This window comes from Mucilaginibacter sp. 3215 (assembly GCF_050433785.1).
Classification (GTDB): domain Bacteria; phylum Bacteroidota; class Bacteroidia; order Sphingobacteriales; family Sphingobacteriaceae; genus Mucilaginibacter.
Map to the genome: position 1 here is coordinate 287,564 of NZ_JBNPWO010000002.1, position 115,343 is coordinate 402,906.

At 41.9% G+C, this 115,343-nt stretch carries 70 protein-coding genes and 1 other RNA gene (2 of these 71 running past the window's edge); 33 read left to right on the top strand and 38 right to left on the bottom strand.

What is annotated here, in order from left to right; all coding sequences use genetic code 11:
- Positions 1-1,018 carry the final stretch of a tetratricopeptide repeat-containing sensor histidine kinase gene (locus ABIC84_RS05005; protein WP_429262848.1) on the top strand. The gene continues 1,079 nt to the left of window position 1, outside the view, so the window shows 1,018 of its 2,097 coding nt (coding positions 1,080-2,097); the start codon falls outside the window, past its left edge; its stop codon occupies positions 1,016-1,018.
- A 144-nt stretch (positions 1,019-1,162) separates the two neighbouring features.
- On the top strand, positions 1,163-3,244 hold the full coding sequence (locus ABIC84_RS05010) for a tetratricopeptide repeat-containing sensor histidine kinase (protein WP_429262849.1): 2,082 nt from the start codon (positions 1,163-1,165) through the stop codon (positions 3,242-3,244).
- A 4-nt stretch (positions 3,245-3,248) separates the two neighbouring features.
- Here the strand turns inward: ABIC84_RS05010 and ABIC84_RS05015 are convergent, their stop codons facing one another.
- Positions 3,249-4,607 carry a GH1 family beta-glucosidase gene (locus tag ABIC84_RS05015; protein WP_426588361.1) on the bottom strand — a complete coding sequence of 453 codons (1,359 nt, stop codon included), beginning with the start codon at positions 4,605-4,607 and terminating at the stop codon, positions 3,249-3,251.
- Between the two features lie 295 nt (positions 4,608-4,902).
- Between ABIC84_RS05015 and ABIC84_RS05020 the strand changes: the two genes are divergently transcribed.
- The 8 genes from ABIC84_RS05020 to ABIC84_RS05055 all read left to right on the top strand — a co-directional run bounded on the left by ABIC84_RS05020 (position 4,903) and on the right by ABIC84_RS05055 (position 11,425).
- Positions 4,903-5,370: a DinB family protein gene (locus ABIC84_RS05020; RefSeq protein ID WP_429262850.1), complete on the top strand. Its 468-nt coding sequence runs from the start codon at positions 4,903-4,905 to the stop codon at positions 5,368-5,370.
- A gap of 42 nt (positions 5,371-5,412) precedes the next feature.
- Positions 5,413-5,823 carry a hypothetical protein gene (locus ABIC84_RS05025; protein ID WP_429262851.1) on the top strand — a complete coding sequence of 137 codons (411 nt, stop codon included), beginning with the start codon at positions 5,413-5,415 and terminating at the stop codon, positions 5,821-5,823.
- Positions 5,823-6,470: an SCO family protein gene (locus ABIC84_RS05030; RefSeq protein ID WP_429262852.1), complete on the top strand. Its 648-nt coding sequence runs from the start codon at positions 5,823-5,825 to the stop codon at positions 6,468-6,470. The genes ABIC84_RS05025 and ABIC84_RS05030 overlap by 1 nt, the downstream gene beginning before the upstream one ends.
- A complete protein-coding gene (locus ABIC84_RS05035; RefSeq protein WP_429262853.1) occupies positions 6,467-6,883 on the top strand; it encodes a c-type cytochrome in 417 nt (138 codons plus the stop codon). The genes ABIC84_RS05030 and ABIC84_RS05035 overlap by 4 nt, the downstream gene beginning before the upstream one ends.
- 115 nt (positions 6,884-6,998) lie before the next feature.
- Positions 6,999-7,384, top strand: an RNA gene (gene rnpB / locus ABIC84_RS05040) — RNase P RNA component class A.
- Between the two features lie 182 nt (positions 7,385-7,566).
- Positions 7,567-8,952, top strand: a complete 1,386-nt coding sequence (locus ABIC84_RS05045; protein ID WP_429262854.1) for a sigma-54-dependent transcriptional regulator — start codon at positions 7,567-7,569, stop codon at positions 8,950-8,952.
- A 97-nt stretch (positions 8,953-9,049) separates the two neighbouring features.
- Complete coding sequence (locus tag ABIC84_RS05050; RefSeq protein WP_426588373.1) at positions 9,050-9,517, top strand: hypothetical protein; 468 nt, start codon at positions 9,050-9,052, stop codon at positions 9,515-9,517.
- A gap of 291 nt (positions 9,518-9,808) precedes the next feature.
- On the top strand, positions 9,809-11,425 hold the full coding sequence (locus ABIC84_RS05055; protein WP_429262855.1) for a hypothetical protein: 1,617 nt from the start codon (positions 9,809-9,811) through the stop codon (positions 11,423-11,425).
- Here ABIC84_RS05055 and ABIC84_RS05060 read toward each other — a convergent pair.
- A complete protein-coding gene (locus tag ABIC84_RS05060) occupies positions 11,422-12,288 on the bottom strand; it encodes a fructosamine kinase family protein (protein WP_429262856.1) in 867 nt (288 codons plus the stop codon). The two genes, ABIC84_RS05055 and ABIC84_RS05060, sit on opposite strands and share 4 nt — an antisense overlap.
- A 92-nt stretch (positions 12,289-12,380) precedes the next feature.
- Here ABIC84_RS05060 and lepA point away from each other — a divergent pair, with 92 nt between their 5' ends.
- Positions 12,381-14,168, top strand: a complete 1,788-nt coding sequence (gene lepA / locus ABIC84_RS05065; protein ID WP_091163934.1) for a translation elongation factor 4 — start codon at positions 12,381-12,383, stop codon at positions 14,166-14,168.
- 385 nt (positions 14,169-14,553) lie between these two features.
- Positions 14,554-15,435: a tetrahydrofolate dehydrogenase/cyclohydrolase catalytic domain-containing protein gene (locus ABIC84_RS05070; protein WP_429262857.1), complete on the top strand. Its 882-nt coding sequence runs from the start codon at positions 14,554-14,556 to the stop codon at positions 15,433-15,435.
- A gap of 62 nt (positions 15,436-15,497) precedes the next feature.
- Here the strand turns inward: ABIC84_RS05070 and ABIC84_RS05075 are convergent, their stop codons facing one another.
- The 3 genes from ABIC84_RS05075 to ABIC84_RS05085 form a co-directional block, all read right to left on the bottom strand.
- Positions 15,498-15,833, bottom strand: a complete 336-nt coding sequence (locus ABIC84_RS05075; RefSeq protein WP_429262858.1) for a Rieske (2Fe-2S) protein — start codon at positions 15,831-15,833, stop codon at positions 15,498-15,500.
- Positions 15,834-15,842: 9 nt separating this feature from the next.
- Positions 15,843-16,565, bottom strand: a complete 723-nt coding sequence (locus tag ABIC84_RS05080) for a hypothetical protein (RefSeq protein ID WP_429262859.1) — start codon at positions 16,563-16,565, stop codon at positions 15,843-15,845.
- A 77-nt stretch (positions 16,566-16,642) separates the two neighbouring features.
- Positions 16,643-17,407, bottom strand: coding sequence for a hypothetical protein (locus ABIC84_RS05085; RefSeq protein ID WP_429262860.1), 765 nt, complete (start codon positions 17,405-17,407; stop codon positions 16,643-16,645).
- A gap of 275 nt (positions 17,408-17,682) precedes the next feature.
- Between ABIC84_RS05085 and ABIC84_RS05090 the strand changes: the two genes are divergently transcribed.
- Positions 17,683-18,306 (top strand): 7-carboxy-7-deazaguanine synthase QueE, encoded by a 624-nt coding sequence (locus ABIC84_RS05090; RefSeq protein WP_429262861.1) that lies wholly within the window; start codon positions 17,683-17,685, stop codon positions 18,304-18,306.
- Between the two features lie 38 nt (positions 18,307-18,344).
- Entirely contained in the window at positions 18,345-20,249 is a 1,905-nt protein-coding gene (locus tag ABIC84_RS05095; RefSeq protein WP_429262862.1) for an OmpA family protein, read from the top strand.
- Between the two features lie 89 nt (positions 20,250-20,338).
- On the opposite strand, the gene recQ is transcribed toward ABIC84_RS05095, so the two are convergent.
- Entirely contained in the window at positions 20,339-22,531 is a 2,193-nt protein-coding gene (gene recQ, locus ABIC84_RS05100) for a DNA helicase RecQ (protein ID WP_429263051.1), read from the bottom strand.
- 260 nt (positions 22,532-22,791) lie between these two features.
- On the opposite strand from recQ, the gene ABIC84_RS05105 reads away from it, so the two are divergent.
- Complete coding sequence (locus ABIC84_RS05105; RefSeq protein WP_429262863.1) at positions 22,792-23,877, top strand: mannose-1-phosphate guanylyltransferase; 1,086 nt, start codon at positions 22,792-22,794, stop codon at positions 23,875-23,877.
- A gap of 132 nt (positions 23,878-24,009) precedes the next feature.
- On the opposite strand, the gene rlmB is transcribed toward ABIC84_RS05105, so the two are convergent.
- The gene (gene rlmB, locus ABIC84_RS05110) at positions 24,010-24,771 is read right to left on the bottom strand and encodes a 23S rRNA (guanosine(2251)-2'-O)-methyltransferase RlmB (protein ID WP_429262864.1); all 762 of its coding nucleotides are present in this window, start codon (positions 24,769-24,771) and stop codon (positions 24,010-24,012) included.
- A 305-nt stretch (positions 24,772-25,076) separates the two neighbouring features.
- Here rlmB and dnaB point away from each other — a divergent pair, with 305 nt between their 5' ends.
- A complete protein-coding gene (gene dnaB / locus ABIC84_RS05115; RefSeq protein ID WP_429262865.1) occupies positions 25,077-26,642 on the top strand; it encodes a replicative DNA helicase in 1,566 nt (521 codons plus the stop codon).
- 78 nt (positions 26,643-26,720) lie between these two features.
- On the opposite strand, the gene chrA is transcribed toward dnaB, so the two are convergent.
- Together chrA and ABIC84_RS05125 are read right to left on the bottom strand one after the other, a co-directional pair.
- On the bottom strand, positions 26,721-27,920 hold the full coding sequence (chrA, locus tag ABIC84_RS05120) for a chromate efflux transporter (protein WP_426588391.1): 1,200 nt from the start codon (positions 27,918-27,920) through the stop codon (positions 26,721-26,723).
- A gap of 139 nt (positions 27,921-28,059) precedes the next feature.
- Positions 28,060-28,401 carry a tetratricopeptide repeat protein gene (locus ABIC84_RS05125; RefSeq protein WP_429262866.1) on the bottom strand — a complete coding sequence of 114 codons (342 nt, stop codon included), beginning with the start codon at positions 28,399-28,401 and terminating at the stop codon, positions 28,060-28,062.
- A 45-nt stretch (positions 28,402-28,446) separates the two neighbouring features.
- On the opposite strand from ABIC84_RS05125, the gene ABIC84_RS05130 reads away from it, so the two are divergent.
- From ABIC84_RS05130 to ABIC84_RS05145, 4 genes are all read left to right on the top strand, one after another.
- Positions 28,447-29,184, top strand: a complete 738-nt coding sequence (locus ABIC84_RS05130) for an electron transfer flavoprotein subunit beta/FixA family protein (protein WP_188831875.1) — start codon at positions 28,447-28,449, stop codon at positions 29,182-29,184.
- 29 nt (positions 29,185-29,213) lie between these two features.
- Positions 29,214-30,191, top strand: a complete 978-nt coding sequence (locus ABIC84_RS05135) for an electron transfer flavoprotein subunit alpha/FixB family protein (RefSeq protein WP_429262867.1) — start codon at positions 29,214-29,216, stop codon at positions 30,189-30,191.
- A 23-nt stretch (positions 30,192-30,214) separates the two neighbouring features.
- Entirely contained in the window at positions 30,215-30,814 is a 600-nt protein-coding gene (locus tag ABIC84_RS05140) for a bifunctional nuclease family protein (RefSeq protein WP_091164922.1), read from the top strand.
- A 193-nt stretch (positions 30,815-31,007) separates the two neighbouring features.
- Positions 31,008-32,267 (top strand): nucleoside permease, encoded by a 1,260-nt coding sequence (locus tag ABIC84_RS05145; RefSeq protein WP_188831873.1) that lies wholly within the window; start codon positions 31,008-31,010, stop codon positions 32,265-32,267.
- 116 nt (positions 32,268-32,383) lie between these two features.
- On the opposite strand, the gene ABIC84_RS05150 is transcribed toward ABIC84_RS05145, so the two are convergent.
- Together ABIC84_RS05150 and ABIC84_RS05155 are read right to left on the bottom strand one after the other, a co-directional pair.
- The gene (locus ABIC84_RS05150; protein ID WP_429262868.1) at positions 32,384-33,097 is read right to left on the bottom strand and encodes a ThuA domain-containing protein; all 714 of its coding nucleotides are present in this window, start codon (positions 33,095-33,097) and stop codon (positions 32,384-32,386) included.
- Positions 33,098-33,200: 103 nt separating this feature from the next.
- Positions 33,201-34,910, bottom strand: a complete 1,710-nt coding sequence (locus ABIC84_RS05155; protein ID WP_426588403.1) for a GMC oxidoreductase — start codon at positions 34,908-34,910, stop codon at positions 33,201-33,203.
- A gap of 185 nt (positions 34,911-35,095) precedes the next feature.
- Between ABIC84_RS05155 and ABIC84_RS05160 the strand changes: the two genes are divergently transcribed.
- The 7 genes from ABIC84_RS05160 (at position 35,096) to ABIC84_RS05190 (ending at position 42,087) form a co-directional block, all read left to right on the top strand.
- Positions 35,096-35,941: an MOSC domain-containing protein gene (locus ABIC84_RS05160; protein WP_426588405.1), complete on the top strand. Its 846-nt coding sequence runs from the start codon at positions 35,096-35,098 to the stop codon at positions 35,939-35,941.
- On the top strand, positions 35,938-36,222 hold the full coding sequence (locus ABIC84_RS05165; protein WP_413323074.1) for a SelT/SelW/SelH family protein: 285 nt from the start codon (positions 35,938-35,940) through the stop codon (positions 36,220-36,222). Before ABIC84_RS05160 ends, ABIC84_RS05165 begins: the two co-directional genes overlap by 4 nt.
- Positions 36,223-36,339: 117 nt before the next feature.
- On the top strand, positions 36,340-36,774 hold the full coding sequence (locus tag ABIC84_RS05170; protein ID WP_090525408.1) for an RrF2 family transcriptional regulator: 435 nt from the start codon (positions 36,340-36,342) through the stop codon (positions 36,772-36,774).
- Between the two features lie 239 nt (positions 36,775-37,013).
- Complete coding sequence (locus tag ABIC84_RS05175) at positions 37,014-39,104, top strand: nitrite reductase (protein WP_429262869.1); 2,091 nt, start codon at positions 37,014-37,016, stop codon at positions 39,102-39,104.
- The gene (gene cobA, locus ABIC84_RS05180; RefSeq protein ID WP_426588409.1) at positions 39,104-39,889 is read left to right on the top strand and encodes a uroporphyrinogen-III C-methyltransferase; all 786 of its coding nucleotides are present in this window, start codon (positions 39,104-39,106) and stop codon (positions 39,887-39,889) included. The genes ABIC84_RS05175 and cobA overlap by 1 nt, the downstream gene beginning before the upstream one ends.
- Positions 39,867-41,375 carry a TSUP family transporter gene (locus ABIC84_RS05185; protein WP_429262870.1) on the top strand — a complete coding sequence of 503 codons (1,509 nt, stop codon included), beginning with the start codon at positions 39,867-39,869 and terminating at the stop codon, positions 41,373-41,375. Before cobA ends, ABIC84_RS05185 begins: the two co-directional genes overlap by 23 nt.
- A 1-nt stretch (position 41,376) precedes the next feature.
- The gene (locus ABIC84_RS05190; protein WP_426588413.1) at positions 41,377-42,087 is read left to right on the top strand and encodes a phosphoadenylyl-sulfate reductase; all 711 of its coding nucleotides are present in this window, start codon (positions 41,377-41,379) and stop codon (positions 42,085-42,087) included.
- 320 nt (positions 42,088-42,407) lie between these two features.
- On the opposite strand, the gene ABIC84_RS05195 is transcribed toward ABIC84_RS05190, so the two are convergent.
- Positions 42,408-45,353: a TonB-dependent receptor gene (locus ABIC84_RS05195; protein WP_426588415.1), complete on the bottom strand. Its 2,946-nt coding sequence runs from the start codon at positions 45,351-45,353 to the stop codon at positions 42,408-42,410.
- Between the two features lie 335 nt (positions 45,354-45,688).
- Here ABIC84_RS05195 and proB point away from each other — a divergent pair, with 335 nt between their 5' ends.
- From proB to ABIC84_RS05225, 6 genes are all read left to right on the top strand, one after another.
- Entirely contained in the window at positions 45,689-46,768 is a 1,080-nt protein-coding gene (gene proB / locus ABIC84_RS05200; protein WP_426588417.1) for a glutamate 5-kinase, read from the top strand.
- A 5-nt stretch (positions 46,769-46,773) separates the two neighbouring features.
- Entirely contained in the window at positions 46,774-48,021 is a 1,248-nt protein-coding gene (locus ABIC84_RS05205) for a glutamate-5-semialdehyde dehydrogenase (protein WP_426588419.1), read from the top strand.
- Between the two features lie 792 nt (positions 48,022-48,813).
- Positions 48,814-49,902, top strand: a complete 1,089-nt coding sequence (gene mnmA, locus ABIC84_RS05210) for a tRNA 2-thiouridine(34) synthase MnmA (protein WP_429262871.1) — start codon at positions 48,814-48,816, stop codon at positions 49,900-49,902.
- 260 nt (positions 49,903-50,162) lie between these two features.
- The gene (topA, locus tag ABIC84_RS05215; RefSeq protein ID WP_429262872.1) at positions 50,163-52,553 is read left to right on the top strand and encodes a type I DNA topoisomerase; all 2,391 of its coding nucleotides are present in this window, start codon (positions 50,163-50,165) and stop codon (positions 52,551-52,553) included.
- Between the two features lie 94 nt (positions 52,554-52,647).
- Entirely contained in the window at positions 52,648-53,052 is a 405-nt protein-coding gene (locus tag ABIC84_RS05220; protein ID WP_090525388.1) for a hypothetical protein, read from the top strand.
- 65 nt (positions 53,053-53,117) lie between these two features.
- On the top strand, positions 53,118-58,727 hold the full coding sequence (locus ABIC84_RS05225) for an alpha-2-macroglobulin family protein (protein ID WP_429262873.1): 5,610 nt from the start codon (positions 53,118-53,120) through the stop codon (positions 58,725-58,727).
- A gap of 120 nt (positions 58,728-58,847) precedes the next feature.
- Here ABIC84_RS05225 and ABIC84_RS05230 read toward each other — a convergent pair whose 3' ends face one another.
- From ABIC84_RS05230 to ABIC84_RS05355, 26 genes are all read right to left on the bottom strand, one after another.
- Positions 58,848-60,617 (bottom strand): glycoside hydrolase family 9 protein, encoded by a 1,770-nt coding sequence (locus tag ABIC84_RS05230; RefSeq protein ID WP_429262874.1) that lies wholly within the window; start codon positions 60,615-60,617, stop codon positions 58,848-58,850.
- A gap of 250 nt (positions 60,618-60,867) precedes the next feature.
- On the bottom strand, positions 60,868-61,458 hold the full coding sequence (locus ABIC84_RS05235; protein ID WP_426588428.1) for a porin family protein: 591 nt from the start codon (positions 61,456-61,458) through the stop codon (positions 60,868-60,870).
- Positions 61,459-61,629: 171 nt separating this feature from the next.
- Positions 61,630-63,060, bottom strand: a complete 1,431-nt coding sequence (locus ABIC84_RS05240) for a TolC family protein (protein ID WP_426588430.1) — start codon at positions 63,058-63,060, stop codon at positions 61,630-61,632.
- Positions 63,061-63,073: 13 nt separating this feature from the next.
- Positions 63,074-63,751, bottom strand: coding sequence for an ABC transporter ATP-binding protein (locus tag ABIC84_RS05245; protein ID WP_176624504.1), 678 nt, complete (start codon positions 63,749-63,751; stop codon positions 63,074-63,076).
- 370 nt (positions 63,752-64,121) lie between these two features.
- On the bottom strand, positions 64,122-66,524 hold the full coding sequence (locus tag ABIC84_RS05250) for an ABC transporter permease (RefSeq protein ID WP_429262875.1): 2,403 nt from the start codon (positions 66,522-66,524) through the stop codon (positions 64,122-64,124).
- A 99-nt stretch (positions 66,525-66,623) separates the two neighbouring features.
- Positions 66,624-69,020 carry an ABC transporter permease gene (locus ABIC84_RS05255; protein ID WP_426588435.1) on the bottom strand — a complete coding sequence of 799 codons (2,397 nt, stop codon included), beginning with the start codon at positions 69,018-69,020 and terminating at the stop codon, positions 66,624-66,626.
- Between the two features lie 70 nt (positions 69,021-69,090).
- Entirely contained in the window at positions 69,091-71,472 is a 2,382-nt protein-coding gene (locus ABIC84_RS05260; protein ID WP_429262876.1) for an ABC transporter permease, read from the bottom strand.
- Positions 71,473-71,556: 84 nt separating this feature from the next.
- The gene (locus ABIC84_RS05265) at positions 71,557-73,923 is read right to left on the bottom strand and encodes an ABC transporter permease (RefSeq protein WP_429262877.1); all 2,367 of its coding nucleotides are present in this window, start codon (positions 73,921-73,923) and stop codon (positions 71,557-71,559) included.
- Positions 73,924-74,012: 89 nt separating this feature from the next.
- Entirely contained in the window at positions 74,013-76,391 is a 2,379-nt protein-coding gene (locus ABIC84_RS05270) for an ABC transporter permease (protein WP_429262878.1), read from the bottom strand.
- A 94-nt stretch (positions 76,392-76,485) separates the two neighbouring features.
- The gene (locus ABIC84_RS05275) at positions 76,486-78,846 is read right to left on the bottom strand and encodes an ABC transporter permease (RefSeq protein ID WP_426588443.1); all 2,361 of its coding nucleotides are present in this window, start codon (positions 78,844-78,846) and stop codon (positions 76,486-76,488) included.
- A gap of 75 nt (positions 78,847-78,921) precedes the next feature.
- Complete coding sequence (locus ABIC84_RS05280) at positions 78,922-81,339, bottom strand: ABC transporter permease (protein ID WP_429262879.1); 2,418 nt, start codon at positions 81,337-81,339, stop codon at positions 78,922-78,924.
- Between the two features lie 346 nt (positions 81,340-81,685).
- Positions 81,686-84,100, bottom strand: a complete 2,415-nt coding sequence (locus ABIC84_RS05285) for an ABC transporter permease (RefSeq protein ID WP_429262880.1) — start codon at positions 84,098-84,100, stop codon at positions 81,686-81,688.
- Between the two features lie 158 nt (positions 84,101-84,258).
- A complete protein-coding gene (locus ABIC84_RS05290; protein ID WP_429262881.1) occupies positions 84,259-86,655 on the bottom strand; it encodes an ABC transporter permease in 2,397 nt (798 codons plus the stop codon).
- Positions 86,656-86,763: 108 nt separating this feature from the next.
- Positions 86,764-89,232, bottom strand: a complete 2,469-nt coding sequence (locus ABIC84_RS05295; RefSeq protein ID WP_429262882.1) for an ABC transporter permease — start codon at positions 89,230-89,232, stop codon at positions 86,764-86,766.
- A gap of 93 nt (positions 89,233-89,325) precedes the next feature.
- A complete protein-coding gene (locus tag ABIC84_RS05300) occupies positions 89,326-91,743 on the bottom strand; it encodes an ABC transporter permease (RefSeq protein ID WP_429262883.1) in 2,418 nt (805 codons plus the stop codon).
- A 118-nt stretch (positions 91,744-91,861) separates the two neighbouring features.
- Positions 91,862-94,282, bottom strand: coding sequence for an ABC transporter permease (locus ABIC84_RS05305; RefSeq protein WP_429262884.1), 2,421 nt, complete (start codon positions 94,280-94,282; stop codon positions 91,862-91,864).
- A gap of 201 nt (positions 94,283-94,483) precedes the next feature.
- Complete coding sequence (locus ABIC84_RS05310) at positions 94,484-95,518, bottom strand: DUF4097 family beta strand repeat-containing protein (protein WP_429262885.1); 1,035 nt, start codon at positions 95,516-95,518, stop codon at positions 94,484-94,486.
- 190 nt (positions 95,519-95,708) lie between these two features.
- Complete coding sequence (locus tag ABIC84_RS05315) at positions 95,709-98,084, bottom strand: ABC transporter permease (RefSeq protein ID WP_429262886.1); 2,376 nt, start codon at positions 98,082-98,084, stop codon at positions 95,709-95,711.
- 107 nt (positions 98,085-98,191) lie between these two features.
- Complete coding sequence (locus ABIC84_RS05320; RefSeq protein WP_429262887.1) at positions 98,192-100,615, bottom strand: ABC transporter permease; 2,424 nt, start codon at positions 100,613-100,615, stop codon at positions 98,192-98,194.
- A 76-nt stretch (positions 100,616-100,691) separates the two neighbouring features.
- Entirely contained in the window at positions 100,692-103,112 is a 2,421-nt protein-coding gene (locus tag ABIC84_RS05325; RefSeq protein ID WP_429262888.1) for an ABC transporter permease, read from the bottom strand.
- A 97-nt stretch (positions 103,113-103,209) separates the two neighbouring features.
- A complete protein-coding gene (locus ABIC84_RS05330; protein ID WP_429262889.1) occupies positions 103,210-105,600 on the bottom strand; it encodes an ABC transporter permease in 2,391 nt (796 codons plus the stop codon).
- A gap of 242 nt (positions 105,601-105,842) precedes the next feature.
- The gene (locus ABIC84_RS05335) at positions 105,843-108,230 is read right to left on the bottom strand and encodes an ABC transporter permease (protein ID WP_429262890.1); all 2,388 of its coding nucleotides are present in this window, start codon (positions 108,228-108,230) and stop codon (positions 105,843-105,845) included.
- 141 nt (positions 108,231-108,371) lie between these two features.
- The gene (locus ABIC84_RS05340; RefSeq protein WP_429262891.1) at positions 108,372-110,738 is read right to left on the bottom strand and encodes an ABC transporter permease; all 2,367 of its coding nucleotides are present in this window, start codon (positions 110,736-110,738) and stop codon (positions 108,372-108,374) included.
- Between the two features lie 127 nt (positions 110,739-110,865).
- On the bottom strand, positions 110,866-113,235 hold the full coding sequence (locus ABIC84_RS05345) for an ABC transporter permease (protein ID WP_429262892.1): 2,370 nt from the start codon (positions 113,233-113,235) through the stop codon (positions 110,866-110,868).
- Between the two features lie 192 nt (positions 113,236-113,427).
- Complete coding sequence (locus tag ABIC84_RS05350; RefSeq protein WP_090525339.1) at positions 113,428-114,105, bottom strand: ABC transporter ATP-binding protein; 678 nt, start codon at positions 114,103-114,105, stop codon at positions 113,428-113,430.
- A 131-nt stretch (positions 114,106-114,236) separates the two neighbouring features.
- A protein-coding gene (locus ABIC84_RS05355) for an efflux RND transporter periplasmic adaptor subunit (RefSeq protein WP_091163814.1) crosses the window boundary here: on the bottom strand, positions 114,237-115,343 show its 3' portion. The gene runs 150 nt beyond the window's last position; 1,107 of the gene's 1,257 nt are visible here — the last part of the coding sequence; the start codon falls outside the window, past its right edge; the stop codon is at positions 114,237-114,239.

Sequence of the window (115,343 nt, forward strand, 5' to 3'; positions counted from 1 at the left end):
AGATTACCAGAATAGCTTGTTGTATTTAAAAAACTATTCATCATTAAAAGATTCGGCAACAAAAAGGACTTCATCGTTAAAACGGACGGATATTAATCAACAACAGGCCAATTTTGATAAAGAAAATCAGATAGAAGACCTTAAAAGCCACAATAAACTGCAATTGATATACATTTACCTTGCTGTGCTTTTTTCAGTGATGGCAGTGATCATTATCTTCCTTGTTTTTCGTAACCTTAAAAGGTCAAAAAGAGACATCGTAGCTATAAAAACACTAAATGACCAAATTAAGCTGCAAAAAACGGAATTAGAAAACACACTTGAAGAAGTAAACCGGGGGAGCCGGGAAAAAGACCGAATTCTACGGGCTGTAGCACATGACCTCCGCAATCCGCTCGGAGGAATAGCGTCGTTATCGGCCTCAATGGTTGATGATGCACGTGATGAAGAACAAACAGACCTGATCAACCTTATAAAAGAAACTTCCTATAATTCCCTCGAACTCATTAATGAAATTTTAGAAGCGGCCAATACTGCCAATATGACTTTTAATAAAGAATGGGTTGAAATTAACAGCCTCATTAATAAGAGTGTTGATCTGCTGCGGTTTAAAGCAGCCGAAAAAGACCAGGATATCATGCTTAGCTTATTGGATGCACCCACTGAAATATTGATAAACAGGGAAAAAATATGGCGGGTTATCAGCAACCTGATTAGTAACGCCATAAAGTTTAGCCCCAAAGGTGCCGTTATTTATGTAATTGTAAACCAAAAACACCAAGGTGTTGAAATATGCGTAAAAGATTATGGTATAGGTATTCCTGATAAATTACAGCAACAGGTATTTAATATGTTCACCGAAGCTAAACGGCCCGGCACTGACGGCGAAAAATCATTTGGCCTTGGCCTTTCCATCTGCCGTCAAATAGTTGAAAAACATAGCGGCAGGATCTGGCTAAAAAGTGAATCAAATAATGGTTCAAGTTTTTACGTCTATCTTCCGGCCCAGGCATCTTAGTACATCAGTTATTCCAAACCAGTTTATTTTGAACGCATGATAATAGATAAAAAAATATTGGTAAAACAACCCGGTCATTTTTAATTTTTTTATAGATTACCCTTGTTTTACAATCAACTCTAAACCTCGCATAATTTAATATTGATGTTTATATACAAAAGCTTCAGGCAAATATGGCTATCCGGTAATATGCAAGGTTTTTTGCTTTTTATTTGCTTTTTGCTGATAATCACTTCGTGCGGCCAACAGCCAAAGGGCTTTCTTTCGTCTTCAGCATATAATAAGGCTGTTGACGCTGCAACTATAATGTATGATAATGGGCACCATAAAGCAGCCGTAAATTATCTTGATTCAGCCTTCCGTCATTCAAGCAACCTTAGCTTTAAACAGGTTTATAATTATTATTATTTTATTTACAATTATGCTTCGCATATAAAGGCCGATCGAAAAATGGCTTTGCTGTACGCCGACAGTATGCTCAATGTTTTCGACACGCCGGAGAAGAAGCTAAAATTTACCAGTGAATATGGACAGGCTCATCTTGCCAAAGGAGACGTGTTATTTGACGAACATCGTTACAACGAAGCTTACGGTTATTTTTACGAAGGGAAAGTAATTGCCAATAATAACCTTGACGAATGTACTATGGGTGATTATAGCTATCGCATGGGCATGATCCTGTATAAGCAGGAACATTACAGTCGGGCCGCAGAATATTTTAAGGAAAGCTATGATGAAACCAGGTTATGCGAAGGGAATTTCAATTATTTTTATCGCAGGCAGGAATTATTGAATAATATAGGCTTAAGCTACAGTAAAATGTTGATGAATGATAGTGCTATGTATTTTTACAACAAGGCCCTTGATTACATTAATGATAATACTGCAAGGTTTAAAGACAGGCCCCAAATGGGGGAAGTATCCAAGGGCGTTGTATACGGTAACATGGCTGATATAAGTATCAGGCAAAAAGATTATAACAAGGCTAAAAGCCTGCTTAGAAAAAGTGTAGCTATCAATCTGCGCAAAGGAAACGATAATAGTGACGCTCAACACTCCGAATTGAAGCTTGCATCTATATATGATCGTCAAAACTTAAATGACTCTTTATTAAATCTCCTCAATGTTATCAGTCTCCAGTTTGATAGTGTTCAAAGTCCGGAAACAAAACAAAACTGGCACTTATTGATGTCAAATTATTTCGAGAAGCAAAATGATCATCAGCAAGCTATGGCGCATTATAAGCAATATGACGAGCTTAAGGACATCATAGCAAATGAAAACAAAAAACTAAAAGAAGCCGACGTTGCAGAACAGGTTAAAAGCCTTGAAAAAGATAATGAGTTTAATAACCTTAAGAAAAACAATGAATTGCAACATATCTATCTGAGGGTAACTGTTGTTTTTGCTCTGATGCTTATTATTATCATTTCCCTTGTATTTTTAAACTGGCAAAAATCAAAAAAGAACATTAAAACACTTGGAAGCCTTAACAGCCAGATAAACCATCAAAATCACCATCTTGAAAATGCTCTCCATGATTTAAACCTCAATAACCAGGAAAAGGACCGGATTTTACGCACTGTTGCACATGACCTGCGCAACCCTATAGGCGGAATAGCCTCGCTTACCAGTGTAATGACAGAGGAAAATTACAGCGACGAACAAAAAGAGCTGCTAAATATTATCCGGGAAACTTCATTTAACTCCATTGAACTGATCAATGAAATTCTGGAAGCCACCGAATCTGCTTCGGCTATATTACATAAAGAAGCCGTTGAAGTTAATTCCTTATTAAGCAACAGCGTTGAGTTAATGCGTTTTAAAGCCGCTGAAAAACAGCAGATTATCAATACCTTCCTGTTAAATTCACCACTCGAAATTTACATTAGCCGTGAAAAAATATGGCGGGTGATCAGTAATCTCATCAGTAATGCTATTAAATTCAGTCCGGAAGGATCGGCTATTTTAGTTATGGCCATTGATTTGGAAAACGAAATCCAGGTTTCTGTAAAAGATCACGGTATAGGGATTCCCGAAAAGCTAAAAAACCAGGTGTTTAACATGTTTACAGATGCAAAACGCCCCGGAACTGCGGGCGAAAAATCATTTGGCCTCGGGCTTTCCATTTGTAAGCAAATTATTGAAGATCATGACGGCCGGATCTGGTTTGAAAGTGATACCGAAAATGGCACATCATTTAATTTCACTTTGCCAAAAAACTAAGGGCCTACTTCAAAAATTCAGCATACCATTTACCCGAAGCTTTCACAGTACGCTGCTGGGTTACATGATCAACATGAACCAATCCAAAACGCGGATGATAGCCTTCGGCCCATTCAAAATTATCGGTGAGGGTCCACACAAAATAACCCTGAATTTTATGGCCTTCATTCTTCGCTTTTAATACCTGCGCTAAATTGTCTTTCAGATATTTCAGCCTTTGCGGGTCGTTTACTTCACCGTCTGTTACTTCGTCAGGAAATGCCGCCCCGTTTTCTGTAATGATGATCTTTTTAACATTGGGATAGGCATCATATTTTTTGATCATATGATAAATAGATGGCGGGTAAACCTCCCAGCGCATAGCGGTGAGCTCTACGCCTCTATTCTCGGCTTTGACCATGCTTGCATGGATGTAGGGTGTAAAAAACGAATATTTTACAATTTCGCGGGTGTAATTCTGGATACCAATAAAATCAAAATCGAAACGCAGCTTATCCTCGTCGCCGGGATAAAAATACTTTTTGAGGTCCTTAAGTGCAGGAAGGTCATCGATCGGATAGCCCATCCCCAGTAAAGGCTCTATGTACAAACGATTGATCAGCGCGTCGGCACGAACGGCAGCGGCTATATCCCTTGGTTTACTTGAATAAGGCTCAATCTGCGAACATGAAAATGTTGTTCCTATCTGTGAAGTCGGTGGCAGTAATTTTCGTAAAATCCTTCCCCCTTCAGCTATACTCATAGTAACGTGATGTATGGCGGGCACAAAGTTTTTCATACCGCTACGGCCCGGCGCGTGAATACCAAAAAAATAACCGGCCCCAGTAAATACTACAGGTTCGTTCATCACCATCCAGTGCTTTACCCTATCGCCAAAGCTTTGAGCACAAATGGTAATAAACTCGCTAAACCAGGTTATGGATTCACGGTTTGTCCAGCCTCCGTTAACCTCAAGTATGTGAGGCAAATCCCAGTGATAAACAGTTACCCAGGGCTCAATACCCTGTTTAAGGCAATAGTTAATTACCCTATTGTAATAATCAATACCAGGCTGGTTGATTTTCCCGGTGCCTTCGGGCAAGATACGGGTCCAGGATATAGAAAAACGAAAATTGGGAATATTAAGTTCTTTTATGAGGTCGATATCACGCTTATACAAATTATAAAAATCGCAAGCGGTTTGTGCATGGTCTCCATTCAGGATCTTTCCTTTTTTTGTGGTAAAAACATCCCACACAGATAGTCCTTTTCCATCGGCATCATGAGATCCTTCTACCTGAAAAGCGGCAGTTGAAACGCCCCATTCAAAGTCGTTACCAAAAAGATCTTTGCTTAAATGTATTTCCCGGTCAGTAAGTTCCATTAATTTGAGCTACAAAAGCTCAAAAGTGCAATTATATTTATAAATGAAAAATTATAAGTGATAACTTAATGTATGAACGATGAACGCATACTTTTAAGCATCATCCACTGACGGAAATTAATCAGCAGTTTAGAGATATTAATAATGAATTTCATAACCTTTGTGTTTTAGCTATAAAATAAAGGTAACAAGCAGATGTTTGCTGAATGTGACAACTATGTTATTTAATTGTTAACCAGCATTTTTACCAATATACAAAATTGCTTTAATACATTAGCCATAATTTACGAACACTATGAAAACATACTTTTTGAAAATGTTTAATTATAATGTTTTTGCCAATCAACAGCTTATTCAGGCCGTTGAGACGGGCGGTTCGCCCACTACAACCCTTAAACTGATGGGGCACTTACTCGCTGCCGAGCAGGCCTGGCTTGAAAGGTGTAAGTTGATCCCTCCTTCCATACCAAACTCATGGCCCGAAAATGTTACAATTGAGCAATGTAAAAAACAGGTACCTGAGTGTTATGAAGCATGGGTCGCATTTTTAAACGAAATCAATGAGGAAGATCTGAATAAGGTAATTCCGTATCATAGCTTTACCGGCGACTATTTTGAAAACCAACTTGGCGATATTATTACGCAGGTTCTTAACCATGGTACACATACCAGGGCCCAAATTGGGCAACAGCTAAAGTTTGCGGGTACAAAAACTTTACCTGTTACAGACTATAGTTATTATTTAAGAGTGTTAAACAGCTAAACATTTAGCATATTTGCCAAGTTTTATCACGCATCAGAAACCATGAAAAAACATCTATTCGCAGCCGTGGGTATTGCCTTACTATTAGGTTGTACCGACACTAAAAAACAGGAAAAAGATCTTTTGAACCAGGTAATTGCCGTACATGATAAAGTAATGGCCAATGACGAGCAATTGATGAAAAATAAGATGCTGCTGGATAGCCTTGTTAAAAACAATGCCCCAAATATCAATAAAGACACAGCAAAAGTGTATTTAAAACTGGTGGATGATGCCGATAATGCCATGAGCGACTGGATGCATAAGTTTGATGCGGAAAATAAGGGCAAATCCCACCAGGAGATCATGGACTACCTCGAAGCCCAAAAAAAGCTCATCAGCAAAATAGATACACAGATAACCATAGCTGTAGCTGGTTCAACTAAATATATAACCCAAATACCGGCAAAATAATGAAACACCTGTGGATAGGCATTATTATAATAACTCTTGTTAATGCCTGCAAATCAAATACTAAGTCTGCTTTACCAATATTAGGATACAAAACACCGGTAACTAAAACAGTTGATGGCAAAGCTGTAACAGATACGGAATATGCAACCATTCCGCCTTTTAAGTTTGTAAACCAATACGCCGATACAATTACCCAGAAAAACCTGGATGGTAAAATTTACGTAGCCGATTTTTTTTTCACCACCTGCCCCTCCATTTGCCCGGTGATGCACCGAAATATGCTTAATGTATACAAGGAGTTTAAGGATGATGATAACTTCAGGATCATTTCGCATACCATCGATCCCAAATATGATACCGTGCCTGTATTAAAACGCTATGCGGATAAATTAGGGATTGCAGGCAATACCTGGTGGTTACTGCATGGTGAAAAAGGTGATACTTATAAAATTGCCAAAAGCTACCTGCAAAGTGTATCCGAAAAAAATCCCAAAGGCGAATACATTCATGATGGCTTCTTTATTTTAATAGATAAACAGAAACGCCTTCGCGGTACTTACGAAGGAACAGATCCGGCAGAAGTAACCAAACTGATTGCCGATATCAAAACCCTGAAAGCCGAACCTGACCAAATTGCCGCCAAATGAAATTAAAGGTAACAGGCATCATAGCCATTTTGTTAGTTGTAATTGGCGCATCATGCCAAAGCGATGACCAAATTGAGTTTAAGCGTTATTACTCGGGCGGGAGCCTTGTTTACCAGCAGCATTGTCAAAATTGCCATGGCGATAAAGGACAAGGTTTATCGGCACTTATTCCTCCATTAACAGATTCAACTTATTTGAAAAATAATAGGAGAAAACTTGCCTGCATCATCAAGAATGGCCTTAAAGGCAAAATTACAGTAGCAGACCGTCCATTTGATGATGAAATGCAGGCAGATGATATTTCTCCTATAGAGATCGCCAAAGTACTTACTTACATTACCAATTCCTTTGGTAATAAAATGGGAACTGTTACATTGCAACAGGTTCAGAATGATTTGAAAAATTGTCAATAGTTTTTTAGTACATAGATCATGGCTCATGGCAAATAAACATCAACGTAATCTTACTATGATCCATGAACTACCAACTATGAACTCCCATCTATAAACTAATTTCCGTACCTTTACAACTGCAAAACGTTCTATCGCTGCCAGCTTGTTTGGCGGAGGAAAGTCCGGGCAACACAGAGCATCCTGCTTCCTAACGGGAAGGCGCCGGCAGCCGGCGACAGCAAGTGCCACAGAGAAAATACCGCCCGCTTAGGCGGGTAAGGGTGAAAACGTGAGGTAAGAGCTCACGGCGTAACCGGGTGACTGGTTATGACGGTAAACCTCAGGAGTTGAAAAACCAAATAGGTCCTGAAAGCGGAGTTGCTCGCTCCCGTATTAGCCCCAGGGCTAATCGTTAGGATGGGTAGGTTGTTTAAACCTGTTAGTGATAACAGGGCCAGATAAATGATAGAAGTTGCCTTTAACGAGGCAAAACAGAACCCGGCTTATAGGTTTGCTGCTGTATAAACCCCTTGCTGTAAAGCGAGGGGTTTTTTTATTTGCATCAATTTATTTTTAATAAATTTTACAACCCTGCAAACATTTAGCCCCCTTAAACCTTTATAGCACATTAAAAGTGTTTATTTTTCTATACAAACCCATATATTAGCAAACAACAATTACATATCGGTACATAATTATAAAACATGGCTAAAATTTTAATAATTGATGATGAACGGTCTATTCGTAATACGCTTCGCGAGATTTTAGAGTATGAAGATTACGAGGTAGAAGATGTAGATAACGGGGTTGACGGCCTTCAGTTAATTGAAAAAAAAGACTATGACCTGGTACTGTGCGACATTAAAATGAACCGCATGGATGGTATGGAGGTTCTTACCGAAGGCCTTGCTATTAAACCCGATCTTCCTTTTATTATGATATCGGGCCATGGCACAGTTGAAACCGCTGTAGAAGCCAGTAAAAAAGGCGCGTTTGACTTTATTTCAAAACCACCTGACCTTAACCGCCTGCTTATTACCGTTCGTAACGCGCTTGATAGGGGAAGCCTTGTTGTTGAAGCTAAGGTACTTAAACGTAAAGTATCAAAAGTACGCTCGATTTTAGGCGAATCACAGGCTATCCTCAAAATAAAAGAAACTATTGACCGGGTGGCCCCCACCGATGCCCGCGTATTGGTTACGGGTGCCAATGGCAGTGGTAAAGAGCTGGTTGCGCGTTGGTTGCACGAAAAATCAAACCGCTCAAGTGCACCTATTATTGAGGTAAACTGTGCTGCAATCCCGTCAGAATTAATTGAGAGCGAGTTATTTGGCCACGAAAAAGGCTCATTTACATCCGCTATCAAACAACGTATTGGCAAGTTTGAATCGGCAAATGGGGGAACGCTATTTTTGGATGAGATAGGCGACATGAGCCAGTCGGCCCAGGCTAAAGTTTTGCGTGCATTACAGGAAAATAAGATTACGCGCGTAGGCGGCGAAAAGGAAATTGACGTTGATGTACGTGTAGTGGCGGCAACAAACAAGGACTTGCTTAAAGAAATTGAAGCCGGTAATTTCCGTATGGACTTGTACCACCGCCTAAGTGTAATATTGATCCACGTACCACCGCTTATTGAACGCAAAGACGACATCCCGCTGTTAACTCAAAGCTTTTTGGATGAGATTTGCAATGAATATGGCATGCCTGTCAAAAAGATCTCTGACGCTGCACTTGAGGCCCTTAAAACCCTGCCATGGACCGGTAATATCCGTGAACTCCGCAATATGGTTGAGCGCTTGATCATTCTGAGTGATAAAATTATCACAGATAACGATGTGAGGGCATTTGCAAACCCGTCTGCACCAGCAGCAGTTGGCACCGATGGCGCAGCCTCTCCTGCCCCGCAAACAGATTTTGATCAGTTCAATAACTTCCAGGAATATAAGGACTATGCCGAACGCGAGTATATCAAATTTAAACTGGAAAAAAACAACTGGAATGTTTCGAAAACTGCCGATGATATTGATATCCAACGCAGCCACCTATACAGTAAAATTGAAAAGTTTGGCCTAAAACGCGGCGAGTAAAGTAAACTTTTGAAATTATTTTAAAAAGCATTAGCAAATATGATAGCTGATGCTTTTTTTATGCTATTATTGTATCTCAATAACCTTTATTAACACCATGAAAACCTATTACTTAGCATCTTTTTTACTGCTTGCCCTATGCTCATGCGGTAACCCGCCAAAGGCAACTACAGAAACAGCCGAACCAACTGGTAAGCTTGATGGAACGTGGCACCTGATATCGAGCAAAAGTATCACGAAGGGTGACACTACCGTAACCACCCCTCCTAAAGACCAGGAAATGTTTAAAATGTTTAACGCCACTAACTTCGCCTTCTTTACGCATGACCTGGTACACGGCAAAACTGCCAAACCGGTTTATTCATCGGGCGCGGGCACTTATACCCTATCCGGCGATGATTATACCGAGCACCTGGCTTATTGCGATGCCCGCGATTGGGAAAACAGGGATTTCAAATTTAAGCTCACTATGAAAAATGACACCCTAACTCAAAAAGGAGTTGAGAAGATAGACAGCCTTAAGGTTGATCATGAGATCATTGAAACTTATGTAAGAGTGAAATAAACCTTAAAACTTATATTTTAAAGCCCGGCGTGTTCCGGGCTTTTTATTTGCACGGTCCCGTCCTGAACGAGCCGAACAGCATTTCACCTTTACAACAACAATAAATCGTAACCTGCGCGGCAGCCCATTCGTTAAAACCTAAATTATCCCTGTTTATAATAAGTTAAATTTTATTGGAAAGCCTTCACAAAAAGTTAGCCGGTTGTTGTTTGCAAACGATGGAATTTATCGGAGAAGTCTTTTGTCGGCCCGGATTTAATTGTAGTTTACCCGCTAAAAACCACTCAAAGAATGAAACTGTTAATCAACCATAAAATACTGTTTATGTTATCGTTATTTACTTTTTCATTTAATCGCTGCCAGCCGCAAAAAAGCTCAGAAGGCATTACAACTACCAGATCTATTCACACAATTTCGGCTACCTCTTCAAGTATTCAGCTTAAAAACATGTTTGGCATAAACGCGTATGAATGGAACTTCTTGCAGGATCCCGCCAATCCGAAGCAAAAAGGAGCCATTTACGAAACCAACATGAACCTTATCAAGTCATTTAGTGCGGTAAGGCATTATTTAGGCTGGGCCCGGATGGAAAGTACTAAAGGCAACTATACCTTCAACCCAACTCATGAAGGCAGCTGGAACTATGATCTCATTTACAGCCGTTGCAAGCAGGAAGGTATAGTGGTTTTGGCGGATATAAAAAATTGTCCGCCGTGGTTGGTGGATAGTTATCCTAATAATATGCGGGATCTTGAAAATGCGCCGCTTATTTATGGTTTAAGCAAGGCTGATCCGGCAAGCTATATTGACCAGGCGCACATGGCCTTTCAGTTTGCCGCCAGGTATGGCTATAATACTAATATTAACAGGGTATTGATAAAAGTTGATACCAGCATAAGATGGGCAAATGACCAGCCTAACTGGGTAAAAGTGGGCAAGGGCCTTATTACCTACGTAGAGTGTGATAATGAGCGCGATAAATGGTGGAAAGGATTGGCAACACAACAAACCGCTGAAGAATATGCAGCTAACATGTCGGCCTTTTATGATGGCAACAAAGGGAAGTTAGGAAAAAATGCCGGTGTAAAAAATGCTGATCCTAATATGAAAGTGGTAATGGGCGGATTAGCTACGGCCGACGTAAATTTTGTAAAGAAAATGGTAGAGTGGTGCCGCATCAACCGTGGTTACAGGGCCGACGGCAGTATCAATCTTTGTTTTGACATTATTAACTACCACTATTACAACAATAACGGTGATATTTTAACACATCAGTCTGCCACGTTTGGCCTGCCGCCGGAATTGTCGATGGCGGGACAAATTGCTGATTCGTTTGTTCAGTATGCAAATTCTTTTGTTAAACCAATCCCTGTTTGGGTAACCGAATCCGGCTACGATATAAACAAGGGAAGCTATCAGAGAGCTTTAGATGTAGGGCAAAAGACATCGAAAAACACACAGGCAGATTGGATTTTAAGAACTTCGCTCCTTTACATCAGGCATGGTATACAACGTGTATTTTATTACCAGCTTTTTGACGATGCTCCTAATGCTGCTGTTCAATATGCTACATCTGGTTTAGCCGAAAATGGCAAACGCAGGCCAGCTGCCGATTTTATATTGCAAACATCAAAATTAATAGGTAACTATACCTACTCAGGCACCATTAATACCGACCCTTTGGTTGATAAGTATTCATTAGGTTTACAAAGCATGTACGTATTAACCATTCCTGATTATCAGGCACGTACAGGTACATATACACTTAACCTTGGTACAGCTAAAGCAAATGTTTATACACTAAAAACAGGTGCCGATAATGTTGTTAAAACAACACTAAAAACAGTTAACGGGAAACTTATTGTTAAAGTAACCGAAACACCAATATTTGTACAGGGCACAAACTAAATAAATGCCGAAAGACTCACCCTCACCTGTTTAGCGTACACACCGCCAAAAAGGTTTACGTGAACCAGCAGCGGATAAAGGTTCCAAAGTTTAAGACGCTGTTGCCAGCCAGGCTGTAACGGAAATTCCTGGTTATAAGCCTCATAAAAAGCTCGGTCAAAACCACCGAAAAGCGTGGTCATCGCAATATCAAACTCGCGATTGCCATAACTAACCGCCGGATCGATCAGGTAAGGTTTGCCATTGGTATCAACCAAGTAATTTCCTCTCCAAAGGTCGCCATGCAGTAACGCGGGTGGTTCTTCTGTAAACAGATCCGGAAGTCTTTTATAGAGTTCGTCAAACCGATACATATCGGTTGGGGTAAGTTCTCTTTTATCTACGGCCATTTTAACCATCGGCTGCAATCTTTCTTCAATAAACAGCTGGGCCCAGCTGTTGTGCTGTTTGTTGCATTGATGGAGCGAACCCATATAATTATCTGCGTCAAACCCAAATTGTGCAGCAGTGTAATAATGCATGGACGCAAGCTGCCTGCCCAATTTTTTAGATGATATAATGTCACAGCGCCCTGCTTCAATCCATTGCAGTATAAGATAGCTTTCATCACCGGTATCGCCCTGTAAAACAACCTCGGGTACAGCTGTTGTATTTGTTTTACGGATAATAGCTAAACCCCTCTCCTCACTTTTAAACATACCCGGAAATTTATGCAGGCTATTTATTTTTATAAAGAAATTACCTAACGCGGTTTGTAGGTGACAGGCTTGATTAATATCACCCCCGCCTACCGGGCTTACATTCTTAATATGAGTGTTTAACTTACCCTCAATATCATTTATTACACCAGCAGATATAGCCATTTTGTTAGGATATTATTTAAATTAAACTTTCAAAATAGTTAATTTATTAGCCGATACAAATTATCGGTTTAAAACGCTATTTTTGCGGTTCAATGGAGCACATTCGTAATTTTTGTATCATAGCACACATCGACCACGGCAAAAGCACCCTCGCCGACAGGTTATTAGAGTATACTAACACCATTACCCAGCGCGAATCGCAGGCACAACTGCTTGACGATATGGATCTGGAACGCGAGCGCGGTATTACCATAAAAAGCCATGCCATACAGATGGATTATGTGCTTGACGGACAAAAATACGTGCTCAACCTGATCGATACCCCCGGTCACGTGGATTTTTCATATGAAGTATCACGTTCAATTGCTGCCTGTGAAGGTGCATTATTAATAGTTGACGCTGCACAGGGTATCCAGGCGCAAACCATTTCAAACCTCTATCTGGCTTTAGAGAACGACCTGGAAATTATCCCGATCCTGAATAAAATGGACCTTCCGGGCGCTATGCCAGAGGAAGTTAAGGACCAGATAGTTGATCTTATAGGATGCAAACGTGAAGAGATCCTTGCTGCATCGGGTAAAACCGGTATGGGTGTACATGATATTCTTCGCGCTATTGTCGAACGTGTACCTGCTCCGGTAGGTGATCCTAAAGCTCCGCTGCAAGCCCTGATCTTTGATTCGGTTTTTAACTCGTTCCGCGGTATTATAGCTTATTTTAAAGTTGTAAACGGCGAGATCCGCAAAGGCGATAAAGTAAAATTCGTAGCTACTGAAAAGCAATATCTTGCCGACGAGGTTGGTACACTGAAACTTCGGCCCCTGGCTAAAGATGTGATCAAAACCGGCGATGTAGGTTATATCATATCCGGTATCAAAGAAGCAAAAGAGGTTAAAGTTGGTGACACCATTACCCATGTCGACCGTCCCTGCGAAGTCGGGATCCAGGGTTTCGAAGAAGTAAAACCAATGGTATTTGCCGGTATTTACCCTGTTGATACTGAAGACTATGAAGAACTTCGTGAGTCAATGGCTAAATTACAGCTCAATGATGCATCGCTGGTTTTTGAACCGGAATCATCTGCGGCTTTAGGCTTTGGTTTCCGTTGCGGTTTCCTGGGCATGCTGCATATGGAAATCATCCAGGAGCGTTTGGAGCGAGAGTTTAACATGACGGTGATCACTACCGTTCCCAACGTATCATATCTGGCTCATACCACCAAGGGTGATTCGTTTACGGTAAACAACCCCTCCGATCTTCCTGATCCAAGCAAAATTGACTTTGTAGAAGAGCCTTATATTAAAGCTACCATCATTACCAAATCGGAATTTGTTGGCCCGGTAATGTCGCTTTGTATTCAAAAACGTGGTACTATCGTAAACCAGTCATACCTTACATCCGAGCGTGTTGAACTGATCTTCGAGATGCCTATGGGCGAGATCGTATTTGACTTTTATGATAAACTGAAAACCATTTCTAAAGGCTATGCTTCGTTTGATTATCATCAGATAGGTTATCGCCAGTCAGATTTAGTAAAACTTGATATCCGCTTAAACAGCGAACCTGTTGATGCACTTTCATCCCTGATCTTCCGCGGTAACTCATACGATTTTGGTAAAAAGATCTGCGAAAAGCTAAAAGAACTTTTGCCACGTCAGCAGTTTGAAATCATTATCCAGGCATCTATCGGTGCCAAGATCATTGCCCGCGAAACCGTAAAAGCCTTACGTAAGGATGTAACCGCCAAATGTTATGGTGGTGATATTTCCCGTAAACGCAAGTTGTTGGAAAAACAGAAACAAGGTAAAAAACGCATGCGCCAGGTAGGTAACGTTGAAATACCACAGTCGGCATTTATGGCAGTTTTGAAGTTGGACTAATCCCTCGGTTTCCTTAAGGGCGTTGAGGGGAATTAAATTAACATATTCTGTACAGATTAGTTACATATTTTACGGTAACAGGGCTTGTTAAACATATTCATTTAGGAGACTTTGTTTATGGTAAATGGATTGTTTACGAACGCGACGAACCAAAGTTTTACATTGATGCTTTTAATAAAGATGCTGCCTCAAATAAAACTATATTTGAAATGCTCCTGAACAATAAAACGGAAACCATTGAAAGCATCATTAGCAAGATCAATCAAAATCACGGACTAAAACTATCCCTGGATAACAGGCCTTTTATAAGATTACGATTAAAATCGGAACCGGTAAATTTAAATTTACCTCCTTTGCCCGATTACCTTATTAAAAACATTTAACAATGCAGCTTTTAGACGGAAAATACGTTTCAGAAAAACTTAAGGTAGAAATAGCTGAAGAAGCAGCTAAAATTTTAGACAAAACCGGCCGTAAACCACATTTGGTTGCGGTATTGGTTGGTCATGACGGCGGCAGCGAAACTTACGTTGCCAGCAAAATGAAGAACTGCGAAAAGGTTGGCTTCAAATCATCGCTGGTACGTTATGAAGATGACGTTACAGAAGAAGAACTATTAAAAAAAGTTGAAGAGCTGAATGCCGATGCTGATATCGATGGCATCATAGTACAGCTTCCTTTACCAAAACATATTGATCCTGAAAAAGTAACCGAGCGTATCGACCATCGTAAAGATGTTGATGGTTTTCACCCGGTTAATTTGGGCCGTATGCAACGTAATTTACCATCGTTTATCCCGGCAACGCCTTATGGCATTACTTTAATGCTTAAGGAATATGGTATTGAAACAGTAGGTAAACATTGTGTAGTTGTTGGTCGCAGCAACATTGTTGGCTCACCAATGAGCATCCTGATGGCGCGTAACACCACTCCTGGTAACTGCACAGTAACCATTTGCCACAGCCGCACACCCGATATCAAAAAATTTACGCTTGATGCAGATATTCTGATCGTTGCCATCGGTAAAAAGAATTTTATCACTGCCGATATGGTAAAAGATGGCGTAGTAGTAGTAGACGTAGGTATGAACCGCGAAATCTCAACTGCAACAAAATCAGGCTTTAAACTTTACGGTGATGTTGATTTTGAAAACGTGGCGCCAAAATCCTCATGGATTACCCCGGTACCGGGCGGCGTAGGCTTGATGACCATTGTCGGTTTGCTTAAAAATACTTTAGCTTCCGCTAATAAAGAGGTTTATAAATAGTGAGTAATTTATTGGGTTGATTAGGTGAGTGGTTCCTTTTTTCCATTCACTTAATCAACCCCTCACTTAAATCCTCTCAACTTATCCCAAATAGAGGCTACGCCAACGTACACTCCATCCTCCTTTACCTCAACCGGATAAGTTTCAATAAAATCGTTTTGCCCTTCGCCACCTTTTCCTGTTTCAAGATTATAAGTATAGCGATGATATGGACAAACGATCAGCTTCCTTACGCACAGGCCTTCGCTTAAATCGGCTCCAGCATGAGGACATTTAGCCGATACTGCATAAAGCTTACTTTCAAAATTTACGAGGCAAATATTCTTGCTGCCTGCCTTAGCCTTTTTAATAAACGGGTTGCTGATATCCGAACTTAGTTCAATTCTATGCCACTTCATTTGACCAACTTATGAAATATATTCGAGCGAGGCTTGGAGATACTCGCTTCCTTGTAATAAGCCAAAAACCTCATATGCGATACGCGATAATAATATTTTTACTGCCGTAGCATCCTTAAAATCATTCATATCAAAAAAATAAACGATCCACTCAGACTCGCCTACCTTTTCAAATCCCATCTTTTTTAAGATAAAAAGCTCCCGTTCGTTGTCTTCGTCATCATAATTCTCTTTATCATATCCATACATTTCCATTATCTCTTGCGAACTCATGAAAATATTTAGCATATTTCCAGCACTCAATTCAAAATACATATATAAATCGCTTGGCTTATTTAGACAGAGCTTGAATTTCTTAAACTTCCCTTCGTGTAAATTAAATAAAGCATCGTCAAGCACCTGAGTATCATTAAAATAAAGCCTTTTCGACTCACTTATTTTTATCTCACCTTCCTTTTCAGTTATTCTACGTCCGAAGCTGAACCTTACGCTGTCATCCTCAGGAAATTTGTTAAACATATACCTCAATCTTTCAAGTTCTTGCTTTTTAAAATATAATGGATCCTTCAAATAATGCAAATGAGATAATTGCCTGTCAATTCGCCATAACTCCTCTTGTTGATAGTGAGCATACAGGTAATCTTTTTCTAAAAGATAATTATTGATTGAAGATGTAAGAGCAAGTTTTTCACCTTCAAAATATTCGATAATTTGGTCAAGATCAGGTTTCATGGGTACAAGTTATGCACTGCAAATTTCAAAATCTTATATCACGCCAACATTTCTGAATCTTATTGAGCCAACCAATTTTAAAAATCAATCTTCAAATTCATCACATTTGGATTTTTAATTACCTCGTCCATGCTCGTAATAAGCGTCACTTCCCTCCTGTCGGCCGAGAGCATAGCTTTTGAATTATTGATCTTCTTTACCGGGTGAGCAAACCTCAGGATCACCTTATAGGGCATGTCGATCAGCATCGCCTTTGCCATCATAAAAGTAGCCTGGGTTTTCTTTAAAAAAGCGTTAAACTTAGCTTTATCAATGATACGGTAAAATTTATGGGGAGTTATATCATACGAGTAGTAGTCCTGCCCTCCAACCATTTGCCGTGCATCGAATGGCTTATTCGTTTTATCGGTGGTGGTGATAGCGCTTATCTGGGTATTGAGCGCAATTTTTGACACATTTTGCAAATAATATTGCAGGTCTGCTGCATTTTTGGCTGTATGATTAAGTGTCACTTTCATAACACTCTTTTTAAGGTTCATGTTAACTGTTAACTCACTGCTTTTGGCCAGTTCAATTTCAGCGGTTTTCAGTTTTTGTTGGGCGCTATCCGGTATCGCGGTATAAAAGTTAAGTGTTGTATCCTTAACCAAACTAAATTGAGGCGTTTCCTTAACCGAATCAGACATCAAATTAACCAATACCGATACTGCCCTGCTCATATCAAAAGCGTATGCTACTTTGCAGGTTCCGTCACTTTTAAAATCGTAATGCTCTTCAATATCCACACATGAACTAAAACAAAGCGCTACCAGTAAAATTAAAGGAAGGTAAAGTTTTTTCATATCTCGGAGATAAATTAAGTGTTGCCGATACAGTTATTGCATTTTACGAATTTAAGGTTAATTGGTTATCTCAAAATTAGGGTAATGATAACAATTATTAATGAAAACAAGAAAGGTAAAAGGACAAAAGTAGTTCATCGCGCCACGGAAGGAATAATTGATGATAAAGCCCCAACATTTCACCTTGTAAAGATACTTCCATATTAGTGTAACGTTTTGCCTTTCACCTTTTAGCTTTTGCCTATCTTTCAGTACCTTTGCACCCTTAAATAACTATGGCACACCAAATACCAGACGATGGCACGCTGCTTCCTTTAATGGAAGAGTTTTATACGATACAGGGCGAAGGATATAACACGGGCAAAGCCGCATATTTCATTCGCCTTGGCGGCTGTGATGTAGGTTGCCATTGGTGTGATGTTAAAGAAAGCTGGGATGCCGAGTTGCATCCCCTTACCGCGGCTGATACAATTGTGAGCAACGCCGCCCTTCATCCAGCAAAAGCTGTTGTGGTTACCGGCGGCGAGCCGCTTATTTACAACCTTGATTATTTGACCCACAACCTGCACGAAAAGGGAATAAAAACATTTATTGAAACTTCAGGTGCGTATCCGCTTTCGGGCGATTGGGACTGGATTTGCCTTTCACCCAAAAAATTCAAGGCGCCTGCGCCAAACGTGGCCGAATGTGCCCACGAGTTAAAAGTGATCGTTTTCAATAAATCCGATTTTGAATGGGCCGAATATCACGCTAAAATGGTATCGCCCGACTGTAAGCTTTACCTGCAGCCCGAATGGTCAAAATCCAAAGAACTGACCCCGCTGATTGTCGATTATGTAAAAGAAAACCCGCAGTGGGAAATTTCACTACAAACACATAAGTATCTGAATATTCCATAATCTTTGTAACTTACGGTATTAATTATCCTTAGTTACAAATGAAAATTGCAGTATTATTGGTGCTTGCATTGTGTTTACCTGCTTTGCTTGGCGCCCAGCAGCAAACCCGGTATTCGTCATCCAATAAAGAAGCTGTAAAATATTTTGCTACCGCTTATCAAAACCTTGATGAACATCTTTATGATGAGGCGATTCAAAACTCGCTTAAAGCTATTAGCGAAGATTCAAAGTTTATAGAAGCGCGGTTATTACTCGCCGACCTGTACCGAATGAAGCGCATGTACAAGCCAGCTGTTGAGCAATACGCTAAAGCCATTTCACTTAGTCCGGAATTTAACAGGGGAGTGTATCTCAAAGCCGCTGAAATGGAAATCCACGATGCAAGCTACACACAGGCCCAGCAACATCTCGAAAAATACCTTACCTATCCTGATATCAGCCCACAAAACAATACTTACGCAAAAAAACTGCTTGCCGATGCTAAATTTAGTATTCAGGCAATGACCCATTCGGTGCCATTTAAGCCTGTAAATATCGGCCCTGAAATAAACACTGCCAATGATGAGTACCTCCCGGTTGCTACAGCCGACGAAGGCACGTTGATATTTACCCGAAAAATCAATAACAACGAAGATTTTTATAAAAGCGAAATGATAAACGGCAAGTGGAATACTGCCACTTATTTAAGTAATCAAATTAATACTGAAAAATATAACGAAGGTGCGCAATCCATATCGCAGGACGGTAAATACCTGTTTTTTACGGGATGCAATCGCCCCGACGGTTTGGGTCGTTGCGATATTTATATCGCTCAAAAACGGGGAAATGACTGGGGTAAACCTGTTGACCTAAACCCACCAGTAAATACGTCGAGCTGGGAATCTCAACCCTCGATAAATGCCGATGGCCGCACACTTTATTTTGTAAGCAACCGTAAAGGCGGTTATGGCGGATATGACATTTGGAAAAGTAGGCTGGGTGAAAAAGGCTGGGGCGAACCTGAAAACCTGGGTCCCAATATTAATACCCCCTACAATGAATTATCGCCGTTTATTCACCCTGATGACAGTACACTTTATTTTAGCAGCGATGGCTGGCCGGGTTTAGGCAGCAAGGACCTGTTTGTTAGCCGCATGGATAAAGACGGTAAATGGCAAAAACCCGAAAACCTTGGATATCCTATCAATACCAGTGGTGATGAGGGCGGCTTATCATTAACTGCCGCCGGAGATTATGCTTTCTTTTCATCGGATAATTTAAAGGGTTTGGGCGGTTATGATATTTATAAGTTCGAACTGCCTGTTAAGTTGCGGCCCCATTTGGTAACTTATGTTAAAGGCTTTGTAAAAGACGTAAAGACAAAAGCCCCCCTTGAAGCTGCAATTGAGATTATTGACCTGGAAAGCAACTTGCCAGTTTACCAGGATTACAGTGACGATGAACAGGGGGACTTTTTAGCCACACTAACGTCGGGCAAAAACTATGCGCTTAATATTTCAAAAAGCGGATATCTGTTTTATTCCGAAAACTTTTCGCTTAAAAATTATAAAATTAAAAGCCCGTTTAACATTGTGGCTTTGTTATCCCCCATTGAAATTGGCAATAAGGTAATCCTTAAAAATATTTTTTTCGATACTAATAAGTTTGACCTTGAAAAGGAATCAAAAGCCGAACTTGCCAAACTCATTGAATTTTTAGGGGTAAACTCAACTACCCGTATAGAGATTTCAGGTCATACAGATAATACAGGTAATCACCAGGGTAACCAAACCTTATCTGAAAACAGGGCAAAGTCTGTTTATCAATATCTTGTATCGAAAGGAATTTCCCCTACCCGCCTTATTTACAAGGGATACGGTGAAACGCAACCGATAGCATCCAATACAACAGAAGAAGACAGGGCAAAGAACAGGCGTACGGAATTTATGATCATAACTAAATAAGCCTAAAAGCCAACAGCAACAATCAGGGGAAAAGCAAAAAGCCTTCAGGATTAAATCTAAAGGCTTTCTGTAGTAGGACTTTTAAACCACTAATTCCCCAACTCCGACATGAATTTGATACGCATTAACTGCACCTCTTCACGGGTGTAATCATCACTGCCCAGTTCGGCTAACGCTTCATCAATAGAGTCGGCTTCTGCAGTGCGGAAATAATCAAATACTTCTTCCTGCTTATCTTCGTCAATCACCTCATCAATATAGTAGTTCAGATTGAGCTTGGTTCCTGAGTTAACTATAGTTTCAACTTCTTTCAGGATCTCCTCATAAGTAAGACCTTTTGAAGCAGCAATATCATCAAGGTTTAAATGCCTGTCGATATTTTGGATAATGAACACTTTAAGCGCCGATTTATTGGCAGCACTCTTGATCACCATATCAATTGGCCGGTCAATATCGTTATCCTCTACATATTTCTGGATCAAATCCGTAAAAGGTTTACCAAATTTCAGCGCCTTGCCTGCACCAACACCCGAAATTTGTTTAAGTTCTTCGGTGTTGATCGGATAATGGGTGCACATTTCCTCTAACGATGGATCCTGGAATATTACAAACGGAGGTAAGCCCTTTTGTTTTGCAAGCTTTTTGCGCAACTCCTTAAGCATTTGTAATAACTGCGTATCAAGTGCCCCACCGCTTTGTTTTGGGCCGTCATCGTCACTATCATCATCAGTAGCTTCCATGACTTTGTTTAAAACAAACCGGATGCTGTGCGGGTTCTCAATAAAGCCTATGCCACTTTTAGTAAGCCTTAAAAGCCCGTATTGATCAATGTCTTTTGAAATGTAATTATTGAGTAATGCCTGCCTTAAAAGCGAGTTCCAAAGATTTTTGCCATGTTCTTTGCCCGAACCGTAATAGTCAAGCTGATCATGCTCATAATTTTTGATCTGAGCATTTTCCTCACCCATTAATATGCTGAGGATATGGTGGTCGTCAAACTTTTCGCCAATATGCTTAATCAAACTTAATGCCCTGTGCAGGTGCTCCTCCCCATCAAAATGTTCTTTATGGGTACAGCAATTATCGCACATGTTATTACAGCCTGCTTCATTAAAGTTTTCGCCAAAATAATGCAATAATTGTTTACGGCGGCAAACCGACGACTCGCAATAATCGATAACCTCCTTTAGTATCTGAGTACCTATTTCACGTTCCGAAACAGGCTTGTCTTTCATAAATTTCTGAAGCTTGTCAATGTCCTTTTCCGAATAAAAAGCCACGCAAACACCTTCTCCTCCGTCACGCCCGGCCCTTCCTGTTTCTTGGTAGTAGCCTTCCATACTTTTAGGCACATCATGGTGTATAACGTAGCGAACATCGGGTTTGTCAATACCCATACCGAATGCAATCGTAGCAACAATAACATCGACATCTTCCATCAGGAATTTGTCCTGCGTTTCTGCACGCACTTTAGGATCAAGCCCTGCATGATAGGGCAATGCCCTTACGCCGTTAAGATTTAGTGCCTCGGCTACTTCCTCAACCTTTTTGCGGCTAAGGCAATAAACAATTCCCGACTTGCCCTGGTTTTGTTTTACAAATTTTACAATCTCTTTTATTACGTTACGCTTGGCCCTAACTTCATAAAAGAGGTTACCGCGATTAAATGACGATTTAAATACGGTTGCGTTATTCATTTGCAGGTTTTTTTGAATATCCTGCTGAACTTTTGGAGTAGCTGTGGCCGTTAAAGCAATTATGGGGATATTTTCGCCTATATTACTGATCACCTGGCGTATTTTACGGTATTCGGGCCTGAAATCATGCCCCCACTCCGAAATGCAATGTGCTTCATCTACCGCCACGAATGAAACGTGGTTAAGGCGTAAGAAATCAATATTTTCCTGCTTGGTTAACGATTCGGGGGCTACGTACAATAACTTGGTTTTCCCTGCCAGTACATCTTCCTTAACTTTGCCTATCTCTGATTTTGTAAGTGATGAATTTAAAAAATGGGCTATACTATCTGATCCTCCAAACGCCCTGAGCTGATCTACCTGGTTTTTCATCAGGGCTATCAATGGCGAAATTACGATTGCCGTGCCATCGCTCATCAAAGCTGGTAACTGATAACACATCGATTTGCCGCCACCAGTAGGCATAATAACGAATGTATCATTACCGGCCAGGATGTTGGTTATTATCGCTTCCTGTTCTCCCTTAAAATTATCAAACCCGAAAAAATTCTGGAGATTGTCAAATAGCGATTTCTTTGTTTCTATCATTATTTTAACAAATTCTTAAATTGTATTTAAAAGTTTAAAGTAACAAAATTTTCTAAATAAACGATGGATTTACTTTTAAATTTTATGCAAAAATGATGATTAGATGAAAAACAATTTCATCGCTTGTTCATTTAAAGAACCAGACAAATTTGTGGTTATGCCCACCGTTAAATTATTTAGCTACACTTAATGGATAATTAACAAATTATTACACATTTTTACGGTCGATATACCAAATTAAAATTCTTTACTTGCTCATGAATAAAAACTATTATGCGATAATTATGGCTGGAGGGATTGGAAGCCGCTTTTGGCCGATAAGCCGTACATCGCACCCCAAACAGTTTATAGATATACTTGGTACCGGTAAAACCTTAATACAAAACACCTACGAACGCTTCCTGAAAGTTTGCCCCAAAGAAAATATTTACGTTGTTACTAACGAAAATTACACCAAACTTGTAAAACAACAATTGCCCGATATGGAGGATCAGCAGATCCTTACCGAACCGGTAATGCGAAACACCGCACCTTGTGTTGCCTATGGCTGTTTTAAAATTGAAAGCCTTAACCCCGATGCCGCTATTGTTGTAGCCCCTTCTGATCAGCAGATCCTGGATGAAGATGCTTTTGTTGCCGCTATCGAAAAATCATTGCAGACCGCTGCTTCAAATGACTACCTGATAACCCTGGGCATTAAACCATCAAGGCCAGATACCGGTTACGGATATATCCAATACACTGATAACGTTATCAATGATGAGTTTCATAAAGTAAAAACCTTTACCGAAAAACCCACTCTTGAAATAGCTAAAACCTTTATTCAAAGCGGCGACTTTTTATGGAATGCAGGCATCTTTGTTTGGTCGGCCAAAACTATTGTTAAGGCCTTTAATCAGTATCTGCCCGAAATGCATGAGATCTTTGCTGAGGCAAAACCGGTTTATAATTCGGACGATGAAAAGTCTTATATACACAAGGCTTACCAGCAATGCGTCAATATCTCGATAGATTACGGCATTATGGAAAAAGCAGATAATGTGTATGTATTACCTTCGGATTTTGGGTGGAGCGATCTGGGTACCTGGGCATCAATATATGACCTTGCCGAAAAGGATTATGTAGGTAATGCCGTTATCCCTGCCGAAAAAGTGATCATGTATGATTCTTCAAACTGCATGGTAAACGTGCCGGGCGAAAAACTGGTAATATTGCAGGGCCTGCATGATTATATCGTGGTAGAATCAAACAACTCCCTGCTCATTTGTCCCCGCGACCAAGAACAGAACATCAAGCAGGTTGTGGCTGATGTAAAGAATAAGTTCGGGACGAAGTATATTTAGTATTTAGTGAGTTGTTGATTAGGCGAATGGAGAGTGGTTACTTCTTGTTCGTCTAATCAACAACATATTCAATAATATTCAACGGCATAGTGCATTCTAACTACCCACCTAATACAACCATTTACTACCCACTTACGCCGTACGCTGCCTTATCGCCTCATACAAAATCACCCCGGTTGATACCGATACATTCAACGATTCAATTTCGCCGAACATAGGGATCTTGGCCAGGTGGTCGGAGATCCGGATGATCTCGTTACGAATTCCATCTTCTTCCGACCCCATGACGATGGCCGTAGGTACGGTATAATCCGGAGTGTAAATATTGTCCTGTGTTTTTTCGGTGCAACAAACCAGTTGTAAGCCCGATTCCTGGAGGAAGCGTACAGTTTGCATAAAACTATCATGTCGGCAAACAGGGATTTTGTATAATGCGCCAGCCGATGTTTTAATGGCATCAGGATTTATCTGCGCCGAGCCTTTGGCTGGGATCACAATAGCATGCACACCGGCACATTCGGCAGTGCGGGCAATGGCACCCATGTTCCTCACATCAGTAATGCTGTCTAAAACTAAAATTAACGGCGTTTCCCCCCTCTCAAATACTTCGGGAATGATGTCCTCTATCTTTTGATAAACAATAGGCGAAATCACAGCTATAACGCCCTGGTGATTTTTTTGGGTAATACGGTTCAGTTTCTCAACAGGGACTTGCTGTGCAGTTATCTGATACTCGTTCATTAGTTCTTTAAGCTCCTGTATCAGACCACCGCCTATGCCTCGCTGTATAAATAACGCCTCAATCTCTTTACCCGAACGGATCGCTTCCACTACCGCCCTGATACCAAAAACCATTTGATTGCTTTCGCGCTGAGGCCTTGAATTAAATGCCATTTTATTATTTAAATTTTGGCAAAAGTAGCTATATTAATTGATTAAGCCGTTATTGAACTGATAACCCTTTTGGGTTTAACAACATTTGAATGAGAATGCTATCAACACTTCAAAACTTTATTAACATTGGCTCAATTACCTGAAAATCAACTTGCCCAAATTCCATTAAAAAGTTATCAACACCGAGGTGTTTATTAAAAACCTTAAAATTATCGCCCTGTGTATGATTATTTTAAAATGCCGATACACTATGTTAGGTGTTTCCTTTGCCTGCCGAACCATTTTTTGTATATTTTTGTACCCTTATGAGTTTTGAGAATAACAACCAGTATAACAAGCCGAATACTTTTGAACGCCGCGGCCGGATCCCCAATCCAACGCCATTCATTGCAGGTGGCAAATTGCAGCCACAGGCTACAGATTTGGAGGAAGCCGTTTTGGGCGCCCTTATGCTGGAGAAAGATGCGCTCTCATCTGTTATAGATGTTTTAAAACCCGAAGTTTTTTATCAAACCAATCACCAAAAGATTTTTTCTGCAATAAAAATCCTGTTTGAAAAAACACAGCCTGTAGACATCCTTACCGTGACTGCCGAATTGCGCAGGCTGGGCGAGCTGGAAATGGTTGGCGGTGCTTACTATATCACTGAACTTACAAGCCGCGTTGCATCAGCCGCCAATATCGAATTCCATTCGCGCATCATCATTCAAAAATTTATCCAGCGCGAACTTATCCGCATTTCTACAGAGGTGATCAACAATGCATATGAGGATACTGCCGACGTATTCGACCTGCTGGATATGGCTGAAAAAAATCTGTTTGAAATAGCCCAGAGTAATTTACGCCGCGATGCCCGTAATATGGACGATCTTGTTCATGAGGCCCTGCGCGATATTGAAGCCCTGAAGGATAAAAAAGATGGTTTAACAGGTGTTGCCTCTGGCTTTACCAACCTTGATCGGATGACCTCAGGCTGGCAAAAATCAGATCTGGTGATCATTGCTGCTCGTCCGGCGATGGGTAAAACAGCTTTTGTATTAAGCTGTGCCCGTAATGCAGCAGTTGATTTTGACAAACCTGTTGTTGTGTTTTCGCTGGAGATGTCATCTGTACAGTTAGTTAACCGTTTGATAGCTGGCGAGGCAGAAATTGAGCAAGAAAAGATCCGTAAAGGCACACTTGAAGAATGGGAATGGCAACAGGTACACTCCAAAATTGGCAGGCTTGAAAAAGCAACATTTATCATCGACGACACCCCTGCCCTAAACATCTTCGAGTTCAGGGCAAAATGCCGCCGCTTAAAATCACAGTATGATATCCAGTTAATCATCATCGACTACTTACAACTGATGCATGGCAAGGCTGAAGGCAAAGGTGGCGGGGGCAACCGTGAGCAGGAAATCAGTAGCATTTCTCGTGCTTTAAAATCAGTTGCCAAGGAGCTCAGTGTGCCGGTAATCGCACTGTCACAGTTAAGCCGTGCGGTTGAAAGCCGGCCGGGCAACTCAAAAAGGCCAATGCTTTCAGACTTACGTGAATCGGGCGCTATTGAGCAGGATGCCGACATGGTATTATTCCTCTATCGTCCAGAATATTATGGCCTGACCGAAGATGAGGACGGTAATCCAACCCAGGGTGTGGGCGAGGTAATTATAGCCAAACACCGTAACGGTGAAACAGGTACTGTTCGACTTAAATTTGTGGGCAAATATGTTAAGTTCACAAATCTTGAAGAAGGTATGGATGGCTTCCCCCCTCCCGCAGGTAACGCTTTCGCAGGCCTTGCCCCTTCGCAGGATTTTGAAAAGCAGAGCAACTTCATTATACGTCCATCAAGAATGGACGACATAGATGATGAACCTCCGTTTTAATCTCATTTCGAATGTGGGATTTTCGATTTCGGATTTATTTAAAGACAATATCCGAAATCAAAAATGCAAAATCACAAATCAAAATATTATTCCTAAAACCACACCGATAATGATCACTATCGGTGTTTTTATTTTGGTAAAATGCAGCACCAGGAAGGTGCCGATCATTAAGGCATAGGCTGTCCAATTTAAGCCAAAAGGCCTTACCAGTAAAATCAGCGCAGTAGCCATAAAACCTACAGCTACTGCATTTATACCGCTCAGTGAGTTTTTGATACGTGTAATCTTCTTCAAATCCTCCCAAAACGGCACAATAAACAGGATAAGGATAAGGCCTGGTGTATTGATGCCAATAACAGCAACCAGGCTCCCAATTACCTGCCCCCAAATGCTGTAACCCTTGTTGCCAAGCGTTATGCCGCCCAAAAACGAAGTAAATGAAAATGTAGGCCCGGGCAAAGCCTGCTGCAAGGCATAACCCGACAAAAACTCCGACCGGCTTAAGTAATGCTTAACCTCAACAAATTCGGTATACATGAGTGGTACCAGCACTTGTCCCCCTCCAAAAATAAGGATGCCGTTGCGGTAAAAGTTTTCAAATAAACGGATTGGTAAACTTAATGGGGACGTTTGATTTACAACCGCACCTAAAGCAGCGAAAAAAAGCAGAATCCCTATAAAGTATGCTACTTTATTAGGATTTACATTTGAATATAGTTTTACCCTCAATTCGTTTTCATGCTGCTGGGTTTCCATGGCCGACGATATAATGCCGCCAAGCAATATGAGTATCGGAAAGGCATAAGCATTTTGAAGGATGAGTGTCACAATCAGTGAACCAATAGCCAGCATGGTGCTGACCCTGGTCTTCAAAAATTTATTGGCAAATGTATAAGTGGCATAAGCAACTATGCCTACCGCTATAGGCTGTACATAACTGATTACATGAGCAAATTTGGCCTTATTAGCAACCATACTGTAACTGATAGCCGCCATACACATAATAGTAGCCGAGGGTAGGATCCAAATTAAAAATGTAATAATAGCCAGCCTAAGTCCACCCACTTTCCAGGCTATCCCAACCAGTGTTTGGGTTGACGAAGGGCCGGGCAATACCTGCGATAAGGCGTTAAGCTCCATCAACTCATCTTCGGTAATATATTTTCGTTTTTCCACAAATTCGCGCAGCAAAACAGCAATGTGGGCCTGCGGTCCGCCAAAAGCGGTAAAAGTATAAATTAGCACATCCCGCAGAAATAATAGTTGCCGTTTCTTCATTTGTATATTCGCAGATAGTTTTTTGCAGATAGTTCATAGATCATGGTTCATAGCAGGCAGATCATAGATATGTTCACGAAAAATGGACGAGCCAATACTGCGGAGCTACCATGAACTATTAACCATTAACTATGAACTACTAATAATCGTCATCGTCTTCTTCAAAACCCATTGCCTGCCTATATACTGCCTGCAATTCAGAAAAAGCATGGTTATCGCGCTTTTCTTTTGTCACTTTCATACCGGCTTCATAAGTTTTAATGGCGTCATCCTTTCGGTTTAGCGCTTCATAAAGCTTACCCAAATGATAATAGGTACCTGTATAGCCGGGGTGGTTATTTACCAGGTCTTCATAATAAGTAAGAGCCTTATCTGTCTCATTCAGACGCAGATATTCTGTTGCCAGGGCATATTTCAGAAACTCATCATCCGGTTCATTTTTTATAAATTCCAACAGCTTATTCAATCTGCTTAACTCCATTTTAAACTCTATCTTTTTTAACTAAATTTGCAAAAACCTATTGATATGAAGATTCTGGTATGTATAAGTAATGTTCCTGATACCACCACAAAAATAACTTTTACTGATAATAACACGCAATTTAATACAAACGGCGTTCAGTTTATACTTAACCCTTATGATGAAATTGCACTTGCCCGCGCCATTGAACTAACCGACGGCGGTAAAGGTACAGTAACTGTAATAAATGTTGGGGAAGCAAATACAGAAGCCACTATACGTAAAGCCCTGGCCATTGGCGCTACCGATGCGATACGAATAAACGCTAAACCGCACGATGCCTGGTATGTAGCATATCAGATTGCGCAATATGTAAAATCAAATCCTTTTGATCTGATCCTGACAGGTCGTGAATCTATTGATTATAATGGATCAAAAGTTGCTGGTATGCTTGGCGAACTGCTTGATCTGCCATCGGTATCCATCATTAAAAAATTAGATGCCGCTGACACAGAGGCAACCGTTGAGCGCGAGATTGAAGGTGGTAAAGAGGTTTTAACTATTCCCTATCCTTTTGTAGCCGGTACGGCCGAAGGTGTGGCCGAACCCAAAATACCCAATATGCGCGGCATTATGTCTGCCCGAACCAAGCCACTTACAGTTGTTGAACCGGTTGAGGTAAAAACATTTTCGGAGATCATTAGTTATGAAACACCTGCTCCACGCGGCCAGGTGAAGCTTATACCTGCTGATGATACTGCTAAACTGGTTGAGCTGCTGCATACCGAAGCGCGTGTTATATAAATTATGATCTAAATCATTAACAGATAAATATGTCAGTTTTAATATATGCGGAAAATACCGGGGGCAAATTCAAGAAATCAGTTTTTGAAGCCGTTTCTTATGCCCGCGCCATTGCCGATCAAAATAATACTTCCCTTACCGCTGTTTCAATAGGCATCGTTGACGCCACCGAATTAGCTTTATTAAGTAAATACGGTGTAGATAAAGTGCTTAATGTATCAGGAGATAAATTGAAGGAATTTGTAAACCAGGCCTACGCCTCTGTCATAGCCGAGGCGGCCAAAAAAGAAGGTTCGGCTGTTGTGGTACTATCAAACACATTTTCGGGTCGTGGTTTAGCGCCCCGGATAGGTGTTAAACTGGAAGCCGGTGTTGCCGACGGAGCGGTTGCTTTACCTGAACAGACAGGCGGCTCGTTTAAAGTAAAAAAGACAGCATTTTCAGGTAAAGCTTTCGCGACTGTCGAGCTTACCTCCGCCATAAAAGTTATTGCGCTTGTGCCCAACTCTTATAAAGTTGTTGAAACTGGCGGTACTGCCCAGGTTGAGGACTTTAGTGTTGAAACTAAAGCTTCAGACTTTAAGGCGATGATTAAAGAAATCGTTCGTTCAACGGATAAAGTTTCATTGCCTGATGCTGAAATCGTTGTTTCGGGCGGTCGCGGTTTAAAAGGCCCCGAAAACTGGGGCATGATAGAAGAACTTGCCGAACTTTTAGGCGCAGCTACTGCATGTTCAAAACCTGTATCAGATGCTGGCTGGAGGCCGCATAGCGAACACGTTGGACAAACCGGTATAGCTGTCAGTCCAAATTTGTATATTGCAGTCGGTATTTCAGGTGCAATTCAACACCTGGCCGGGGTAAGTTCATCAAAAGTTATTGTAGTCATAAACAAAGATCCGGAAGCACCGTTTTTTAAGGTGGCAGATTACGGAATTGTGGGCGACGCGTTTGAAGTACTCCCTAAATTAATAGCAGCCGTTAAAGAATATAAAGCTTCAGCATAAATACAGGTGTGATGGGGAATAACATGAAAAAAATAAAGCTTGATATTGTCGGCTTATCATACAGTCAAACTCAATCGGGCGCCTATGCACTTGTTTTAGGCGAGGTTAGCGGCCGTCGTCGCTTGCCTATTATCATCGGAAGCTTTGAAGCTCAGGCTATCGCTATCGAAATAGAAAAAATGACCCCAAGCCGCCCGCTTACGCACGACCTGTTCAAAAGCTTCGCCCAGGCTTACCAGATTGAAGTTCAGGAAGTGATCATCTATAATTTGGTTGATGGGATATTTTATGCCAAACTGGTTTGCAGCGACGGAAAGCGTTCTGTAGAAATAGATGCCCGCACTTCTGACGCTATTGCAGTAGCTGTACGCTTTGACTGTCCTATCTTCACTTATGAATTTATTCTTTCAACTGCGGGCATTGTTATAGAAGGCAACGATTTTGTTTACCTGGAAAATATCAACGAAACGCCCGAAGAAAAATCGGTGAGCGCATCAGTGAGCGGTTATGCTTCTATCAGTACCGAGGAGCTGAAAACCAAACTCCAGGAAGCCCTGGCCGAAGAATCATACGAAAAAGCCGCCAAGATCCGCGATGAACTGAACAAGCGTAAAGCATCCTAATGATTTCGGATTTTCGATTTCGGATTTGCCAAAAGATAATTTATCACAAATAATAATATTAAACAGAAATCCAACCCCGGATTTCTGTTTAACAATCGTAATTTCTACACTTGTAGCTTTCTGATTTACATTTATTTCACTACTTTCCGCTTTTAATTTAACACTGACTAAAATTATTTAAACCCGGTACCATATGAATATTAAGTTCCGCTTAATACTGATGAATTTTATGCAATTTTTTATCTGGGGTGCCTGGTTGCTTACCATTGGTGCATACTGGTTCCAGGATAAACATTGGTCGGGCGCACAATTTGGGGCAATCTTCAGTACCATGGGTATTTCGGCAATATTTATGCCTGCCCTTACCGGTATCATAGCCGATAGGTTTATCAATGCTGAAAAGCTTTACGGTATCATGCATATTTTAGGGGCGGCATCCTTATTTACCTTGCCTTTAATTACCAGTCCTTCCGCCTTTTTCTGGGTAATGCTGATCAACATGATCTTTTATATGCCAACCCTTTCATTATCAATAACAGTGGCATATTCGGCGTTAAAAAGTAACAACAAAGATGTAGTTAAAGATTATCCTCCTATCAGGATTTGGGGAACTATTGGATTCATAGCTGCGTTGTGGACAGTGAGTCTCACACACAACGAAACCTCTCCCAACCAGTTTTATATTGCATCGGCCGTAGCCCTTGCACTTGGCATTTATTCTTTTAGTCTTCCTAAATGCCCGCCACTTTCGGCCAAAGCAAATAACAAATCGTTTGTTGATTCATTGGGGCTAAATGCCTTTAAACTATTCAAAGATCCAAAGTTTGCTATTTTCTTTGCATTTTCGATGCTTTTGGGCGCAGCACTGCAACTTACCAATGCGTACGGTGATACCTTTATACAAGACTTTAAAAATATAGCCATTTATAAAGATTCGGTCGGCGTAAAATACCCGGCCATTATCATGTCCATCTCCCAGTTTTCTGAAACGTTTTTTATTTTACTGATCCCATTCTTCCTGCGTAAGTTTGGTATTAAGTATGTAATGCTGTTCAGCATGCTGGCCTGGGTGCTGCGTTTTGGCCTTTTTGCCTTTGGCGATCCGGCAGGTGGTTTATGGATGATTGTTTTATCATGCATCGTTTACGGCATGGCTTTCGACTTCTTCAATATATCGGGCTCGCTGTTTGTTGAAACACAGGCTACTCCTGATATCAGGGCAAGTGCACAAGGCCTGTTTATGATGATGGTAAACGGTTTCGGGGCATTCTTCGGAAGCATCGCAAGCGGCCTTATTATCGATCATTTCTTTTTGCTGCCGGGCGGTGGTAAAGATTGGCATGGGATCTGGCTTACGTTTGCCGGGTATGCTTTGGTAATTGCTATTATCTTCCCGTTTGTGTTCAGATATAAACATAATAAAGCGCTTGTTGAAGCGATACAGCATGCCTAGGAACCATAATTTGGGGATTGCCATGATAGTACAAAAGAGAAGGCCCGCGAATTCGCAGGCCTTCTCTTTTTATAATATAATAGGATCAAGAAATCCTTAAATCCTAAAATCATGGTTCATTTCCAACCCATTGCATATTTGATACCACCTAACAGATGGTTCAAATATAATGGATCAGCATATGATTCATCAGTATGACCTAATTCGGTATAAAAAGCCCTGCCGCCATCGAAGTTATGATACCATGCCATTGGGTGATTGTCACCATTTTCGCCGCCGGTGTAACTTTTCTCATCAATTTTAATCAGTACGTGCAGATCATCGCCTATCCATTTATAGTTATACCATTCGTCCCATCGCTTCCAGGTTTCGGGCAGATGTTTAGTGGCAATAAAATTACGGTCGACCACATGTAATGTTGCTTCCTGTTGTTTTGGATGACTTTTAAAATAAGCCCCTACCAGTTTACCATACCATGGCCACTCATACTCGGTGTCTGTTGCGGAATGTACGCCAACAAAACCACCGCCAGCCTTAATATATTGCTCAAATGCAGTTTGTTGGGCATCATTTAAAACATCGCCGGTGGTGTTTAAAAATATTACCGCCTTATATTGTTTTAAATTATCTATGGTAAACCTCGCGGCATCAGTGGTGCTGTCTGCATCAAAATTATTTTCCCGCCCCAGTTTAATTATTGCAGTTACGCCGACCGCTATTGATTTATGAGGGAAACCCGCGGTTTTACAAAATATCAGTACTTTATCTTTAGCAAGTACCTGGCTTATTAGTGTGCCTATTAAAAGGCAAATGGTAAGTAGTTTTTTCATAGCTAGTGAGTGGTTGATTATGTTGATTAAGTGAGTGGTTAGCCTTTAGGAAAAATAGAACTGAACCATTCACCTAATCAACCGCTCACTAATCACCCAATTATTATAAATTCCCTTTCTTCAATTCATCTACTGCAAAATGAGCAGCGCGGGCCGTCATAGCCATATAAGTTAACGATGGATTTTGGCATGCCGCTGAGGTCATAGCTGCACCATCGGTAACGAACACGTTTTTGGCATCCCATACCTGGTTGTTTCCATTAAGCACCGAAGTTTTAGAGTCACGCCCCATCCGCGCTGTACCCATTTCGTGGATCCCATCGCCAACGTTATGACCGCGATCATGCGTTTCAACGTTTTTTACACCAGCACTTTCAAGCATCGCTTTGGCTTCTCTTACAATATCAAAGCGCATTTTCTTTTCGTTTTCTTTGATCTCAGCATCCATCGCTAAAATAGGCAACCCCCATTTGTCCTTGCGGGTTTTATCAAGGGTAATCTTATTTTCGTGATAAGGCAGCAATTCACCAAAACCGCTTAAGCCTATAGTCCACGGACCTGGCTCGGTAAGTGCGTCTTTATAGTCGGCTCCAATGTTCAATTCAGCAATCTCACGGCTCCATCCCATACGGCTTGCCGCTCCCTGGTAACCGAAACCACGCAGGTAATCACGTTTATCACCAAACAGGTTGGCAAAGCGCACAACATAAATACCGTTAGCCCGGCGACCATAATAATATTTATCCTCAAAACCTTCAACCAGGCCGCTTGCGCCAAGGTTGTAATGGTGATCCATAATGTTGTGCCCAAGTTCACCGCTGCTGCTGCCTAAGCCATCCGGCCAAATATCCGTAGCAGAATTCATCAAAACCCAGGCGCTGTTCAAAGCAGAGGCGTTTACAAAAACTATCTTTGAATAATACTCATAAGTTTGGTTGGTTTCGGCATCAAGCACCTCTACCCCTTTGGCTTTTTTTGTATCCTTATCATACAATATCTTAGTAACGATAGAAAATGGCCTGACCGTTAAATTGCCGGTTGCCAAAGCTGCAGGCAAAGTTGATGATTGCGTGCTGAAGTATCCTCCAAAAGGGCAACCCTCCCAGCACCGGTTCCTGAATTGGCAGGCCGTACGTCCTGGAATTGCGGCTGTTAAATTCGCGGAACGACCAATAATCATATGCCTTGCTCCGTTATAGTTTTTCTTGATCCGGGCAGCAACATCCTTTTCAACCACGTTCATGTCCATCGGCGGTAAATAATGACCATCGGGCAGTTGCGGTAAGCCTTCCAATGAGCCGCTGATTCCTGCAAATTTCTCTACATGATCATACCAGGGTGCAAGGTCTTTATATCGAATAGGCCAGTCAATGGCCCAACCATCTTTGGCATTTGCTTCAAAATCAAAATCACTCCAGCGGTAGCTTTGCCTGCCCCATAAAATGGAGCGACCGCCAAGCTGGTATGAACGCCACCAGTTAAACGGTTTAATCTCGGTATATGGTGCGGCCTGTTCGTCAGTCCAGTAATCCATAATGGGTTCGGTCGCTCCCCAGTTGCGTGAGATCACCGGGCGTTGCTTGCGCTGGGCTTGGGTTGGCGAACCGGCATGTTGTCGGTCCCAGGGGTCCTGATTAGCAGTTTTATAATCTTTAATGTGCTCAAAGTTTCGGCCCCGTTCAAGCATAATGGTTTTTAAGCCAAGTTCGGATAACTCTTTTGCTGCCCAGCCACCGCTGATGCCTGACCCTATTACAATGGCATCATAGGTATTATTAGCCTTAGCCTTGCCGTTTATATTACTTAATGGCATAATTATAAATTGGTTTTTAGATTGGATAAAACAATTATATTAATTAAAAATCGATATTGCAATCGATTGTGAAAAAGAACCATGATTTTTAGGACTGAAGGATTATCAAGATTATAATTTCTGGTTTAGGTATCATGAAATCGTCTAATCCTGAAAATCATGGTTCTTTTATTTATTTTTACCCCATGCTACAAGTAAGCGAATTATACATCTACCCTATCAAATCATTGAGCGGCGTTGCTGTGCAAAATGCGGAGGTTACCCGCCGTGGTTTACAACACGACAGGCGTTGGATGCTGGTTAATGAACACGGGCACTTTATAACCCAGCGTGAGTTTCCGCAGATGGCTCTGATCAAAACCACAGTAGAAACTGATGGTATAGCTGTACATCATCATTCGGGCGGATCATTATTAATTCCATTTAATGGCGAAAGAAAATCCTTGCAGCAGTTTGCAGTTTGGGATGATACCTGTATGGGGCAATACGTGAATGAAGAATTTGACCGGTGGTTCAGCCAGGCGCTCAATATAAAATGCCGCCTCGTTCACATGCCCGACGACAGCGAGCGCGAAGTTGACCAACGCTACGCAAAACCCGGTATGATCACGTCATTTGCCGACGCCTATCCTTTCCTGCTCATCGGGCAGGCTTCGCTTGATGATCTTAACAAACGGATGACGTTGCCATTGCCAATGAACCGCTTTCGGCCAAACATAGTTTTTACCGGAGGCGAAGCTTATAGCGAAGACCTGATGAATGAGATTGAAATAGCAGGCATAACCTTTTACGGGGCAAAGCTTTGTGCACGCTGTGTGCTTACTACTATTGATCAGCACACAGCTGTAAAAGCCAAGGAGCCTTTAAAAACCCTTGCCTCCTATCGCATGAAAAACAACAAGATCATGTTTGGGCAAAATCTGGTACATGAAAATACCGGCATAATTTCGGTGGGTGATGAACTTGATGTTTTAAGTACCCATACCGAAGAAAGATTTATTGTAGTAAAGAAACCGATAACAACAGAATGAAACCAACCATAACTATTGAATATTGCCCTAAATGCAACTGGATGATGCGCGCCGCTTACATGGCGCAGGAACTGCTTACAACATTCACCGATGATGTAAATGGTGTTACCTTAAAACCAAGTGAAGTAAGCGGCAGGTATACGATAACCGTTGATGAAGAAACACTGTTTGACCGCAAGCGTGATGGCCATTTCCCGGAAATCAAAGAGCTAAAACAGGCTGTTCGTGATAAGGTAAACCCGGGTAAAAGCCTCGGTCATTCAGACAGGCATCAGTTGTAACTTTTATATAACAATGTCTGTATAAAATATCCTTTCTATATAATCTATAATATTACTCGAAAAAATAGTTAATTTAGAGAATATCTTTATTTACCTTTGTGAGTTTTATTTTAGAAAATGCTTTCAAAAAAAACTAAGTATGCTATAAAGGCACTGGTGGTTCTTGGCAAAAACATGGACCAGCCGCCTATGCAAATTTCGAAGATTGCCGAAATTGAACGGATCCCCAAGAAGTTTCTGGAGCAAATACTGCTTGATTTGCGCAATGCAGGGTTTCTGTACAGTAAAAAAGGTGCCGGCGGTGGCTACAGTCTTAACCGCGATCCCAAAGAAATATTCCTGGTAAGTATCATGCGTATAACCGATGGCCCTATTGCAATGGTGCCTTGTGCCAGCTTAAACTTTTACCACAAATGTGATGAGTGCCATCAGGAAAGCACTTGCGGCATAAGGGATGTATTTGTTGATGTAAGGGACGCTACGCTTAAAATATTAAGCGAAACCAGCATCGCAGATATCATCAAACGCGAAACCACTCTCATCAGCGTTTAAATTAAAAATTTCATAAAACTGTCATAACGCAGTTTTTTTAATTTAAATACTACTTTTTCCGTATACTATATATATATTTGGGAAATGAATCGTGAGAGCATTAATATTACTTACTATAACCAACTTGTCTATTGCCATATGTGCAACGGCAAGGCGGGGCTGTAAACGTAATTTTAACCATATATGCCTCTTTAGCCACAGCCAAAGGGGCTTTTTTATAAAAGATTAATACATAAAATATGCAGAGCTTCAGAACAGAACTGGAGAACCCCATTGTTGAGAAGGATATTATCGATCTTGAAAAAAAGATCCATGCTTTTCGTGAAGGTAAAATTCATGATGAAAAATTCAGAAGTTTACGTTTAGCTCGTGGTGTGTATGGGCAGCGTCAGCCGGGCGTGCAAATGGTGCGGATTAAGCTGCCATTCGGTAAGGTTAGCTTTAAGCAGTTATTAAAAATTGCCGAAATCTCTGATGAATTTGGCAGCAGTAATCTCCATCTTACCACCCGCCAGGACATCCAGATCCACTATGTAAGTCTTGACCGTACCCCCCAGCTTTGGGCTAAGCTTGCACAAGATGACATCACCCTACGCGAAGCATGTGGTAATACCGTGCGTAATGTTACAGCCTCTCCTACTGCAGGTATCGACCCAAAAGAACCATTTGACGTTTCCCCTTACGCATATGCTACGTTTGATTATTTTCTGCGTAACCCGATATGCCAGGAAATGGGCCGCAAATTCAAAATCTCTTTCTCGTCAAGCGATGAGGACACAGCGTTTTCATACATTCATGATATCGGCGCTATCCCTAAAATAAATGCCAATGGCGAACGTGGGTTTAAGATCATGCTTGGCGGCGGTTTAGGTGCACAGCCAATTTTAGCCAGTATTGTTGAAGAGTTTTTACCGGAAGATCAGCTGATCCCTTATATCGAATCAGTGATCCGTGTTTTTGACCGTTACGGCGAACGCAATAACCGCAACAAAGCCCGTATGAAATACCTCATCCAAAAATTAGGTTTGGATGAAGTATTACGTTTAACCAAAATCGAGCGTACTGCCAATAAGGTGAAATCATACCCTATTAACCGTAATGCTATTGATGCACCTGCCTTGCCGCCAACTGATAGCTACCCTCAGGTAACCATCAGCAACCCATTGCGCTATGAGCAATGGCTGGCTACCAACGTTTTTGAGCAAAAGCAAAAAGGTTTTTACGGCGTGTATATTAAAGTGCCTGTAGGCGATATCTCATCTGATACTGCCCGTGCGCTGGTTAAAACGCTGGAGCCATTGGTTGGTCACGAGATCCGTATTACTCAAAACCAGGGATTGCTTTTAAAATACGTTCACCAAGCAGCCCTGCCTGCTTTATATGAAGGCTTAGCGAAGCTTGAACTGGCAGTGCCTGGCTTTGACAGTATTGCCGATGTCACCACCTGCCCGGGTACAGATACCTGCAACCTTGGCATCTCCAACAGCATGACGATGGCGAGGGTACTTGAGGACTTGATCTATAACGAATACGAAGATTTTATCTATAATCGCGAAATCAAAATCAAAATAAGCGGCTGTATGAACTCATGTGGTCAGCATGGTTTGGCGCATATTGGTTTTCACGGCAGCTCGCTTAAAGCGGGTGCTAAAGTATTACCTTCGGTACAGGTGATGTTAGGCGGCGGTACCGTTGGCGATGGTGTTGGGCGCGCTGCCGAAAGGGTGATCAAAGTACCTACCAAACGTGCTACCGACGTGTTAAGGTGGTTATTGAACGACTATAAAGAGTTTTCGCCCGAGGGTGAAACTTACCATGAATATTACGACAGGCAGGGTAAAGATTATTTTTACCGTTTGCTAAAACCACTTGCCGACTTAACCACCCTTACCGATGACGAATACATTGACTGGGGTCACCAGGAAACATTTGTTACCGCTATAGGCGTAGGTGAATGCGCCGGTGTGATCATCGACCTGGTAGCTACCCTCCTGTTTGAATCGGAAGAAAAATTAGGCTGGGCTAACGAAGCTTATGCTGATGGCCGCTGGGCCGATGCTATTTACCACGCCTACAATGTTTTTGTAAGCTCAGCAAAAGCTTTATTGCTTGATAAAGGCGTTAACAGCAGTACACAAATTGGCGTGATCAGAGAATTTGATGCCCAATACGTTGAAAAAGGCGAATTTGAATTGAACGGAACATTTAATGATCTTGTTTTACAGCTCAATCAAAATGAGCCTTCGCAAGAATTTGCTACCGCATATTTAGCTCAGGCTACAGAATTTTTAAGCAGAAGCAAGGATAAGAGAGAGGCGCTTGTACAGTAATGACTGATAACAATAAAAATATAAAAGTACCGCGCATTACCCTGGTGGGTGCCGGTCCCGGCGATGCCGACCTGATAACCGTGAAAGCCATCAAAGCTTTAAAAACAGCCGATGTTGTTTTATACGATGCGTTGGTTAATGAAGAACTGCTTGAATACGCTCCCGAAACATCAACAAAAGTTTACGTTGGCAAACGTTCAGGCGATCACACCTTTTCTCAGGAAGCTATTAACAATCTTATGGTTGATTATGCCAAAAACTATGGCCATGTGGTTAGGTTAAAAGGCGGTGATCCATTTGTATTCGGTCGCGGATACGAGGAACTCATTATTGCTGCAGCGCATAAGATACAGGCTTCGGTTATTCCTGGCATCTCAAGCTCGATAGCCGTGCCCGAATTACAGCAGATCCCTGTTACGCATCGTGGTTTAAGCGAAAGTTTCTGGGTAGTTACAGGCACTACTGCAAATGGCAAGATCTCTAACGATCTTATTGATGCTTCACGCTCAAATGCTACCGTGGTTGTATTAATGGGGATCCATAAACTGGCCGAGATCACTGAAATATTTAAATTACAAGGCAAGAACAAACTACCGGTAGCCGTTATTCAAAGCGGATCGACAGATGATGAGAAAATCGCTGTTGCTACGATAGATACTATTGTTAATGCTGTTGAAGAAAATAAGATATCATCGCCTGCAATTATTGTTTTAGGCGAGGTAGTGTCGCTTCATCCAAAATTCCAACTGATACAAGAAGTTTATGACGTTGTTGCCCGGGGATAGGAGTTTAACCAATATTCAGGATATGAAACAGGAAGGCAATCAGCTTTTCCCTGTTTTTTTAAAACTGAATGACTTGCATACTGTGCTTATAGGCGGCGGTAATGTTGGTTTGGAAAAACTTACCGCTGTACTTAATAACAGCAACAGAGCGAGGGTAACCGTTATTTCGCGCGAGTTTTTGCCCGAGGTACATACGCTTGCATCGCAATATTCCGGTATCCGTATTGTACAAAAATCATTTACAGATGATGACCTGAACAATGCAGATATTGTTATTGCTGCTACTAACGACAGTGAACTCAACAGTTATGTCCGCAACGCAGCTCACGACCGAAAGCTACTGATCAATGTAGCCGATAAGCCTGCATTATGTGATTTTTACCTGGGATCAATAGTGCAAAAGGGTGACCTGAAATTAGCCATATCTACCAATGGAAAATCACCTACCGTGGCAAAACGATTAAAAGAAGTATTAAACGAAAGCCTTCCTGCCGAGCTTGACATCACTTTGCAGCAAATGAGCGAACTAAGAAATACCCTTGAAGGCGACTTTGCCGACAAGGTAAAAAAACTAAATAGTGTAACATCTGTACTGGTCGAGTCCAAGGCCGCCAGCCGGAAAAACTTCATCTGGCTTATCTGGTCAACCATTATTGTATCGTTGGCCATTGGTATAACGGCACTTTATTTGAAAGAGCCCAACTTTAAGAACTTCGTAACCGGCATCGATCCTATTTTTTATTACTTTTTAGGCGCCGGGTTTGTATTTGCGATGATTGACGGCGCCATTGGCATGTCGTACGGTGTTACGTCAACTACATTCTCACTTTCCATGGGTATCCCCCCTGCCTCGGCCAGTATGGGAGTTCATTTATCGGAGATATTGAGTTGTGGTATAGCTGGTTGGATGCATTACCGAATGGGTAACATCAACTGGAAGCTATTTAAACTACTGGTTATACCGGGTATTATCGGTGCTGTAACGGGTGCTTACCTGTTATCATCACTTGAGCATTATAGCATGTATACCAAACCTGTTGTATCAGTTTATACACTGATATTAGGTATAGTGATATTCAGGAAGGCCTTCAACACGCAAAAGAAAAAATCTGCCGACAAAGTAAAACGTATTTCAATGCTTGGCTTAGGCGGCGGCTTTATTGACGCTGTTGGCGGCGGTGGCTGGGGTTCAATCGTGCTATCTACCCTCATAGCCGGCGGCCGCAGCCCTCGTTTTTCATTAGGCACTGTTAAACTTTCACGCTTTTTTGTGGCGATGATGGGTTCAATAACCTTTATTGCTATGGTAAGCAGCGATCACTGGCAGGCTGTAGCGGGGCTCATATTAGGCAGTGCACTTGCTTCACCAATTGCAGCTAAGATCTCTAACAAGATCTCAGCAAAAACTATCATGGTGGCGGTATCGGTAATCGTAATCCTCATCAGCATTCGTTCAATCATTATGTTTGTTACTAAGGTTATATAAAATGAGCACCGCATTACAACAAATACAAGGTGCAACTACCGGACTTAATCCGGTTGAAGCCCTGACTAAACTGGCAGAGCTTTTCCCCGGTGAAGTTATATTTTCAACCAGCTTTGGTTGGGAAGACCAAGTGATCAGTCATATGATCTTTGCCAATAATCTGCCAATTAAAGTATTCACGCTTGAAACTGGCAGACTCTTCCGCGAAACTTACTCGGTTTGGGCCGCAACCATGAATAGGTATCAAAAACCTATACATGCCTACTATCCGAATAATGAACTATTGGAAGAGATGGTAAGCAAAAAAGGCCCTAACAGCTTTTACGAGTCGGTTGAAAACCGCAAGGAATGTTGCGGCATCCGTAAAATTGAACCGCTTAAGCGCGCTTTAAAAGGCAATAAGATTTGGATCACCGGCATCCGCGCCGAGCAATCGGTTAACCGTCATGATATGCATGACATGGAATGGGATGAGCAAAACCAACTGGTAAAGTTCCACCCAATTTTCAACTGGACACTGGACGAGGTAAAAGCCTATATCAAACAATACAATATTCCTTATAACTCATTGCACGATAAAGGCTTCCCAAGTATAGGCTGTATGCCATGTACCCGTGCGGTAGCCGAAGGCGAGGACTTCCGTGCCGGCCGCTGGTGGTGGGAAGATCAATCCAAAAAAGAATGTGGTTTGCATGAGACAGCAAAACCTTGATTTTTAGGATTAAAGGATTGCCTTGAAAAATATGAAAGTTGAAGCAATCAACCAATTCATGAAAATCCTCTAATCAGGCAAATTAAGGTCAAAGACGCTTTTTTTATACGTAGGTCAATTGGTCGGAAGATTAGTTGGCCTTTTTTACTGAACCATGATTTTTAGGATGATGGGATGGCCATGTATTGTCTGATTAAGGTGTTCCGAACTCTACATAAAACTCAAGGTAATCCTTTAATCCTAAAATCAACGGTCAAAAAAAGGGGATTAAGCTTATCGCCCCGTCCCCTTACAAACTATATAAAACGTAATAAAAGCTCTTACTTGTTGTTATTACCTGCTAATAAGCCGTCAAGCGTTACCGAAACATAGTATAAACCACCGATGGTTGGGCCACCAGCATATTGGTAATACCTTTTGTTAAAGATATCAGTAGCGCCTAACTTAAATGTTGCATAATATGAAGGCACGCGGTAAGTAACCTGCGCATCAACTGTTTTAATTGAAGGCACAGTACCGGTAACCAGCGGGCTCTCCCACAGGTATGACTGCTGCCATTTGTAAACCACATTAAAGCCAAAGTTTTTAACCACTTCGCGGTTGCCAAACGATACGTTGCCCGACCATTCAGGAGTATTAAAGCCTGTAACAAATATATCTGAAGCTGTTTGAGCTTTTAATTTATTAAAGCTTACGTTACCCGATACCGTGTAGTGTTGGTAGAAATTGTAAGTGATACCTGCAGATGAACCATAATTGTGATAGATGTTCTTAGCATTGGTATAAACGCGGTACCTGCTTTGGCCCTGGCTGGCGGCATTACTTGAAGTACCTATAGTAGGATCGCGGTTAATATCAAGCATTGATAATACAGCTGCATCTGAGCCTACAGTAGCACCATTTGGTACAAATACCTGCACTTGGCCAAGGAAGCCGTCATAGCGATTGGTATAGGCGTCAATATCAATGAACACTTTATTATCGGCTACTATGCCTTTATAACCAACTTCAAATGAAGTGATCTGCTCCGGGCGGGCGGGTGGCAGGTCCGCTACTTTTAACAGGTTCCGGTTAGCTAAAGCTGCCTGATCTGAGCCGCCTGCAGCATTCACGGCTGCATTAAATGCTACCACCGATGTTTGAGTATAGCTATTGCCAAGATAACCTAAGCCTTCGTTAATGAACGGCAAACTGCCTACACGTTTTACCCTACCGTTATTTACGTATGATAAAGCCTCAAACAATGAAGGGAAACGATAGCCGTTCTGGAATGTAAACCTGAAATTATGATTTTGATTAACAGTGTAAACAGCAGCTAAACGCGGTGTAAATTTAGGATCGAAGTACGGGTTACGGTCCCACCGGATTGAGCCGAATACTTTCAGTTTCTCGTCAAAAAAGGTTTTGGTAACCTGGGTAAAGGCGCCATATTTTTTGTAGATCACATCTTTACCAAAGGAGCCATCGGCCAATGGAGTATTCCTGTCGGCAATAGCGCGACTAAAATCCACGAAGTTATTTCCATCCGGTGTGATGCTGTACACACGCACATCGGCACCAACCAACAGGTCAACAAATTTAACCTTGCTGCTCAAATCCCATTGGGCCTCGCCATTATACATATGGCTTTTTTGAACCAACGCCGCACCACCGGTAACCGGGGCGTTAGGGATCAGGCTCGATTTGATATCCCAATTATTAATACCAATAATAGTTTTTCTCAAAGCATCAAACTCAGGGGTACCCGGCTCAACACGGCCGTTATCAGCAGCAGCACGGGCAGCCTGCTCAGCCGCAGCAAGATTTGCAGATGTAAGCACGCCACCATTATAAGCTTTTAAAGCATTACCATATAAAGTTGCCCAGGCCGAGTTACTGGCATGATTAAGGTCGAGGTTATCGGCCAGTGGCTTCACGTTAAACGAGTTGCCGGTGTTTTCTATTGATTCATAACCACGCACCAGGAAATCTTTTCCTTTTAACTCAATTTTATGATTCTGAACTGTTGCTCCCTGTAACGAGATTTTGTTGCCGCGCTGAAACACGCCATCAAGCCTGCCATAGCGATAGGTATAAGACAATATGGTGCCTGGTGATAATTTATAAGATAAAGTTCCATCCAATTTTAAGTTTTTCACGTGCGGATCAACCAGGTCAACCTCATTGTAGCCTGTACGGGCAACGGTAAGGTTAGGGCGGGCTTTACCATCAACGGTGATACCTTTTATTGATACTGTGTTACTGCCTGCAAGGGCATCGTCACCGTATTTGTTCCAGCCGTCATAAGCCGCGTTGCTGGTACCTGTTAATTCAGGATAAGCAGGGTTGGCCGATTTAAGGTTGGTTGGATTTTGATCAAGACGGGTATCTGATTGCCAATCCTGTCCCTGCAAATAACTAAAGTTCACTTTAACGGCAAATTTATCGTTAAATGCTTTGGCATATCTTAAAGCATCTTCGGTAAGCGAACTTGCCCCTAAGCGGTCTTTACCAACATGGTTTAAACCCTGGCGATGGTAAAAGCTTAAGCCCTGGTATTTAAAAGCATCTTTAGTGAACAGGTTTGATAAACCATTAATAGCATTGGTACCATAAAGAGCGGCAGCAGCGCCGGGAGTAATTTCCACACTGGCAATATCCAATTCGGTTGGGCCAATAGCGTTTCCAAGCGGCACACCCAGTGTAGCCGACTGCATATCAACACCATCAACCAGCTGCATAAACCTGAAGTTGTTCGGGCTGTTGAAACCACGGGTATTTGGCACTTTAAGGGTGATACTGGTGGTTGTCATCTGTACGCCTTTCACGTTCTCCAAAGCATCATAAAAACTGGGGCCTGGCGATTGCTTTAACGCCGTGATACTTAATTTTTCAATAGCCACCGGCGAGCGGAGCAGCTTTTCCTCCTTACGGGATGCCGTTACCACCACCTCATTAACCAGCAATGATTGTGTTGTGAGGGTGATGTTTACTGCGCTGTTAGCATTTTTTATATAAAATTCCTGAGGCTGATAACCTACTGCTGTGAAAACAAGGGTGTAAGGCAGCTTGGCGCTTGTGGTTAACGAAAACTTACCTGTGGTATCCGTTGATGTTTTGTTGGTTGTACCTTTTATAGATACGGTTGCCCCTATCAGCGGCTTACCCTGATCGTCGTTTACCTTGCCGCTCAATATATATGAGCCATTAAGCTGTGCATAACTTATCCCCGGTAATAGTACCAGGAAAAGCACAACTATTCTAACTAAGTTTGTAAAAATTTTCATGAAGTAATTGGTGTGGTGGTAATTAAAATTGTGATTAGTAGTTGTGTTATCGTTGATGAAGGTACGCTCAACAACAACACACTGCAGTTAGGAGCTGCATTTTTAACATGGACTGAACGGCAATTGCATTAATATGATACATTGTCTATAGAATTAGTCGACAAAAATATAAATTTAATACTGACTGTCAAGTCTTCTACTCTATTTTTTTAAATTTTTGATGACTTTTGCATCATTTCACTATAAAATCGATCACTTTACTGGATATTTCAAAATAAACAAAGCCTAATTTCTTCCAAATTTGTAATATTGAAGCCTCAACCTGTACTATACTAATGGCTTTTAATTATCAACGCATCGTTATCAAAATCGGCTCAAATGTTATTACCCAGGAAAACGGGCTCCCCGACCTGCCGCGAATAACCCATTTGGTTGAACAGATAGCTGCGATTAAAAAGCAAGGCATTGAAGTAATACTGGTTTCATCGGGTGCTGTAGCATCCGGCCGCAGTTTGATCTCTGTCGCAGAAAAATCAGATGCTGTTGCTGCCCGCCAGGTGCTGGCCTCTATTGGGCAGGTAAAACTGATCAATACCTATTCGCACCTGTTTGAGCAGTTTCAGATATTATGTTCGCAGGTTTTGGTTACGCGCGAGGATTTCAGGGACAGGATGCATTACCTCAACATGAAAAACTGCCTTGAGGCTTTGCTGCAATATGAGGTGATCCCAGTGGTAAACGAAAACGACGTAGTATCGGTAACCGAACTAATGTTTACCGATAATGATGAATTGGCGGGCCTCATAGCTTCTATGCTTAATGCTAATGCGCTCATCATCCTCACCAACGTTGATGGTATTTACAATGGTGATCCAAAAGCAGCAGGTTCGGCAGTGATAGACGAAGTTAGCGGTAATGAGCTTGATTTTTCAACCTTTGTATCCTCGGGCCGTTCGCAATTTGGGCGCGGAGGTATGATCACCAAATCAACTATGGCACAAAAAACGGCACAGCTTGGCATTTCGGTGCACATAGCCAATGGTAAACGGAATCAGATCTTAACCGATGTTTTGGAAAACCAGGTTATGCATACCCGTTTCATTCCCAATAAAACAGCATCAGGCAAAAAGAAGTGGATTGCCCACTCCGAAAAATCAGCAACCGGGAGCGTACTCATTAACGCAGGTGCAAAAGCTGCACTCATTTCAAACAAAGCAACCAGCTTATTGCCGGTTGGCATAGTGGGAGTAATAACCGACTTTAAAAAAGGCGATATTATTAAACTGATAGATGATACCGATAAGCTTATTGGCTTAGGCATCGCCGAGTATGGGGCAGATAAGGCCCGTGAACGCATTGGCCAAAAAAACCAAAAAGCACTGGTACACTATGATTATCTTTACTTACAAGGCTAAATACAATGAACTATAACAGCTATTTTGATAAAGCACGTGAAGCAAGCCGCAAAGCTCCCCTTGCTCCTGCCATTATCAATGAAATTTTGGAGGACGTGGCAGCCGAAGCTATCGCGCAAACCGAATATATCCTGGCCGAAAACCAACGAGACCTTGACCGCATGGATCCGGCTGATCCAAAATACGATCGCCTGAAACTTACAGCTGACCGGATTAAAGGTATTGCCGGCGATATGCAGAGCGTTGCCAAATTGGATAGCCCACTTGGAAAACAACTTTCGGCTACCGAAATGCCTAATGGCTTATCGATATCAAAAATACGCGTACCGCTTGGCGTTGTCGGCGTTATTTATGAAGCCCGGCCCAATGTTACTTTCGATGTTTTCGCGCTTTGCTTTAAAACAGGCAATATCAGTGTACTAAAAGGCGGCAGTGATGCCGATTTCTCCAACCGGGCTATTATCTCGGTTATCCACAAAGTATTAGCAAAACATAACGTCGATGTTAATGTGGTTACACTGCTCCCTGCCGAACGTGAGGCCACTGCCGCTTTATTGAGCGCAATTGGTTATATCGATGTGCTCATCCCAAGGGGGAGCCAATCATTGATTGACTTTGTGCGGGACAATAGTAAGGTACCGGTTATTGAAACGGGTGCCGGCATCGTACATACTTACTTCGACGAATCGGGCAATCTGGAGAAAGGGGCTGAAATCATTGCCAATGCTAAAACCCGCCGTGTAAGTGTTTGTAACGCCTTAGATTGTTTGCTCATCCACTCCGCCCGCTTGAGTGACTTGCCGCGACTGGCGCGGATCCTCAGGGAAAAAGAAGTGGAGATCTTTGCCGATGAGCAGTCTTTTACAGCGTTAAAAGACGACTATCCTGCCGGCCTTTTACATAAAGCCAGTCCGGAACACTTTGGTACAGAATTTCTTTCCATGAAAATGGCTATTAAAACGGTAAGTTCATTTACTGAAGCGTTAGAATATATCGCTGTAAACAGTTCAAAACATAGTGAAGCTATTATCTCTGAAAATGCAGAAAACATTGCTAAATTTTTAAATGATGTGGATGCTGCGGCTGTTTATGCCAATGTTTCGACAGCGTTTACTGACGGTGCCCAATTTGGCCTTGGGGCCGAGATTGGCATCAGTACCCAAAAGCTTCATGCCCGCGGCCCTATGGGCCTGGAAGAACTTACCAGTTACAAATGGATAGTTAAGGGCGACGGACAAACGCGGAATCCATAATTATCCCGCAGAAACCTTCAAAATAAAAAAAGGTGCTTACAACCTTCGTTGTAAGCACCTTAACGTGTTATTCGTATTGTAAGCGTTACTTTATTAAGTAGTTGGCTGCAGCAATAAAGCAAATAATCACTAAAATCACGCCCTGTAATTTTTGTTCTAAAGTCAATTGAGTTAACATTCTTTTATTAATTAGGATATAGCAAATTTATAATGTAAGAGGTATGTTACAATAGTGAGTATCACTTTTACATTATTTTTAATAAATAATGTTGCTTGTTTTTATAATAGTCAGCGCTACATTTATTAATTAAACTTTTATCAAAAAAAAAGCCATAATGTTGAAACTGGTGTATCAGTTACACCCCTTTTCAATGTAACATTTATCGCGGTTTTGACACTAAAAATGCGGGGTTTAACTGGTTTTTATAATATCCTACTTTGCGTGGCTTTTTATTTCCCTGTTACACTAAGCCTGTCACTTTTTCTTACTCCCTCTGTGTTTAATTATTATATATTAATATAATGTTAAGCTTGTCAGGATTTAAGCATTCAACTCATATTAACGAAACAACAGCGCCGGCAATTCGATAATTGGAATTTCACCCGTTATATCCCCCGGGTGAAGAGACTATATTATCGGCATAACTACTTAATATAGCCAATGCAATAAACTGATTTACAATATTAATTAACTATTAGTTAACAGTGAAAACCTGTCGATAAAACACATTTTACCCTTTACTGACCAAGCATATGTTAACATAAAAATCAAATAGGTATCTTTGCAGCATTATGAGTAAGCATGGCAGGATATTAGTGGCAATGAGTGGCGGGGTTGATAGTTCGGTGGCGGCAGTGATGCTGCATGAACAGGGCTATGAAGTTATTGGTTTAACCATGAAAACCTGGGACTATGCCTCATCGGGCGGCAGTTCAAAAGAAACAGGCTGCTGCAGTTTGGACAGTATCAATGATGCGCGTGCCCTGGCAGTTGGCTACGGCTTTCCTCATTATATATTAGATATCCGCAATGAGTTTGGCGATTTTGTGATCGACAACTTTGTTGATGAATACCTGGCCGGCCGTACCCCTAACCCCTGCGTTTTATGCAACACCCATATTAAATGGGAAGCATTGTTAAAACGTGCCGATAAACTCGATTGCGAATTTATAGCTACCGGTCACTACGCCAATATCCGTTTACAGGATAACGGCCGTTATGTGATATATAAAGGTAAGGATACCAATAAAGATCAATCGTACGTGTTATGGGGAGTATCTCAAAAAAACCTTGCACGTACCAAATTCCCGTTAGGTAGTTTCTCAAAGCCCGAGATCAGACAGATGGCGCTTGATATGGGCCAGATAGAACTTGCCGGTAAAAGTGAAAGCTATGAGATATGCTTTGTACCTGATAACGACTACCGCTCCTTTCTGCGCCATAAAGTTGAAGACCTTGACGAACGAATCGGACCCGGTAATTTTGTACTTACAAACGGCACTGTGGTAGGCAAACATCAGGGCTACCCCTTTTATACCATCGGGCAGCGTAAAGGTTTAGGTGTGGCATTAGGGCATCCAATGTTTGTTACGAAAATCGATCCTGCTACCAATACAGTTGTTTTAGGTACTGCCGATGAGCTTGAACGCAAACAAGCGTGGGTAAAAAACCTCAACCTCATTAAATATGAAAATATAAACGAGCCTCTTGAAGCTATTACCAAAATACGTTACAAAGATGCAGGTGCGCAAAGCACCATTCTTCAAATGGGCGAACATATGAAAGTTGATTTTCATCATAATGTGTCAGGCATAGCGCCGGGCCAGTCGGCTGTATTTTATGAAGGAGACGATCTGGTTGGCGGTGGTTTCCTGATGTAAGCCTTTTTGTTGTAAGGTTGCAACGTTTGAATGTTACAAGGTTGTTTTTTTGGAAACCTTTTGGCTAACCAACCTTGAGGGCCTAATTTTTCGCCTTAATTCATTGCCAATCTCTCAAACCTGCAAGTCTTTGCACTCCAATTTTATAAAAATCCGGTATCAACATTGCAACTTTTAACAGTATAACGAAACACCAATTCAAAAACTAATTGGTGTTTCGCTTACTTTATGTTTTATTTGCAAAAACTAAAACTGATTAAATGGCCAAAAACTTACTGATAGTTGAATCACCTGCAAAAGCTAAGACCATTGAGGGTTACCTTGGTAAGGACTTTACTGTAAAGTCCAGCTATGGGCATATCCGTGATCTGGTTAAGTCGGAAGATGCAATTGATATAGCTAATAACTTTAAACAAAAATACGAGGTACCTGCAGATAAAAAGCAGGTAGTTAGCGAATTAAAGAAGTTAGCAAAAGAAGCGGAAATGGTTTGGCTGGCATCGGACGAGGACCGCGAGGGTGAGGCCATTTCGTGGCATTTGTTTGAAACATTGGATCTGAAAGATGCACATACCAAACGTATCGTTTTTCATGAGATCACCAAACCGGCCATTTTAAAAGCGATAGATACACCGCGAAAAATTGACTATAACCTTGTTAATGCCCAGCAGGCGCGCCGTGTTCTGGACAGACTGGTAGGTTTTGAGCTCTCTCCAGTTTTGTGGAAAAAGGTAAAACCGTCGCTTTCGGCCGGACGCGTACAATCAGTTGCAGTAAGGCTTATTGTTGACCGTGAACGTGAGATCAACAAATTCAAATCGGAAGCAGCATTTAAAATAGTGGCCATATTTGGCAAAGGCCGAGAAGCTTTTAAAGCCGAACTGTCCGAGCGTTTTGCACAACAGGATGATGCCGAAAAGTTTTTACAGGATTGTATCGCGGCCGATTTCGATGTAAAATCGTTAGATACCCGACCAACTAAACGTTCGCCTGCCGCACCGTTCACTACCTCAACCCTGCAGCAGGAAGCAAGCCGTAAACTGGGCTATTCCGTAGCACGTACCATGCAGGTTGCACAAAGGCTATATGAATCGGGGTACATCACTTATATGCGTACCGATTCGGTAAATCTTTCTGAACTGGCCTTAAATTCGGCTGCAAGTGAGATCGTATCCGCTTATGGCGAAAAATACCATCAGCAAAGAAGATATAAAACCAAAAATGCCAGTGCACAGGAGGCACACGAGGCAATCAGGCCAACATATTTCAACAATCATTCTATCGACGGCGAATCAGCAGAAAAGCGCTTATATGAGCTAATCTGGAAACGCGCTATCGCTTCGCAAATGAGCGAAGCCCAGTTTGAGAAAACTACCGCAAAAATCAGTATCTCAACCCGTAGCGAAGATCTGGTAGCTAACGGTGAAGTAATGAAGTTTGACGGCTTCCTGAAAGTTTACCTTGAATCCAAAGATGATGAGGACGAAGCACAACAGGAAGGCGAAAACGCTATACTGCCGCCTTTGGCTAAAGGTCAGCGTTTAACTTTACAGGAAATGTCGGCTACAGAACGTTTTTCCCGCCCGGCCGCACGCTATACAGAGGCAAGCCTGGTAAAAAAACTGGAGGAACTTGGCATCGGCCGCCCGTCAACCTATGCCCCTACTATTTCAACCATTCAAAATCGTGGTTATGTGGTAAAAGAAGATCGTGATGGTAAGCAACGTAATTTCAGGGTATTAACGCTAAAAGCAGGTAGCATAATCAAAGAAGAAAAAACTGAAAATACCGGTGCCGAACGTGGCAAGCTATTCCCTACTGATATCGGCGCTGTTGTAAATGATTTCCTGGTACAATATTTCAAAGATATCGTTGACTTTAACTTTACAGCCAGCGTTGAAAAGCAATTTGACGAAATAGCGCAAGGTATGAAAGAGTGGACTGCAATGCTCCATGATTTTTATAACCCATTCCACAAGGAAGTTGAAAACACTATTGAAAAAGCTGATAAAGCAACTGGTGAACGTGAATTAGGTATTCATCCCGAAAGCGGAAAGAAAGTTTCTGTGAGAATAGGTCGCTTTGGGCCATTTGTTCAGGTGGGTGAAAGTGCAAGTGAAGAGAACGAAGAAAAACCGCTGTATGCCAGCCTTCGCAGTGGGCAAAGCATCGAAACTATCAGTCTTGAAGAAGCGCTTGAACTGTTTAAGCTTCCAAAAGTTGTGGGCGAATACGAAGGCAAGGTGATAAAGGTAGCTATTGGCCGTTTCGGGCCTTATATCAGCCACAACAGTGCGTTTGTGTCGTTACCTAAAGAGATCGACCCGCATGATGTTACTGAAGAACAAGCTATTGAACTCATTAACCTAAAGCGCAAAAAAGATGCTGAAAAGCTGATCAAATCTTTTGATGAAGATCCGGACGTAAAAGTGTTAAATGGCCGCTGGGGACCTTATATTGAATTTGGGAAGCTGAACGTTAAGATCCCTAAAGATAAAGATCCTTTAACCCTCACCTACGAAGAATGCAAGGCCCTTGCCGATGCAACACCAAAAGATGCTAAGAAAGGGCGCTTTGGTAAAGCAGCGGCAGCCAAGCCCGCTGCAACTAAAGCACCGGCAAAGAAAAAGGCGGCGCCAAAGAAGAAATAGTGAATGGTTGATCAGGTTGATTTGATGAGTAGTTTAGCATGTACGTGTAAAACTATTCATCAAATCACCCCAATCAACTTAATCAACCCAAAGAATGAAGAAAGACCTGCCCGAAAATAATGTAAAAGATATTGCCATTGCGGTGGCATTGGAGAGCGAGAGTGTTGAAAGTAAGGTTTGGTACGTATATCTCATCAACCTTAAAAATGAGCCTATTGAAAACGTGCTTATTACCTCAAAAGGTTATGGTGAAAAGGACGGTGAACAGGTAAAAACATCAACCCTGAGGCACATGATCCCTGTTGTTGATAGCAAAGCATATAAGCTTATCGAACCTATTGACGAACAAACTTTCGGCCTTAATAATGAATATTGGCTAAGCTATTACATCGGCAAAGACATTTTCGATAAAAAGTTTATATTCCTTCCTGAAAGTATTGTGGAGATGAATTTTATCAAGATCCCGGTTTTAAATAAGCCTGGAGTTATGATAAAATAATTTTCGCTTTAAATTATTTATTGTCATAAATTTCATAATTTACCTGATAATAAATAAACCTATTCATGGAAAACGGATACAATCAATTCCGCAAACGCCGAACCTTAATCACTGTTGTCACTACCATTGCTCTTGCATTACTCATCATATACCTGGTAGCTCATGGCCATAAAAAAACAATAGTTGATCCTGCTTTCAGCAAGTATATCGAGTCGTATACAACTGGTGTTATTTCCAAACAAAGTCCCATCCGTATCAGGCTGGCAAGCGATGTTCAGTTAACACATCAACAAAATGAGGAAATAACCGATGACCTTTTCAACTTTTCACCAGCTATAAAAGGAAAAGCCATCTGGACAGATGCCCGAACCATCGAATTCAGACCTGATGAAAAACTTGATCCGGGTAAAAACTATACTGCCGATTTTAAATTGAGCAAACTCATTGAAGTGCCCGGCCATTTTGAGCACTTTAAATTTAGCTTCCAGGTTATTCAGCCCGATTTTACCGTGTCATTTATCGGTATGCAAACCGCCAGTAGTACCTCAAATACCGAAATGAAACTTACAGGCGATATCCAAACCGCCGATGCTGAAGATCCATCCGCTGTTGATAAACTCATAATAACCAATTATGATTCGCCGGTTAAAATAAACTGGGAACATGACGCGGCCCATAAAAACCATCATTTTACCATAACCGGCTTAACCCGTATAGCCGGAAAAGCCAGTGGGCTTGTGATTAACTGGGATGGCGGCAGTATTGGGATTGAAAAAAAAGGCAGTCAAACTTTTGAAGTTCCGGCAATTGGCGATTTCAAAGTGCTGAACATCCGTGCTGTACAGGATAACGACCAGTACGTTGAAGTGCAGTTTTCAGACAATATCTTAGTTGGACAAGAACTGAACGGCCTCGTTAGTATCAATAATATAGCCGACCCGGCTTACAGCATTGACGGTAGCCTTGTTAAAGTTTATGCCCCCGATCGAATACAGGGAGATTATACCGTAACCGTAAATGAAGGCATAAAAAACACGCTTTTAAAAAGGCTTACCAAAGGCTATACCGCTAATCTGTTTTTTGAAAATCGCCTGCCCGCCGTTACTATTCCCGGTAAAGGCGTGATTCTCCCCGATTCGGGCCGCATCATGATGCCTTTTGAGGCGGTTAACCTCAATGCGGTGGATGTTACCATTATCAAGATCTACGAAAACAACGTACCTCAATATTTCCAAAGCAACGGCTTTGATGGCAGCGCCGAACTAAGGCAGGTTGGCAAGCCTATAGCACAAAAAACTATTCGGTTAGATACTGACAAAGGCCTTAACCTGCACAAGAAGAACCGCTTTATGCTCGATCTTGACCAAATGATCCGCACTGAACCAGGTGCTATCTATCGTGTGGTTATTGGCTTCAGGCGGTCATATTCGTTATTCAATTGTAAGATCAATAGCGGCAAGGTTCAAAAAGACAATGATGGTGATGATGAAGACGGTGGCTACTACGGTGGTGAATACGGCGACAATACATCGAAAGTAAATGACGAGGACGACGACTTTTGGAAACGCTATGACAATTACTATCCGGAAGGCTATAACTGGCAGGAACGTGACGACGCCTGCACCGATTCGTACTATAGCAAACAGCGTTGGGCTACGCGCAATATCATTGCATCAAACATCGGGCTTATCGCCAAACGGGGCAACGATAATAGTATGCTGGTAGCTGTTACCGATATCCTGAGTGCTGAGCCGATGAACAATGTAGATATCGAACTGCTCGACTATCAGAAACAGGTGATCTACAAAAACACAACAGGTAGCGATGGTTTGGTTAAGTTCGATCTGAAAAGGAAACCATACCTTTTAGTAGCCAAAAAAGGCGTGCAGCGCGGTTATTTAAAATTGGACGATGGCAGCTCTTTACCCCTGTCGAGATTTAACGTTGGTGGAGAGGAAGTACAAAATGGCTTAAAAGGGTTTATTTATGGCGAGCGCGGCGTCTGGCGCCCGGGGGATTCTATTTATACATCCTTTATCCTCGAAGATAAGCTAAAAACCCTCCCGGCTGACCACCCGGTTGAGTTTGAGCTATATGACCCAAGTGATAAGCTATACAGGCGTATTGCCAAAACCAAAAGTTTAGATGGGTTTTACAGTTTCCATACCGCAACCGAAACCTCGTCCCCTACCGGCAATTGGACAGCCAAGGTTAAAGTTGGCGGCGCTACGTTTGAGAAAAAGATAAAAGTTGAAACCATCATGCCCAACAGGCTCAAGCTTAGCCTGTCGTTCGGAGGGGCATCTGAATTAACCAAGGGAAACAATGCCAATGGTAAGCTGAGTGCTCAATGGCTGTTTGGTGGTGCGGCGCAAAACCTAAAAGCAAAAGTTGACGCTTATTTATCGGCACAAAACACCAGCTTCAAAAAATATAAAGATTATGTTTTTGATGATCCTACACAGGCCTTCAATACCCAGGTGCAAACCGTTTTTGATGGCAAACTGAGCGAAACAGGCACAGCCGACGTTAATGCTAACGTTAATGTAGAAAAACAAGCCCCAGGGCAGCTTCGTGCAAACTTCCTGGTTAAGGTATTTGAACCGGGCGGCAACTTCAGCATAAACCAGGTTAGCCTGCCGTACAACGTTTATCCCGGCTACGTGGGTATTAAAACGCCGGAAGGCAGCGACCTGTCGGATATGTTGGTTACTGATAAAGACCATTTAATTGACATAGCCGATGTGGACGTAAATGGAAACGCCCTGCCGGGCAGCCGTGATGTGCAGGTTGAACTATATAAAGTGCAATGGCGTTGGTGGTGGGATCAAACCGGCAATGAAATGAGCAACTTTACCCAGGATAAGTATAATAAACTCATCAAAACTGAAACCGTAAGGCTTACGGGTGGCGCAGGGAAATGGAAGCTGCACATCAACAAAGCCGACTGGGGCCGTTACCTCATTAAAGTAAAAGATGAGCAAACAGGCCACTCAACAGGTAAGATCATTTATGTCGACTGGCCAAACTGGTCGGAAAGGTTACAATCAACAAATCCTACCGAAGCAGCAATGTTATCTTTCACTTCAGATAAACAGACTTATAAGGTTGGCGATGAGGCAACTTTGACTATTCCAACAGGAGAAGCTGGTCGAGCACTGATTAGTTTTGAAAACGGCAGCAAGGTTTTAAAAACAACCTGGATAGATACGAAAAAGGGACAAACCCGATATACATTTACTGTTGATGGAACAATGGCACCGAACGTTTTTGTTAACGTTACCTTGCTTCAAAAACATTCGCAAACGGTTAATGACCTGCCCATCCGCATGTATGGTGCTATTCCGCTGCAGGTCGAAAACCCCGAAACTATCCTGAAACCAATTATCAGCATGCCTGATAAGATCAGGCCCGAAACACAATCGGCCATTACTGTATCAGAGGCATCGGGCAAGGAAATGACCTACACCATCGCTATTGTTGATGAAGGCTTGTTAGATATTACCAACTATAAACTGCCCGATCCGCATGATACCTTTTATGCCCACGAAGCATTAGGCGTAAAAACCTGGGACCTGTTCGACTATGTGATAGGCGCGTTTGGTGGTGGGTTGGAACGCATTTTAAGCATAGGCGGTGACGGGAACCTCGGCAACAACAAAAACGTATCTGTAAACCGTTTTAAGCCTGTTGTGAAATTCCTTGGGCCTTTCCACCTCGATGCAGGTGAAAAGCAAACACAGCGCTTTATATTGCCGCAATACGTGGGTTCTGTCAAGGCGATGATAGTAGCCGGGCATAACGGTGCTTATGGAATAGCCGAAAAAGCTGTAGCAGTTAAAAAGCCTTTGATGATCCTGGCTACCCTACCGCGCGTACTTGGCCCATCCGAAAGCATTCAATTGCCGGTTACTGTGTTCGCTATGGAAAACAATATTAAATCCGTCAATATACAGGTGCAAAGCAATGCTTTCACCAATTTGGGCGGCAATAACCAAAAGACGCTGACTTTCGATAAGCCCGGCGACCAGATGGCAACCTTTGATTTGAATGTTAAGGATTTTGTTGGCGTAGGTAAAGTAAAAATAATTGCCAAAAGCGGTTCGGAAACAGCTGCTTATGATGTTGATCTTAACATTCGCAACCCTAACCCGCCGGTTACCCGCATTATTCAGAAAGAACTTGCGCCGGGCGAAATATGGAATACCGATTATCAGCCGGTTGGCATCAACGGCACTAATAAAGCCACGCTTGAAGTAGCTTACATCCCGCCGCTGAACCTTTCAAAACGATTGGATTATTTGATTGAATACCCACACGGCTGTGTTGAGCAAACTACGTCCTCGGCATTCCCGCAGTTATACCTGAACCAATTGCTTGATCTTTCGCCAAAACAAAGAGCGGAAACCGACCGAAATATCAAAGCCACCATTAACAGGCTTAACGGCTTCCAGGTACAGGGCGGCGGCTTAAGCTACTGGCCTTATGGCGGCGAAGCTGATGAATGGGGAACAAACTACGCCGGGCATTTTATGTTAGCTGCACAGGCAAAAGGCTTTAGTATGCCAATAGGCTTTATCGACCGCTGGAAAAAATACCAGAAAGAAAAAGCACTTAGCTGGGCACCACGCAAGCAGCCATACTATTACGAAGATGACCTTACCCAGGCCTATCGTTTATACTTGCTGGCACTGGCACGCTCGCCTGAAATGGGTGCAATGAACCGCCTGCGTGAGTTTGCTTTATTGAGCGACGCCGCTGCATGGCGCCTTGCTGCCGCTTATAAGCTTGCCGGGCAACCCGAAGTTGGCCTGCGGATGATAGCTAAATTATCAACCACCGTTAAGCCATACAACAGCCTTTACGGCACCTATGGGTCCGATTTAAGAGATGAGGCTATGATACTGGAAACCCTTACATTACTCGATCAAAAACAAAAAGCCGCTGGATTGGTGCACACCGTTGCTGCACGTTTATCACAGGATGATTGGTACAGTACCCAAACCACAGCATATTCGCTGATAGCATTGGCGCAGTTTTACGGCCAAAATAAACCTGCAGGCAAACTTGAATTTAACTATGCGGCAGGCAACACCAAAGCCTCCATCAGTACGAGTTCGTACTTATGGCAGGGAGCGCTGGCTGGCAACGGAGGTAAAGTTTACCTAAAAAATAACAGCAACAACAAACTGTACATTAGGTTGATACAAAAAGGCCAGCCATCATCCGGACAGGATACCAGATCAATCGTCAATCCGGATGTTTTACAGATGCGCGTTGGATATTTCTCGCTTAAAGGCAAGCCAATAGATCCATCCTCGTTAAAACAAGGAACTGATTTTGTGGCGCAGGTAAACATCAAAAATCCGGGCAAACGCGGCAGGTACGATAATCTCGCCCTCACCCAAATCTTCCCTTCGGGTTGGGAAATCTTAAACACGCGCCTGCTCGGTGATGAAGCATTCAAATCATCCCCCTCTGATTACCGCGACATCCGTGATGACAGAGTGAATACTTATTTCAGTTTATACGAAGGACAGGAATCAACCTATTATGTAATGCTTAATGCAGCATACACCGGTAAATATTATCTACCGGCTGTTTACTGCGAGGCGATGTATAATAACCAGATCAGCAGCTTATTGAAAGGACAATGGGTTGAGGTGGTGAAGTAACGATAAATTCAGACTTATGAAGTTTTAGAGACCTCGTAAGTTCTTAAAAAACAAAAAGCGCTTCTATTTAATTCTGGAAGCGCTTTCTTTTTACAGATATGGGCTAATGTTTCATTATCTCTAAGGTTGGCTTGCTAACTTTTGTTGCAAAGCCTCTAACGCATTAGCCAGATAAGCCAGCGGCGCATTCCAGTTTATGGCTATTTCATTGGCGGCGTAAGCGTGCTCATCATCAATATAAGCCTCATCGGGCACTTTTGACGGCACTTTGACACCATCCTGCATACCAGGATTGGGGCCGCCAACAAGCAGGCCTGGTATTGGGTCAACTATACCGTCAGTTGCAGAAGGCCTGTGGTGCGGATGCATTGGCGCTTTAGTACCATACCCTGTTACAAAGGAATAACCCGTGCCGTTACGGCCAAGCAGGTAGTCAAGATTTGCTAAAGCATAATCCAGGTATTTTTTATCGCCCGATAACTTGTAAGCCTGGATAAGCAGAACTCCCTCGTTTGCGGCCTCGGAGGTGCTGCCCCAGCCAAAATGCCTGGCGGATTTAGTCATCACGGTTTGATAAGCGTTTGAGTCAACCCCATTTATCATATCATCGGCAGTGTTGATAAGCCGCTTCCTGATTTCCGGTAACGCGGGGACGGTTTTCCCTGTTATATCATTTTTGATCAGCGTATAATACCCCAACAGCCTAACCTGCGACCATGTAGGTACCGGCATCCGGCTATCAGGCAAAAGATTAATATTTTTAAGATAGTCAACCTCACCGGTGCTGACTGCCAGCTCGGATGCCGCCCAGATAAACTCGTCGGTAAAGTTATTATCGCCATAACCGCCTGTAGTGATCTTCGGTTCAAACTTTTTGTTCATCTCATCCTGCCGGTAGGCCACCATCGGATTTTTACCAGCCCAACTCCAGGCTTTTTGAGCAGCATTGATACATGAATCGGCTAAACCCGGTAGCTCGTTAGGATACTGTTTAAAAACGCGGGAAGCTTGCGCCATAACAGCGGCAAAATCAAGCGTGGCCGCAGTACCTTTTTGTACCACATAACGTGGCGATGTGTCTTTATCGGGCATTTCAAACTTATCAAAAGCAGCATTGGTAAGCTTATGGTATACGCCGCCATCGGCGGGATCCTGCATGGTCAGCATCCAACGCAGGTTCCAAAGCACCTCATCCAAAACATCCGGAATTTTGTTGCTGCTTTCGGGGATATTAAGCTTAACTGTTTTCATGTAAGCGGGAAAATCCTCATATAAAGAAAGCAACGTACTTGTTGTAATGCCACTGTTCACAATATACTTGTTATAATCGCCGGCATCATACCAACCGCGCGGTGATGAGATTATTGAGCCAGCCTTCCGCCCTTCACTTTTGGCAGATGGATGGATCTGTACAACCGTATCAGGATGACCTTCGGCCCGGTGCCATTTGCCGGCATACTTTTCGGGTAACGGTGTGCCCGAGCGCATAAAATAATAGGCTTTGATAGCAGCGGCTGCCACAGCTTTATGAACCAGAGCTTTAACCTCAAAGGGATAAGAATAACCTGCAGATGGGACATAAAGTACATACCTGCCGGGCTTGCCGAACGTAGTAAAGTCGGCCAATTGAACAATATGACCGGCAAAGTTTGGTTTAAGTGATGGTTTAAGTTTACCGGTAAATACTGTTTGCTTTTGAATGGTTTGGATAAAAAAGTCGCCCCCTTTGTCACTTAAAACAATGGCCTTTTTAATGGCACCGGGGTAAAAGCCAATTTGAGTGAGGCGGATCGGCCTCGAAGTTGTATCGGTTTGAGCAGAAGCATTGTTTCCTATCAGCGATAGCGCAAACAAAAATTTGTAAAATGAGATTGAAAGGTATTTTTTCATCTGCCCTGAATTTTAGGAAACGTCCGAAACCCGCGTTTAAACAGATAACTGACGCATAAATGGCAGATAAATATAGGTGTACATTGTACAATAAGTATAATACTATTCTATCAAATAAAAGCTAAAATATAATACTATATATACAATCGATTGCGTAACTAAACAATAAGAAAGTTTACACTCCGATCTAACGCAAAAAAGACCCGCCGTTACCGGAGGGTCTTTCAGTATTTCTTGAGGGACTGGGAAATTATAACGAGAACAATTTATAAGCAACAGCAAGGCTAAACAAGCTAACACGTGTGTGTGAATTATCGTTGCCATAAGCTATTTTATTTAAACCACCTTCGTAACGAAGATCGATAGACAGGCTACTGATATCAACACCTGCGCCTACCTGTATTGCGTAGTTCGCGTCTTTATACCTTAAAGCTGTTGCATCATTAAATGCGTCCCTATCTCTTCCGGTTGTAAATGAAAGCACCGGCCCACCATAAAACCTTCCACCTAAACCTAAGGCACCAACTTTAGCACCTACAAGTAATGGAACATCAAAACTTTTAAAGCTTTGTTTATTTGAAATACCTCCATTATTTACAGTTACGCTTTTATTAGTATAATAAAGTTCGGGTTGAAAAATTAGGCCCAGGCCACCTATTCGTGCCCATGCACCAGCCTGGTAACCTGCTTTATTATCGTTGTTAAAAACGCCGTTTGAGGGAAACGTTGAATAGTTTAAACCGCCTTTAAGGCCGAAAGAAAAGCTCGGGATTACCTGGGCTTTTGAAACGCCAACTGACAGTAAAAAAATAGATAAGGAAAGTAAAATTGCTTTTTTCATTTTTTTAGGTGTTTGAATGATGTATTAAGTCTTGGCAAACCTTAACGTTTGCAAAACCGCTGCTAAATTAGAAATATCCGGCTAAACCCAACTGATAATTCAGTAAAGTTTAACCGGATATTTAACTTATAATTTTTAATAAAAGTATAGGCTTTATTAGTCTTGTCGCATTTACAACGCTAATTTGCCCTGGTAATAATCAAGTATTTTGTTATAAATGTAACAGTCATACCGGGCATTGATCATGTTTATCTTTGATTTATCAAGGTTATTTTTCGCTACTACATAATCAACCGAAGTTAAAACACCCGCATTGAACCGTATTTCGGCAGTACGAAATGATTCGGCATAGGCTTTAACCTGCTCAAGGAGCACAGTATACCTGTTATAGGCCGATGTCATGTTAAGATAAGCCTGTTCAACATCCTGTTTCAGCTTAATTTTAGTATTTTCCTCTATGTATTTATAATTGAGCAAATCGATCTTTGCTTTGGCCACCTTATTGTGATTTTGGAAATAATTTAAGATCGGGATCTTTAGACTTACACCAAACTGTGTACTGTAATTATTTTTAAACTGATCATAGTAGCCGATATCCTTATTGACGTAATTAGCCTGCGTAGTTAAAACTGGTTGCTTACCACCTGGCGTATTTATAAAATCACCTGTTTTTACTGTTGATGAATCGGTGAACACTGAGCTTTGCGCAGCGCTTGAGTAATTGGTATACAAACCGCCATATAAAGAAACATTTGGCAGCAAAGCTCCTTTAGCTACACTAACAGCCTTTTCGGCGCTTTGCCGGCGAAGCGTGGCGGCTTTAACTAGGGCCAGTTGCTGTAAAGCTGTATCGTAAACCTGATCGGACGTGAGCACAGTTTGATTTGCCACGTCCTGTGCGTTAATTGGCTGCAATACGATATTTTTATTGTATGGGATATTAAGTATTTGCAGTAAACTTAATTTGGCACTTTCCAGCGCACTGTTCGCTGCAACAACATTCAGCTTATTATCGCCCAGCGTACCCTGCAGATCGTAAAGGTCGGACGGCAATTTATTAGCACCGTCCTTTTCTAAAACAGTTAACCTTTCAACCTGCTTTGCCGAAACATCAACCTGGTTTTTAACCTGTGCCAGCAACTCCGTATTATCCAGTACAAGCAAATAGGCAGTAATCACATTTATAGTAACCAGATCTTTAGCCTGCTGCAAATCCATTTTACCGGCCTGGTAAGCCAACGAAGTTTGCTTGATAGCATTTACGTTTTGCAAACCGCCAAAAAGCGTAAGATTCGACTCGAGACTGTAGTTGCCGTAAGTTAATGATTGATTTACATAGGTATTTGTAAAGGGGTTAATATTACGCCCCTGGTTTATACCATGGTTTATATTAGCGTTTAAAGTTGGCAGCATATTTTCTTTGGCCTGCATAAAATCAATACGGGCACTTTGAGCCTTTAATTCGCTTTGCTTTACATCAAGGTTATTTTTTATAGCAATATCAATGCACTTCTGCAACGAAAGTGATGTATCAGATTGGGCAAACGCTTTTGCCGACGACAACGTAACAAGGCCGAGAAATAGTAATTTATAGTATCGCATTTTATTATTGAGTTCAGAGTTTTCTTGATGAATCAATCCGGCCATCCAGCAGATCGATAATGCGCGAACCGTATTCGGCGTTTTTTTCGGAGTGGGTAACCTGTATAATGGTTACGCCGTCTTCCTTATTTAGCTTGCGGAACAGCTCCATGATCTCCTCCCCTTGTTTTGAGTTAAGGTTGCCTGTAGGCTCGTCGGCCAATAATAATTTAGGTTTGGCAATAAGTGCCCGGGCTATACCTACCAGCTGCTGCTGGCCGCCCGATAACTGTGCAGGGAAAAGATCTTTTTTGCCTACGATGTTAAAACGGTCGAGCATATCAGCAACCATTGCTTTACGCTCGGCACTTTTAAAATCCTGGTAAATAAGCGGGGTTTCAATGTTTTCGTAAACGGTAAGTTCATCAATTAAGTGATAAGCCTGAAAAACGAAACCAATGTATTGCTTGTATAAAGCCGAGCGCTGTTTTTCCTTAAGCTGATGCACTGCATGGCCTTCAAAATAATGATAACCATCAGATGGTTCGTCGAGCATACCGATGATATTGAGCAGTGTTGATTTACCCGAACCTGACGGTCCCATAATAGAAATAAATTCGCCCTCATCAACCTCAAGGCTAAGGTCATTAAGGATGATGTTTCTATTGCCCCCTACCTGGAAATACTTTGAAATATGTTGCAGTGATAACATTTTTAATTATTGAATTAGTTTGTTAGTAAATAAATGAGTTAAACAATAATACTCATCATTTTGCGATTAACATATCAATAACATACCAAAGTTATATCTAACTAACTATCAATACGTTAAATCATCTTATCAAAACATTACTGTACGCTTACGTAACAAGGTGCGTTCGGTTATGATACAGTGTTTTTTGAGGTGAAAGGTAAAAGGCGAAAGGTAAAAGGCTTTTTTTATCGCAACCAGGTAGTGGCGGCGGATCCAAAACTTCGGTGTTCTGCAGACCTTAATTAAAACAAAAAGCTGAAAGATATATTTAGCATTACATCAACGTTCATATCCCTTTCAGTTTTCGCCTTTTCCTTTCTCCTAAAAATTAATCTCCCGAACGCAAGCTTTTAACTGGATTAGCAAGTGCAGCCTTAAGTGATTGCAAACTCACGGTAATAAAAGCGATAAGTATTGCCGCCGTACCTGCTGCTATGAATACCCATATTTGAATGCTGATCTTATAAGCAAAGTCCTGCAGCCATCTGTGCATAACATACCAGGCTATTGGTGAGGCGATGATAACCGATACGATCACCAGTTTCAAAAAATCGCCGGAAACAAGTTTTACTATACTGAAAACACTCGCACCTAAAACTTTGCGTACACCAACTTCTTTTACCCTTTGCCTGGTTGAAAATACTGCCAGCCCGAATAAACCCAAACAGGAAATAAAAATGGTAACCAAAGTAAATGCTGTTAGTATTGAACCTGTGCGCTGCTCAACCTTATACATGTCATCAAATTCCTGGTCGAGGAAGTGATATTCAAACGGCGTGGCCGGGTTAAAGGCGGCCCATTTTTCTTTTACTGCAGCTATAGTTTGACCAATATCATTTCCGGAGGTTTTAATGAGTATTTTACCAAAATAATTTTCAGTAAATATCACAATTGGGGTAACTTCCTGATGCAGGGACGCAAAGTTGAAATTTTGTGCAACGCCCCTGATCTCGCCGGTACGGCCGTTTAGCCCAATATGTTTGCCTATCGCCTCTTCAGCTTTCCAGCCCAAAGCTTCAGCGGCCTTTTCATTGATGATAAAACCATAATAGCGCTTATTTTGATCGGGATCGGTAGCGCGTGCTTCATCGGCATTGGTAAAATCGATGCCTTGAACCAGTTTGATACCAAGTGTTTTCAAAAAATTCTTTTCTACGGGCAGCGCGGTTACCGAAAGATTATAGTCGCTGTTTTTGCCGTCGGCCTTGTTAATACTATATCCGCCGTGAACATCAACCGGCGAGTCATACGACGCCGTAGCACCAAGCACTCCCGGCAATTGAGTTACCGCGTTATTAAATGATTGGACCTCTTTTAACGATTCACCACCAAGATCCAGTACCATTACCTGCGACCGGTCGATACCGATATTTAAATGCTGAATGTATCTCAGCTGGCTGCCGGCTATAACCGTACAGATCATAAAGAACACAGATACAACAAACTGAACTATAACCAACGATCTGCGTAAAGCTTTACCACCTGTTGTATTTGTAAGTTTTCCCTTTAAAGTGACAATGGGGTTAAATGAAGATAAATATAGCGATGGATAAGTCCCGGCTAAAAAAGTTACCGTTACAAACAAGGCGGCCACGGCCATGATAAGCCATGAAATGTTCCACGTTTGAAAACCCAATTGCTGCCCCGAAAAATCGCTAAACCATTTAAAACTTATATTGGCCAAAAACAAACCACCTAACAGCGATACAAGCGTAATCATCGCCGACTCGATAATGAACTGAACAAAAAGCTGGGTGCGGGCTGCACCCATTACCTTTCTTACCCCTATTTCATGACCGCGCTCAATGGCTTTCGCCGTTACCAGGTTTAGGAAATTAACACATGCAAGCAGCAATAAAATAACAGCAACCGCGCCTAAAATGTAAATATATTTGATATTGCCGGATGGGGTTAGCGGGTATGTAGCTGCCGATTTCAAGTGAACATCAGTTAAGGGTTCCAACTTGAACCACATTTTATGCCCCTGCCTAAAATCATCTTTAAACAGCTCGGCTACGTAGTTGTTCATTTTTTGCTCAACCGAGGCCATATTAACACCCGGTTTTAACAGCAGGTACGAATAATCATTAGCCGAATCCCATTTGCGTGTTTTAGCATGTTCCGAGCCGGCATACGAGCCAATCATATCAAATTTGATCTGCGAGTATTCGGGCACATCTTCCACCACACCGCTAACCATCATGTTTTGCTTGTTATTAACCTTCAAAACCTTGCCTACGGCATCCTCGTTGCCGAAATATTTTTTTGCCGTAGAAGCGGTGATCACCACAGCCGACGGGTCTCTAAGCGCGGTAGCGGCATTACCTTTCAAAAACTTAAAGCTGAAGATCTTAAAGAAAGGCTCATCAGCTAAAAAGAACCGTTTTTCGTTAAATAATTTGTCCTGGTATTGCACCGGGTTGTTATACCGGTAAATCCGTACACCATCCTCAATTTCCTGTAATTGCTGTTTAAATACGGGCACAGGCGCAGTTGGCGTTACCGATACTGATTTAGCTTCAGCATCGTCTGATGATTTATAGTTATAAACCATACGGACTATCCTATCGGCTTTTACATGAAACCTATCGTACCGTAATTCATTTAACAGGTAGGTAGCTAACAATATAAAGCAGCCTATTCCAACTGCCAATCCCGCAATACTTATGAGTGAAGTAACCTTGTTAACAATTAGGTTACGCCATGCTGTTTTTATATAGTTTTTTATCATAAACCCCTCCTAACCTCCCCAAAGGGGAGGAATTGTTATATCTTTTATAAGCTTTGATTTTTTTTAAAGCCCTCTCCCTTGGAGAGGGTTTGGGTGAGGTTACTCGCTCCTTAAACTCTTAACCGGGTTAGCTACCGCCGCTTTAATTGCCTGGAAACTTACCGTTGCAAACGCGATAACCATCGATGTGAGCCCGGCGACGCCAAATACCCACCAACTGATATCAATGCGGTAGGCAAAGTCCTGCAGCCATTTGCTCATCACATAAAATGCGATAGGCCAGGCAATGACATTGGCAATTAGCACCAGTTTTACAAAATGGCCTGAAAGCAGCAATACAATATTTTGTACTGATGCACCAAGCACCTTGCGTACCCCAATTTCTTTGATCCGTTTTTCGGCTGAGTAAGATGCCAGGCCGAACAGCCCCAAACAAGATATGATAATGATAAGTCCGGCTAAAATACTTACTACTGTACTTACCTGGTTATCAACGCTGTAAACCTCATTAAAATGATCATCCAGAAACTGGTACTCAAATGGCACGCCCGGAAACTCCTTATTCCAGGTTGACTGGATAAACGCGATAGCTTCCTTAGCCCTGCTTCCATTAACTTTAACCGACATTTGCTTAAACCCCTTACCATTTACTAAAAACAGTGTTTCAATTTTATAATGCAGGGAATTGAAATTGAAATCTTTGGCTATGCCGGTAATCACCCCTAACGAATCAAAACCAAACCTTTGGCCCAATAACGATTCCATATTTTTCCCTTTATGATCTTTAAGCAATTCCTTAGCCAGCGCTTCGTTGATGATATACTGTTTCCAAACGGTCGAAGTATCGGTAGAAAAGTTTTTACCCATCAGCAGCTTTATCTTGTACAGATCGAGGTAATTATTATCAACCACCAGCAATGTTGAAGTAAGCTGGCGCAAGGGCGAATCACCGAGTTTGAATGAGATACCTGTTTGATCAAGGTGGCTGCCTAAAATATCCTGCGATGCGGTAACTCCCTGCACCATCGAGTTGGAAAGCAGCTCCTGCTTAAACAAATCATATTTATTTTGCGGGATAAGGCTTAACGGGACATTAACAATCTGATCGCGATTAAAGCCAGGATCTTTTTTTTGCATAAACTTAAGCTGCCTGATAACCAATACGGTAGCTATCATTAAAATTACCGCACTTGTAAACTGGCCAACAACCAAAATATTACGTAGCGGTACCTTATTACCACCGGCTGAAGTCAGAGCTCCTTTCAATACCTTAACAGGTTGAAACGACGAAAGGAAAAGCGCCGGATAGATCCCGGATACAATACCTACAAGTACCGTACTTATAAACACTACTCCGATAAGCATTTTATTATCATGCAGGGGCAAACTGATATCACGCTGGCTTAAACCGTTAATAAAAGGAATGGCAAGGGTCACCAAAACACAGGCAAAAACTAAAGCTATCAGAGAGAGTAACACCGTTTCGCCCAGAAATTGCATAGCCAATTGAAAACGCCCGGCACCGATAGACTTGCGTACGCCAACTTCTTTTGCCCGCTCTGATGAGCGCGCGGTTGAAAGGTTAATGAAATTAATACAGGCTATCACCAAAACAATGATACCTATAACTGTAAACAGGTTGGTGATATGTTTATCAAATTTTTGATAATTGATATAGTCCAGCCCTATATCGGCCGAGTTAGCGTGAACATCTTTCAGGGACAATAGGAATAGCTCATAATTTTTAGGACCGTCTTTACCTTTATACTTTTGAAGATAGGCCGGAAATTTCTTTTCAAGTGCGGCAATGTTAGTACCCGGTGCCAGTTCAAGGTAAGTATTTAACCAGTTGCCGCCCCAATTGGTAAACATCCATGGTTTATAAATACTGCTAAACGAAAACAGGCAATCAAACTGTAATTGCGAGTTTTTAGGCACATTTGCCAATATCCCGGTAACTGAATAAGTTATGGTATCCTGCCCGTAATTGGTTACGGTTTTACCTATCGGGTCGTCATTACCAAACATACGTTTTGCGGCATCTTCGGTTAATAAAACGCTGCGGGGTTTTAATAAAGCGGTGGCCCGGTCCCCCCTTAACAGTTTAAAGTCAAACATCTTTAAAAAAACCGAATCCACGAAGAATACCTGCGGCATATACACGCGTTTCAGCCCGTTGTTGAGCGGAAACTTTTGCTGCCAGCGTACCCGCGTAAAGTTTTTTACTTCCGGAAAATCGGCCTTAAGAGTCGGTCCCATCGGGAACATGGATAACGCAACCTTTTGCGATGCGCCCATCCCCTCAAACTTTTGTACTTCGTTTAAGCGATAGATGTTTTTAGTGTGCAGGCTGTCGAAGCTTTTTTCGTAATAAACAAACAACGTGATCACTATGCAGGCTGCTATACCCACAGCCAATCCAAAAATGTTAATAGCCGAAAAAACCTTGCTTTTCCAGATATTGCGCCAGGCGGTTTTAAAATAATTTTTTATCATTAGTTTATCTCGTTTAGGTCATTTTGCCCCGCATTCCATTAATAAGACGAAAGCAGTGGCTTAATGACAATTATTCGGAACGTAAACTTTTAACAGGGTTGCTTAATGCTGCTTTTATTGCCTGGAAGCTAATGGTAGCTACTGCCACCAAAACGGCTAATACACCTGCCAGCACAAATACCCACCACTGAATATCTATACGATAGGCAAAATCTTTGAGCCATTGATGCATAAAATACCAGCCTACCGGCATGGCTATTAGACAGGATATCACTATCAGCTTTAAAAAATCCAGCGATAGCAGGTTAACAATACCCGGTACCGACGCGCCAAGCACTTTGCGGATCCCTATTTCGCGGGTACGCTGCAGCGTGCTGTACGAAGCCAAACCAAGCAAGCCCAAACACGAAATGAATATGGCGAGAACAGCGAAGTTAAAAAACAGCTTGCCAAAACGCTGTTCCGCACGGTATTGTCTGTCAAAAAACTCATCTAAAAAATAAAACGAGTATGGCCTGTTAGGGATAAATTGTTTCCATTTTCCTTCTATTTGCGCCAACGTGCTATTCAGATTTTTGGGGGAGACTTTTACAGTTATGAGATCAAGGCTATGCAGCTCGATGCGCATGGTAAGCGGCTTTATTACCTCCTGTAACGAACGGAAATGAAAATCTTTCATCACACCTACTATTTTACCTTCGCGCCCCCATTGTTTAAACCGGCGGCCGATAGCATCTTTAGGAGAGCTATAGCCAAATAATTTAACAGCGGCTTCATTGATAAGCATGGCCTGGGCGGTATCAGTACCAAATTCACGTGAAAACGAACGACCCGCGACCATCTTTATCTTAAATTGGTTTACATAGTCATAATCAACAAAATACAGATCAAGATTAGCTATCTGCAAATCGCCGCTTTTATTTTCTATCTCGGAGTAAGCCCCGTTATTTCCACCTCCCGGGATACTGGAAGCAGATGCCGTTGATACTACGCCGGGAATTGAACTGATAGCATTTTTTAGGGATTCTTTAGCAGGATCGCCGTTGGTGTTGAGTACAACCATTTGTTCTTTATTAAAACCAAGATCGCGGTTTTGCATAAAGCTCATTTGATTATAAACTACGATAGTGCCAATAATAAGCGTTATGGAAATACTAAACTGAGCAACAACAAGCGTTCTGCGTAAAATCCCGCCCTTCCTGCTTCCGGAAAAACGGCCTTTCAAAACCATCACCGGTTTAAAGGATGATAATACCAATGCAGGATATAAACCGGCAAGCAGGCCGATTAAAATCGACGTTACAAACAGAATAATTACATAGTACCAGTTTGAAAAGATGCCGGAGCTAACAGTTTTACCAGCCAATTGATTAAACGCAGGCAACAGCAAAGCAGCTATACCAAGCGTAAGTAAAAAAGCTATGATACAAAGTACCACCGATTCGCCGATGAACTGGCTTGCAAGCTGGCCCTTTTCGGCGCCCACAACTTTACGGATCCCTACTTCTTTGGCGCGTTCAACCGAGCGGGCTGTAGTAAGATTAACAAAGTTGATGCAAGCTATCAGCAAAATAAAAACCGCGACAATGCTAAATATATACACATTGCTAATGCTTCCAACTTCCTGTCCACCTCTTTTTGAGTAGAGGTAGGTGGATTTTAAAGGTTCAAGCATGAGCGTATAGGACATCTGGCTTTTCTTCATTCCGTCCCCATCGCGACTTTGCAAAAAGGCAGGCATTTTAGCTTCAAGAGCCTTTGGGCTTGTACCCGGTTTTAACAAAAGATACGTTGTAGCGCCGAAATTGCCCCATTGCCCGTCAATTCCTTTATTAAACTTTTGGGTTAACGACGTCATTGAAATGATCATATCGGCTTTGATTTGCGAGTTACCAGGAAAATCCTTCATAATACCGGTAACTGTGGCAGGTATGGCATCGCCGGTAATTAATACGGTTTTGCCAATTGGGTCAGCACTGCCAAAATATTTTTTCGCGGTAGATTCGGTAAACACTATCGTAGCGGGCGCGGTGAGTGCAGTCCTGGGGTCGCCTTTAACTAATTTAAAATCGAAGACCTTAAAAAATGTCGAATCGGCGAACATGGAGTTTTCCTCCTGAAATTTTACATCTCCCCTGCGTACCAAAAAACTGCCGCCGCTGGTGCGTACAAAGGCTTCTACTTCGGGCAGGTCTGCTTTAATATTGGGTGCAAACGCCCATGATGTGCTGCTGGTATTAATAGTTTCGCTCGGGGTTTTGATATCAGTTACCAAACGATAGATCCTATCGGCGTTTGTGTGAAAGTTATCGTAACTCAACTCAAAGGCCACGTATATAAAAATGAAAAAACAGGCCGTTATCCCGATGGATAAGCCAGTAATATTGATAAATGAAAAGCCCCGGTGGCGCCAAAGGTTCCGGAGGGCTATTTTAATGTAATTTCTGATCATATTTTTTATTTTTTAATGTCATGGTCATATGGTCATTTGTCTTACCCGTTGTAACAACACAAAGCAAACTGATACAATTACCCATTATTCAGAACGTAAACTTTTAACCGGGTTGGCAATCGCGGCCTTAATAGCCTGAAAACTGATTGTTGTTAGTGTGATGACAATAGCTGCCGCTGCCGATATAATAAACACACCAGGGCCAACGGTTACCCGGTAATCGTATTTTTGTAACCACCCCTGCAAAAAATAAAACGCTACCGGCGATGCTATCATGCAGCTGATAAGCACCAGCAACACAAAATCCTTCGACAGTAAAAACCATAACTGGCTTACAGTTGCACCTAATACCTTACGTACACCTATTTCCTTAGTGCGCTGCTCTGCAATGTACGCGGCTAAGCCAAACAGGCCGAGGCACGATATAAAAATTGCCAAACCCGCAAATATGCCCGCAAGTTTGCCCACCAATACCTCCTGACCAAACTTGCGGTTATAATCATCATCTACAAAGCGGTAGGTATACGGATAAGCAGGGCTATATTTTGAAAACACCTGCCCTATTTTATCAATGGCGCTGTGCGGGTTTACTTTAGGCGAGAGGCGGTAGATCATGTTTTGATGCGGATCGTTATTATACACAAACATGGTTGGGTCGGCCTGTGCAAAAGGCGATAACATCAACGCGTTTTTAACTACACCAATTATTTTGCGCTGCTTGCCACCATAAGTAATTACCTGGCTAATCGGATCACCTTTAAGCCGCAGGCGTTTAACTGCTGCTTCATTGAAAATGACATTCAATGAATCGGACACCACATTATTATAATCTCTCCCGGCAAGTATTTTCATGCCTACAGTCTTGAAATAATCGTTAGCTACAGCTATTACGCCCATTTCAACGGTTTCGCCAGCCATTTTTCCGGGCCACTGATCAAGATTATTGTGCATGTTAATATCTGTGATGGCGCTTGATGCTGTGGAGATACTTTCAATCACGCCGCTTTGCAGTAATTCATTTTTAAAAGCAGAATAATGCTTGCCCAGGTCTTCGTTGGCATTGGTGGCTATTAACCTATTAATATCGTATCCTGCCGGGCGGTTTTTTGCATATTGAATTTGCCTGTAAATAACAACTGTGCTTATGATCAAGGCTATTGAACAGCTAAACTGCATCACTACTAAAACTTTACGTGAATACGATGCTGAGCGGCCCACCTGAATTGTACCTTTTAATACCTTAACCGGATTAAATGACGAAAGATAAAACGCAGGACGACTACCGGCCACCAAGGCTGTAAGTAATACGCACCCTATGGCAATTAGCCAAAAAATTGCGCTGTTAAAAGGGATGGCAATAGTAGTACCGGTGAGCGCGTTAAACGGCTGGAGTGCTATCTGAATAAAAAGTATTGAGCAGATAAAAGAGATCAGCGTGATCAATGTGGATTCTGTCAAGAACTGGAATATCAGATGCTGACGTTGTGATCCGATAGCTTTACGGATACCAACCTCGCGTGCGCGTTTTTCAGACCGAGCAGTTGTGAGGTTAATGAAATTCACACAAGCTATCAGCAGTACCAGCACACCAACAATGCTAAAAGTGCGTACATAATCAATAAAACCGCCTGCAGCGACTCCATTTTTATAATCGGAAAACAGATGCCAATCGGCCATGGGCTGCATAATTACGTCGGAGTTTTCGGCATTAATATTTTTTTCGCCTTTTTCGATATGAAGGATCTTTGGGGCCAGTTGCGTGTACGTTACACCTGGTTTTAGCGTTGCAAACAGCTCGAAGCTATTGTTCCCGAAGCTATCGTGAGCACCTTTCATGTAAGGCTGTTGCTCCATCAAACTGAATGGAATAACATATTTAAATTGAAGCGAAGAATTCAACGGTACATCCTGAATCACGCCGGTAACCTTTAAATTGTAGTTGTTATCAACCTTAACTACCTTATTGATCACATTCCCGGTGCCGAATAAAGCGAGAGCAGTAGTTTTGGTCAATACAATTGAATATGGATCATTCAAAGCGGTTGCGCGGCTTCCTTGTAAAAAATTGTATTGAAAAATTTTCAGGAAATCGCTACCTGCCTGCACACCATCAATAGATAACTTTTTATCGCCTACCATTAGCCCGTGTGTGCCACCCCAATCTGTGGGTGCTACATATTCTATTTCGGGCATAGTTTTCAACACATCTGCCAGTTTTAGCGAGGTTGAACTAAACGTTAATGTTTCGCCATTACTGTTAAAATTACGGCGTACCTGGTATACCCGATCTGCATCAGGCAAAAACCTGTCGTACGAGTACTCATTTGCAACCCAAAGCGCTATTATTAAGGCAACAGCCATCCCGGCTGCCAATCCCAAAACGTTTATAGCCGTATAAGCCTTATTTTTAGCGATGTTTCGCCAGGCTATTTTGATATAATTTCTAATCATCACTTCTACCATTAGGTCATTAATCATTGAGTCATTGGCCTCGCGAAAAAAATGACTTAATGACGCGAAGCAAATGACTCAATGACTATTTATTCGGAACGCAAACTTTTAACCGGGTTAGCCAATGCTGCCATTGTAGCCCGGTAACCTACCGTAATCCAGGCTATTATGAGGCTTGACAGGATCGATATCACAAATATTTGCGGGCCGATACTGATTCGGTACTGAAAATCCTTTAAGTAATTGTGCATTGCCCACCAGGCCAGAGGAGCGGCTATTACAAAAGCGATGAGCAACAATATGCTAAACTCCTTACCAAATAGCCATAGGATACCACTGATATTGGCTCCCAATACCTTGCGTACTCCAATCTCTTTGGTTTTACGCACGGCCATAAATGATACCAGGCCGTATAAACCGAGGCAACCTATGATGATCGCGATACCGGCAAACGCTTCAACCAATATTAGCAGGATATTATCCATTTCATAAAAACGCTTAATAGTATCATCCAAAAACTGGTATGAATATAATTCTTCCGGGAAGGTTTTGTTCCAGATCTTGTCAATTGCAGCTAATGTAGCTTTGGCGTTGCGCATATGTATTTTCACGGCAACGGTACCCAAATCCTGATAATTGGGCATCACACATAATGGTGAAATCTCCGAATGGAAAGAGTAATTGTAAAAATCTTTCATCACCCCCACAATGGTGCCTTTATAGTCGCGTCCGTTAATTGCCATCTGCTTTCCAATTACATCCTGCGGTTTAAGATGTAGCTTTTTAACAAAGGTTTCGTTAACTAAAAGTTCTTTTACCGAATCGCCTTTAAAGAAGTTTCTACCTGCAATCAGTTTAATACCAAAGGTCGAAATGTAATTTTCGTCGGCCTGTTTGGTATTGATGCTCCAATGCTCGTCTTCCGCACGGTTATCATATTGAATACCGGTATTGCTATTTGAACGGGATGCAGGAGGGTTGGCACAGTAAGATACATTTTCAACCCCCTTAATTTCGGTGAGACGATTACGCATCGTGCTCATTTTCATCTTATCGTTTTGAGGAAGCGGCACCAACACTATGGCATTTTTATTAAAGCCCAGATCGGCAGTTTGTGAATAATGCAATTGCGATACTACGATGATAGTGCCGATGATAAGTACCTGATATATAGCAAACTGGGTAACTACCAATACCCTACGCAGGGAAAAACCGCCAACATCTTTTTGTGACAGTTTACTTTTAAGCGCCTTAATTGGCTGAAACCTCGCCAGTACCAAACCAGGATATGAACCCGAAAGAAATACAACAACAATAGTAATAACAACTATAAAAGCGCTCAATCCGGCCCAGTTAAAGGTCATCCTTGCATGGAAGAGATTGTTTAATGGCGTCAAAGCAATCTCTGATAAGCCAATAGCAACTCCCACAGCAATAACGCTGATTATAGCCGTTTCGGCAATAAACTGCCAAAATAATTGGAAAGGCTGGCCACCCAGTACTTTACGGATGCCCACCTCTTTTGAACGATTTAGTGCCTGAGCCGTAGCCAGGTTTATAAAGTTTACCGAAGCAGTAATGATCAGGAACACGCCGATAAAAAACAGTGCCCATAAATAGCTCTTATCAGCGTAGCCGCCAAGTTCACGGTCAAAGTGCATTTCGGCAATAGGCTGTAATTTAAAGCGCCACACCTGCAAATCCCGACCGGTGTAATTCTTTTTAACCAATTGCAGCATGGCAGTTTCAACCTGTGCTTTGGTTACACCCGGCTTCAATCTTGTAAAGCCCTGACAGCCGCTGTAAACACCGCCCCAGTTATTTTCACGGCCTTTACCTGCGTACGCTTCCATACTTGCATACGAAATGAAAATCTGTTGCTTTTGGTCGGTGTTATTTGGCAAATCCTGCAGTACACCGGTTATAGTAACGTTGATATTGTTATCCAGCTTGAAAACTTTGCCTATCGGGTTATCATTACCAAAATATTTTTGGGCCACTTTTTCGGTAACTAAAGCTTCATTGGGGTTAACAAGCATGGTTTTCTTATCACCTTTGAGCAACGGAAAATTCAGGATATTGAAATAATCCGGCTCCACAAAAGCTACCCCGTCGTCCTCGCCAAATTTTTTAATTTCGTTTCCCTTAGTAATAGTGATCAGCGTTTTATTGAAACTGATATATCTTGCTGTTTTTTCGCTAAAAGCGAAATCGTTCCGGTAGCCTTTGGCCATGGGCTGCGGAATAGCGCCCACCCGGTCTACACCCTGATCATGAAACTCTGTATAGAAACGATAGATCCTGTCTTTATTCTTATGAAAGGCATCAAAGCTCAGGTGATAGGTAATCAGCGTAAATATTAATACGCCGCAGGCTATACCTAAAGCCAAGCCAATAACACTGATGGTTGCGTAAGCCTTGTTACGCACCAAATTTCGCCATGCAATTTTTACATAGTTCTTGATCATATCTTTTTTTATTTCATTAAGTCATTTATGTCATTGAGTCATTTTGCTCCGGCGTTCAAATGAATAATGACGCGAAGCGAATGACTTGATGAAATTATTCCGAACGCAAACTTTTCACCGGGTTGCTCAACGCCGCTTTAACAGCCTGAAAACTCACTGTTGCCAGCGCTATAACTATGGCAGCAATGCCGGCAGCAGCAAATACCCACCATTGTACCGTTACCCGGTATTGATAATTTTGCAGCCAGTTATTAGTAGCATACCAGGCAACAGGAAAGGCTATCAGGCATGAAACCGCAACCAGCTTTAAAAAATCGCGGGATAATAATCCGGTTAAACCTGCTACAGATGCGCCAAGCACTTTGCGAATACCTATTTCTTTGATCCTCCTCTCAGCCGTATAGGCAGCCAGGCCAAATAAGCCAAGGCATGATATCACTATAGCCAGCGATGCAAACACTCCGGCCAGCTTGCCTGTCAGCGTTTCAGTTTTAAACAGCTCATCAAAATCGGCATCAATAAATTTGTACTCGAAAGGATAGCCCGGGTTAGCCCGTTTATAAACCTCACCCGTTTTAGCCAGCGCTTCCGTTAAATTAACGCCCGGCTTAAAGCGGATAGTTAAAATGTTATTGTTTTGCGGATGGCTGAATAACATGAGCGGTGCACCGGCTACATACATATCATTATAAAGGAAGTCTTTAATAATTCCGGCAATTTGGTAAGGTTTAGTGCCCCCATCTCTAATTATACCACCTACATGACCAGCCTTACCCATTTGTTTGGCAAAGGCTTCATTAATGATCACGTTGCTGCTATCGAGCTTAGCATTGGCGTAAAAATCACGACCGGCAAGTAGTTTCATGTTCATGGTTGATACAAACTGCGGGCTCACGTTTTCAATGGTGATGAGCGGATTTTTTGAAGCATCCTTGCCATCCCATGAAAAATTATCGGTATTGCTCCAGATCTGTAAAACAGGGTATTCGCTCAATGAGGCATCGGCCACTACGCCGGTTTGTTTCAGATCATTGTTTACGGCAGCGAAATGATCAGTCAGCTTACCTTTGGTGTCAATGTAAACAAGATTGTCTTTTTCGTAACCCAATTCCCTGTTCTTAACATGCTGAATTTGCTGATATATAATTACCGTACCAATAATCAATATAATAGACACCGAAAACTGAATCACTACCAAACTTTGCCGGATAAAACCAGCACCGGCTGCCGTTGGCAGTTTAATATTCTTTAATACCGCTATCGGGTTAAATGACGACAAGTAGAAGGCCGGATAACTCCCGGCCAGCAAACCTGTAACAAATCCTATCGACAGTAAATAAATTAGATGTGATGGTTGCAATATATTTATAACCAGTTCCTTTTGAACCATGTCATTAAACGTTGGTAAAGCAACGTAAACTAATAGCACGGCTATAATTACTGCGATGAATGCCATGATCATTGCCTCGCCTATAAATTGAGCAATAAGCTTGCCTTTACCTGCCCCCATTACCTTCCGCACCCCAACTTCCTTGGCACGTTTTTCGGACCGGGCGGTTGACAGGTTCATGAAATTGATACAGGCTATGATGAGAATGATAACAGCAATAGCAGCAAACAAGCGAACATATTCAATTCTCCCGCCATCCATTTTCCCATCGGTAAATTTATCGCGTAGGTTCCAGTCGTTCATCCCGAACAGGAATGATACCGTTTTATTGCCATTTTTCTTAGTACCGATGTAAGTAGCCAGTTTTTTATTAACGGCTTTAACATCTGCGGTTGGTTCCAACTCTACATAGGTATGGGTCCAGTTGGCGCCCCAATCCTGCATCCAGGGTTGCACATGATCGATATTTTTTAAGGGCGCGAACCATTGCATCTGAAAAGTTGAGTTTTTGGGCAGATCGGTAAATACGCCGGTAACCGTAAAATCCTGCTCATTATTCATTTTCAAAGTTTTGCCCATTGGGTTGGTATCACCAAAAAACTTTTTAGCCATGGTAGTACTAATCACCACCGAATGCAATTCATGAAAAACATTTGCTTCATCACCCTGTACAAAAGGCAGTTTCAACATCGGGAAGATCTCCGCATCTGTATAGGAACCATCTTCGTTAATTACTTTATCCCCAAGCGCGAATACTATATTGTCTGAGCCTGCCATACGGGCAGCATTTTTAACACCCGGAATATCGGCCTTCAAAGCCGCAGCCATGGGCCCGGGGGTAGCACGGAACGTGGAGGTTTTACCATCATACGTTTGATTTTCACGAACCGTGTACAGGTTGTCCCGCTTTACAAAATTGTTATTAAACGTAAGCTCATCCTGCACCCATAAAAATATCATTGATGCACAGGCCACACCAATAGCCAGACCGGTGATGTTCAGAAAGCTGTAAGCCCGGTTTTTCATCAGGCCGCGTACCGTAGTTTTAATGTAATTTCCTATCATGGTTAGGTGTTCATTGATTCATTCGTTCATTGGTACTCGTATAGTCCGTTAACTGCAAACTGCCACTGCGAACTGCTACTCACTTCTCAGGCTTTTAACCGGGTTAACAACTGCTGCCTTAATAGCTTTATAGCCTACAGTTATCCATGCTATTACCAGCGATGATATTATCGCCAATAGAAAAATCCAGGCGCTCATTGATATACGGTACACAAAGTTTTGCAGCCATCCGTTCATGATATACCATGCGGCCGGCATCGCTATCAGGAAAGAGATACCGATAAGTACCATAAACTCTTTTGAAAACAGGAATACAATGCTACTTACCGATGCACCTAAAACTTTCCGGATGCCTACCTCTTTAGTGCGCTGAACTGCCATGAACGATACCAGGCCATATAAGCCAAGGCATGATATAAAAATGGCTATCCCGGCAAACACCTTGTAAACCAATGCCATTTTATTTTCCTGTTCATAAAATTTAGCTATATTTTCATCAAGGAAATAACCGTTGTAGGCATATTCGGGATAGGTATTTTCCCACAACTTTTGCAGTTGAGATACGGTTTTGTTCAGTTCGGATGTTTGGATTTTGATGCCTATCTGGCCTTCAAATTTTTTTGCCGGCGATATTACTATTGGCTTTATAGCTTCACGAAGCGAGTTGGTTTTAAAATCTTTAACAACACCAACTATTTGCAGCCATTTGCCGCCGCCTAAACGTATTGTTTTTCCTATTGCATTATCGGCTTTTTGGATCCCCAATTTACGTATAAAGGTTTCGTTAACCACATATTGCTTCGCAGTATCGCTTACGTCATAAGCTTTGCCCGCGGCAAATGTTAGCCCATATGTTTTGAAATAATCAGCATCTCCAAATTTGAGGTAGGTATTAAAACCAACATCTTTGGTGGAGTTATTGAAATCAAAATTAGTACCCCAGTTGTTTTCTGATGATGGCACATCTGAAGAAAAGCTAACTGACTTTACCATGGGATTTTGTAACACCTGTTGCTTAAACGATTCCATTTTCCGAAGGCTTAAACTATCGGTATAGCCGGGAATGATAAGCAAAGCGTTTTTGTTAAAACCGAGGTCCGCTTTGTTTACAAAGTCCATTTGATTTACCGCTACTATGGTGCCGATAATAAGTAATTGAGATATGGCAAACTGGGCAATCACCAATCCCCGGCGAAGCGGGATACCACCGATAGAAGCAGCTGTTATTTTATTTTTAAGCGCAAGTACCGGTTTAAAACCAGACACCACCAATGCGGGATAAACACCCGACAATAGCACTATAGCTACCGTACTTGCGGCCAAAAACAATAAACTGCCCGTAGTAAACAAGCTGATACTATCCGGCACATTAGCTATATTTTTCAATTGGGGCATAGCCAGCCCGGCGACAGCTAATGCTATTAAGGCCGAAGCAATAACGATGATAGTAGTTTCGCCAATTACCTGGGCGATCAATTGCGGACGTGTACTACCCAATACTTTACGGATCCCTACTTCTTTTGACCGGCCAACAGATTGCGCCGTCGACAAGTTGATGAAGTTGATAGAGGCCATGACAATGATCAGTAGCGCAATGAACGACAAGGTACGCAAGGTAGCCCTGCTGGTGCTATGATCACCAAGCGGGTTACCTATCCGGGTATCAAAATGCATATCAGCAAGCGGCTGTGGTAACAGCGTAGTTTGTGCCGATCCCTTTTTAAAATGCTTGGTCGAAAATGCTTTTAACTGTGCGTCGATACTGCTTTTTGACATGCTTGCCGGGAACAACATAAACACCTCATGGCTGCTGCTGGTTGATCCCCATTCGGCGCTATAGTTGTAATCTTTCGGATGCTGTTTCCAGGTATCAAACGATACCATTACCTTAAACGGAAAATCGCTGTTAACCGGGGCATCTTCTACAATGCCGGATACTTTCAGCGTCAAAACATTATCCATTTTAAGAATTTTGCCTACAGCATTTGTCCAGTCGCCAAAATACTTAATGGCCGAGCTTTTATCCAACACAACCATATCCGGACTGGCCAATACAGCGGGACTTCCAGCCAGCCATTTGTAACTAAAAATATCGAAGAATTGAGGCTGAATAAATAACACGCCAATATTTTCAGTAAATTTCTTATCACTGCTACTACTTCCGGTGGCTTGCGGCACTGTGATCTGGCTACCATAGCTGCTGTTCAAAGCTGCCACTTTAGCCTGAGGTATATCCAAACGAAGGGCATCTGTAGCAGGAACAGCAACTCCCGGATTGGTGGTAGTTTCCGACTCGTGCTTTTCCTGGGTAACTATACGATAAATGTTTTTATAATTAGGATTGAAAGTATCAAAACTAAGTTCAAACTGAATAATCACAAAAATGAGCAGGCAGGCAGCCAGGCCAACTGTTAAACCCGCGACATTTATAGCAGAATAGCCTTTATGACGCACGATATTGCGCCAGGCTATTTTGAAGTAATTTTTAAGCATATCGTACAGTAATTTTCGAAATTGATGTAAAAGCTATACCAAAACCAAAATCAACTGGATATCAAGCATTTAAATCAAATAAAAAACATCAACTGTTCGTAAGTGTAACACCTTGTGTACGGTATTGATACAGTAGTTTTGATTTCGGATTTGGGATATTCGATTTCGGATTTAGAAATTTATTTCCAGCCACTTCTACCATTCTTCCTGGCGCAAGTATTGTGGGCGGCTGGGGCTGGGCTTACTTGTGCCTCCTACGCCAGTCAGGAGTCAACAAAAAAGGAAAGGGCGGCGTGTTTTAAACCCCGACCTCCATATTTCAGTATCAAAAAACCCGAGTTTCAAATCACTCCCCCGACCTCAAACTCTCAGCAGGGTTTGCCATCGCTGTCTTAATGGATTGAAAACTTACTGCGATAAATGCTATCAGCAGCGCTACAAAAGCAGCCAGCACAAATACCCACCATTGAATATCTATCCGGTAAGCAAAATTTTGAAGGTATTTGCTCATCATAAGCCAGGCTATAGGTGATGCTACAATAACAGCAATCAGCACCAATTTCAGAAAATCGACAGAAAGCAAACCTGTTATATTGGTTACCGATGCGCCAAGCACTTTGCGGATACCGATCTCTTTGGTACGCTGAAGCGTTAACAGCGATATCAGGCCGAGCAAACCAAGACAGCTGATGAAAATAGCGATTATCGCGCTCGAGGTGATCAGCTTATTTAACAGATCTTCCTTTTGATAAAAATCGGCTATTTGCTGGTCGAGAAAGCGGTATTCAAATACATTATCCGGATAAACAGCCTGCCACTCTTTCTTAATACGGTCGATAACAGCTGAAGGGTTACCTGAACCAATTTTTACGCCTGCATATTGATATCCTTTTCTGAAAGTGGTTACATATTCAGGCGCGATAGCCGTGTATAACGATTTGGCATGAAAGTCTTTAACCACACCTACTATAATTCCCGGATTGTTGGATAAATCCCCGGCGGTAAAATACCTGCCGATAGCTTGTTTCGGGTCTTTTAAACCTAATTTATGTATCAACACTTCGTTAACCAGGTATTCACGGGCGGTATCGGCTTCAACAATATTGCGGCCCGCAATTAACTGCATTCCAAAAGTTTTAACATAGTCGGCATCACCTATCTGAGTATACCCAACAAATTTTTCCCAGTCGCGGGTATCAAATTTAATTGATCCGCCTTTATCGGCTGTAGAAGATGGCGCGCGATAACAAAATGAAATACTTTTTATCGCAGGATCGGCCAGCAACTGGTTACGCAAATAATTAGTTTTACTTTTATCTTTATCTGGCACCGGAATCATTACAACAGCATTTTTATTGAAACCGAGATCAGTTGTTTTAAGATATTTAACCTGCATGGTTATCAATATCGTGCTAATGATAAGCACCTGGGCTATTATGTTTTGAACCACAATTAAACTTTTACGTGTAAAACCAGCAGCGTGCGTTTTACCGCCAACCTGGTTTTTCAAAGCGTTTACAGGCTTAAACCTGCTTAATATCAGTGCGGGATATGAACCGGCAGCTATTGTGATAATGACTAAAACAACTACAGTAAAACCAGCAAGGCGATAGTCATTAAAAAGCTTAAAGCTCAGTTGAGTTTGCAGCCAATTATTCAACACCGGGATGGCTGTAATCACCATTACAAATGATAACAATGCCGCAAAAACTACGATATATGATGTTTCGGAAAGAAACTGAATGAATATTGCCCGCGGTGAGCTGCCTAAAACTTTGCGGGTACCTATCTCCTTGGCCCGCTTAAAGCTTTGGGCTGTAGCCATATTGATGAAGTTAACGCAAGCAATAATAATGAGCAGTAAACCAATTATACCAAGGGTTACCAATAAAGAGCGTTGGATAACACCCGCAAAGCGACCGTCGAAATGCACTTCGCTTAGCGGAAGCATCATAAAATGGTATGGTTTTGCGACTTCCGCACCATGTAATTTCACATTCAACCGATTGATATCTTTTTCTACCGATTGCGGATTTGCTCCATCCTTAAGTTCTAAATAAATTGAGTTAGTTGAATTGATAAAGCCCCAGTCATTTTGAAGGCCATTGGCAACATCGGGATAGATATTTTTTAATGTGGCGAGAGAAAGAAACAGATCTGCTTTGATATCAGTATTAGCCGGGTGATCTTTAACAACACCTGTCACCCGGAAGGTATTCTTATTATCAACCCTGATGGTTTTTCCGATAACGTCCTGGCCGCCAAAATATTTTTCGGCAAGATGGTGACTTAAAACTACGGTATTAGGTTCGGTAAGAGCGATATTCTGATTGCCTTGCTCCCACCCGTAATCAAATAAATTAAAAAAATGGCCATCGGTTATGCTGATATTTTCATGCTCAGCAAACATTTTTTTACCAGCCCCATCATTTTGAGGAATGCTGACATTGATATCATGCATTCGTAATAACACACCTACATCTTTCACCTGCGCATTGTTCGCTTTCACATCTCTTGCCAAAGCCAAAGGGGCTCCCTGGTCATATAACGGCATGCCATCATCAAAAGTAAGCTGGTGAACAACCCTATATACCTGTTTGGCATCATGGTGATAAGTATCAAAACTCAAATGATAGGTAATAAACTGAAAAAGTATAATACTGCAGCCTATGCTCAGCGCCAGGCCAAACATATTGATAAAGGTGTAAAACTTATGCTTCCAAAGGTTACGCCAGGCTATCTTAAAGTAGTTTTTTATCATATCAAATACTTTATACGATGATACGCAAAACCCTGTAGATGAGTAGTTAAAATATGTTAAAGGTGAAAGGTGAAAGGCGGAAGGTCTCTAACATCGGACGTTTTCATAAATTGACAACTACCTTTTAGCTTTCGCCTTTAACCTTTCACCTCAAAAATCTATTCGCTTCTTAAGCTATTTACCGGGTTGGCCAGTGCAGCTTTAATAGATTGGATGCTTACGGTTATCAATGCTATTAAAAGTGCTATGCACGCGGCAACAGCAAAGATCCACCATGTGATATTTGTACGGTATGCGAAATCCTGCAGCCATTTGTTCATCATGTACCAAGCCACCGGGAAAGCAACGACGTTGGCTATGACAACTGTTTTTAAAAACTCGGCAGATAGCAATCCTATTATATTTTGGACACTGGCGCCAAGCACTTTACGAATACCTATTTCTTTTACCCGCTGTTCGGCGGCAAAGGCGGCCAGGCCGAGTAAACCCATGGCCGATATTGCAATGGCTATAATGGCGAAAGCAGCTATCAATGTTGACGAACGCTGTTCGGCATGGTAAAGTTTATTATAACCGTCATCAATAAAACTATAATCAAACGGCTGGTCGGGAACAAATTCATTCCATACATTTTGGGCTATCCTGATGGCTGCCGCCGTATTGCCGGGAGCAGTTTTGATATAAAAACTACGCGCCCAATCAGTATGATTATTTATAACCACAGGACCTATCTTTTCATGCAGGCTCCTGAAGTTAAAATCTTTCACCACACCGGCAACAACGCCCGAATCCCCATTAAACTTAAACCGCTGCCCTATAACAGGCCTATGGATACCAAGCTGTTTTACTGCGGTTTCATTCAAAACTACATTATGCTGATCGGAGCCATTTTTATCAAACCAATGCCCGTCGGCCATTTTAAGGCTTAGTATATGTTGAAATTTTTCGTCGGCCGATATGGTGGAAACCGAAGGTTTATAATCCAGTGGCCGACCTTCCCAATCCATTGATCCTGAAACCTTGTTGCTATTATTAAAAAAGGCATCGTTGGCCGATTGAGAGACCTCAGCTATCGCGCTTTGCTGTGTTAACTCGCTGGCGATACTTTTTAATTTCGACTCCCTTATCTTATCGTCTAAGCCAAGCACCTGCCATGGTATAGTCATTACAAAAACGTGTTCGCGCTTATACCCCAAATCAGCATTTTTCATAAAATTAAGCTGACGGTAAATGATCATTGTACTAATGATAAGCATCACCGAGATACCAAATTGCAAAACAACCAGGGCTTTACGAATGCCGCCGTCCTTAAAACTCAATAACGTCCTGCCCTTAAACACACTTAATGGCTTAAATGATGATAATAATACAGCAGGATATATGCCATTAAAAACAAAACAAACAACCAGTGTGCCCAACAATATCAACCATGTTGTGCTGGATGTTAGTGGCTGTACAAAGTGCTTTTCGGTAACCTGGTTAAACCAGGGCAGGCAGATCTGGATAAATAAAATGGCAAATAATAATGATAAGAAACTAACAACCAATGATTCGGACATAAACTGGGCGAAAAGCTGCCTCCTGCCGGCACCAACAATTTTACGTACGCTCACCTCTTTTGAACGCACACTTGCCCTTGCCGTAGTTAAGTTTACATAATTAATGCATGCCGTTGATAAAAGTAAAAAAGCCAGTATCAGGAAGATGTTAACCAACTTTCGGTTGCCGTTTTCAAATGAAGTACTTAGCAAGCCACTTTCAAAATGGATATCCTTAAGGCTTATCACACTCATGGTTGTGTTTTCGCTGCCCTTGTTATTTTTCCTGATAATTTGGGTTAGCTTTTGGCCTACCTCTTTAATATTTACGCCCGGCTGCAGCTTTAAAAATGTGAGGCCGCTGTAATTACCCCAATTGCTCGCCTGTTCTTTTTCATGTGCATTGCTCAGTTTAGCCTCTACTGGCATCAATATATCGTACTGAAAGCTTGAATTTGCAGGATTATCCTTAACTACTGCCTGCACCTGGTAGTTCATGGAGTCAACTTTCAGCATTTTGCCGACAGCTTCGCCATTACCAAAATATTTCTTTGCTGTTGATTCTGTCAGGATTAAACTAAATGGATTTTTCGAAAAGCTATCGGCGCTTCCGTCGATAAAATCGTAATGGAATACTTTGAACCAATTAGCATCTATATATGCATACTTTTTTTCCGATATCAGTTGGTTATTATGATGCACCGTCATCATATAACCCGGCCACAAAAACGTATAATTCTTTAAACCCGGTATTTCCTGCCTGGCAACCGGGCCTAACATATAAGGAGATGATTCCCAGTCCCACACTTCGTCTTTAGTCAGGCTTAGTTTGGTTTTTACCCTGTAGATGTTATCAACATCAGGATGGTAATTGTCAAAGCTAAACTCATTTTGTACCCACAACATTATAAATACCGCTGCGGTAATGCCAATAGTAAGTCCGGCAATATTAATGATACTGATAGTGCGGTGCTTACCTAAATTACGAAATGCTATTTTAAAATAATTTCTGAGCATATTAATTAGTCATTTAGTCATTATTGCATGGTCATTAAGTCATTTTGCTTTTCTAAATCATTTATCAAAATGACTTAATGACGCGAAGCAACTGACTCAAATGACCAATTATTCAGAACGTAAACTCTTCGTTGGATTAGCCAACGCAGCTTTAACAGTTTGAAAACTTGAAGTGATCAGCGCAGTTAGCAACATTCCGCCGCCGCTTACTACAAATATCCACCAACTGATGGTTGTACGGTCGGCAAAGCTTTCCATCCATTTGTTCATGGCATACCAGGCCAGTGGAGTTACCAAAACAAAGGCCAGCACAATGAGCATTACCAGCTCAGTTGAAAGCAGGGTTACTATCTGCGTTACCGTAGCACCAAGTACTTTCCGTACGCCTATCTCCTTAGCACGCTGATTGGTATTGTAAATGGCCAAGCCTAACAAACCAAGGCAGCTGATAAATATGGATAGGCCCGTTGCCCAGGTTAACAGCGTTGATGTATGTTGCTCGGAATCATAAAATTTGGCGATACTTTCATCAAAAAAGCTATATTCAAAATCGTCTTCAGGATAAATCTCTTTCCACGCTTTTTCCATCGATGCGATAGCTTTTTTCCATTCGTTGGCTCCGGCAGTTTGCGGCTTAAGCGCTATATGAAAGGTACCATTGTTGTAATAACTGTTACTTATATGAATGCAGGTAGGTTTAATTGCCGAATGCAATGATTCAGAATAAAAGTCGGCCACTACACCTATGATCTGCATTCTTTTATCGCCATTAAATTTATCAATGTATTTACCTACAGCATCAGCCGGATTTTTAAACCCCATTAGTTTTGCGTAAGTATTATTAATTAAAAATGCCCTGGTACTATCGCCATATTGTATATTACGTCCGGCCAAAAGTTTAAGCTTGTATACATTAATATAATTAGGGTCGCCGTACTTTTCGTACAACTCAATCTTTATTTCCTTTTTGCCATCGATATACGTAGCTTCCGTTGAATTGGTACTGGTTGATGATGGAGCGGCCTTACCTGCACTTACCAACTCAACCTGTGGTATTGCCTTGAGTTTGTCCATAAATACCTGGTTCTTACTAAGCGTTCTATTTTTCCAGGGTGAGTTAATGATCAGGATGGCATCCTTTTTAAAACCCAGGTCTTTTGTGAGCGCATAATGAATCTGTTTGCCTACCAGCACAGTAGCCATTATAAAAAACTGGGCAATAACAAATTGAGTTACTGTTAAAGATTTACGTAGCCACGCATTACGTGTTTTACCCGTGTTTGACGATGCCTGATTTTTAAGCACTAAAACAGGTTTGTAGCCTGATAGCAAAGCTGCGGGGTAAAAGCCCGACAATAAGCTCACCACTATTATCAATAAAAACAGGAACACAAAAAGATGGGGCTGTTGCAGCAGGTCAAGTTTAATACCTGCGGATATAAAATCTTTAAACAGCTTTAATATAGCGGGTGCCAACGCCACCGAAATGATAACTGCCAAAAGGGTTATGATGAATGTTTCGCTCAGAAACTGCGTAATAAGCTGGGTACGGCTACTTCCCATTGTTTTACGTACGCCAATTTCCTTGGCTCTTTGGGTAGCCTGCGCGGTAGTTAAATTAACAAAATTGATACAGCCTAATAACAACAGGAAGGCAGCTATAACCAGTAAACCGTAAAGTGTTGTTTTATTAGCCGGATTACCGGAATCAAATGTTCCGTATATACTGTTAAAATGCAGATCGCTCAAAGGCTGTAAGGCAAAATCACGTGTGTTGCCCTTGTTTTCGGGTTTTGGAGGATCATTCTTTTTAAGAATAATATTTAGTTGCTTTTCAAAATTAGCTGCAGTGGCATTGGGCGCCAGCTTAACAAAAAGTATAGATGATGAAGTAGTACCTCCCCAACTGGTAAGGCTTAGTTCGTCAGACAGCGCTTTATTAGCTTTTGCCGTTGAATAAGAGATAAAATCGTGAAAAGTAAAATCGTTATTCCCCTTTAATGGTTCAACAATGCCACTAACGGCCACACTAATAGTATCATAAGTGATTACCCGGCCCATCATCTGGCTATATGACAGCTGAGGGAAATATTTTTTTGCCTGATCTGAAGTGAGCACCGTTTGATTGGGAGAATTCAAAGCAGTGTTGGCCGAGCCCGCAAGCCAGTTATATTTAAACATGCTGAAATACCTGCCATCAGCAAGGATCACATTATCCTGTAGTTTAAACTTAACAGGAACGCGCCCTTTTTCGGGAATAAACACATTAGGCTGATTCAACAAGAAAAATGGCACGGTAAGTTCCACGCCACTCACGCCATTTCTTACAGCTTCGGGCACCGGGCCTGATACGCCGCGGTTATGCGCTTCTTCGCCGGAAAAGGTATAGTTTGATACTACCCGGTAAATGCGGTCGCCGTTATAAAAGTTTTGATTAAAAGTAAAATCAAAATGAACTATCAGGTAAATAACCAGCGCCGAACTGATCCCTATAGATAAACCGATTACATTGATGAATGTAAAAAATTTATGCCGCCAAAAATTACGCAGCGCGATTTTGAAATAGTTTTTAAACATTGTCAAGTCATCATTAGGTCATTAAGTCATTTTTGCCTCGCGCTAATCAAAAAATGGCTTTATGACACGAAGCAAAATGACATAATGACGAATTTATTCAGAACGTAAACTCTTCACCGGGTTAGCCATAGCTGCTTTTATTGATTGATAGCTTATGGTTGCAAAAGCGATGATCAGCGCTATTACGCCGGCCATCACAAAAACCCACCATTGTATGTTAATTCTGAAGGCAAAATCAAGCAGCCATTTACTCATTGCGTACCACGCTATTGGTAAAGCAATTACCGATGCTATGATCACCAGCTTCAAAAAGTCTTTTGATAGTTCGGTAACAATTTGCGGTATGCTTGCGCCAAGTACTTTGCGCACACCTATTTCTTTTACCCGTTGTGATATGGTGAAGGCCGAAAGCCCGAATAAGCCTAAACAGGCAATGAATATGGCCAGGCACGAGAATATGGTAAACAGGTTACCCTGCTCCTGCTCGCTGTTGTATAGCTTTTGGAAGCGTTCATCTAAAAAGCTGTACTCAAAAGGTGTTTCGGGTTGATATTTTTTCCAGGTTTGCCCAAGGGTTGCCAATGCCGAATTGATGCGATTACCATCGATCTTAACCGTTATTCTTCTATAACTATTGTTGACGAATGAGGGCATCTCCATTAAAAGCGGAATGATATTTTGATGTAATGACTCGAAATGAAAGTCGTTAACCACCCCTATCACTTTTCCTTTAACGCCACCATAGCTCATATCCTTTCCTATAGCGCTCTCAGGCGATTTCCATCCTAATGCATTTACAGCCGATGCATTGATTACAAAATTGTTGCTGTCGGTAGCAAAATCACGACTGAAGTTCCTACCTGCAGCCATTTTTATACCGTAGGTTGGAATAAAGCCATAATCGGCATTGATGCATTTGATATCTGCTTTAACCGGCAGCGGTTTATCCCCGTCAAAAACAGAAACGCCCTGATCATCCAGTAGCCGCCCCGACGGAATCCGCGATGAACGGCCGATATCTTTTACAGCAGGATCCCGTAATACCTCTGCCCTGAAAGCTTCAAACTGGTTAGCAGGGATACCGCCCAATGTTACTAAATGATCTTTATTAAAGCCAAGTGATTTGGTTTGAATATACCTCAATTGCTGAAAAACTATCGTCGTAGCAACAATCAGGATGATGGAGATGGAGAACTGCACCACCACCAATACCTTACGGAACGAGATATTTCCAGATCCAACTTTAAGGATACCTTTTAAAACTTTTATCGGTTTAAATGACGACATAAAAATAGCCGGATAAATACCACTGATAAGTCCGATAATCAGCGGCAGCAATAACACCGATATTAAAATTATCGGTTGAAATAAACTATTGATAGAAAGACTAAGTTCTGAAAGCCGGTTAATAAGTGGCAGCAGCAACCACGTCAAAGTCAAGGCCAGTACAAGCGAAAAATAAGTGATCAACACAGATTCGCTTAAAAATTGGGTAATAATCTCTTTTTGTTGTGCGCCGATCACCTTGCGGATACCGATCTCTTTAGCCCTAAGCGTTGAGCGGGCAGTAGATAGGTTCATGTAATTGATACAGGCGATCAGCAAAATAAACAGGGCGATAGCCGAAAAAATGTAAACCCTTTTAATATCGCCATTTTGCTCTACTTCATCATCAAGATGTGAATGCAGGTGAATATCCAGGAATCTTTGAATATGCAGCCGGGTAAATTTTGACTGCCGGGGTTGCCCGGGAGAATTCATGTATTTATCTATAAAAGCCGGAAACTGTGAGCTGATTCGATCAATATTATAATGATCGGGCAATAGCAGGTAGGTAAAAAATGAGTTGTTCCCCCAATTGGTTGCCAGTTGATTACGTCCGTAAACCTTGTCATCGTTCAGTGTATTGAATGACAGCAACATTTGAGGGTGCATCTGCGAGTTAGCCGGAAATGGCTTAAAAATACCTGTAACTCTAAAATTGGCTGTATTATCAAGCCTGATTTCTTTGTTTATAGGATCTTCGTTACCAAAGTATTTGCGCGCCATATCCTCGGTCATCATCACCGTATACGGCTCACTAAGGGCAGTTTTAGGGTCACCTGCTACTGTTTTAAGATCAAAGAAACTAAGGAAGTTTTCATCAGCAAAATAAGAGCCCTTTTCAACGAGCAATTTTTCCTTATAGCGCAAAACCACATCGCCGTTTGGGAACAAGCGTGTTACCTTTTTTATGTCTGGAAATTCATTTTTTAACAATGGGCCAAAAGGGGGCGCCACGGCCCCCAAATGCAGGTTGACGATACCATCGGCCGTATTAAAACTCCGGCTCACCCGGTAAATATTGGGGGCATTATGGTTAAACTTATCATAACTGAGTTCTTTAACTATGTAAGTTAAAATAAGCAGGCAACAGGTTAACCCTATGGTTAAGCCAAATATGTTGATGAACGAAATAAATTTGTGCCGGGCAATATTGCGAAAGGCACTTCGTAAATAATTCTTTATCATGTTATTTCATTTTGTCATTGAGTCATTAAGTCATTTTTTTGCTCATCGGGGCATTGGGTCGTTAAATCATTTTGAACTTTTCAATGACTTAATGACGCGAAGCAAATGCCCCAATGACCTATTCTGAACGTAAACTTTTCACCGGATTAGCCAAAGCTGCCTTAACTGATTGAAAGCTTATAGTAACAGCGGCAACTACCAGCGCAATAGTGCCCGCGAGTAAAAATACCCACCATTGGATGCTGATGCGATATGCAAAATCCTGCAGCCATTTGTTCATGGCAAACCATGTTACCGGGAACGATATAACAGAAGCAATGACGATCAACCTCAAAAACTCCTTCGATAACATGACTGTTATATTCGCGGTTGATGCGCCCAGCACTTTGCGAATACCGATCTCTTTAACCCTAAGCCTGATCGTGAAAGCTGCCAGGCCGAATAAACCTAAGCTGGCGATGATCAGAGCCACACAGGAGAATACCGTAAATATTTTGCCGGTTTGTTGCTCAGAGGCATAAAGTGACGCGTACTGCTCGTCAAGGAACGAATAACTGAAAGGAGCTTCCGGTCTGAGATTGTCCCATTCGGTTTTAAGGCTCGCAATCAGCAATTTTATATCGGCGGTTTTAACCTTCAAAATTAATGTACCTGTACTATGCCCCGATAAAAGCATTAATGGTGCAATTTTTTGCCTGGCCGAAGCATAGTGAAAATCTTTAACCACACCTACAACTTTGTATTGGGTACGGGCTGAACGCACTATAGTTTTACCTATCGGGTTGGTGGTACCCCATCCCAAACCTTTTACTAAAGCTTCGTTCACTACAACCGACATCGAATCGGCGGGAAAGGATTGATAAAAATTGCGCCCGTTGATAACCTGTAAACCTAAAGTAGGCACATAACTTTCATCCACATGGTAAATATTGGTATGGATCTCGGCATGACCACCCTTGTCATCAAATTCTTTAGCAGCAATTTGGGTACCATCAACACCGGCTAACATACCTGGCACACTGCTGGATATAGTAGCATTCAACACCTGCGGGTTGCGCAGAAGTTGATTTTTGAAAGCATCTGCATTATGGCCTAAGGTATAGGCATCATTAATTATCAATACCTGATCTTTATCATAACCCAACTTTTTGTTTTGCATATAATGCAATTGCTGATATACTACAAAGGTTGATATAATAAGTGCTGTTGACACAGCAAACTGAAAAATGATTAATCCGCTGCGCAACATACCTTTCCCTTCGGCTTTTGTTGTGCTATTACCCTTTAAAACGGCAATAATCTGGAACGAGGACAGGAAGAATGCCGGATAAATTCCTGCAAGAATCCCAACTAAAAAAGCGGTAAACAATTCAATGATCAAAGCCATAGGGCTCAGGAAAAAACCAAGTTCGATATGTTTCCCTGCCAAGTTATTGAACAGCGGTAACAGCAGATACACTATACCTAAAGCTAATAATAAAGCCCCGAAAGTTAGCATAACCGACTCGGTGAGGAACTGTGAAACCAGTCCGCTCTTTTCAGAACCAAGCACCTTACGGATGCCCACTTCTTTTGAGCGCCTGGCCGAACTTGCCGTTGAAAGATTAGTAAAATTAATGCAGGCCAATATCAATATAAAAGCGGCCAATGCACCAAATATATATACATAATGAATATCGCCATTAGGCTCCAGTTCGTATTTGGTTGCCGAGTGCAAGTGGATGTCGCCTAAGGGCTGCAGGAAAAACAGAAAGGTATTGACAGATTTGCTTGCCTGTGCTAAACTCGTACCCATATCATGGGCAATTTCGGGCACAACAAATTTTCGTACCATTTCCGGAAAAGCGGCTTCCAGTTTTTTAGGATCGGCATTTTTATTTAATACTACATAAGTAAAATAGCCAATATTGCTCCAGGTTTGCTTTGCATTTTCAACAAAGGGAGCCATGTTCAAAAATGCATCGCCATGAAAGTGTGAATCGTCGGGTACTTTGTCAATTACTCCAGTTACCTTATAGGGAGTGCCATCAATGGTAACAGCTTTTCCCACAGCTTCCTGGTTACCAAAATATTTGGTAGCCATCCCCCGGGTAATCACCATGCTGTTAAGTTCACTAAAACAAGTTTTATCATCACCATCAATCAATGGTATCGAAAACAGGCGAAAGAAATTGGCATCTATCATCTGTACATGCTCTTCCTTAAACTGCCTGTCATTATATTTTATAAAAACCGGGCCACGACCGGCAAGCCTTGTGGTTTCAAGTACTTCAGGAAACATATTTTTTATCCCCTGTCCTACCGCTATGTCAACCATCGGGTATTCGCTTACGCCATTATTTTCAATTGAACGTAAGCCAACACGGTACATTTGTTTGGCTTGTGCAGGATATTGATCATAATCTAATTCACTATATACAAATGCACAAATAAGCATACAGCAAGCTAAGCCCACAGACAGGCCGGACACATTAATAAAGGAGAATATTTTGTTCCGCCTTAAGTTTCGCCAGGCGGTTTTAATGTAGTTTTTGAACATGAGTGTACGGTTAACCCTAATACAGGTTTAAAAGCCATACCAATAAATCAAATATCTAAATATCAATTAATTACGATTTATTTCATATAAAAACTGTACGAAGACGTAACACCATGTGTCCGGTTATGATACACCCCAGGCAACACAAAAGGCCTGTCACTATTTGAGCAACAGGCCTTTGTAATATTCTTTATATCAGTATTAGTTTACGGTAAGATTAACACGACCATTACCACGTACTTCAACGAGGAATCCGCCGCCGTTAAGTTTACCTTCTACCCTTTCTTTATCCTTGTTACCAGAGAAGTTATCTGTGAGATTACTTTCTATCTTGTCGCCACGCACGTCAAGGTTAAGGCCTTGTTTTGACGGTAACTGCAGATCGATATGACCCGAGCTTACATCAATTTTAACAGATTTACCAACGCTTATAAATTGTGCACGAAAGCTGCCGGCACTTGTTGAAGCATCGAGGCTGCACGACAAATCGGTAAGGTTAATGCTGCCCCCTGATGTACCTGTAATGAAATCCCCATCAATTTTATTGCCACTGATACTGCCGCCGCTGGTGGTAGCCTTGATATCACCCTTTAAACCATCGAGATGTAAAGAACCTCCGGATGTTTCCAGCCTGATATGGCCCATACAATTGCGGGCTTCAATACTGCCGCCTGATGTTTGCAGGTCTATGTTTTCCTTTGAATCGCTCACATGGATACTGCCGCCTGATGTACGGCCTTTGATAATGCCGGTAATTTTATCCAGGTGTAAGCTGCCACCACTGGTTTCAAATTGCTGCGCACCTGTTAGATTATCCAAATGGATACTGCCGCCGCTGGTATTCAGATTTGTTGCCACATTGCCGGGTACATACACACGGAACGAGATACTTAACGATTTTTTCCAGTCCCAGTTGCCATCATGTTTGCTTTTAGCTTTGGCGCGCAGCTCACCGCCGTTAACATCAATGCTCAAGTCGTAATTTTCGTCGAGGCGCTTTTTGATCTCTTCTTTAGAAAGGTCATTATTACCGTTATTACCTTGTATAAAAACCTCAACTCTCGGTTCCTGGTCCGGTGCGCCGCTGACGGTAATACTACCGCCCGAAGTATTAACAAATACATTTTTCACGGCCTGTCCTGATAATGATTTGGTGAGGTATGGTGTTTTCTGATTATTTTGCGCAAAAGCGCTGCCTGCACAGGCAACAAATAACACGAGTAAATACTTTTTCATAATAATGATCTTGGGTTTATATATAATAAGACCAGGCGTTTAGCAAATACGTTGCATGGTGCTGAAAATAAATTCAGGCTACCTAATAATGACAGAACGTCATAAAAAAGCCCGTTGAGACACGGGCTTAGGGTATATTCTATTTCTTCAACTGCTACTGCAAACTGCCACTGCTATCTGCAAACTGATCTCATTCGCTTCTCAAACTCCTGATAGGATTTGCAAGCGCTGCCTTTAACGATTGAAAGCTAATGGTAACCACAGCTATAACAAATGTAAGCAAAGCAGCCAAAGCAAAGATCCACCAATGAAGAGGTGTTTTGTAAGCGAAACTTTGCAGCCATTTATCCATGCTGTAATAACCCAGGGGGATAGCAATCACTGTAGCTAATAACACCGGTTTCAGCAGGTCTTTTGATATCAGGATAAGAATATTTTGTACCGATGATCCCAATACCTTACGGACTCCAATCTCCTTGGTACGTTTCGCCGCAGTAAACGAGGCTAAACCAAACAAACCCAAACAGGCTATAAAGATTGCCAACCCTGAAAATATACTTAACATGGTTTGCTGCCTGATATCGTTGCGATAGGTAGTATCAAACTGCTGATCAAGAAAGCTGTACTCGAACGGATAAACGGGAGCTACTTCGGCATAAATGTTTTTGATAGCTGCCAAACCGGACTGGATATTCCCGGATTTTAGTTTGATCACGGCTACGCGCCTGTCTTCGCTTGGCGAAATAACCAGGGCATCCATGTTTTCTTTTAGTGAAAGGAAGTTAAAATCTTCAACCACACCGATGATGGTGCGGCGGCTACTATCACGCACTGTATTTTTAATCCATTTACCGATAGCCTGCTGCGGCGTAAAGCCCAGTTCTTTTGCCGCTGTACGGTTGATCAATACCGAATTCGTAGTATCAGTAGCAAATTGCGGTGAAAAATCCCTGCCGGCAATAATTTTCAGGCCAAAGGTTTTAACATATTCAAAGTCGGCAAATTCTGACCTGGATTTAAAGGTTTCATGCTGACCTTCAACCTCAAAACCCTGCATATCGAAAAAGCCGCCCGGCTCGCCCGACATCATGGATACCGATTTCACATAGTCCGAATTTTGCAGCTGGTGTTTAAATGTTTGCCTGTGGTCGTAGATATCGTTATTATCAATCTTCACAATAACCGTTTGCTCTTTGTCATAACCCAATGATTTGTTTTTCACATACCGCATCTGGTTAACGATCACGATAGTGCCGATAATAAGTAATACCGAAATACTGAACTGGAACACCACCAGCGATTGCCTGAAGAATGCCCCGCCCTTACCTAATTTAAGCTTACCCTTTAAAGCCTCAATAGGCGAAAACGCCGACATGAATATAGCCGGGTAGCTTCCGGCAAGAAAACCCACAAATAAAATAACCCCAAAAAGAAACAAGTAAATCGGTGCACTGTTCCATGATACAGTGAGTTCATACCCCAGCAGGCTATTGTATGATGGCATCAGCAAGAGTAACAAACCAATAGAAAGTGCGCATGAAACCAGCGCCAGCAAAATAGATTCGCCTATGAATTGCCATACCAGATGGTTTCTTAACGCGCCTAAAACCTTACGCATCCCTACTTCTTTTGAGCGTTCAACAGCGCGGATAGTGGCAAGGTTCATAAAATTGATACAGGCAATGATCATGATGAGTACCGCTATCGAAATAAAGATGAATACTACAGTTTTATCGCCATGCTTTACATTATCAAACGAAGAGGCATTTTCAAAATAGATATCCTTGAATGGTCTGAGGCTCAGGTTAAATTTGGTACCGAAACGCTGCATATCCTTGCCCATGTACTTATCCATAAACTGCGGAAAGCGGCTTTCCAATGCAGCCGGGCTGCTACGCTCATTCAATAACAGGTAAACAAACAGGCTATTGTTAATCCATACATTAAAACCCTGATCGCGGGTGTAATTGGCTATTGGCATCACCAAATCAAAATCAAGATGCGAGTTGGAAGGTACATCTTTGGCAATACCGGTTACCTTTAACTGCAGGCGTTTATCCATCTGCACCACTTTACCCATGGCATTATCAATATTGCCGAAATATTTTTTGGCGGTGGTTTCAGTTAGCACCACGCTGCCCGGATGGTTTAGTGCCGAAGTAGCATCCCCCCTCAGCAACGGGAAGGTAAAGAGGCTAAAAAAGTTGGAGTCAACCGCGTAAACCTTTTTCTCATTGAACGATTTTTCGCCAAAAGAAACCAGGTTATTTCGTGGAGAAACTCGCACTGCCATCTTTATATCCTGCGGATAATCATTCAGCATGGCAGGGCCGTAAGGCCCCGAGAGGTACGACGTGGGCGCTTTCGATTTATCAAAACCGCGCATTACTCTGTAAATATTTTTTCCCTGCTTATGAAAGTTATCCACGCTAAACTCATTCATAATATACAGGAATATCATGAGGCAAACGGTTATCCCCATGGTTAATCCCAAAATATGGATCAGCGAAAATGCCTTATTCCGATAAAGGTTCCGCCATGCTGTTTTTATGTAGTTACGTATCATATTTATATATCATTGTGTCATTACTGCGTACTCATTAAGTCATTTGGCCACTTTTGTCATTTTCTTTTTATGACCTAATGAGGCGAACCTAAATGACCTAATGACAATTATTCATTTTTTAAACTCCTAACCGGGTTGGCCAGTGCCGCCTTGATAGATTGGAAGCTGATGGTTACGAAAGCGATCAACACGGCCAAAACCGCGGCCAATACTACCACCCACCATTGTATGTTTTGCCGGTAGGCAAAACCCTGCAACCATTGCTGCATGGCGACCCAGGCAACCGGAATGGCTATCACTATTGCTATCATTACCAGTTTGATAAAATCTTTTGACAGCATACCTACTATAGCGCCTACATTAGCGCCAAGTACTTTACGGATGCCTATCTCCTTAGTGCGCTGTTCGGCGGCATATGCAGCAAGGCCAAACAAACCTAAACAGGCTATCACAATTGTTAAACTTGTAAATATGATGAATATGGTACCCATCCGCTGTTCCGCACGGTATGATGAATCAAAATCGTCATCCATAAATGAATATTCAAACTCCTTACCCGGCTTTATGGATTTCCATTTGTCGCTGATCATTGCCATAAGTGCGGTGATATTAGCGGTATTTACTTTTACACTTAAGGCGCCGGTATCCTGTCCGTACATCAATATCACTGGGCTTACATTATTGCGCAGCGAAGCGAAATTAAAATCTTTAATAACACCTACTATATGATATTCTTTAAACGTTTTGGCCATATTGCCCATAGGCAAAAACATGGATTTGTTAAGCGGGTCACGTACGCCCATCAGTTTCGCCGCCGTTTCGTTAATGATCATAGCCGCCGAATCGGTAGGCATCTGGTTTGAGAAATTACGGCCTTTGGTTAGTTTTATGCCGAGGGTTGGCAGGTAGTTGTCGTCAACTACCCAGGTTTGTGCAAGCACTGCTTTTTTGGGGTCGAGCCCGCGTTCCTGGAAAACGCTACTGCTGTTCCGGTAATCAGAAGTTGGCAAAAAGCCTGTCATGGTTACCCCCATTACGCCGGGCAATTGCTTTACTTCATCTCTTAACACCTTGCTCTTGTCGCCAAGGTTATACACACCATGAATCACCAATACCTGGCTGCGGTTATAACCAAGGTCTTTATTCTGAATATATTTAAGCTGATTATAGATCACCAGCGTACCAATGATGAGCACTATAGATATAAAAAACTGGAACACCACTAATGAGCTCCTTAACATCCCGCCCTTAAAGCCAGAGGAAAGCTTTCCTTTTAAAACATCAATTGGCTGAAATGCCGAAAGGAAAAATGCGGGATATGAACCGGCCAGGAAGCCGATCACCAAAACTATTACCAGCAAAGCAGGAATCAGCCAAACCAGTGAGCCTATATTAAGCTCCATGTTTTTACCCGCTATATTATTGAATACCGGCAATAGGAAATAAGCCATCAGCATGGCTATCATTGTTGCGATAAACGTTACCATGATTGACTCGGACAGGAATTGAGTTATAAGCGACTGACGCCTTGAACCAAGAACCTTGCGTACACCTACCTCACGGGCCCGGTTTGCAGAACGGGCGGTTGAAAGGTTCATGAAGTTTACACAGGCTATCAGTAAGATAAAAATTGCCACCGCGCCAAAAATGTACACATACTGGATATTCCCGTTATGGTCAAGCTCCGACACGAGATTTGATTTAAGGTGGATATCCTTCAATGGTATAAGGCTCAATTGGTATTTGTTGCCTGAACCTTCAAACGAATCAAAAGTAAGATGTAAGATACTTTGCAATTGCGGACCCGCATATTTGTGCATCAATGCAGGAAACTTCGCTTCAAATTTTTTGGCATCCACACCTGGTTTTAGCAGCACATAGGTATTGAAATTATTGCTGAACCATGCCCCATCTTTGCTTTCGGCATTTGATGCCATCGACAGGAAAAAATCATAACGAAAATGCGATTGCCTGGGCAGATCTTTAATTACACCCGTAACCTTATAAAGCAGCTTTTCATCAAACGTAAAGGTTTTGCCCACTACCTGCGTGTTGTTAAAATAACGTTTGGCCGTACTTTCAGTGATAACCACGGTATTCGGTTCAACCAGCGCCTTTTTGGGATCGCCGGCTATCATAGGCAGAGTGAATACATCAAACAATGTCGAATCTGCAAGTACCATTCTGTTTTCGTGAATGGTTTGGTTACCTTTTTTCACGTTATAACCGCCGCGTTGCAACAAACGGCAGGCACGTTCAACCTCGGGATAATCGTTTTGAAATACAGCCCCCAGCGGCGCCGGAGACGATGCATAGCTTTGATCGATACCACCAAATTTAATCTGCATATTAGCGCGATAGATCCTGTCGGCCTTAACATTGAACTTGTCATAACTTAGCTCATCAACCACATAAAATATAATGAGTAAACATGTGGCTAGCCCAAGGGACAAACCAAATACATTAATTGCGGTGAAACCCACATTTTTTTTCAATGTGCGAAATGCAGTTTTAAGGTAATTTCTAAACATAGTTCATTGGTTCAATTGTTCGTTAGTTCATTGGTATCCTCCTGTTACATAACCGCTAACTGCCACTACAAACTGCCTACTCATTTTTAAGGCTGTTAACCGGGTTTGCCAATGCTGCTTTTATAGATTGGAAACTTACTGTCACAATAGCTATTAACATGGCGCCTGCACCTGCCAGCACCAGCACCCACCATTGTATACTGATGCGGTAAGCGAAATCCTGCAGCCATTTGTTCATTAAATACCAGGCTAAAGGGGTTGTAATGGCTATGGAGATCAATACCAGCTTTATAAAATCTTTGGATAAGGTATTTACTATGGCAGATACACTCGCACCTAATACTTTGCGGATGCCTATCTCTTTGGTGCGTTGTTCGGCGGCATAAGCAGCCAAGCCAAACAAACCAAGGCAGGCAATAGAAATGGCCAGCACGGTAAATATGATAGATATGGTGCCGGTACGCTGCTCGGTACGATAGTTGGCATCAAAGTCCTGATCCATAAACGAGTAGCTGAACTGAGCTTGGGTCATGTCCTGCCATTTACTTTTTATCTGATCGATCAAGGCAGGTAAATTAGCTGTGTTTACCCTGATGCTTAGGTTACCGCTATCTTCGTCCATTAAAAAAATCATCGGACTGATATTTTCTCTCAGCGAATTGAAATTAAAATCCTTAACCACACCTATGATGTGATAAACTTTTACATGATCACGATTGCCGTCCATATTGCGGTACAGGATATTATTAACGGGATTAGTAAAGCCTAAAAATTTGGCTGCCGTTTCGTTGATCACTAATCCGGTGGAATCCGTTGGCATACCTGCGGAAAAATCGCGCCCGGCAGAAATCTTCATGCCAAGGGTATTGATGTAATCCGCGTCTACCCGCCAGCTTTGTGGAAACAAAGCAGTTTTTTGATCGGCTGCCGCTTCTTTGTAAAAAATGGACGTTCCCCTGTTTTTACCAGTTGGTAAATAACCTGTCAATGTAGCGTTAACCACGCCTTGTAACTGCTTCACCTCATTTTTAAAGGTTTTGGCATGGCTGCCCAACTCAAATGCATTGTTAATAACAAGCACCTGGTTACGGTTATAACCCAGGTTTTTGGTTTGAATATAATTGAGCTGATTATAAATAACGATAGTACCAATAATGAGGAATATTGAAATAGAAAACTGGAATACAACCAGTACACTCCTGAGCCAGCTGCCTTTGAAACCGCCGGCCAGTTTACCGCTAAGTACGTTAATTGGCTGAAATGCCGAAAGGAAAAAAGCAGGATATGATCCGGCAGCAAAACCTACAACCAGTACAATTAATAGTAAAGCAGGCAGCAGCCAGGCTAAGGTTTGCGCACCAACAACCAACTCTTTGCCCGATACCTGATTAAACAGCGGCAATAAAAGTAACACAGCAAAAAACGCGATAACTGCCGCTGCCAAAGTCACCAATACAGATTCAGTTAAAAACTGGGCTATTAAATATTTACGCGGTGAACCTAAAACCTTGCGTACACCAACCTCCCTTGCCCTGCTGGCTGAACGTGCTGTTGACAGGTTCATAAAGTTAATGCCCGCTATGAGTAATATAAATATGGCGATGGCCGAAAATATATAAACATATTGCGCCGAACTGTTGCTGCTTAACTCGCCGGTACGGTTTGAGTGCAAATGGATATCGGTTAAAGGAGTAAGGTTAAGCCTAAAATAACTGCCGCTTTTTTCAAAATCGGCAATATTTACGTGCAGTGCAGTTTGCATTTGGCCTTCGCTGTATTTTTTCAGAAGAGCAGTCAATTTTTTCTCAAACAACTTGCAATCTGTACCAGGTTTCAACACCACGTAAGTGTTATAATCGCTCCTCAGCCATTCTGGAGAGCGGCTGTCAGGCCAGCTCGCCATCGATATAAAAAAATCAAAATGAAAATGCGATTGCTTTGGCAAGTCCTTAATGACCCCGGTAATTTTCAATAATTGGTTGTTATCAATGGCAAGCGTTTTACCAACAACATTGGTGCTGTTAAAGTACTTTTTAGCTGTAGCTTCGGTGATCACTACTGTATTTGGCTCCTTCAAAGCCGCAGCCGGACTACCATTAATCATGGGCAGTGTAAAAACGTTAAACACCGATGGGTCGGCAAATACGGTACCATACTCAAGGATACTTTCGTTGCCTTTTTTTACGTGGAAGCCTCCTGCTGCCTTAAGCCTTGTTGCTTCTTCCACCTCAGGGAGGTCCGTTTTTAAAGCCTGAGCCAACGGCGGCATCGCAACGGCATAAAGCACATTATTGTTGCCAAATTTCAGGTCTTCATTAACGCGGTACGTGCGATTAGCTTTCTCATTAAACCGGTCGTAACTCAACTCATCGGCTACGTAAAGCACAATCATCAAACAGGTGGCCAGCCCAAGGGCCAGTCCCAATATATTTATTACCGTAAACCCCACGTTTTTGCGCAGGGTACGGAAAGCCGTTTTTAAGTAATTTCTAAACATACCCCCCTCCTAACCTCCCCTAAGGGGAGGAATTTAATTAATCATTTTATGTCAAAATCCGCACTTAAGCCCTCTCCTTAGGAGGGTTCGGTGAGGTTTATTCAGTTTTGAGGCTTTTAGCCGGATTAGCATTTGCTGCTCTTACCGATTGTACACTTACAGTAACAAAAGCAATAATGACAGCTATAACGCCGGCTATAGCGAAAATCCACCAGTTGATATCAACGCGATATGCAAAACTTTGCAACCATTTACTCATACCATACCAGGCCAGCGGCGACGCAATTAATGAGGCAATCAGCACCAGCTTCATTAAATCTTTTGACAACAGGGTAACTATAGAGGTTACACTTGCACCCAAAACTTTCCGGATACCAATTTCCTTTACCCTTTGCTCTGCGGTAAAGGTCACCAGCCCAAACAAGCCCAGGCAGGCAATGCTAATAGCCAATATGGTAAATATGAGCAGGATGTTGCCCTGTTTTTGTTCAGACTGGTATTGTTTGGCAAAATTTTGATCGAGGAAATGGAACTCAACTTTGTTTTCAATATCAAAACGGCTGTAAACTTCGCTGATATAATCGAGCGTGGCCGGGATATTATTTTTGCCTATGCGGATATACATATTATCCTCATCGTTGGCCGTAAACGGCAGATACAACATCATAGGAGCAATTTTGTGCTGTAAAGAATAGGTGTTAAAATCCTTAACCACACCAATTATTTTTCGGCTGATCACATTGCCCTTGTCGTCTACCCCAACCCTTACAGAGCGGCCGATGGCGTCCTTCCAGCCCATATCGTTAACCAGCGTTTGGTTTACAATAATGGATTCAAGCCGGTCGGTACCCATCTCAGAGGAAAAATTGCGCCCCTTAACCAGCTTTACCTGCAGTGTTGGGATAAAATCTTCATCGATAATGAGATTCTCTACTACTTTTGAATCAGAATTGACTTTTCCATCAGCGCCGATATTAAAATTGCCCGAGCCGATGTCGTTGTTGCCAATTGGATTGCCGGCAATACCTACAGCCTCGACAGCCGGATTTTGCAACAATTGACTTTTGATTGCGGCTATTTTTGTTCGTGCCGATTTATCGCTGATATGAAATGTAAGCGTTTGGGCTTTATTAAAGCCGAGGTCCCTGTTCATCACATAATGCAGTTGTTTGTAAATGATGCATGATCCGGCTATCATAACAATGGTAATAACAAACTGAAATACTACCAATGATTTCCTGAACATAATGGTAGCAGCCTGACTGCCCATTTGTCCTTTCATAGCAGCAATAGTGCGGAAGTCCGATAAGAACAATGCGGGATATAAACCGCTTAAAATACCGGTGACAAACGCAAACAGACTGAATAGGATAAGCGTTTTGCTAAATCCAAACTGCATAAGTACAAGGCTTTTACCGGAGAGAAGGTTAAAATAAGGCAATAAAAATTGCACCATCACTGATGCTATCAGGGCAGCGATAACAGTGAATAAAACTGATTCGGCAAAAAACATTATGATCAGCTGTTTTTTGCTGGAGCCAATTACCTTGCGCACACCTATCTCCCTGATCCTTATGGATGAACGTGCTGTTGTAAGATTTACATAATTAATAACTGCGATAGCCAGTATCAGTAGTGCTACAATGCCAAATACATATACATAGGTTATGTTGCCGTTGCTGCCCAGCTCGTAATCAAGATTAGAGTTAAGGTGAATTGATGTAAGCGGCTGCAGTTCCATACGGAACTGCATAGCTCCAAGCGCTCCTTTTAAATACTTATTAAAGAATGTATCAGAACCAGCCTGAATTTTTTTAAAATCATCATGGTTTTTCAGCAACACATAAGTGTAGATATGCGAATTAGCCCAGCCATCAGTATATCCATCAGGCAATGAGCGAAGGGCGCTGAAAGTAAAATGCGAATTTGCAGGTATATCATCAATTACACCAGTAACTGTACTTGGGTTATTTTCGATGAGTATTGTTTTATCCAGGGCATCCGCGGTGTTGCCAAATAGTTTTTCGGCAAGGGTTTTAGTTAGTATAATGCTTTGCGGCCTGGTCAAAGCGGTATTGGGATCGCCGGATAAAAAGTGATGGGTAAAAAGGTTAAAGAAGCCTTTATCTGTAAACATCATGGCTCCCTCGTTAATCTGTTTTCCGCCATAAGTGATCTTGCCGCCGCCTTCAGCATCAATGCGGATAGCATCTTCCACTTCGGCATAATCATTTTTTAAAGCGGGAGCATATGGAGGCGAGGTAACCGCGAGATTGAATTTACCACCGTTCCATGTACCGTGCTGAACAACACGAAAAATACAGTGGGCTTTAATGTTGTAACGATCATAGCTCCATTCATCAACCACGTAAAGGCTAATGAGCCAGAAAGCTGCTATACCTGTAGCTAAACCAAATATATTGATAAACGAAAAAATCTTGTGCTTAATGAGGTTTCTCCAGGCTATTTTAATGTAATTGCGTAACATGGCAAATGGTTTATACTACTAAAATATTAAAACGCGTACCAATTATACAACCAATTAAATATCAATACCTTAATAAAAAACAGTCAAAATAAACCGTTCGGTAATGAAACACTTACAGTGCGGATGTGAACGTTTGTTTTAAGGTTAAAGGCGAAAGGTAAAAGATGAAAGATTTTAAATTAAGACTTTAATTAATCTGTCCTTCCTTTTGACTTTCGTCTTTTAACTTTCATCTCTTAAAATCACTCCGCTCTCAAACTTTTTACCGGATTAGCCAGCGCCGCTTTAACGGCCTGAAAACTTACAGTGATAAAAGCTATTACAAGCGCTGCCATTCCGGCTAATGCAAAAACCCACCAGCCTATTGTTATACGGTAAGCAAAATCCTGAAGCCATTTGTTCATGGCAAACCATGCTAATGGAAATGCAATTAACGACGACAGTATAACCAGCTTCAAAAATTCTGCAGATAACATATTTATTATACCAGTTACCGAAGCCCCGAATACTTTACGAATGCCTATTTCGCGGGTACGTTGTATTGTGCTGTATGATGCTAATCCAAACAGTCCCATGCATGAAATGAGTATTGCCAGCACAGCAAAATACATGAACAGGTTACCAAAATTCACCTGTGCAGAATATTGCGCATTGAAAGCTTCATCAACAAATCTATAATTGAAAGGACGTTCCGGCACAAGGGATTTCCACTTCTGTTGAATGGCGGCAATAGTTGCAGAAATATTTGTCGACCCTACTTTAACTGTGAGTACTCTGTTAAAATCCGGATCATTACTGATACTTAGGGGCTTCACAGCTTCCTGTAACGATTGAAAATGAAAATCTTTCAAAACGCCTATAATTTTACCGCTGCGCCCCCATTGTTTCAGTTTACGGCCAACCGCCCCGGCAGGTGTTGTATACCCAAGGCTTTTGGCCGCTGCTTCATTAATTAAAAAAGCCGTGGAAGTATCGGTGCCAAAGGTTTTCGAGAACATTCTGCCTGCAGCCAGTTTCATTTCAAACTGAGGTATAAAGTCCTGATCAACGTAATACGCATCAATAAGCATTTGCTGCAGGTTACCTGCTTTATTCTCTATTTCCGACTCGCTGTTGCCATTGCCAAAACCAGGCAAGCTTCTGGAAGCCGCGGCCGAAATAACATTCGATATTTTTTTCAACTCTTGTTTAATCACCGGAAGCCGCCGCTGCACGGCCGTGTCAGAAAAAAAGTCGATAGTGAGCATTTGATCTTTCTGAAAGCCGAGCGGCTGACTGCGCATGTAATTTAACTGGCTATAAACCACAATGGTGCCCACTATTAACACAATGGATATCGCGAACTGCATAACCACAAGTGAACGGCGTAACAAAACGCCTTTACCCGATTTGCTGAACCTGCCCTTTAAGATAGCGGCAGGCTTATACCCCGATAACACAAAAGCAGGATACAAACCTGCAACAACTCCTATAAAGCAGGATAATATAAAAAGATGAAACACATACGCGTTTGTGAAAATAGTTGTATTAGTTACCTTGCCCGATACCTGGTTATAAAGCGGCAGCAATGAGCTGCTTAGCAAAATGGCCAATAAAAAAGCGATCAGGCATATAATAACTGATTCGCTCAAAAACTGCGTGATCAATTGTTTTCTCGCAGCTCCAATAACCGTTCGGATACCGACTTCCTTTGCGCGTTCGGTAGCCTGCGCGGTAGTTAAATTAATGAAGTTTATACAAGCTATAAGCAGAATGAACAAGGCGATAGCCGAAAAAATACGGATATTATGCAGGTCTCCCCGCTCAGGGCCACCTCTCAACGCGTCCAGGTACACATCTTTTAAAGGCACCAGGTGATAATCGTAATTTGCACCTTCTTTCCTGTCAGCCTCTGTGTAATGCTTGTTTGCAAAAGCCGGCAACTGCCTTTCAAAATCTTTAAAGTCATATCCTTTAGGCAATACGATATATGTAAAACCCCGGATCTGCGCCCAGTTTGCTGGCCCTCTTGGATATGCCTTTAAAGAAGTAGCATAAGAAACAGCCATATCAAACTTAAAATGCGAGTTAGCCGGTGCGTCTTTTATTACCGCCGTTACAATCGCAGGATGCTTGCTATCAAGCGTTAATGTCTTCCCAACCGGGTCAACGTTGCCAAAATATTTTTTTGCCATAGCTTGTGTAATCACAACTGTAAAGGGTGCCTCAAATCCTTTCTTTACATCGCCTTTTATAACAGGTAATGTGAACACCGAAAACAGTGACGGATCAGCAAATATGACATTGTCTTCCTGATATTTTACCGCCCCATATTGCACCAAAAACCTTGCTCCCGCTATGCGTGTATTTTCTTTAACCTGTGAGTAGTCTTGTTGCAACGACGGTCCAATCTGTTCAAACGCGGCCGGTGTTATAATAACAGGCGCGTTAGCATGCCTTATGTCAACTGCAACGCGATAGATCTGGTCAAATTTTTTATTATACGTGTCATAACTTAGCTCAAATTTTATATTGATGTAGATAAGAAAACAGGCGGTTAACCCGATAGACAAACCGATAATGTTGATTATCGAAAAAACTTTGTTCCGCCAAAGGCTCCTGCACGCAATTTTAATGTAGTTTCTTATCATGGTTTATTTCGCTTGTTAGGTATATTAGGTCATTTTTGCTTTCGTGTCATTATGTAATTACCTGTTGTTCAATAATTTTAGTAATTGCAGACTATGTGTAATGACTTATTGGCGCGAAGTAAATGATACAATAATTCTTCATCACTCGTCCCTCAAACTCCTGATCGGGTTTATCATGGCTGCCTTTATAGCCTGATACGATATCGTTAGGGCTGCTATAATAAACGACGACACAATCGCAACTATAAATATCCCCGGCCCTATGTTAATATGATAGGCAAAATTTTGCAGCCAGTTGTGCATTACATAATAGCCCAGCGGGGCTGCCAATACAAAAGCTATGGCTATCAAGTAAATAAATTCTTTGGTAAATAAAGTCACTATACTTGCTATAGGCGCGCCCAGCACTTTACGAATGCCAACCTCTTTAGTACGTTGTGACGCGGCAAAAGCTATCAATCCGTATAAACCTAAACAACCTATAAATATGGCGATGTAAGAAAAAAGTTGAAAAGCGATATATACCTTTTCCTCCTGCTTGTAAAAATTAGCGATATGCTCGTCAACAAACTGAAACTGGAAGACATTCTCAGGATAAAGAGCCGACCATTTTTTATTGATATAGTTAATAGTTTCGCTCATGTTGGCAGGCTGCATTTTTATGCTTGCCATAAAAAACCGGTTGGGATTATATTCCAGTACGCATGAGCGGCGTTTTTTATGCTTCGATTCGCTTTGAAAATCCTTCACCACGCCAACAATGGTTGTCTTTTGAGCGCCATTTAGCGTTATGTGTTTATTTAAAACCAGCTGTGGATTTTGGATACCCAGTTTTTGCATCATCGTTTCGTTGATGACCACCTTACTAACGGTATCTTTTTCATTCTTTTTCCAGATCTTTTGGCCTGCCAGCATTTGCAGCCTGAACATATCGGTAAACTTTTCGTCTACCGCTTTGTATTCGGTAACATCATCTTTTGGAAAGCCCAGTTCCACAGATGAAAAGCTGGTAAAGTTGCTATTAAAAGCGGGGGCTCCGGATGAAAAACTAACATCTTTTATACCGGGATAACCGGCCAGTTGCTGGTTAAACACGTCGCGTTTTTTCATATCAGGCAGGCCTACAGATATTACGGCTTCTTTATCAAAACCAAGGTCCTGGTTTTTAAAAAAGTCCATCTGCCGGGCTACTATCAGCGTACCTATGATCATGATCTGCGATATGGCAAATTGCCCTATCACTAACCCCTTCCGTAAAGTAAGTTTCCCGCTGCTACCCGCATTTTTATTCTTAAAACTATCAACCGGCTGAAAAGCCGACTGTACAAATGACGGATACAAACCGGCCAGCATGATCACCGCCAAAGTAATTGCTGCTATCCAACCTATTACCGTAGGCTGTGTCAGTTGTGAAGCATCAACGCTGATGGACATCCACTCCCCCGCTTTTGACAGAAACAAAGCGCATAGCGCAACACCCAACAACACAGAAAACAAAACCAAAACCGTTGTTTCTCCCAAAAACTGCTTAATAAGCTGCGGGCGGCTCGCACCCAGCACCTTGCGCATCCCAACTTCTTTTGCGCGCTTGATGGCCTGCGCTGTAGCCAGATTAATAAAGTTGATACACGCCGTAATGATGATAAGCAAGGCCACGCCAATTAAGGCGTAGTAGGTATCTTTTGAGGTTGGCGTAATGATGTTATTGATGTAACGCTGATCAAAGTGAATATCCTTTAAAGGTTGAAAAGGTAAAACAGCCACCTTTGCTATATCAGCGCCCCAGTTTTTTTTAATAAATGCGGGCATTTTGCTGTTTAATTGTTGAACAGAGTAACCTTTGGGCAAAACAATGTATGCGTAACTCCCCCCGGGAATAGCCCAAAAATTGCCCATCATCCCCTTTAACTTATTTTCGATGCTGTTTAACGAGATAAGGAATGAAAACGGCAGACTTGTATTTGAGGGTAAATCTTTGATAATGCCGGTTACTTTTACATTCAACTCATTTTCGAAATTGATCAGTTTCCCCATGGCATCGGCTTTTCCAAAGTATTTTTTAGCTATGCTCTCGGTAAGTATAACACTGTTGGGTTCTTTAAGAGCCGTATTAGGATCGCCGGCAATCCATTGGTAATCAAAAACTTTGCTGATCTGCTCATCACCAAAAGTTACATTGTGTTCGTTATAACGATTCTCGCCTATTTTGATCATAGCATCCCCCTCGTAAAAAACCTGTGTAGTTTGTTCCAATTCAGGGAAATCAATACGCATGGCCGGTGTAATAGCCAGCGATACGTTGGAGTTAAAATCAAGCGCGTGCAGGGTTACGCGGTAAGTGCGATCGGCTTTACTGTTAAAACTGTCGTACCCAAGCTCGTTCCTTACAATCAGAAAAATAATAAGGCAAGCTGCTACACCAAGCGTAAGCCCGAAAATATTCAGGAAGGTGTAACTTAGGTTACGTTGAATATTCCTGAAAGCGATAACTACATAACTCTTTAACATGAACCCCTCCTTTATTAATCATTATTTCATTGGGTCATTATGTCATTTTTATTAATGTTTGATTACTCATTAGCAATCATTAAAAATGACTTAATGACGCGGAGCAAATGACCCAATGACTATAAAGTTATTCAGAACGTAAACTCTTAACCGGGTTAGCCAAAGCTGCTTTCACAGCCTGGAAACCTATGGTGACAAAGGCAACTATAATGGCTACTCCACCGGCAACAGCTATAAGCCACCAGTGAATTTCGGCGCGGTAAGCGTAATCCATCAACCATTTATTCATGGCATACCATGCTATAGGCGATGCTATTACAATGGCGAGTAATACCAGCACCAGGAAATCGCGCGATAACATGGCGGTAATATTGGTAATACTGGCACCTAATACTTTACGGATGCCTATTTCCTTAATTTTAATTTGTGCAGTGTAGGTGGCAAGTCCAAATAAACCAAGGCATGAAATAAATACGGCTATTCCGGCAAATATGTTAAACAAGGTTGCGGTATGCTGCTCAGTTTTGTACATATCATTATAAGCGTCATCGAGGAAAGTATATTCATACGGAAAATCCGAATTATACTGCTTCCAGTATTTCTCAACAAGTTTAATAGCTGCGGGCGCTTCTTTACCTGTAGTTTTTATATACATTTGCCACGAGCTTGGGCTATAGGTAAATATGGCCGGCTCAATGGCTTGCTTTAGCGAGGCAAAGTGAAAATCTTTAACCACCCCTATGATGGTTCCGTTAAGATCATGAAGTTTAAAACGCTTACCTATCGGATTTTTAATACCAGTTAACTTAACGGCGGTTTCGTTAAGTATGTAATGCGCCGAATCTGACTTTGCACTTGTAAAGCCGACACCACTAACAAACTTTAATTTAAACAGTTTTATATAGTCCTTATCCATCTCAAACGGATGGATCAACATACTTTCATTGGTAAGTTTGCCGTCCCAGTCAGCATCTGTGGTACTTGATCCGCTGCTGATGATGCTACTACTGCCGGTGGCAACGCTCAATATTTCGGTGTGGCTGAGCAGATTGGTCTTTATCGCTTCATAATGATCTTGCATTGCGCGCATAGGCAGGGCGAAAACATATTCCTTATCGTACCCCAATTGTATAGAACGGATATACTCTAACTGTCGATTTATAACCAGCGTGCCTATTATTAAACCTATTGAAAAAGCAAACTGGCATACTACCAGCACTTTTCTAAATGTTGCGTTTCCCGCACCGGATATTTTTCCTTTCAGCGCGTTGATAGGCTTGAAAGATGACAGCAACAAAGCCGGATATATACTTGACGCAACAAGCGTTGCTGTAATAGTTACAGCGATAACCTGCCATACCTTAATGTTAAACAGGTCGAAGTGCATTTGTTTACCCGAAATACTGTTGTATACAGGCATGATAGCATAAATGAGCATTAAGGCCAATGTCAGGGCTACTATAAAACAAAGTATAGTTTCAATAATAAACTGCATAAAAAGCTGGCTCCTTTCGGCACCTATAATTTTGCGTACACTAACCTCTTTTGAACGCAGTATTGAGCGTGCGGTTGAAAGGTTGATATAATTGATGCAGGCTATGATCAAGATCAGCACCGCAACAAACGAGAATATCTTTACCACTTGGATCCCGGCAGAAGTGCCATCGGGATAATATAGATGAATATCTTTTAACGACTGAAGCTGAAACACACCGTCGGTAGGTTTTATACCAGCCTGGTTTTTCATATGGATCTCGGTTAGCTTGTCGCCAATAACTTTAACCGAAGCACCGGGTGTAATCTGTAAAAAGGTGGTGGTATAATAATTCCCCCAATCCTCATCCATTGATTTCCAGAAACGGTTTCTGGTATATTGCTTTTTTCTTACCTCGATGGAAAAAAACATATCTCCTTTAATACTCGAATTTGCAGGAAAATCGGCCAGTATACCAGATACTGTGTAAGGTTCTTTACTATCGCCTAATATAGTTTTGCCGATAGGATCTTCGTTACCGAAGTACCGGTTAGCAACGCTTTTCGTTATGATAACGGTCTTATCATTAGGGAATGGTTTATCGGCGCTTCCCTTTAATAATTTGAAATCAAACAATTTAAAAAAAGCATCATCAACAAACAACAGTTTGCCATAATCTTCTTTCAGCAGTTTATCTTTATATCTAAAAACTGAATAATCTTGTACAGTGATAAGTCTTACCGCGTTTACAACCCCCGGCACTTCTTTTAAGGCAAAAAAAGCCACGGGCCCGGAAACGTTTCCCCAAACCTGCTTACCGGCACCCACACCAATAGAAGCATTTACCTGGTAAATATTATCGGCGTTAGTATGAAAGCGATCATAAGTCAGCTCGTCCTGCACCCAAATTAAAATAAGCATACCAACAGACAGGCCAATGGTAAGGCCAACAATATTCAAAGCGCTGTAAAACTTAGTATTAATCAAGTTTCGCCATGCAGTTTTCAGGTAATTTTTAAACATAGGAGTAGGTTTTTAAAAATAAAAAACTCCAAATGCCCTTCTCCGCAAATGCGGGAGAAGAGCAGCAGAGGCAATTATTAACTTATTATAAACTGATTTCGGGGGCGGCGGTCTAAGTCCGGAGTCGTTGGTTTTAAGTCAAAAGTCCTTTCTTACCATCAACTATGAACCATCAACTATTAACTAAACAAATTACACCATAATATTTTCCATAACGGTTTGTCCGTCTAACAGGCGTATAATGCGGTGGCTGTAACGGGCATCATGTTCAGAGTGGGTAACCATGATAATGGTAGTCCCCTGTTCGTTTAAATCGGTAAGCAGTTCCATCACATCATTACCGTTGCTGCTGTCGAGGTTACCGGTGGGCTCATCCGCAAGGATCAGTTTTGGCTTGTTAACAACCGCACGGGCAATGGCCACACGCTGTTGCTGACCACCTGATAACTGCTGCGGATAATGGTTGCGGCGATGCATGATCTGCATTTTATCTAACACCTCTTCCACCCTTTTTACACGCTCTGAAGCAGCCACACCTGTGTAAATCAACGGCAATTCAACGTTTTCAAATACAGTAAGCTCATCAATAAGGTTAAAGCTCTGGAACACGAAACCGATGTTGTGTTTACGCAGATCGGCGCGTTTACGCTCATTAAAATGTGCCACTTCAATTTCGTTGAAAACATAACTGCCCGCATCCGGATCATCAAGCATGCCTAAAATATTAAGCAGAGTTGATTTACCACAGCCCGATGGGCCCATGATGGCCACAAACTCGCCTGTAGCCACTTCCATCGACAGCTTGTTTAATGCGATGGTCTCTACCTCTTCGGTACGGTAGAATTTCTCAAGATTAGAAATTTTTATCATTGGTGCCTCCGTTGTTCATCCCGCCTTTATGGCGATATGATTTGATTTTTTGTTTATTTAAATTTATTAATTATCTCTGTTATATATTATAATGACGCTTAAACAGTGCCAGGCGTTGCAGCCTGGTTACGTTATTTTTTTAGCACAAGCTCCTGAATATCACCATAGGTTTCATAACTTGAGGTAATAACTTTATCGCCCGGATTTAAGCCTTCTGTTACCACGAAATAATCGGGGCTCTGGCGCCCAAGCTGGATGTTTACCCTGTATGCTTTTGAACCATCTTCACTTACCTTAAAGATCCAATTGCCGCCTGTTTGCTGGAAGAAACCGCCTTTAGGTACCAATACCGCCTGCATCTGATCGCTCAGCGCCAATCTCACCTGTAGTGTTTGCCCTTTACGGATCCCTGTAGGCACTTTACCAACAAATTGCATATCCACCTGGAAACTACCTGTTGTTTTAACCTGGGTATATACCTTTTTTATAACCAGATTATAGGTTTGATCGGCAAACTGAAAATCGCCTTTCAGGCCTGTGTAAATACGCGACAGATAGTGCTCATCAATATCAACCCTAACTTTAAAGCCCGATTGTACGTCTATCTGCCCCAAATGCTCGCCCTTATTTTTGCTCTGACCTACTTCGGCATCCATTGAGGTTAACTGGCCATCGGTAGGCGCCACCAATACTAAACCGGCCACTTTTTTTCGCATCAGTTCAAGCGTAGTTTTCATGTGGGCGTATTGTTCCTGTGATTGCGAAGCCTGTTGCTTAACCAGCGCTGTATCCTGCCTAAGAATCTGTTTAGCCAGTTTGTAACGGTTCACCTGGTAATCGTAGGTATTTTTGGCTGATTGATATTCCTGCAGGCCAATGGCTTTCTGATCATATAAATGTTTGTCTAACTTATAAATCCTTTCAGCCTCTTTATATGCGTTCTCCACATCGGCCATAGTATTTAGCTTGCTGATAGTGTTTTGCTGTGCATTGTTATGGGAGATCTGCATTTGGGTTTGCTCGGCATAAACCGCGGTTTCCTGGTTAGCTAAAGTAAGCTCAAGATCGGTATTAGACATTCTCAGAATCCGGTCGCCTTTTTTAAGGTTAGCTCCGTCTTCAACGTATTTTTCTTCAACAACACCGCCTTCAGATGCATCAAGAAATATGGTAGTTAGCGGCATAACCACGCCGTTAACCGGTATAAACTCCTGGAAAGGACCTTTAGTAATAGTACT

Bases quoted from the DNA above. Each gene is read 5' to 3' on its own strand.
- ABIC84_RS05010 (WP_429262849.1), top strand. From the start codon at position 1,163: ATGTTTATATACAAAAGCTTCAGGCAAATATGGCTATCCGGTAATATG.
- ABIC84_RS05015 (WP_426588361.1), bottom strand. From the start codon at position 4,607: ATGGAACTTACTGACCGGGAAATACATTTAAGCAAAGATCTTTTTGGT.
- ABIC84_RS05020 (WP_429262850.1), top strand. From the start codon at position 4,903: ATGAAAACATACTTTTTGAAAATGTTTAATTATAATGTTTTTGCCAAT.
- ABIC84_RS05025 (WP_429262851.1), top strand. From the start codon at position 5,413: ATGAAAAAACATCTATTCGCAGCCGTGGGTATTGCCTTACTATTAGGT.
- ABIC84_RS05030 (WP_429262852.1), top strand. From the start codon at position 5,823: ATGAAACACCTGTGGATAGGCATTATTATAATAACTCTTGTTAATGCC.
- ABIC84_RS05035 (WP_429262853.1), top strand. From the start codon at position 6,467: ATGAAATTAAAGGTAACAGGCATCATAGCCATTTTGTTAGTTGTAATT.
- ABIC84_RS05045 (WP_429262854.1), top strand. From the start codon at position 7,567: ATGGCTAAAATTTTAATAATTGATGATGAACGGTCTATTCGTAATACG.
- ABIC84_RS05050 (WP_426588373.1), top strand. From the start codon at position 9,050: ATGAAAACCTATTACTTAGCATCTTTTTTACTGCTTGCCCTATGCTCA.
- ABIC84_RS05055 (WP_429262855.1), top strand. From the start codon at position 9,809: ATGAAACTGTTAATCAACCATAAAATACTGTTTATGTTATCGTTATTT.
- ABIC84_RS05060 (WP_429262856.1), bottom strand. From the start codon at position 12,288: ATGGCTATATCTGCTGGTGTAATAAATGATATTGAGGGTAAGTTAAAC.
- lepA (WP_091163934.1), top strand. From the start codon at position 12,381: ATGGAGCACATTCGTAATTTTTGTATCATAGCACACATCGACCACGGC.
- ABIC84_RS05070 (WP_429262857.1), top strand. From the start codon at position 14,554: ATGCAGCTTTTAGACGGAAAATACGTTTCAGAAAAACTTAAGGTAGAA.
- ABIC84_RS05075 (WP_429262858.1), bottom strand. From the start codon at position 15,833: ATGAAGTGGCATAGAATTGAACTAAGTTCGGATATCAGCAACCCGTTT.
- ABIC84_RS05080 (WP_429262859.1), bottom strand. From the start codon at position 16,565: ATGAAACCTGATCTTGACCAAATTATCGAATATTTTGAAGGTGAAAAA.
- ABIC84_RS05085 (WP_429262860.1), bottom strand. From the start codon at position 17,407: ATGAAAAAACTTTACCTTCCTTTAATTTTACTGGTAGCGCTTTGTTTT.
- ABIC84_RS05090 (WP_429262861.1), top strand. From the start codon at position 17,683: ATGGCACACCAAATACCAGACGATGGCACGCTGCTTCCTTTAATGGAA.
- ABIC84_RS05095 (WP_429262862.1), top strand. From the start codon at position 18,345: ATGAAAATTGCAGTATTATTGGTGCTTGCATTGTGTTTACCTGCTTTG.
- ABIC84_RS05105 (WP_429262863.1), top strand. From the start codon at position 22,792: ATGAATAAAAACTATTATGCGATAATTATGGCTGGAGGGATTGGAAGC.
- rlmB (WP_429262864.1), bottom strand. From the start codon at position 24,771: ATGGCATTTAATTCAAGGCCTCAGCGCGAAAGCAATCAAATGGTTTTT.
- dnaB (WP_429262865.1), top strand. From the start codon at position 25,077: ATGAGTTTTGAGAATAACAACCAGTATAACAAGCCGAATACTTTTGAA.
- chrA (WP_426588391.1), bottom strand. From the start codon at position 27,920: ATGAAGAAACGGCAACTATTATTTCTGCGGGATGTGCTAATTTATACT.
- ABIC84_RS05125 (WP_429262866.1), bottom strand. From the start codon at position 28,401: ATGGAGTTAAGCAGATTGAATAAGCTGTTGGAATTTATAAAAAATGAA.
- ABIC84_RS05130 (WP_188831875.1), top strand. From the start codon at position 28,447: ATGAAGATTCTGGTATGTATAAGTAATGTTCCTGATACCACCACAAAA.
- ABIC84_RS05135 (WP_429262867.1), top strand. From the start codon at position 29,214: ATGTCAGTTTTAATATATGCGGAAAATACCGGGGGCAAATTCAAGAAA.
- ABIC84_RS05140 (WP_091164922.1), top strand. From the start codon at position 30,215: ATGAAAAAAATAAAGCTTGATATTGTCGGCTTATCATACAGTCAAACT.
- ABIC84_RS05145 (WP_188831873.1), top strand. From the start codon at position 31,008: ATGAATATTAAGTTCCGCTTAATACTGATGAATTTTATGCAATTTTTT.
- ABIC84_RS05150 (WP_429262868.1), bottom strand. From the start codon at position 33,097: ATGAAAAAACTACTTACCATTTGCCTTTTAATAGGCACACTAATAAGC.
- ABIC84_RS05155 (WP_426588403.1), bottom strand. From the start codon at position 34,910: ATGCCATTAAGTAATATAAACGGCAAGGCTAAGGCTAATAATACCTAT.
- ABIC84_RS05160 (WP_426588405.1), top strand. From the start codon at position 35,096: ATGCTACAAGTAAGCGAATTATACATCTACCCTATCAAATCATTGAGC.
- ABIC84_RS05165 (WP_413323074.1), top strand. From the start codon at position 35,938: ATGAAACCAACCATAACTATTGAATATTGCCCTAAATGCAACTGGATG.
- ABIC84_RS05170 (WP_090525408.1), top strand. From the start codon at position 36,340: ATGCTTTCAAAAAAAACTAAGTATGCTATAAAGGCACTGGTGGTTCTT.
- ABIC84_RS05175 (WP_429262869.1), top strand. From the start codon at position 37,014: ATGCAGAGCTTCAGAACAGAACTGGAGAACCCCATTGTTGAGAAGGAT.
- cobA (WP_426588409.1), top strand. From the start codon at position 39,104: ATGACTGATAACAATAAAAATATAAAAGTACCGCGCATTACCCTGGTG.
- ABIC84_RS05185 (WP_429262870.1), top strand. From the start codon at position 39,867: ATGACGTTGTTGCCCGGGGATAGGAGTTTAACCAATATTCAGGATATG.
- ABIC84_RS05190 (WP_426588413.1), top strand. From the start codon at position 41,377: ATGAGCACCGCATTACAACAAATACAAGGTGCAACTACCGGACTTAAT.
- ABIC84_RS05195 (WP_426588415.1), bottom strand. From the start codon at position 45,353: ATGAAAATTTTTACAAACTTAGTTAGAATAGTTGTGCTTTTCCTGGTA.
- proB (WP_426588417.1), top strand. From the start codon at position 45,689: ATGGCTTTTAATTATCAACGCATCGTTATCAAAATCGGCTCAAATGTT.
- ABIC84_RS05205 (WP_426588419.1), top strand. From the start codon at position 46,774: ATGAACTATAACAGCTATTTTGATAAAGCACGTGAAGCAAGCCGCAAA.
- mnmA (WP_429262871.1), top strand. From the start codon at position 48,814: ATGAGTAAGCATGGCAGGATATTAGTGGCAATGAGTGGCGGGGTTGAT.
- topA (WP_429262872.1), top strand. From the start codon at position 50,163: ATGGCCAAAAACTTACTGATAGTTGAATCACCTGCAAAAGCTAAGACC.
- ABIC84_RS05220 (WP_090525388.1), top strand. From the start codon at position 52,648: ATGAAGAAAGACCTGCCCGAAAATAATGTAAAAGATATTGCCATTGCG.
- ABIC84_RS05225 (WP_429262873.1), top strand. From the start codon at position 53,118: ATGGAAAACGGATACAATCAATTCCGCAAACGCCGAACCTTAATCACT.
- ABIC84_RS05230 (WP_429262874.1), bottom strand. From the start codon at position 60,617: ATGAAAAAATACCTTTCAATCTCATTTTACAAATTTTTGTTTGCGCTA.
- ABIC84_RS05235 (WP_426588428.1), bottom strand. From the start codon at position 61,458: ATGAAAAAAGCAATTTTACTTTCCTTATCTATTTTTTTACTGTCAGTT.
- ABIC84_RS05240 (WP_426588430.1), bottom strand. From the start codon at position 63,060: ATGCGATACTATAAATTACTATTTCTCGGCCTTGTTACGTTGTCGTCG.
- ABIC84_RS05245 (WP_176624504.1), bottom strand. From the start codon at position 63,751: ATGTTATCACTGCAACATATTTCAAAGTATTTCCAGGTAGGGGGCAAT.
- ABIC84_RS05250 (WP_429262875.1), bottom strand. From the start codon at position 66,524: ATGATAAAAAACTATATAAAAACAGCATGGCGTAACCTAATTGTTAAC.
- ABIC84_RS05255 (WP_426588435.1), bottom strand. From the start codon at position 69,020: ATGATAAAAAATTATTTTAAAACCGCCTGGCGCAATATCTGGAAAAGC.
- ABIC84_RS05260 (WP_429262876.1), bottom strand. From the start codon at position 71,472: ATGATCAGAAATTACATTAAAATAGCCCTCCGGAACCTTTGGCGCCAC.
- ABIC84_RS05265 (WP_429262877.1), bottom strand. From the start codon at position 73,923: ATGATTAGAAATTATATCAAAATAGCCTGGCGAAACATCGCTAAAAAT.
- ABIC84_RS05270 (WP_429262878.1), bottom strand. From the start codon at position 76,391: ATGATCAAGAACTATGTAAAAATTGCATGGCGAAATTTGGTGCGTAAC.
- ABIC84_RS05275 (WP_426588443.1), bottom strand. From the start codon at position 78,846: ATGATAGGAAATTACATTAAAACTACGGTACGCGGCCTGATGAAAAAC.
- ABIC84_RS05280 (WP_429262879.1), bottom strand. From the start codon at position 81,339: ATGCTTAAAAATTACTTCAAAATAGCCTGGCGCAATATCGTGCGTCAT.
- ABIC84_RS05285 (WP_429262880.1), bottom strand. From the start codon at position 84,100: ATGATAAAAAACTACTTTAAGATAGCCTGGCGTAACCTTTGGAAGCAT.
- ABIC84_RS05290 (WP_429262881.1), bottom strand. From the start codon at position 86,655: ATGCTCAGAAATTATTTTAAAATAGCATTTCGTAATTTAGGTAAGCAC.
- ABIC84_RS05295 (WP_429262882.1), bottom strand. From the start codon at position 89,232: ATGTTTAAAAACTATTTCAAAATCGCGCTGCGTAATTTTTGGCGGCAT.
- ABIC84_RS05300 (WP_429262883.1), bottom strand. From the start codon at position 91,743: ATGATAAAGAATTATTTACGAAGTGCCTTTCGCAATATTGCCCGGCAC.
- ABIC84_RS05305 (WP_429262884.1), bottom strand. From the start codon at position 94,282: ATGTTCAAAAACTACATTAAAACCGCCTGGCGAAACTTAAGGCGGAAC.
- ABIC84_RS05310 (WP_429262885.1), bottom strand. From the start codon at position 95,518: ATGAAAAAGTATTTACTCGTGTTATTTGTTGCCTGTGCAGGCAGCGCT.
- ABIC84_RS05315 (WP_429262886.1), bottom strand. From the start codon at position 98,084: ATGATACGTAACTACATAAAAACAGCATGGCGGAACCTTTATCGGAAT.
- ABIC84_RS05320 (WP_429262887.1), bottom strand. From the start codon at position 100,615: ATGTTTAGAAATTACCTTAAAACTGCATTTCGCACATTGAAAAAAAAT.
- ABIC84_RS05325 (WP_429262888.1), bottom strand. From the start codon at position 103,112: ATGTTTAGAAATTACTTAAAAACGGCTTTCCGTACCCTGCGCAAAAAC.
- ABIC84_RS05330 (WP_429262889.1), bottom strand. From the start codon at position 105,600: ATGTTACGCAATTACATTAAAATAGCCTGGAGAAACCTCATTAAGCAC.
- ABIC84_RS05335 (WP_429262890.1), bottom strand. From the start codon at position 108,230: ATGATAAGAAACTACATTAAAATTGCGTGCAGGAGCCTTTGGCGGAAC.
- ABIC84_RS05340 (WP_429262891.1), bottom strand. From the start codon at position 110,738: ATGTTAAAGAGTTATGTAGTTATCGCTTTCAGGAATATTCAACGTAAC.
- ABIC84_RS05345 (WP_429262892.1), bottom strand. From the start codon at position 113,235: ATGTTTAAAAATTACCTGAAAACTGCATGGCGAAACTTGATTAATACT.
- ABIC84_RS05350 (WP_090525339.1), bottom strand. From the start codon at position 114,105: ATGATAAAAATTTCTAATCTTGAGAAATTCTACCGTACCGAAGAGGTA.